Raw genomic sequence first — 115,343 nt, 5'->3', positions numbered from 1 at the left:
GCTCGCGGTCACCCTCAACGGCGGCGCCTGCCTGATCGTGGACGTCGACGAGGCGCGTCTGCGCCGCCGCGTCGAGCACCGCTACCTCGACGAGGTCGCCGACGATCTCGAGGACGCGATCAAGAAGGCCGTCGATGCCCGGACCAACAAGCGGGCCTGGTCGGTCGGCGTCGTCGGCAACGCCGCCACGATCTTCCCCGAACTGCTGCGCCGCGGCGTACCCATCGACCTGGTGACCGACCAGACCAGCGCACACGACCCGCTGTCATACCTGCCCGAAGGCATCGACCTCGACGACTGGCACGACTACGCCGAGAAGAAGCCCGACGAATTCACCGACCGCGCACGCGAATCCATGGCCACACAGGTCAAAGCCATGGTCGAGTTCCAGGACGGCGGCGCCGAGGTCTTCGACTACGGCAACTCGATCCGCGACGAAGCCCGCCTCGGCGGTTACGAACGGGCCTTCGAATTCCCCGGTTTCGTGCCCGCCTACATCCGACCGCTGTTCTGCGAGGGCAAAGGCCCGTTCCGCTGGGTCGCGCTCTCGGGTGACCCGCAGGACATCTACACCACGGACAAGGCCATCATGGACCTGTTCCCGGACGACGACCGCCTGCACAAGTGGATGCGCGGCGCCCGCGAGCGCATCGCGTTCCAGGGCCTGCCCGCCCGGATCTGCTGGCTGGGCTACGGCGAACGCGACAAGGCCGGCGTGCTGTTCAACGATCTGGTGGCCAGCGGCAAGGTGTCGGCCCCGATCGTCATCGGCCGCGACCACCTGGACTGCGGCTCGGTGGCCAGCCCCTACCGCGAGACCGAGTCGATGCTAGACGGATCCGACGCGATCGCCGACTGGCCGCTGCTCAACGCCCTGACCGCCACCTCGTCGGGTGCGGCGTGGGTGTCGATCCACCACGGCGGCGGCGTCGGCATCGGCCGGTCCATCCACGCCGGGCAGGTCGGTGTCGCCGACGGGACCGAGCTTGCGGCACAAAAGCTTTCCCGCCTGCTGACCAACGACCCCGGCATGGGCGTGATCCGGCACGTCGATGCCGGCTACGAGCGGGCCGAGGAGGTCGCCAAGGAGCGCGGCGTCCGGATCCCCATGCAGGAGAGCTGATGACGTCTCTTGTTGACAGGTTCGTCTCGCTGTGGGCGTCGCTCGCGCCGATCGGGCGTGACCCGGGCAGCGGTGGGTACCGCCGGTTCGCCTGGAACGCGGCCGACGGCGAGCTGCGGGCCTGGTTCATCGACCAGGCAAAGCAACGCGGCCTGACCTACGAAGAGGACCGCAACGGGAACCAGTGGGCGTGGTGGGGCGAACCCCGCGCAGGCTCGGTGGTGACCGGCAGCCACCTCGACAGCGTGCCCGACGGCGGCGCGTATGACGGTCCGCTCGGCGTGGTTTCGGCCTTTCTGGCTGTCGACGAACTGCGCGCACAAGGCGTCGAACCCACGCGCTCGCTGGCGGTGACCAATTTCGCCGACGAGGAGGGCGCCCGATTCGGTGTCGCGTGCATGGGCAGTCGCCTGCTGACAGGCGCGATCGAACCCGACCGGGCCCGCGGGCTCAAGGACGCCGACGGCGTCACGCTGGGCGACGCGATGCACGCGGCCGGGGTGGATCCCGCGCGGCTGGGCCGTGACGAGCAGGCACTCGAGCGCATCGGAGTGTTCGTGGAACTGCACGTCGAACAGGGCCGGGCACTGGTGGACATGGACGCCGCGGTCGGGGTGGCGACAGCCATCTGGCCGCACGGCCGGTGGCGGTTCGAATTCCTCGGCGAGGCAAACCATGCCGGCACCACCCGGGTGGACGATCGCGTCGACCCCATGTTGCCGTTCGCGACCAGCGTGCTGGCCGCCCGCGACACCGCCACCCGCACCGGGGCGCTCGCCACGTTCGGCAAGGTCCTGGTGATCCCCAACGGCGTCAACGCGATTCCATCGGCCGTGCACGGTTGGCTCGACGCCCGCGCGGCCGACGACACCGTGCTGGAGAAGTTGGTTGCCGAGGTCACGGCGGTCGGCGAGGAAGCAGCCGCCGTGCACGGCGCCACGTGCACCGTGACCCGCGAATCGTATTCGCCCGTCGTCGGTTTCGATGACGCACTGCGGGACCGCATCAGCGCGCTGCTCGACGGCGCACCGCAGTTGCCCACCGGAGCGGGCCACGACGCCGGGATCCTCTCGGCACACGTGCCGACGGCGATGCTGTTCGTGCGCAATCCAACCGGCGTGAGTCACAGCCCGGTGGAAGACGCCTCCGACGACGACTGCGTGGCCGGAGTGGTGGCGCTGACCAAGGTGCTGAAAGAGTTGGTGAGTCAGTGACACGGTATTTCGCTGATTACGCCTGGCTCGGCGGCGATCAGGTCAGCGACCGGGTGCTCATCGAGGTGGACGGCGACAAGATCACGTCAGTGTCGGCCGGGCAGGAGCGCCCGGCCGACGCCACTCACCTGGCGGGCGTGACGGTGCCCGGCCTGGCCAACTCGCACAGCCACGCCTTCCACCGCGCCCTGCGCGGGCGCACGCACCGCGGTGGCGGCACGTTCTGGACGTGGCGCGAGGACATGTACGCCGTCGCCGGACGGCTGGACCCGGACTCGTATCACGCCCTCGCGCGTGCGACATACGCCGAGATGGCACTGGCAGGCATCACCTGCGTCGGCGAGTTCCACTATGTGCACCACCGCCCCGACGGCACACCGTACCCCGAGTCAAATGCGTTGGGCGAGGCGCTGATCGCGGCGGCCGCCGACGCCGGTATCCGCATCACCCTGCTCGACGCGTGTTATCTGACAGGCGGTTTCGGCACCGAACTGAAGGGCCCGCAGCTTCGGTTCACCGACGGCACCGCCGCCGCGTGGGCCGAGCGGGTCGAGCGGCTCACCGCCACACCGCAGGCCCGCATCGGCGCCGCGATCCATTCGGTACGTGCGGTTCCTGCCGATCAGCTCGGCACCGTCGCCGACTGGGCCAGGAGCCATGGCGTACCTCTGCACTTCCACATGTCCGAACAGCGGGCCGAGAACGAGGCCTGCCTGGCCGCACACGGCTGCACCCCGACCCAACTGCTGGGTGAACACGGCGCATTGGGTTCGCTGTCGACCGCGGTCCACGCCACCCATCTCACCGATGACGACGTCTCCGCCCTGGCCGATTCCCGCACCCATGTGTGCATGACGCCGACCACCGAACGCGACCTCGCCGACGGCATCGGCCGGGCACGGGATCTCGCGACGGCGGGCACCCCGCTGACCCTGGGCAGCGACAGCAACGCCATCGTGGACATCTTCGAGGAAGCCCGCGGCATGGAGCTCGACGAGCGGTTGCGTACCGAACGGCGCGGGCATTGGCCTGCGGCGGAGTTGATGCGGGCGGCCACTGCCGATGGGCATGCTTCGCTGGGTTGGCCCGAGGCCGGCAGGCTGGAACCGGGTGCGCTCGCGGACTTCGTCACGGTCGAGCTCGACTCGGTCCGGATGGCAGGCTGGGAATCCGGAACCCTGCTGGAGACTGTGGTATTCGCCGCGTCCGCCCCCGACGTGACCGACGTGGTGGTCGGCGGCCGCCGGGTGGTAAACCGCCGTTCACACACTCAGATCGACGATGTGCCTGCAGCACTTCATGATTCCATTAGGACATTGACCTCATGAGCAGTCTTCTGATCGACAATATCGGCGCCCTTGTCACCAACGATCCGGCGCAGCAGGCCGGGCTGGTCGGCCTGATCGAGGATGCCGCAATCGTCTTCGACGACGGTGTGGTGGCCTGGGTCGGACCGCGCGCCGGCGCACCGGACGCCGACGATCGAGTGGACGCCGACGGGCGTGCCGTCATCCCCGGTTTCGTCGACAGCCACAGCCACCTGGTGTTCAGCGGTGACCGTTCGGCGGAGTTCGCCGCCCGGATGGCCGGAAAGCCATACAGCGCAGGCGGAATCAATACGACGGTCAATGCCACCCGCGCCGCGAGCACCGACGAGCTGCGCGCCAACGTCGCCCGCCTGGTCGCCGAGTCACGACGCTCGGGCACCACCACCAATGAGTGCAAGTCCGGCTACGGGCTCACCGTCGACACCGAGGTGCAGAGCCTGCAGCTCGCCGCCGAGTTCACCGACGAAATCACCTTCCTCGGAGCTCATTTGGTGCCGCAGGAATACGCCGACCGGCCCGACGACTACGTGGACCTGGTGTGCACGGCCATGGTGGACGCGTGTGCGCCCGCCGCCAAGTGGATCGACGTGTTCTGTGAGCGGGGCGCGTTCGACGGGGATCAGACGCGAAAAATCCTGACTGCCGGGGTCGAGCGGGGCCTCATCCCGCGCGTGCACGCCAACCAGCTCGGGCCGGGACCGGGTGTGCAGATCGCCGTGGAATTCGGTGCGGCGTCGGCCGACCACGCGACGTTCCTCGACGACGACGATATCGCCGCGCTGGCCTCCGGCAACACCGTGGCCACCCTGCTCGCGGCCACCGAATTCGCCACCCGCATGCCGTATCCGGACGCCCGGCGGCTGCTCGACGCGGGTGTCACCGTGGCGCTGGCCAGCAACTGCAATCCGGGCTCGGGGTTCACCACCAACCTGCCGTTCTGTATCGCGGTGGCGGTCCGCGACATGAACATGACGCCCGATGAGGCGTTGTGGTCGGCGACCATGGGTGGGGCACGGGCGTTGCGCCGCACCGACGTCGGGCATCTGAGCGTCGGAGCGCGAGCGGATGCCGTGCTGCTGGATGCCATTTCGCATGTGCACCTGGCGTACCGGCCCGGCGTGCCGTTGGTCGGCGCGGTGTGGCGCGGCGGTGAGCTGGTGGCGGGCAGCGTGGGGGACCGCGCGTCGTGACACTGCGGGTGCAACGGTTCGCCAGCCACCAGCGCATGCCATGGCGCAACGGCGGCGGGGTCACCTACGAGGTGGCCCGCAGCCCGGGCGATGACGAATTCGACTGGCGGATCAGCATTGCCGAAGTATCGGCATCCGGCGCGTTCTCGGCGTTCCCCGGGGTCGACCGGATCATCACGCTCGTCGATGGCACCGACATGGTGCTGACCGTCGACGGTGTGCGGCACCGCCTACAACCGTTGGAGCCGTTTGCCTTTGACGGCGATGCCGACACCACAGGAGAGGTTTCCACACCGACCCGCGATCTCAACGTGATGACCCGACGTGGACGTGCCGGTGCGGAACTCGACGTGATCCGGCTGCACGACGGCGGTTCGGTTTCGGCCGGACCTGCCGAACCGCTCGTGTTGATCGGCCTGTCCGGGACCGTCACGGTGTCCTCGCCCGCGGGCGAGCGAGTCGAGCTGGGCGCACTCGACGCTCTGTGCTGGCCCGGGCCGCCGCTGACAATGAGTGGGACGGGCGCGGCGGCAGTGGTCCGGATCCGGCCGGTGCCGCGCTGAGTCGCTACCCCGCCTGCCTGGCCAGCGCCGCACCGACCACCCTGGCTCCCTCCGCGAACCGCGCCGGCTCCGGCCCCGAGTAGTTCAGCCGCAGGTAGGCACCTGCCGGTTCCGCCGGAAACCACTCCGCACCGGCCGCGACCAGCACGCCGTCGGACTCGCAGTCCCGCACCAGCCGGTCGAGGTCGGTGGAATCGGGGAGCCTGAGCCACAGATGCAAACCCCCGCGGGGAACCCGCTCCAGGTGTCCCGTGGCGACGTGTTCGGTGACGGCGGAGACCAACAGATCCCGCCGTTGGCGCAACTGGTGGCGCAGATCTCGCACGTGCGAGCGCCAGGCCGGCTGCGTGACGACGTCGAGCGCGGCCGCCTGCAGCAATCCGCTGACGTACATGGATTCGGCGCCCCGGTCGGCGAGGATGCGTTCGCGTGCCGGTCCGCGGATCACCAGGCCTGCCACGCGGATCGCCGGCGACACACTCTTGGTCAGCGAGCGCAGGTAGATGACGTGGCCCGCGTCGTCGAGCGCGGCCACCGGGCTCGCGGCGGAGTCGATGGCGAAATCACGCGCCCAGTCGTCCTCCAGCAGGAAGGCACCGTGGCGCCGCACGACGTCGAGCACCTCCCGCGCCAGCTCGGAATCCCATTGTGCCCCGGTCGGATTGGCGAAATTCGGTTGCGCATAGAACAGCCTGGCGCCCGTCTGGGCGAACGCGCGCGCCAGTTCGTCGGGATCCGGGCCGCTCGAGCCGCTCGGCACCGGGATCAACCGCACGCCGGCCTGCGCGGCGGCCAGCATCGCGCCCCAGTAACTGGGGGACTCGATGAGCATCGGCTGCCCGAACCCGACCAGGGCCCGAAAGGTCGAGCTCAACCCACTCTGGCTGCCGGGCAACACGATCACATCGCGCGGGGCAGGTGGGGTCACGCCCACCGGGCACGACTCGGCGAGTTCGGTGGCGAACCACGCCCGCAATTCGGCAAGGCCCGCGGCATCGGAGCGAGTCAGCGCAGCGTCGGAGCGCGCGGCCCGCGCCAGGGCGGCGCGAACCAAGCGCTGCGGCAGCAGTTCCCGGTCCGGATAACCCGAATGCAGGCCGATCACGTCGGGCGCCGCACTGCGCATCGGAGTGGACGGGCCCGGTATGCGGACCTGTGGCGAGCCCAAAGCTGCTGTCTGCCAACCATAGTCGGGTGGCCGGGCGGTGCGTACGGCCCGGACGAACGTGCCTACCCCCGGCCGCGATTCCACTAGTCCGAGGCCGCGCAGTGCGCGCATCGCCTTCTGCACCGTGACCGGACTGGCCCCGTACTGCGCGACCAGCGCACGATTGGACGGCAACTGCGCACCGGGCGCCGCGGTGGCGATCCACTGCCGCAGACCCGTCACGATGCGCTCAGTGCTATCGTTGTCCATGTCGGAACAGAGTAGCGCTACTGTCGTGGTGCGACCACCGTTATCCCAAGCCGGTGTGTTGTGGGGCTTGCTGGGCGTGGTCGCGTTCTCGTTCACCATCGTGTTCACCCGATTCGCCATCGGCGGGCTCTCGCCGCTGTTCATCGGTGCGGGCAGAGCCGTCGTCGCCGCCGCCCTGGCCGCCACGGCGCTGGCCGTCACGCGGCAATCGCTGCCCCGCGGCGCCCAGTGGGTGCGCCTGGCGGTGGTGGCCGCGGGCGTCGTCGCCGGCTTCCCGTTGCTGACGTCCTACGCGCTCACAATCACGCCGGCCAGCCACGGTGCGGTCGTCGTCGCGCTACTGCCTGCGGCCACCGCAGTCACCGCCGTCCTACGCAGCCGCGAGCATCCGCCTGCGGCGTTCTGGACCACCGCCGCAATCGGTGCGGCTGCCGCGGTGGTGTTCGCAATGGTGCAGGGCGGCGGAGTCGGGCACCTGAGCTGGGCAGACGTGCTGCTGTTCGGCGCGGTGGCGGCGGCAGCAGTCGGCTACGCCGAGGGTGGCCTATTGGCCAGGGAACTCGGCGCGTGGCAGACGGTGTCATGGGCGTTGGTGGTGGCGGCCCCGGTGATGCTGGTGCTGACCGCCGTGGCCGTCGTGCAGCAGCCGCCGAATGCGACGCCGGCACAGTGGGCGGCCTTCGGCTATCTGGCCGCGGTCAGCATGTACCTCGGATTCTTCGCGTGGTACCGGGGCCTGGCGATCGGTCCGATGGCCCAAGTCAGCCAGGTGCAACTCGTACAGCCCGTGATGACGATCTGCTGGGCGGCGCTGCTCCTGCACGAGCACCTGACGTGGCTGACTGTGCTGGGTGGCGCCGCGGTGATCGCGTGCGCGGGTCTTGCCGTGCGCATCCGGCTCGGATGACGTCGCCGCCGGCGAACGCCGTTGGAGCTCAACGGAGTTGATTCGGCGATCAGCGCTCAGATGGCAGCGATGTACGACGAGGTGTAGATGTCGCCATGCAGGCGCCCGGGACGGGGCGGACCCTCGACAATGACGCCCGCCCCGGTCGCACCCGGCATCCGCGGGCTCGTGACGGTCGTCGAACCGTTGCCCAGACCGTCGATGTACATCGCCCCGGCGGCCACCCCGGCATCACCCGGGTCGCATGGGGCCGCCAATGAGCGCGGCACTTGAATCAACCGCGCCTGATAGGTGGAGTCGGGCACCGCGGTCTGCAGATGCACCTCGGCCCGCACCGAACCTGAATCCGGTGCGCCCACATCGACGAACCCCGAGGCAGTGCCGTACGTCAGCTCGTACGTGGAGGTGACAAGGTCGCACTGCTTGATCTGATTGTCCAGCGGCACCATCGTCATTGCCGTGCCCGCACCCGCGGCGGCGGTCCCCACACCACCCAGGGCTGCGGCGCCAACCACGACGACTACCACTGGACAAATCCCATGCCTGGCCATGATCTGCGCCTCACATGCTCGTTGTGTGATCGTGGTCACATTATCCGCGCACAAGAGGCCTGCTCGCCACATCGGCGGCGTGATCACCCGGAGCCGGCACCGCCCAGCCGGCGCATGCGAAAGCCGGTGGAAATCACGGAGTTCCCACCGGTTTTCGCCGACTGCGCCTCAGATCCGGGCGATGAAGGTCGAGCTGTAAGTCTCGGGGATGAACTTGCCCGTCGCGGGCGGACCCTCGATGACGACATACGCACCTGTTGCACCCTGCATGAGTGGCCCGGTCACGGTGGTCGACGCGGTGCCCACCGCATCGGTGTGCATCACGCCGGTCGCCACACCGGGATCACCGGGATTGCACGTGGCGTACGACACGCGCGGCAGCTGAATGAGCCGCACCTGATACGTCGTATCGGGTACCGCGGTCTGCATGCGCACGTCGGCGCGCACCGCGCCCGAACCGTCAGCGCCGACATCGATGAAGCCCGAGCCGGTGCCTGCGCCGTAGCCGGTCAGGTGCTCCGCCGCGGCGAAGTCACAATGCCGGATCTGCGCCTGCAACGGCACCATCGTCAAACCCGAATCCGCCGCGGCGACACCGCCACCGAGCAACGCGACAGCCACCATGGGCGCCGCCATCCAACAACTACCCCAACCCATGATGCGTCCTGTTCTCGTGACCCCTTGGTCACATTATGGACGCACAGCGAACGTTCAGCGCCAGCGGAGCAGCAACTCGTTCACCGTTCCAGTCAGGGCCCGCTGCAGGAACGGCCCGAAGCTGATCCGGCCAACCCCGAGCGGTCCGAACGACGTCGGATCGTCGGCCTCGGGTATCGCGATCGCGTTCACCGGCAGAGGCAGCTCAGATGTCAAGCGCCGCATGGTTTCCGGATCATGGCGCCCCACCGGATACAGGCAGTCCGCCCCTGCGTCTGCGGCCAGCTTGAGCCGGGCAACGGCGCGTTCGACGCGATCGGCCTCCGAACCGTCCTCCCGCAGGAACAGATCGGTCCGGGCATTGATCACGACGTGCACCCCGGCCGCGTCAGCCGCCTTGCGCAATTCGCCGACCAACGCGGCGTGCTCCTCGGGACTGCGGAGGCGTTTGCCCTCCTTGTGCACGGTGTCCTCGATGTTCAGCCCGACCGCACCCGCGGCCAGCAGACCATCGATGAGCCGCTGCGGCGGCTCGCCGTAACCGGATTCGATGTCGACCGAGATCGGCACGTCGACCGCGCCACTGATCTGAGCCACCCGCGCCGTCAGCTCGTCGTACGTCATGCCCTCGCCGTCGGCCTTCCCGACCGAATCGGCCACCGGATGGCTGCCCAGCGTGAGCGCTTCGAATCCTGCCTCGACGGCGGTCTTCGCCGACCAGGCGTCCCACACCGTGGGCAGCACCACCGGATTGCCCGGCTGGTGCAATGCCAGCAGGGTCGTCGCACGGTCCTGCAGAACCTGTTGGGGCAGAGCTTGTTGGGGCACCCGCATACCTCCGACTCTCAACGTGACCCGCGTCACTCTCAACTGGTGATGTGGCTAGCATCGGTTGTCGTACTGTGATTCATGACACCCTTCAGCCCAAGGAGGTCACATGTCCACCACAACCGAATTCGCCGAACTGCACAAGTTGATCGGCGATATGCGTCGCTCTGTCACGGCACTGGCGGCCAAATACGGTGACTCGCCGGCCACGCGCCGCATAACCAATGATGTCGAGCGCATCCTCCTCGACGTCGACCGCCTGAACATCGACGCCGATGAACTCGCGATGCGCCACGGCTGCACGCCGCAGACGGCCACCGGCGAGAAGATCGCGATCCCCGACACCCAATACGACCGGGAGTTCTGGGGCGACATCAGCGATGGCGGCGTCAGCGGTTAGCAGGACGCCGGGGCATCTGATGCCTCACACAACAACTGAACCTGACGAAAGGGAACCGTGAGCGCACCCACCGATGACCGTCGTGCGACCGGGGTCTTCTCCCCCACGCGCGCCCAGATTCCGGAGCGCACGCTGCGGACCGACCGGTGGTGGCAGGCGCCCCTGCTGACAGACCTCGGACTGGCGGCGTTCGTCATCTACGCCACCATCCGGGCGTTCTGGGGCAGCGCTTACTGGGTTCCGCAGTACCACTACCTGACGCCTTTCTACTCGCCGTGCGTGAGCACCGCGTGCGCGCCGGGGGCCAGCCACTTCGGGCACTGGGTGGGGGCCCTACCGTGGTTCATCCCGATGGCGTTCATCTCGCTGCCGTTCCTCTTGGCTTTCCGGCTCACCTGCTACTACTACCGCAAGGCCTACTACCGGTCGGTCTGGCAGTCCCCGACCGCCTGCGCAGTGGCCGAGCCGCACGCGAAATACACCGGAGAGACGCGACTTCCGCTGATCGTTCAGAACGCGCACCGGTACTTCTTCTACGTCGCAGTGCTGATCTCACTGGTGAACACCTACGACGCGATCGTCGCCTTCCACTCGGACAAGACCGCAAGCGGTTTCGGATTCGGTCTCGGCAACGTGATCCTGCTCGTCAACGTGATCCTGCTGTGGGTGTACACCATCTCCTGCCACTCCTGCAGGCACGTCACCGGCGGCCGGCTCAAGCACTTCTCGAAACATCCGGTCCGCTACTGGATCTGGACCCAGGTGTCCAAACTCAACACGCGGCACATGCTGTTCGCGTGGATCACCCTCGGCACCCTGGTGCTCACCGACTTCTACATCATGCTGGTCGCCAGCGGAACCATCTCCGACCTGAGATTTGTTGGCTGACAACCTAATTCCTAATGAACAAAGTAGTGGGGTTATAGATGGCTGAACTGGAACGGCATCAATACGACGTAGTCGTGATCGGTGCCGGCGGGGCAGGGCTGCGTGCCGTGATCGAGGCCCGCGAGCGGGGTCTGCGGGTGGCGGTGGTGACCAAATCGCTGTTCGGCAAGGCACATACGGTGATGGCCGAGGGCGGATGCGCCGCAGCGATGCGCAACGTCAACACCAAGGACTCGTGGCAGGTGCACTTCGGGGACACCATGCGCGGCGGCAAGTTCCTCAACAACTGGCGGATGGCCGAACTGCACGCGCAGGAGGCTCCGGACCGTGTGTGGGAGCTTGAGTCCTACGGCGCGTTGTTCGACCGCACCAAGGACGGCCGGATCAGCCAGCGCAACTTCGGCGGGCACACCTACCCGCGGCTGGCCCACGTCGGCGACCGCACCGGGCTGGAGATCATCCGCACCCTGCAGCAGAAGATCGTCTCGCTGCAGCAGGAGGACAAAGCCGAACTCGGTGACTACGAGGCCCGCATCCGGGTGTTCCACGAAACCGCCATCACCGACCTGATCAAAGACGGGGATCGGATCGCCGGCGCGTTCGGGTATTACCGGGAGACCGGCAATTTCGTGCTGTTCGAAGCCCCTGCGATCGTGCTGGCCACCGGCGGCATCGGCAAGTCCTTCAAGGTGTCGTCGAACTCGTGGGAGTACACCGGAGACGGCCACGCGCTGGCTCTGCGCGCCGGGTCCGGTCTGATCAACATGGAGTTCATCCAGTTTCACCCGACCGGCATGGTGTGGCCGCTGTCGGTGAAGGGGATCCTGGTCACCGAAGGCGTGCGCGGTGACGGCGGAGTGCTGAAGAACTCCGAAGGCAAGCGGTTCATGTTCGACTACATCCCCGCGGTGTTCAAGGGGCAGTACGCCGAAACCGAAGAAGAAGCCGACCAATGGCTCAAGGACAACGACTCCGCGCGCCGCACGCCTGATCTGCTCCCCCGCGACGAGGTGGCCCGCGCCATCAACTCCGAGGTCAAGGCGGGCCGCGGTTCACCACACGGCGGCGTGTACCTCGACATCGCCTCGCGCATGCCGACCGAGGAGATCAAGCGGCGGCTGCCCTCGATGTACCACCAGTTCATGGAGCTCGCCGAGGTCGACATCACCAAGGACGAGATGGAGGTCGGGCCCACCTGCCACTACGTGATGGGCGGTATCGAAGTCGACCCCGACACCGGCGGGGCCGTCACGCCCGGGCTGTTCGCCGCGGGCGAGTGTTCGGGCGGCATGCACGGCTCGAACCGGCTTGGCGGCAACTCGTTGAGCGACCTTCTGGTGTTCGGCCGCCGCGCCGGACTCGGTGCCGCCGACTACGTGCAGACCCTCGCCGAGCGGCCGGCCGTATCGGAGGCCGCCATCGTCGAGGCCACCCAGCTGGCACTGGACCCGTTCGAAAAGCACGCGAATCCGGAGAATCCGTACACCCTGCACGCTGAGCTGCAGCAGTGCATGAACGATCTCGTCGGCATCATCCGCAAGGCCGACGAGATCGAGGAGGCGCTGGCCAAGCTCGCCGAGCTCAAGGCCCGCGTGCACAACGTCACCGTCGAGGGCGGCCGCGCCTTCAACCCGGGCTGGCACCTGGCCATCGACATGCGCAACATGCTGCTGGTCAGCGAGTGCGTGGCCAAGGCCGCGCTGGCCCGCACCGAGAGCAGGGGTGGGCACACCCGCGACGACTACCCGGAGATGGACGCCAACTGGCGCAACACCCTGCTGGTGTGCCGCACCGTCGGCGACGACCAGGTGGTGCCGGACGTGACGGTGACCCCGGAGTCCCAGCTGCCCATGCGGGCAGACCTGCTGGCCACGTTCGAACTGTCCGAACTGGAGAAGTACTACACCGAGCAAGAACTGGCCGAGCACCCCGATCGGAAGGGCTGAAATGGCTGCCTACAACGCGAACCTGCGCGTCTGGCGTGGAGATGACACGGGCGGTGATTTGCAGGACTACACGGTCGAGGTCAACGACGGCGAGGTGGTGCTCGACATCATCCACCGGTTGCAGGCCACTCAGACCCCCGATCTGGCCGTGCGGTGGAACTGCAAGGCAGGCAAGTGTGGATCCTGCTCGGCGGAGATCAACGGGCGCCCGCGGCTCATGTGCATGACCCGGATGTCGACGTTCGACCCGGCCGAGACGGTCACGGTGACGCCGCTGCGCACCTTCCCCGTGATGCGCGACCTGGTCACCGACGTGTCGTTCAACTATGAGAAGGCCCGCCAGATCCCGTCGTTCACCCCGCCGAAAGGCCTGCAGCCCGGGGAGTACCGGATGCAGCAGGAAGACGTGAACCGCAGCCAGGAATTCCGCAAGTGCATCGAGTGCTTCCTGTGCCAGAACGTCTGTCACGTCGTGCGCGACCACGAGGAGAACAAGCAGAACTTCGCAGGTCCCCGGTTCCACATGCGGATCGCCGAACTGGACATGCACCCACTGGACACCGTGGACCGCCGGGACATGGCCCAGGACGAGTTCGGGCTGGGCTACTGCAACATCACCAAGTGCTGCACCGAGGTGTGCCCCGAGAACATCAAGATCACCGACAACGCGTTGATCCCGATGAAGGAACGCGTCGTCGACCGCAAGTACGACCCAATCGTGTGGCTGGGCAACAAGCTGTTCCGCCGATGAGCGCTTGCGCGAAGAGCAAACAGCAGAGCTAGCGGCGGTGCGTTGATTCTGCGGACAAGGCGCGAAAGTACGAGTAGAGGCTGCCCTCACCGCAGAATCAACGCGTAGGCTCGGCATAAGCAGCCAATCAGCGACGAAAGGCAGCCGATGACAATGGGACACACCCACAGCGTCAACGACATTCGTACGGCAATCCGCGAGCTTTCGGCCCGCGCGGAACTGGCCCGCAAGGAAGGCCGCCCCGACGACGCCGCCGAACTGGAGCAGCGCGTCGACGGCTACCGCAGGGAACTTTCCGAGCGACCCTGAACCTCAGTCGCCGAGTCGGTGAAATGTGCTGCGGTGGAAGACAATCGGCGCGATGTCAGCGTGCACGGTGATCTCACTGACCCGCAGTACAACGATGGTGTGATCGCCCGCGGGCACCAGCTGCGCGATGGTGCTCTCCAGCCAGACGCTGGTGCCGTGGATGAACACCGCACCCGAGTCGCGTGATTCCGTCTCAAGACCCGCGAACCGGTCGCCGGTCTTGGCGGCCAGTGAGCGCACCGCGTCATCGTGGGACTCACCCAGCACACTGATGCCCAGCGCCGGAAGATCCTTGAGCTTGGGCCAGGTGGTGGAGCTGTTCTGCACGCAGAAGGACACCAGCGGCGGATCCAGCGACACCGGGACAAACGTGCTGGCAGCCAGGCCCACACGAGTGCCCTCCACCTCGGCGGCGATAGCCACGACGCCGGTGGGGAAATGGCCGAATGCTTCACGCAGAGACGTCGGGCTCAATTCTGTTGCGCTCATATCACCTCCATCTTCACACGTGGTCGCCGACGGCGGCCACCGTCAGACTCGCCGTGAACCGAACTTGGCCGCGCCGTCGCGCGCCGGTTTGAGTAGCCTGACGCCATGCCCAACACGTCGAACCTGTCCGTGCTGCATGAACGAGTTCGTCCGGGCGCATAGTCGGAGAACCACCCAGTCGACATGTGGATCACGCCGCTGCTGGTAATGGCCGTCGCCGTCAGCCTGGAGCCGTTCCGGATCGGTATGACCGTCGTGATGCTCAACCGGCCCCGCCCGCTGTTGCAACTGCTCACCTTCCTCAGCGGTGGTTTCGCGATGGGCACCGCAGTCGGTGTGGTGGTGCTGTTCGTCCTGCGGCCGGCCATGGGGTCAGCCCACTTCACCCTGCCGAGAGCACAACTGGTGGCAGGGGTGATCGTGCTGGTGGTCGCCGCAGCCGTCGGCTCCGGGTTGGTGGGGCCGAAAGCCGACCGAGAACCAAGTCAGCTCGCACAGCGCACCCGGCAGCTGCTCAACGGTCATTCACTGTGGACAGCCGGCGTCGCGGGCCTCGGCATCGCGCTGCCATCCGTGGACTATCTCGCCGCACTGACCCTGATCGTCGCGTCCGGGGCGGCGGCCGCGACGCAGGTCGGCGCTCTGCTGCTGTTCAACGTGGTGGCGTTCGGCCTCGTCGAGATCCCGCTGATCTGCTACCTGGTCGCCCCTGACCGCACTCGGGCAGCCCTGTCGACCCTGCACGCCTGGCTGCGGGCGCGGCATCGCTTCGAGGTCGCAGCCCTACTGGGCACGGTCGGCTGTGTGCTGCTGGTCGCCGGCTACACCGGGCTGTAGCGATCCCCTCGCCGGCTCAGGCATCCAGGCGGATGAACTCGTCCTGCCGGTATTGCTCGGCACAGGCGGCGCGCCTGATCTTGCCGCTGGTCGTCGTGGGTATCGATCCCGGCGGGACCAGGACGAGATCCCCGACATTGAGCCCGTGGGCATTGGAGATCGCCGAGGTGACGTCACTCTTGACTGCGGTGAGCCACTGCCCCGCCTCGACCGTCGACTCGCCTCGCTTCTTGACTTCGATGACGGTGACGAGCTTCTCGGTGCTGTTCACCGGAACAGATATCGCCGCAACGCGACCACCGGTGATCTGCTGGACCGTCGCCTCGATGTCCTCGGGATAGTGATTGCGGCCGCGGATGATCAGCAGATCCTTGATGCGGCCGACGATGAACAGCTCACCACCGGAGACGAAGCCCAGATCACCGGTTTTCAGCCAGGGTCCGGCAGGCGTGCCCGGCGATGGGTCGACGAGGGTGGCGCCGAAGCACCGTTGTTCCTCGGGAGACCGGTTCCAGTAGCCGGTCGCGACGTTGTCGCCGTGCACCCAGATCTCGCCGACCACGTCCTGCTCGCATTCCCGGTGCGTCTCGACGTCGACGATGCGCAGCGCCGGTGACTGCGGCAGCTGGTATCTGACGAGCGCCGAGCTGGTTCCCTCCGCACGGCCCGTGCGCAGTTCCTCCGGTGCGCAGCCTCCACCATGCTCCTCGCGTCCGCAGCGACGCACGCGGCCCGCCGACAGTTCATCGACATCGAACGCGGCGACCTCCGCCGACTCGTTCCAGACGCCGCTGGTCACGTATACCGTCGCCTCCGCCAGCCCATACGAAGGTCGCAGCATGTGGTCTCGAAAGTTGAAGTGGGCGAACCGATCTGTAAAGCGTTCCAAGGTCGCAGGCTCGACCCGCTCCGCGCCGTTGATGATGCCCAGCACGCCGCCGAGGTCGAGTCCGGCGAGGTCGGCGTCTTTGGTCTTGCGGGCGGCCAGGTCGAACGCGAAGTTGGGTGCGGCGGAAAAAGCACCGTCATTCTCGGCCAGTGCCCGCACCCACCGCGACGGTTTCTCCAAGAAGGCCACCGGGCTCGTCAGGACCGCGCGATACCCACCGAGGATGGGTGCGCACACGCCCAGCACCAACCCCATGTCGTGGTAGAAGGGCAACCACGAGACAACCGTCAGATTCGAGGTCTTGACGCTCGCGTCGGCGAACAGGCCGCGCATCAGCTGCTCGAAATTCGCCTGAAGGTTGCGATGGGAGATCATCACGCCGGTGGGCAGCCGAGTCGAGCCGGAGCTGTACTGCAGGTACGCCGTGCTGGGGAACTCAGCCGTCTCGATGATCGGTTCGCCGTCGGCATCGAGGTTCAGTGCGTCGATCGCGACGATCTTCGGTGCGGTCTCCATGACCGATTGATCGACGTAGTCGCCGACATCGTGCGCGACGGCAGCGGTCGTGAGAACCACCGCGGGGTGGGTATCGGCAACGACGGCACTCACGCGGTCATGGCTGGAGCCGCGATGCGGCAACGGCAACGGCACCGCGATGAGGCCTGCCTGCATGGCTCCCAGAAAAGCCAGGATGTATTCGAGGCCCTGCGGAGCCAGGATCACCGCCCGATCACCGACCTCGCCGTGGAGGCGAATCTCACGTGCCACATTGATGGTCCGCTGGGACAGCTGCGCCCATGTCAGGCTGTGCGCGACACCTGCCGGGTCGTGGCCGTACTCGGTGAACGTGAAGGCCACATCATCGGGACGCAGGCTGGCACGCCCATGCAGCATCGAGAGAATGGATGATTGGGTCGACATCACATCACGTCCATAACTAATCGAATCCGTCGGTTCAGTAGCGCCGTCAGCCTGCGCTCTTGGGGTTCAGCACGGACATCGCTCCGTTGACGATCTCCGACATGGGGTCGGCGCCGCCGCCGAACGTGGCCTGGTTGGCCGGTGCGGTGACTTTCGCGGGGTCGAAGCCGTGCACCGGGTCCACCGTGACCGGCGCGGTCGCCGGATCGTCGTTACGCGAATAACCCGCGTCCACCAAGGGCTGCAGGATCCTGTCCAGCTGGTTGAGCGTGTTCTGGTCATACCCGAGGTACTTGAAGGGCAACACCAAGGGCAGATGCTCCTCGGGGACCAGGTACGTCGTGGTCGTCGCGCCCTTGGAGTTGACCGTGGTCCTGATGTTCTGCGCCGGAACGTTGCTGGGATTCGTGAACGCGATCGCGGTGTGGCCGGTGGCCAGCCCGGCGATCGCATTGATGACGCTCATCCAGTTGTCCGGCCGGTCCGGCCAGTCGGCGATGCTGTCGTACGCCGAGATGAACTGGTCAGTGTGGTACTGACTCTCCACGGGAGCCGGTACTCGGTAATCCATGAACGGCACGACGCTGCCGACCGGGAAGTTCTGGGTCAGGAAACTCTCACCGAACGGATGCTTGGCGATCGGGTCGCCGAATGTAGCAAAGGTCAGCTGGTCCGGCGGCGGAGCAGTCGGATCGTTGGCCAGTCGCGCCTTCACGGCGTTGAGCACGAGCGCGCCCTCGGACAGCCCCATCGCCGTCCCCTTGCCGCCTGTGCGGATCGCGGCATCGAGGTTGCCCTCGCCCTCATCGACCGACTCGCCGATGCTGGGGCCGTCCAGGCCGAGACCGGGATAGATCTTCTCGCCGATCGGCCCGATCCCCGGGAAAATACGTTCCAGGGTGTGGCCCTGCACCTGCCCTGCCGGGTAGTCGACCTTTACTCGCTTCATCCCCGGAAACCACTGCTCACCCGTCATCCGGATGTACTCGTCGTACGGAATTCCGAGAACGTGGGCCCCGCCCAACGCGTATGCGGTCCCGGGATCGGGATTGCCGGGGACGGGCGGTCTTGGCACCGGAGCGTCGTCGGCCCGCGCACTGCCGACGATGCCGAAAGATCCTGTGACGCTGGTGGTCACCAGCAGTGCAAGTCCAGCAAGGAGTTTCTTCATCTCCACCCCTATCGCCCCGCTCCGGTTCGTAGTTTCACACAGATCACCCCTGCATGCCGGTTCTGACACTGCTGGGAATTTGCTGCTCACGTGCGTAGCAACTTCTTGCTCCTCACGTCCGCAGCCGCAACTTCCGGGCGAGCACCCGCGACGGCCAGAAATTCGCCCGCCCCACCAACGTCGCAATGGCGGGCACCGTGATGGTGCGGACCACGAAGGTGTCCAGCAGGATTCCCACACCGATCACGAAGCCCCCTTGAACCACTATGCCGATGCTGGAGAACAGCAACCCCGCCATCGAGGCCGCGAAGATGAGGCCCGCCGCGGTGATCACGCCACCCGTCGAACTCAACGTGCGGATGACGCCGTAGCGCACGCTGTGCAAAGACTCGTCACGCAGTCGCGACACCAGCAGCATGTTGTAATCGGCGCCGACCGCGACCAGCACCACGAACGCCAGTGGCGGCACACTCCAATGCAATGGCTGATGTAGCAGGTACTGGAAAAACAGCACGCTGATCCCCATCGCCGCGAAGTAGGAGATCACCACCGACCCGACGAGGTAGAGCGGCGCGACGACCGACCGCAACAGCAACATCAGCGTCACCAGCACGACGATGAGCGTCGCGATGATGATGTAGCGGATGTCCTGCTGGTAGTAGTCGCGCGTGTCGCGCAAGGCGGCGGGGAATCCGCCCATCGATATGGTCGCGTCGGCCAGCGCGGTGTTCGGCTGAGCGCCCCGGGCGATGTCCTGGATCTGGTTGACCTGATCCATCGCTTCCGAGCTGAACGGGTTGAGCTTGGTTTGCACCAGATACCGCGCCGAGCGACCGTCCGGCGAGACGTACGCCGCGGAAGCCTTCTTGAAGTCCGGCAGGCCCAGCACTTCGGCCGGGATGTTGAATCCGGCCTGTGATGGGTCGGCGGCATTGGTCCGCATCGTCATCAGGAAGGACGAGGCCTGATTGAGCCCGTCGGCGATCACCTTGACCTGTTTGACCAGTTCATCCACCCCGCCGGCCACCTCACGGCTACCGCCGGCGAGCCGGTCGGCACCTTGCTGCAGCTGCCTCATGCCGGCCTGCGGACCGCCGGGCTTGTCCAGACCGAGCGTCTTGACCGCTTTGGAGACATTGACCAGGGCGGCGTTGAGCTTGTTCACCGTCGCGGTGAGGGTCTGCTTGTCGTCGACTCCCTGGAGTTGGTGTGCGAGATCGTTGATCTGGTCGAGATTGCCGTCGCCTCGCGAGTCGCTCAGTTTCTGGAATTGGGCGCGCGTTTCGCTGCACGACGGATTGGCATCGCAGACCGCGTTGCCGTTCAGCGCCTGCAGAACCGGGTCGATCCACCCGAAGATGTTCTTGACGGCCGAGAGGTTGTACCCCATGGAGTTGGACAGCGCGTTGATGCTCTGCACCAGCTTGGCCGCGGTATCGACGTCCTTGACCAGCTTGTCGCCGCCGTATTCGGTGCGCACCGACGACATGGTGTCGACCAGGCTCTGAATACTGGGCGCCAGCTGCGTGATCTGGGCGCGCACGTCGGCGAGGCTGTCTGCCAGGGTCTTGGCCCCGTTGTTCAGCCGGTTGAGGTCGCCGCTGCGCTGGTCGATCTGATCGGATCCGTTCGCCAGCCGATCACCGACGAGGCCCGCCTGATACGTGGCACGAAACTCCGGTGGCACATCGCCGAGCGGCCGGGTGATGCCGCTGACCATGCCGACGTCGGGCAATTGGGCGACGCGGGACGCCATCTGCTCCAGATCCGCGAGGGCCCGCGGGGTACGCAGATCGTGCGGCGACTGGATGAGGATGTACTCGGGAATGGACTGGGCGATGGGGAAATGGCGTTCGACCGCCGCGTATCCGATCGAGCTCGACGCCGACGGCGACACCACCTTGCGATCGTCGTAGTTGTACCGCGCGAAGATCGCGCACCCGGCCAGGAGGCCCAAGATGAGCAGGCTGGCGACAAGGTGTGCGACCGGTCTACGCACGATCCTGATACCGGAACGCCGCCAGAACCGAGCCGTCAGCTCGCGCCGCGGCTTCACCCAACCACGGGGCCCGGCGAGCACCAGGATCGCGGGCAACAGCGTCATCCCGGCGAGGAACGCGACACCGATGCCGATGGCCGACGCCACTCCGACCGTTCTGAACACTCCCATCTTGGAGAAGCTCAGCAGCAGGAATGTGAGACCCACCGTGGTGGCGGACGCGGCGATCACCTTCCCGATCGAGATGATCGCCTTGTTGACCGCCTGATCGGAATCCGAGCCCGAGCGCAGATAGTCGTGATAGCGGCTGATGAGAAAGACCGCGTAGTCCGTTCCGGCGCCGGCCATGATCGCGCTGAGGAACACGATGGACTGGTTGGAGACGCCCGAACCCGTCAGCTGGGAGTACCCCGCGACCAGCGCTTGGGCGATCACCAGTGACGATCCGATAGTCACCAAGGGCAGCAGCATGGTGACCGCACTGCGGTACACGACCAACAGCACCGCGAGGACCAGGACGGCGATCGCGAGCTCGATCGGCAGGCGATCCTTCTGCCCTGCGACGGTGAGGTCGGCGGCGGTGGCCGCGGGGCCCGTGACGTGGACCTGCGCGGTGCTGCCTGCGGTGCTGCGAGCGACGATCTCGGAGACCCGGTTGAACGAGTCGAACGCCCGGGGCGTGCCCAGCTCACCGGCCAGACCCACCGGCAATACCCAGGTCGTCTTGTCCTCACTGGTCATGAACTTCCGCAGCTGCGGGGTGGAGATGAAGTCCTGCACGCTGACCACGTCGGCCTGGTCGTCGCGCAACGCGTCGACGAGCTTGCGGTACGTCGCCTCGTCGGCGGGTCCGAGCCCTTTCTCGTTGATCAGCGCCACCAACAGAAGGTCGTCGTTGCCCGGTTCGTGAAACGCCTGGGTCATCTTCTGCGCGGTCACGCTCGACGGCGCGTCGTTGGGCAGGATGGCCAGCGGATGCTTCTCCGCCATGGCACTCAGCGACGGGAAAGCCAGAGGCAGGGCGACCAGCAGCGCCACCCAGACCCCGATCACCGCCCATGGCCACCGCACCACCAGGTCGGCTATCCGTCGCATGTTGCCCTCACCTTCATCCCGGAGCCGGAGCACCGCGGAAAATCAATCGCATGAGACGCCCTGCTCCTCGCGTCCGCATAAGACGCCCTGCTCCTCGCGTCCGCATAAGCCGCCCTGCTCCTCGCATCCGTTTGCACTCCGCTACGCGACGCGTCCCCAGTGCCCGCTGTCAGCAACCCGTCCGGCGACCGACTTCATCGCTTCCATGTAGCGGGCCACCGATTTCTTCGCGACCGCATTGTCGGGATGCATGATCGCCATGACCGTGCCTTCGCCATACCGGAATATGTAGATCGTCAATTGGTAGGAAAACCGATTGTCGGGATACATCCCGATATTGTTCGCAAGGCCCAAGTCGCCGGCCGCGAGGATCGCGTTGAGCGGCGCGGCCCCACCGTGCAAGAAGTTTGACACCGGAAAGTTCGGGCGTGGCCAGTTCAACCACGGCGCCAACTCCAAAACGCGGTAATACGGAACTCGCGCCATGTCAAGCCCCGAGTCGAATGAAGTCTGCGCGGCCCATGCGGCCTCGCTGAAAGACGTCGCCGCCACCGGCACGGTGATCGGAATCAGACCGGTGAACCAGCCCTGTGTCATGAAATTGTCGCCGGCGGTGCGGGAATCTCTCGGGGTGAGCCCGTAATAGGTGAGCGCACCCGTGAATTCGTGCTCCACCAAAGCCAGACAGGCAAACAAGCCGCCGACGAAACGGGCGCCGGCTCCCGCGCAGGCCGAGTCGAAGCGTTCCGTCTGAGCCGGGCTCATCAGAATCTCAGAACTCCAGGCACTGCTCGTCGACTCGTCCGGATTGCCCAGCGGCAGCGGAAATTCGGGGAAGCCGTCTCTGTTGTTCGCGGCGAAGTCGATCCAGGCGCGCACGCCCGGCGAATCCACCGTCAACGCCGACGTGTATTCACCCTCGCGAACACAGAAGTCGTCGAAGCTACCGGCATCGGGCAGCGCGAGCGCCTGGCCGCTCCCGCTCATCGCGGAATACATGCCGTTGGCTTCCATCATCGTGGTGCCGATCAACGTCGCGTCCCCGTGAACGTGATCCATGGCGGCGAAGAACGTGAAGTGAGTTTCGTTCTGGACGATCCCGAAAGTGAAGCAGCCCCATTCCAACGGATTGGGTATGTCGACGACGTGGGCCCGTATTTCGTCGGCCGTCATGTGGCCCTGATCGACGGGCACGAATTCAATGTCGGCCGGGTCCTGCAGGGCATGCCGGATGAAGTCACCGTCACCGGTCCGCTTGAACCAACTCCGGAATGTGTCGTGTCGCCGTAGGTAGGTATTGACGGCGTGATCCATGGCCGCGATATCGCATTGGCCCGCCACCTCACAGCTGGCGATGATCTGCCGGGAGAAGTTCAAACCCGCCGCGTGGCGATCGTGATAGTTACGAAGGTGTTGACGCTGCATGTAGCTAACCGGAACCGAACTCACGGGCGCCTGTTTGGCTTTTTCCTGAGCCGCGGCAGTCGGGTGCCACGAGGTGACCGAGCCCGAACTCAACGTCCATTCATCAAGTGCGCCAACAGTTATCTTCCCGATGCGCAAAAGCTCGTCCCCTCTCAGGACTCCTTGCTAAGCCGGTTGCGGGGCCACCATGCCCCGTCGCGGCAACAACATACCCTCGGTTCTACCGGAGGCGTCCAGCACAGGTTGCTGTCAGGACAGCGAAGCAAGCACGCCTAAGGTACGCACGCATATAGTGTGCGTCGAGTTGATCTTCAGGCGCTATGGGGAAGCGCGCGGAGTGTCATTCTGACCGCCGATGCAAGGAGGACAACGGCATGGAATCCGTCGAGCGTCCGATCGAACCGCACTCCCGTTTCGCCGTTGTCGGCTACGCGGCGCGCTTCCCGGGGGCACCCGATGCCGAAGCATTCTGGGACGTGTTGCGCGACGGTCGCGACGCGGTGTCGGAAGTACCCAAGGACCGCTGGGACGTCGACGAGTTCTTCGATCCGGACCCGAGTACGCCCGGCAAAGTGGTGACCCGGCGGGCCGGTTTCGTCGACGACGTCACCGGGTTCGACGCGCCGTTCTTCGGCATGTCGACACGCGAAGTCAGGTTGATGGACCCGCAGCATCGACTCCTGCTCGAGACGGCGTGGCGGGCGATCGAGCATGCGGGCATCGCACCGACATCTCTTGCCGAAAGCAACACCGGGGTGTTCGTCGGGCTGGCGACGCACGACTACCTGGGCATGGCGTCCGACGAGCTGACCTACCCCGAGATCGAGGCCTACATGGCCATCGGCACGTCGAACGCGGCGGCCGCCGGGCGGATCAGCTACCGGTTGGGGCTGCAGGGGCCCTCGGTGGCCGTCGACACCGCGTGCAGCTCGTCGTTGGTGGCGATCCATCAGGCCTGCCAGGCGCTGCGTCTGGGCGAATGCGACCTGGCCCTGGCCGGCGGCGCGAACGTGCTGCTCACGCCCGCCACGATGATCACGTTCTCCAGTGCCCACATGCTCGCGCCCGACGGCAGGTGCAAGACCTTCGACGCCGCGGCCGACGGTTATGTGCGCGGCGAGGGCTGCGGCGTCATCGTGATCAAGCGTCTCGAGGACGCGATCCGCGACGGTGACCGCATCCGGGCCGTGATCCGCGGCAGCGCCATCAACCAGGACGGCGCGTCGGGCGGGCTGACGGTGCCCAACGGTGTCGCTCAGCAGCGCGTCATCTCCGATGCGCTCAAGCGGGCCGGCCTCGAACCACGCGACGTCGGATACCTGGAAGCTCACGGCACCGGGACGTCGCTGGGCGACCCGATCGAGGCTCAGGCCGCCGGTGCCGTGCTCGGTGCCGGGCGCGAGCCCGACGCGCCGCTGCTGATCGGCTCGGCGAAGACGAACATCGGGCACCTGGAGGCCGCGGCAGGCATCGCGGGCGTCATCAAGGTCATCCTGTCGCTGGAGCACGCGACACTGCCCAAGCATCTGCACTTCGAGAACCCGTCACCGCATATCCCGTGGGACCGCCTGGCAGTCGAGGTGGTCAAGGAGACCACGCCGTGGGAGCGCAACGGCAAGCCCCGCATCGCCGGAGTCAGCTCGTTCGGGTTCGCCGGCACCAACGCGCACGTCATCCTCGAAGAAGCTCCTGAACAAGTCTGGCCGGCACCGGTCGAGCAGCCCGCGACCGGGCGCTTCAGCATCCTGCCGCTCTCGGCGCGGACACCGGCAGCGCTTGTGCAGCTGGCCGACCAGTACCGCAGCTGGTGGAGCGCCCACCCCGAAGCCACGCTGGCCGACGTCTGCTTCACCGCAGGCGTGGGCCGAGCACACCTGGAACACCGGGCCGCGTTGGTCGTCAATTCCAAGGACTCCGCCCTCGAGTTGCTCGGCGCGCTCGCCGACGACCGCCCCGCGCCAGGTCTGGTCCGCGGCGAATCGCACGAAGCACCGAAGACGGCGTGGCTGTTCACCGGCCAGGGCAGCCAGTACCCGGGCATGGCCCGCGAATTGTTCGACACCGAGCCGGTTTTCGCCGAAACGCTGAACCGGTGCGCGGAGGCGATCGCCGACGTTCTCGAAAAGCCGTTGCTGGACGTGATATTCGACGCCGAGGCGAGCGAAGAGACGCTGCGGCAGACCTCCTACGCCCAGCCTGCCCTGTTCGCAGTGGAGATGGGACTGGCCCGGCTGTGGCAGTCGTGGGGCTTCGAGCCGGACGTGGTGCTCGGCCACAGCGTCGGCCAGTACTCGGCGGCCTGCGTCGCCGGTGTGTTCAGCCTGGAGGACGGCGCGAAGCTGATGGCCGAACGGGGCCGCCTGTTCGGCAGCCTGCCCGCGGGCGGCCGAATGGTGGCAGTGTTCACCGCGGCCGAACGGGTCGAGGGCCTCACCGACGAATACCCGACGCTGTCGGTCGCCGCCTATAACGGCACCAACACCGTATTGTCCGGTCCTGCAGGAGATCTGGAGCAAGCGGTCGCACGGTTGACCGCCGATGGCATCCGGTGTGACTGGCTGGAAACCAGCCACGCATTCCACTCGGCACTGCTCGACCCGATCCTCGATGAGTTCGAGGCGTACGCGAACCGGTTCACGTACAAAGCCCCGCAACGGATCCTGATCGACAACCGCACCGGAGCCGCACTCGGCCGTAGCGTCAAGCTCGACGGCGCGTATTGGCGTCGCCACGCGCGTCAGCCGGTGGAGTTCGCCAAGAGCGTGCGCACGCTCGCCGACATGAACTGCAAGGCGTTGCTCGAGATCGGCCCGCGGCCCGTGCTCACCGCCACGGCGCTTGGCGCTTGGCCGGATCCGGCCACCGCACCTCGGGTGCTCGCCTCCCTGCGGCGCAACACCGCCGACCACCGGCAGATCACCGAAGCCATCGCCGACGCATACGTTTTGGGTCACTTGCCCACGTTCGCGGCCTTCCGGCAGCCGGACGCCCGCAAACTCGACCTGCCCACCTATCCGTTCGAACACCGCCAGTACTGGTATCGCGACAACCGGGATCAGCCCAGCCAGCAACAGCACGTCGCCGCACGCACCCAGGCCGTGCGGCTGCTCGAGGACGGCAGGCTCGAGGAACTCGCAGCCCTGCTCGACGGCGACAGCGCCGACCAGCAGACCTTGAGCGTCCTGACAAAGCTTGCCGCACAACACAACCAGCAACGCTCGACGCAGTCCATCGCCGACGGCCGCTACGAATTCCGCTGGGAGAAGGCGGTTACCCCACTCGCCGGCGCGGAGGCCGGGGCGGGCTCCTGGATCCTGATCGGCGACGAATCCGACGCGGTCAAACCCCTGGTCGACGCGCTCACCGCGCGTGGTCAGCGGCCTCGATTCCTCGGCCTGCCGGCATCCGATGCCGAGGAGGCGCAGCTCGCGGATGCGTTGCGCACCGCCGCGACTGACGATTCGACACTACGCATCGTGCATGTGGGCGCCCTCAACTCGAGCGGTGCGCCCTCGATGCGGTCACTGCTGCGGATGCAACACGAGGTGCTGGCCGGTACTCGGCGGCTCTTGCGCGCCGCGGTCACCGCTGACCTGCGGGCCCCGATCTGGCTGGTCACCCGCGGCGCGCAGCACGTCGCCGATGCCGACACCGTGGCGCCGGAGCAGACTGCCCTGTGGGGTTTCGGTCGCGCCGCTGCGCTGGAACTGCCCCAGGTGTGGGGCGGGCTGGCTGACCTCTCTGAGGCTTCCGCCGACGAATGGACCGCATTGCTCAGCCGGATCACCACGGCATCCGACGCGGCCGGGCGGGAAGACCAGGTCGCACTGCGCGATCAGACCGTCTATGTTCCCCGGCTGGTCCGCAAGGCTGAGCTGCCGAGCGGAGCGCCTCTCGAATTGCGGGATGCCGCAACGTATCTGGTGACCGGCGGCCTCGGCTCGATCGGACTGGAGATCGCCGGATACCTGGCGGCGCACGGCGCCAAGCATCTGGTGCTGACCAGCCGGCGTGAGCCCAGCGACACCGCGGCGCAGCGCATCGACGGGCTGCGCACCCAGTACGGCTGCGACGTTCGCGTCGTCACAGCCGATGTCGCGGACGCGCACGACGTCGCCCGGTTGCTGGCAGGCGTGCGGGCCGAGTTGCCTGCGCTGGCGGGCATCGTGCACGCCGCAGGCGAGATCGGCACCACGCCGCTCAGTGAGCTCGACGACGCCGAAGTGGACCGCGTGTTCGCCGGGAAAGTCTGGGGCGCATGGCATTTGAGCGAGGTGGTGGCTGACGAGAAGCTCGACTTCTTCATCACCACCTCCTCGATCGCCGCGGTGTGGGGCGGATTCGGCCAGACCGCATACAGCGCCGCCAACGCATTCCTCGACGGACTGGTCTGGCGCCTTCGCGACCAGGGCGGCGTCAGCGTCAACTTCGGACCGTGGTCGGCGGGCATGGCCGACGCGGAGGCCCGCAAACGGCTCGAACAGCGCGGGATCCGGACACTCTCACCCGCTGACGCGCTGGCAGGGCTGGCCGACGTGGTCGCATCGCGGTCCGCGCAAGGCGTTGTGGCACGGGTCGATTGGGCCCGCTTCTTGCCGCTGTACCAGCAGGCCGGGCGCCGGGCGTTCCTGGCCGAGTTGGAGCGTGAGGTCCCGACCCAGCTGTCCGCTGCGCCGTCCGGCACCGGCAAGACCCAGCTGGTCGAACGGCTCACAAACGCCCCGGTTCAGCAGCGCAAGAAGCTGCTCACCGACTACCTGCGCGACGCGGTGGCAGAGGTGACGCGCGTGGACTCCTCGGAGATCCGTGAGGACGCCGGATTCTTCGACCTCGGCATGGATTCGCTGATGGCCGTCGAATTGCGGCGCCGCATGGAGCAGGGCGTGGGCGCGGAGATTCCCATCACCCTGGTGATGGATTACCCCCGAATCTCCGACGTGGCCGACTACCTGCTCGGCGACGTCCTCGGACTCAGCGAGCAGCCCAAGTCGGCGGCCAAACCGGCCTCGGTGACGACGAGCACCGACGAACCGATCGCGATCGTCGCGGTGTCATGCCGCTTCCCCGGCGCACCCAACCCAGAAGCCTTCTGGGACCTGCTGTCCGGCGGCGTCGACGCCATCCGGGAGATCCCGGAAGACCGGTTCGACATCGACGAGTTCTACGACCCGGACCCGGAGACGGCGGGCAAGACCTACACGCGCTTCGGCGGATTCCTCGACGGCATCGACGGATTCGACCCCGAGTTCTTCGGTATCTCACCGCGCGAGGCGGTCTGGATCGAGCCACAGCAGCGATTGATGCTGGAGACGGTGTGGGAGGGCCTGGAAAGAGCCGGCTATTCGCCTGCCGCGTTGCGCGGCAGCCGCACCGGCGTCTTCGCGGGCGTGGCCGCCAACGAGTACGCCCATCTGCTGTCCTCGGAATCGATCGACAAGATCGAGCCGTACTTCATCACCGGCAATGCGCTCAACGCCATCTCCGGGCGCGTTGCGTTTGCGCTGGGGTTCGAAGGCCCGGCCATGGCTGTCGACACCGCCTGCAGCTCGGCGCTGGTCGCGATCCATCAGGCCTGCCAGGCCTTGCATTCCGGGGACTGCGATCTGGCGGTGGCAGGCGGGGTCAACGTCCTGCTGTCCCCGGTGACGGTCGTCGCGGCCTCCCGCGCGCGGATGCTCTCTCCCGTCGGACGCTGCAAGACCTTCGACGCCTCCGCAGACGGCTACGTCCGCAGTGAAGGCTGCGGCATTCTCGTGCTCAAGCGACTCAGCGATGCCCAGCGTGACGGCGACCGGATCTGCGCGGTCATTCCCAGCAGCGCGGTGAACCAGGACGGCGCGTCCAGTGGTCTGACCGTGCCCAATGGTGGTGCACAGCAACGGCTCATCGGGACGGCACTCGCCCGCGCGGGGTGGACCGGCGGCGACGTCGACTACCTCGAGGCGCACGGTACTGGCACCCCGCTGGGCGATCCCATCGAGGTGCAGGCGGCCGCCGCCGCCTACGGCGCATCCCGGGACGCGGACCGGCCGCTGCTGATGGGCTCGGTGAAGACCAACATCGGTCACACCGAATCAGCTTCGGGCGCAGCAGGTCTGATCAAGGTCGTGTTGTCGTTGCAGCACGAGACGCTGCCGCAGAGCCTGCACTTCGAGAACCCGTCGCCGCACATCCCATGGGATTCGCTCTCGGTGCGGGTGGTGGACAAGGCCACGCCGTGGCAGACCAACGGCCGGCCGCGGCGCGCCGGGGTGAGTTCGTTCGGGTTCACCGGAACCAACGCGCACGTGCTCATCGAAGAGGCGCCGGCGCACCCGGCTCCCGTGAGCGAGGAACCAGCAGGCCCGGAGAATGACGAGCAGGCAGTCAACGTCCTCGCACTGTCCGCTCGCTCACCGGAAGCCCTTGTGGCACTGGCCCAGCGGTACGGATCGTGGTTGGACGCGCACCCGGATGCCGACCTGGCCGACGTGTGCTTGACCGCGGGGACGGGTCGCTCGCACTTCGAGCACCGCGCCGCCCTGGTCGTGGAATCGGTCGACGACGCCCGTTTGGGCCTTGCGGACCTGGCGGAGAACCGCACCAGGCCGGGTGTGCTCCGGGGTGAGCACACCAACCATCCGACGACGGCGTGGCTGTTCACCGGGCAGGGCAGCCAGTACCCGGGGATGGCACGCGAATTGTTCGACGCCGAACCGGTTTTCGCCGAGACCGTGAAACGGTGCGCGGACGCGGTGGCCGACATCCTGCCGCATCCGCTGCTGGACGTCATGTTCGCTGCGGACGCCGAAGCCGGAGAGCGGTTGCGGCACACGTCGTTTGCCCAGCCTGCACTGTTCGCCGTCGAGATGGGCTTGGCGCGGCTGTGGCAGTCATGGGGCATTGAGCCGGATGTCGTGCTGGGCCACAGTGTGGGTCAGTACGCCGCGGCATGTGTGGCCGGAGCGTTCAGCCTTGAAGACGGCGTGCGGTTGATCGCCCACCGCGGTCGACTGTTCGGCAGCCTGCCCGCGGGCGGACGCATGGTGGCGGTGTTCACCGACCCCAAGCAGGTTGAGCAGATCGCCGGGGAATTCCCACGCGTGTCGGTCGGTGCCTACAACGGGCCCAATACCGTGCTCTCGGGTCCCGGTGAGGATCTGCAACAAGCGGTCAACCGGTTCGAGGAAGACGGCATCCGCTGCACGTGGCTGGAGACCAGCCACGCGTTCCACTCGGAACTGTTGGACCCGGTGCTCGACGAGTTCGAGTCGTTGGCCGCTCAGGTGAAGTTCTCCGCCCCGACGTTGCCGCTCGTGTGCAACCGCACCGGAGCCGTGCTCACGGCCCAGACGCCACTCGACGCCCAGTACTGGCGGCGGCATTCGCGTCAGCCGGTGCAGTTCGCCGAAAGTGTCCGCACGGTAGCGGCATTGGGCTGCTCGGTGTTGATGGAGATCGGCCCGCAGCCGGTGCTGACCGGGGCTGCGGTGCAGGTATGGCCGGAGCACCTGGCCGCGCCGCGGGCGATCGTCTCGCTGCGCAAGGGTGTCCCTGACCGGCGCCAGATCGCCGACGCGCTGGCCGCGGCCTACGTCGGCGGGCACCGGCCGAATTTCGCGGCGCTGCACTCCGCGCGTCCTCGGCGCCGGCTGGAACTGCCCACCTATCCGTTCCAGCACCGCCGCTTCTGGCCCAAGACCGCAGCGATCGCCGTAGAGGGCGGGGTCGGCCCCGTGGGATCCGGAATCCTGGGCAGTGCAAAGGATCTCGCGTCCGGCGATTCGGTGTACACCAGCCGGATCTCGGTCAAGTCCCAGCCATGGCTTGCCGACCATGTCATCTACGGCACCGTCGTGGTGCCCGGTGCGACGTATGCGGCGATGGCGCTGGCCGCGGTCGGTACGCCTGCGTACGCGAAGGATGTCTTCTTCTACGAGCCGATCATCCTGCCCGAGAAGAGTTCTCGCGAAGTGCAGTTGACGTTGCACCCGTCCGGCGGCGGCACCGAGTGGACGTTCCAGGTGCACAGCCGCCCGTTCGGCGTCAGTGATGCCGACTGGTCGTTGAACGCCGAAGGCACTGTGGTCAGCGGTGTCTCCGACAGCACCGAAGAACCGGCCGCCGACGACGATCCGGTCGACGAAGTGATCGAGCGCATGAACCGGCTGCGGCCACAGGAGCTGTTCGAGACCTTCGCCGACCTGGAACTGGTCTGGGGCCCGAACTGGTCGGGTTCGCTCAAGTCGCTGTGGCTCGGTGAAGGTGAGGCGATCGGCGACATCCTCGTCGGTGAGGAACTCGCCGAACAGCTCGGCACCGAGCCGATGCACCCGGTGCTCATGGATCTGTGCACCGGCGTCGCATTCCCGGCGTTCCCGGCGGTTCTCGCGGCCGAGCAGGGCGTGAACGACCTGTTCCTCCCCCTGCGGTACGGACAGGTGACGCTGAAGGAGAAGATGCCGCGGCGGTTCTACTGCCGTGCGCGGTGGCACGAGAGCGCCCTCGACAGCGAGACCCAGGTGTTCGATCTCGAGTACCTCGATCGGGATGGACGTCACCTCGGCGGAATTCGCGAGTTCACCGTCAAGCGGGCACCTCGCGAGGCGCTGCTTCGGGGCCTCGGCGGCGACGCGACGCGGCTGCTCTACACGCTCGGCTGGCATGAGGTGCCGCTGCCGCCGTCCGACGCTGAGACCCCCAAGCTGAGCGGCACCTGGCTGGTCGCGGGATTCGACGAATTGGCCGCCAAGCTGCCGGGCTGTATCCCGTTGGACCGCAACACCAATCCCGAGCTCCTGGGGCAGGTGCTGGCCCAGGCACACGAACGCGGCATGGGCTTCTCCGGCGTCGTCTGGCGCAGCAGCGCTGCGAGCACAGGCGAGTCGACCACCGAGGCGCAGGCGCGGCTCGAAACGGAGATCGCCAACCTGCTCAGCGCCGTGCACACCGTGCAGGGTGGTCAGGTCAGGCTGCCCGGCGGGCTGTGGATCGTCACCGAGCGGGCCGTGGCCACCGAGTCCGGTGAACCTGTCGACCCGGTTCAGGCGGCGCTGTGGGGATTCGGGCGCACCACCATCAACGAGGAACCGGCGCTGCACGCCAAGCTCGTCGATTCCGACGGTTCCGACGAGGCTGTGCAGGCACTGGCCAGCCTGTTGACCGGACCGGTTGACGAGCCGGAACTGGCTGTGCGCCAAGGCAAGCTGCTGGCATCCCGATTGTTGCCGTGGGCACGCAGCGGTCATCTCACGGTGCCGCGCGGTGGGGATTACGTCCTGGCGCCCACCGAACGCGGCGCAATCGACAACCTGCGGATCACCGAGAAGGAGGTGCCTGCACCGGACGAGGGTTACGTGCAGGTTCGGGTCGAGGCTGCCGGTCTCAACTTCCGGGATGTGCTCAACGTCCTGGGCCTGTATCCGGGCGATCCCGGCCCGATCGGCGGTGACTTCGCAGGCGTCGTCACGCAATTGGGCGACGGCGTCACCGGAGTCGAGGTGGGCCAACGTGTCTACGGCTCCATGCAGGGTGCCTTCTCCAGCCGGTTCAACGTGCCCGCCCAGTTCCTGGCGCCGATCCCCGATGGGGTGAGCGCGGTGCAGGCCGCGACGATTCCCGCCGCGGCGCTGACGGTCCGGCTCGCGTTCGACTGGGCGCAGCTCAAGGCCGGTGACAAGGTGCTGATCCACGCGGCCAGCGGTGGCGTCGGGTTGGCGGCGATCCAGATGGTCCAGCAGTGCGGGGCCGAGGTGTTCGCCACGGCCAGCACTTTCAAGCGTGCGACGCTGCGCAAGCTGGGTGTGAAGTACGTCTACGATTCCCGCACAACGGATTTCGCCGACCAGATCCTGGCGGATACCGGCGGTGAGGGTGTGGACGTGGTGCTCAACTCGCTGACCAGCGAAGGGTTCATCGAGGCGACGCTCAAGGCCACGGCCAAGGGCGGCCGGTTCGCCGAGATCGCCAAGCGCGACATCTGGTCGCAGGAGCGGATGTCCGAGGCTCGTCCCGATATCGCTTACGAGATCGTGGCGCTGGACACGGTGATGTTCACCGAACCGGATCGCATCCGCGATCTGCTCACCGAGGTTTCGGAGGGACTGGCCACTGGTGTATGGACGCCGCTGCCCGCGGAGATCTACCCGCTGACGGAGGCCAGGACGGCGTTCCGGCGCATGCAGCAGGCTCGGCACATCGGCAAGATCGTGGTGCAGATGCCGAATCCGTTGCAGCCGAAGCCTGATCGCAGCTATCTGATCACTGGTGGACTCGGTGCGATCGGTCTGCACACGGCGGCCTACCTGGCCCAACTCGGTGCCGGTGACATCGTGTTGACCAGCAGGCGCGCGCCCGATGCGGATGCGCAACGTGTGATCGATGAGATCACCGAGCGCTACAAGACCCGCATCCATGTCTTCGCGGCCGATGTCGGCGATGAAGCCGAGGTGGCGATGCTCTTGGAGAAGATCCGTGCGGAGCTGCCGCCGCTGGCCGGGGTGGCGCATCTGGCAGGTGTGCTCGACGATGCGCTGCTGGGGCAGCAGAGCGTGGAACGGTTCCGGTCGACACTGGCGCCCAAGGCCTTTGGCGCCGGCCATCTGGATCGCTTGACCAAGGACGATGATCTGGACTTCTTCATCGTGTCGTCGTCGGTGTCCAGCTTGTTCGGCTCCCCAGGCCAGTCCAACTACGCGACCGCCAATGCGCTGCTCGACGGCCTGGTGGCGCAGCGTCGGGCCCAGGGTCTGCCTGCCACGGGTATCAACTTCGGTCCGTGGGCTCAAGGTGGCATGGCCTCGTCGGAGGCGGCGACTGCGAATATCAGTGCCCAGGGCCTGATTCCGCTGGAGCCGTCAGCTGCGCTGGCCGCCCTCGCCGAGGTCGTCGCCAACGGCACCGGCCAGGCCACCGTGATCAAGGCCAACTGGCAGCGCGCGGCCAAGGTGCTCGGCAGTCAACGGCCACCGATCCTCGACCTGGTGTTGCCGAGTGCTGTCGGTGAGATCGTCGGTGACAGCGAGGTTCTCAAGCAGCTGCTCGAAATCCCGGTGCCACAGCGTGCCGGCTTCGTGACCGAATTCCTGCAGAAGGAGGTGCAGAACTTCCTGCGCCTGGCCCAGCCGCCCGCGGCGAGCAGTCGGTTCCTGGACCTCGGCACGGACTCGCTCATGGCGATCGAGCTGCGCAACCGGCTGCACAGTCAGTTCGGCGGCAAGTTCACCCTCAACGCGACGGCGGTCTTCGACTACCCGACCATCGGTGGGCTCGCCGAGTACCTCGTGAGCCAGCTGCCCGATGCGGAGTCGGCGGACGCCCCAGAGCCGCAGGCGCCCGACACACCGCAGGCCGAGACACCGCAGCCCGCGGACTAAGCCCCGCGAGCAGACGTTGCGGTACGCGACACGCCGGTGTTCGCGTACCGCAGTGACTGTTCGGCAGGGGAAATTCGGCAGGAAACAGTCAGGCCCAGCGGGCGGTCTCGGCCTCGGCCGGTAGCGCCGAGCGCAGCGGCACGTCGAGCCCGTCGTAGATCCCGGGCTTCTGGGTCGCCAGCCAGGCGATGGCGCCCAGCAGGCGATTGGCGGCCGTGGTGTTGCCGCCGTCGGCTCGGGTGCCGCCCGGCACGTCGGCACGCACCACGATGGTCAGCTGGGGGTCTCCGTCGATGATCACGCGGTGATCGCCTGCGCCCTCGTCGGGCTGTGGCCAGTCGGGTGCGCAGGACGGGTCGATGCGGGTGACGTGCTCGACGACGACACGCTGCACACCGTCCGCCCAACCGATGACCTGGAGCCGGAACGCACCCTGGGTCCACTTCTCGAAGCGGCCCATGGCGTTGTCGACGTCGGCCTCGAGTGGGCGCCGTTCGACCTCTTCGGTGATCTCGTCGATCTCCAGGCCCAAACCGCGGCCGATGAGCCGGACGTTGCCGCCCCACACCATGGTGGGAATGGAGGGCAGCAGCATCATCGGCACCTCATCCATCGACCCGCCGAAACCGCACAGCACCCGCACCGAGTGCGGCTGGTCGTAGGTCGAGTAGTCGAAGATCTCCTGGCAGCGGATGGTCTTGATCCGCGTGCACAATCCGGCGGCGGTCACCGCGAGCGCGTCGTTGCCCCAGCCGGGGTCCACGCCCGACACCAGCAACCCGGCGCCACCTTCCTCGGCGGCCGCGCTCAACCGGTCCACCCACTCCGGCGGCGCCGACCTCGGGTCGTACAACGAGTACAGCGACGGCGTCACCACATGTTTGCCAGCACGCAGGCAGCGCTCGATATCGGTGAGCGCCTCCTCGGGCCGGATATCTCCCGATGCCATGTAGGCCACGGCGTCGCTGGCTTCGAGTGCAGCGTCAACATCAGTGGTGGCGACGACGCCGGTCGGGGCGTCGAGCTGGGCGAAGCTCGCGGCGTCGCGACCAGCCTTGTCCGGCGTCGAAGTGATCACGGCCGCCAGTTCCAGACCCGGAAACGCCACCGTCGATCGGATAGCTGTCGACCCCATGTTGCCTGTGCCCCACACCGCGATTCGCTGCATGCGATCACCGTAGACAGTCGTCTCGTGACGAGGTTCACATTCTCACGTAACCACTGGTCAGAGCGCTATCTGGGGCCAAAGGTCAAGATCGATCAACCGTTGGGTTGGTTAGACGGCGGAAATTGCTCGCGAAGGCTTTGCGTTGAAGTTACCGAACGGTATAGTTGGGTGCAGTTACTGGTGGGTAACTTATCCCGAGTACCCAACCGCAGGTGGCGTTCTCATCGAGGAGGAAATGTGAGCCACTACAAGAGCAATGTCCGTGACCAGGTCTTTAACCTGTTCGACGTATTCGGTTTGGACAAGGCGCTCGGCACGGGCGACTACACCGATCTGGACGCCGATACCGCCCGCGAGATGCTCAGCGAGATGGCTCGCCTGGCCGAGGGACCGATCGCCGAATCGTTCGCCGACGGCGACCGCAACCCTCCGGTGTTCGATCCCAAGACCCACACCGTGGCGCTGCCCGAGTCCTTCAAGAAGTCTGTCCGCGCGGCCATCGACGGCGGCTGGGACAAGGTCGGCCTCTACGAGGAGCTCGGCGGCGTGCCCGCGCCCAAGGCGCTGCTGTGGGCCCTCAACGAGCACATCCTCGGCGCCAACCCGGCCGTGTGGATGTACGCCGGGGGTGCCGCCTTCGCGCAGATCTTCTACGACAACGCGACCGAAGAGCAGAAGAAGTGGGCCGTCCTGGCCTCCGAGCGCGGCTGGGGCGCCACCATGGTGCTCACCGAGCCCGACGCCGGTTCCGACGTGGGTGCCGGACGCACCAAGGCGGTCAAGCAGGACGACGGCTCGTGGCACATCGACGGCGTGAAGCGGTTCATCACCTCCGCCGACTCCGATGACCTGTTCGAGAACATCTTCCACCTGGTGCTGGCCCGCCCCGAGGGCGCAGGACCGGGCACCAAGGGCCTGTCGCTGTTCTTCGTACCGAAGTTCCTCTTCGACTTCGAGACCGGCGAGCTGGGCGAGCGCAACGGCGTCTACGTCACCAACGTCGAGCACAAGATGGGCCTGAAGGTTTCGGCCACCTGTGAGCTGACCTTCGGCCAGCACGACAAGCCTGCCAAGGGCTGGCTGGTCGGCGAGGTGCACAACGGCATCGCGCAGATGTTCGACGTCATCGAGCAGGCCCGAATGATGGTGGGCACCAAAGCCATCGCCACCCTGTCGACCGGTTACCTCAACGCCCTCGAGTACGCCAAGGAGCGCGTGCAGGGTGCCGACCTGACCCAGATGATGGACAAGACCGCCCCGCGCGTCACCATCACCCACCACCCCGACGTGCGTCGCAGCCTGATGACCCAGAAGTCCTACGCCGAGGGCATGCGCGCGCTGTACCTGTACACCGCGACCTTCCAGGACAAGGACGTCGCCAAGGCGCTGCACGGCGTCGACGGCGAGCTGGCGCACAAGGTCAACGACCTGCTGCTGCCGGTGGTCAAGGGCTTCGGTTCCGAGCAGGCCTACGCGAAGCTGACCGAGAGCCTGCAGACCCTGGGCGGCTCGGGCTTCCTGCAGGACTACCCGATCGAGCAGTACATCCGCGACGCGAAGATCGACTCGCTGTACGAAGGCACCACGGCCATTCAGGCGCAGGACTTCTTCTTCCGCAAGATCGTCCGCGACAAGGGCCAGGCGCTGGCGTTCGTGGCCGGTGAGATCGAGCAGTTCATCAAGAACGAATCGGGCAACGGCCGGCTGAAGACTGAGCGCGCACTGCTGTCCACCGCGCTGGAGGACGTGCAGGGTATGGCCGCCAGCCTGACCGGCTACCTGATGGCCGCGCAGGAGGATGCCAAGAGCATCTACAAGGTCGGCCTCGGCTCGGTCCGCTTCCTGCTGTCGGTCGGCGATCTGCTGCTGGGCTGGCTGCTGCTGCGCCAGGCCGCAGTGGCCATCGAAAAGCTCGACGCGGGTGCTACCGGCGACGAGAAGGCCTACCTCGACGGCAAGATCGCCGCAGCGTCGTTCTTCGCCAAGAACATGCTGCCGCTGCTCACCAGCACCCGCCAGGTTGTCGAGACCCTCGACAACGATGTGATGGAGCTGGCCGAGGCGTCGTTCTAACAGACCGAACACACAAGATCGCCCCCGGGGGAATTCCCCGGGGGCGATCTTGCTCATGGCCCAACGTCAATCAATTGCGTGTTTCGCTCAACTCTCGCAACGGAGTTCACGTCGGCCACCCAATCCAGTCCCTGGTATGGAATCGACCAACAGAGCAGTGTACGAGTGTTGTGGTTGGGTGAAAAGCTCGTTACTGCAACCCTGTTCGACGATTCGGCCTCGGTACATGACCGCAGCCCGTTCAGTCATGTACCGGACAACAGCCAGGTCATGGCTGATGAGCAGCAGCGACAGGCCGCGCTCCTCCTGCAACGTGCGCATCAGATTGAGAATCTGCGCTTGCACGGAAACGTCCAGGGACGAAGTCGGTTCGTCGGCCACAAGAAGGTCGGGTCCGCACGCCAAGGCCCGGGCGATCCCGACGCGTTGGCACTGCCCTCCACTGAGTCGGGCTGTACGCGATTGCAGCGCTCGCGTCGGCAGCCCCACCTCATCGAGCAAGCGGCGAGCTTGTTCGAGCGCACTGCGGCGTGAACCCGGGTTCCAGCGATAAAACGAATCAGCAACGACTTCCTCCGCGGTGAGCTTCGGATTGAGCGACCCGTAGGGATCCTGAAAGACCATCTGCACCCGGCGCCGCATCGGATCACGGGCGGGTCGCTTGCCCCACTCTCGACCGCAGATCCGCATGGAACCTGAGCGGATGGCCACCAAACCCATGATGACTTTCGCCAATGTCGTTTTTCCACTGCCGCTTTCACCGACCAGCCCGACCGACTCGCCCACCCCGATGGTCAGTGAAACGCCGTGGAGAGTGAGTTCGTGAGGCCGATATCCGGCGGTCACGTCGGCCACGTCAACGAGTTGCTCAGACATCCGTACCCTCCTCGAGAAGGACGCAGCGGACATGGTGTCCTGATTCGACCTCGACGATGGCAGGCAGCTCGCGGGTACATCGGTCGGTCGAGAACTGGCATCGGTCGGCGAACCGACAACCCGAGGGCCACGCGCCGACGGCTGGAGGGCGCCCGGGCAGCCCTCGCAACCGGAAGTCCGCAGCGTCGGCCATGGACGGACGGGCCTGCATCAGCGCTGCGGTATAGGGATGACGCGACCGGCCGAAAAGCGATTCGGTAGAGCCGGTTTCCATGGATTGGCCGGCATACATGACCAGGACGCTGTCGCAGACATCGCTGACGACGCCGAGATCATGCGTCACCAGTATCAGCGCCATACCAGTGGACTCACACAGGCCTGTAAGCAGTTCCAGCAGCCGACGCTGGACTGTCACGTCCAAAGCGGTGGTGGGCTCGTCGGCGACGAGCAGGCGCGGTTCGCCCGCGATGCCCAAGGCAATCATGACGCGCTGCCGCATCCCTCCGGACAGCTCGTGCGGATACTTCGCGAGTACGCCCTTGGGATCCGGCATTTGGACCGCGGCCATCAGCTCTTCGGCACGCTGGTGCGCGTCGTTCTTGGCGACACCGAAGAGTCTCACGGTCTCGATCAGCTGCTGGCCCACCCGCATGACCGGGTTGAGTGAGTTCAGCGAGCTCTGCGGGATGAACCCGATCTCGCGACCACGAATCTGCCGCCATTTCCGATCGTCGAGCGCCAGTAGATCCATGTCCCGGTAGCGAAGTTCGCCGGACGCGGTCATCCCCTTGCGCCGCAACGCGCCGAGAACGGCCCGACACGTGATCGACTTCCCCGAGCCTGTCTCACCGACGATGCCCAGTCGTTCCCCCGGTGCAACGGTGAAGCTCACAGAGTCCACAATGGGCAAATTGCCAGTGCTGATCACTAATTCGCGGGCGGACAGCAGTACGGCGTTGCCCGTGTCGAAGGGAATGTTGGGCATTGAATTCTCCAGAGTGGCCGACGCGCGAATGGTCATTTCGCGTCCTCGGAAAGGACACGGGATCCCTGGCCCATCAAGCGAACCGCGATACCGGTCAGCACGATGAAGGCGCCCGGACCCAAACAAACCCACGGCGCGTCGCTGAGCACTGAGCGGCCGTCGTAGATGATGCTGCCCCATTCCGGTGTCGGTGGTTGCACCCCTGCGCCGAGGAATGGCAGGGCGGCGATAACGCCGATCACAAGGACGGCGTCCGACAGCGCGTAGGTCAACGTGGCGGGCAGGACGTTGGGATAGATATGACGGCGTACGACAGTCCACCACGTCAAACCGCTGACCTGAGCGGCCACCAAGAAGTCACGTTGGCGGATGGACAACGTCTCGCCGCGTGCGATGCGTGCGTACACACTCCAACTGGTCAAGAACAGTGCGACCAGGATCCCCGGGACTCCCGCCGGGAGGAACCAGAAAGTCGTGGACTGGCCCATCACCACGGCCAGCGCCAGGATGAGGATGTTGAACGGGAATGCGAGGATCGCATCGACCGTGCGCATTACGACGCGGTCCAGCAGTGACCCGGCCACCAGTCCTGACGCGATCCCGATCAGGGTGCCCACCAGTAGCGGCACGACCACACCGACAAAGGCCACGCCGAGGTCGAGCCTGCCACCGGCCAGAGTTCGGATGAAGACGTCGCGTCCGAACGCGTCGGTACCAAACGGGTGCACCGGGCTCGGGCTTGACAGCGGCACCCCGACGAAATCCGTGGTCGACGTGGTGATCAGCAATGGACCGAGCACGCATACCGCCACGATGAAGCCAAGTAAGACGGTCCCGGCAAGGAACACGCGATTGACGCGTATCGAAACACGCGGTATGCGACTGGTTTTGGCGGTCTGCGCCAGGTCTGTCATGAACGTGCCCTTGGGTCGACGACAGCGTGTAAGAGGTCTGCGATGAGGTTGCCGGCCAAGACGATGAGTGCGGTGATGACCGCGGCGCCTTGAATGGTGGGATAGTCGCGCTGCGACACGGCGTTGACCAACTGGGTCCCGATGCCGGGGAGGTCGAAGACTGCCTCGATGACGGCCGCTCCCCCGATCAGGGTGCCGATGTTCATGCCGACCACCGAAATGGTGGGCATCAGACTGTTTGGCAGCACATGGCGCAGGGCTACGCGAAGGGGACTGTGTCCGCGCAGGACGGCGGCTTCGATGAAGTCCTCGTTGATAACCTGCCGGGCGCTGGTCCACACGGCGCGATGCACGAGGGCGCCAAGATAGGCACTGAGCGCCAGAGCGGGCAGCCAGGCGAATTGCACATTGGCGGGCCAACTTCCGGCCCATCCGCCGGCTGGCGCCAGGCCCCACCGCACCGCGACGAATACCAGCATGACAAGCCCGAGCAGGAACGGTGGAGTTGCCAGCGACGCGGTCGACACCACTTCAAGACCGTTGCGGAGCAGAGCTGACTTCGACAGTGCCGCAACCAGTCCACTCAACGATCCGACGACCAGGGAGATGACCACAGTGACCGCGATGACCGAGAGGGTGACCCCCAACGGCGGCAGGAGCAAGCTCTCCACCGACTGTCCCGGATGTGCGACGGACTCTCCGAAATTCCCACGAACGACGTCACCGATGTATCTCAGGAACTGAACGAACAAGGGTTGGTCGAGTCCGAGGGACTTGTGCAGCGCCGCGACTTTGTCAGGCGATGCGTGGAATCCCAAGATTGTTCTGGCCGGGTCGCCCGGGACGAGGTGTACCAGCAGAAAACTCAGGATCACGACGATCATGGTCACGATGACCGAGTCGAAGAGCCGCTTCCCGACGGCGATCGCGATGCTTCTGGCGCGACCCGCGCGCCTGGCCGATCCACCTTCGGGGCCGCCCAATTGGCCGTCCGGGGCCTCCACTTCCACTGTCGCACTCACAGGCCCGGACCCCGCTGGCTGGTTCCAACCCGGTAGACGCCACTAGGAGTCAAGGCCACCAATCGCGGTGAGATTCGAGATGCCCAGGTAGTGGCGAAGTCGGTCAACGGTACATATGGCAGATCCTGCTGAAAAGTCATGTTGATCTGATCGAGGAGGGCTGTGCGCTGACCCGGGCCGGACGTGGCGGACAAGTTGTCGATCAACCTGGTCATCGTCGGCGAATCGTAGCCAGACCACAGCGAATTGATGCCGCCCTTGGGAGTGAGGCCGTACCGCAGCATGACCAACTCCGGCGAGTTCACGACGTCCCAGAGGTCGTTGGACTGCAATTGGAAGTTGCCGTTCTGCTCGTTGGCAGCCAGGGTCGATGCATCGATTGTGTTGATGTTCACCTTGATTCCGATCGCCGCCAGATTTTGCTGGATGATCTGGGCGACGGTGTCATAAGGCGGGAACCCGGCCTTCTGCATGATCTCCAATGTGCAGCCAGCCTCGCATTCCGTGCCCCGAAGTAGTTCTCTCGCCTTTGGCAGGTCTTGTGCGGTGGGCGCATTCGGATCGTGGCCTTCCATGCTTGAGGGCAGGAACCCGCCGAGTGGCTTGTTTCGCCCCAGGTACGCGATGTCGTTGATCTGGTCCCGATTGATGGCCGCCGAAATTGCCTTTCGCACCTTCACATCTCGCAGCGGCCCAGACTTGTTGTTCATTTCCAGGAAGACGCTGCCGTAGCGGCTTGCGACATAAGCCTCGGCAGGTCGAGTCACCTGAGCAGCCAGGTTCGCAGGCAATTGGTGGGCGATGTCCAGTTGCCCGGTTTGCAGCTGCATCAGACGCGTGTTGGCATCGACAACGACCCGGAACACGATTTTGTCGATCACCGGAGCCAATTCACTTGGGTACTCGGCGTTCTTGGTGAACGCGATCTCCGAGTTCACCGCGCGGTCGAGCCGGTATGCACCGGCGGATACGGGATTGACGAAGAAGCCGGGCGTGTCCATCCGCCCTGCCGGGTAGATCCCGAGCAGTGGTTCGGACAAGGCCAGCGGGAAGCTGGCCGCCGGGTATTTGAGGTGAAACACGACCGTGGACTCGCCGGCCGTCGTCACACGTAACAGCGGAGCGATGAGTCCCGCGTTGGCGTTGGCTTCATCCGCGAGGGCCCTGGTGAACGTCGCGACAACGTCGGTACCGGTCAGCGGGCTACCGTCGGAGAACTTCAAGCCCGGCCGCAGCTCGCATGCGTAGGACAGCCCGTCGCCTGCGAGTGTGCACTCTTTGGCCAGCGACGGCCTGACGCCACCCTCCGGGGATTGCTCGACGAGCGTGCCCGCGATCAACGACAGCGCCATGACGTCGACGTCGGCAACAGCACGGTTGGGGTCCAGAGTGCCCAACGGCGCCCCGACTCCTATCGACACCGCAGAGGGAACATCTGCCGGTAGGGCCCCGTCGACACTTGCCGTCGTGGACGCCGAATCCTGGCTTGGCGCACCGCCTCCGCACGCGGCAACCAGTGCTGCCGCGCACACGACAATCGGCCACGCCAAGATCCGCGTACCACTACGCCGTCGGCCGTCAGTCATATAAATATCCTGTCATCAACTGATACTATCTCTAGTAGTGAACTACAGCACACCCGAAGTGTCAACGAAAATGTTTGGCGCACTTCGCAAACCGCCGAGAGCACGCATCTTCCCCACACCTCGATCGCAGCAAGTGATACAGGCAGCAACGGTGAGCGGCCGCGACGCTGGAAACTATTGCCCGGGTCCGGTTTTGGCGGTGCCGACCTGGTACACCCCGGCCGGGGTGAACGCCACCAGCCGTGGCGATATCGACGATGCCCAGATGTTGGCCTGATCGACGAGTGGGACGAACGGTAGGTCGCGGGCGAACAACGTGTTGACCTTGGCGAGGACATCGGCACGCGCAGCCGGGTCCGAGGCCGCCGACAATTGGCTGACCAACGTGTTCATCTCTGGTGACGTGTAGGAGGAATACAGCGAATCGATGCCACCCTCGCGCGTCAAACCGATTGGCAGCATGACCAATTCCGGTGCGTTCACGAGATCGAAGAGGTTGCCGACCTCCATCTGGAAATTGCCGTTCTGTTCGTTCGTGTCGGCGGTGGCCTGATCTACCAATTGCGTCGAGACTTTGATACCCACGTCGGCGAGGTTCTGTTGGATAACGGTGGCGATGGCGTCGTAGGGCGCGAACCCCGATCGGACCATGATGCTTAGGTTGCAACCGCTCTGACAGGCCGTCCCGACCAGCAATGACTTTGCTTTGTCGACGTCCCGGCCGGTGGGAGCGCCCGCGTCATGTCCCTCCATTGACGACGGCAAGAAGCTGCCAAGCACCTTGTTTTGTCCGAGATAGGCGATGTCATTGATCTGGTTGCGGTCGATGGCAGCCGAAATGGCCTGCCGCACTCTGGGATCGTCGAGCGGCTTGCTGAGGTTGTTCAGATACAGGTAGACGCCACCGTACTGGGGCGTGGCGTACGTCTTCGCGGGCGGCTTCACCTGCTTGGCCAATGGCGCCGACAGCTGATTCGCGATGTCGATTTGGCCTGTGTTCAGCTGCGCCAGCCGGGTATTGGTGTCGACTATGACCTTGAATTCAATGTTGGGCACCACGGGCTGCAGTTCCGCGGGATAGTTGCCGTTCTTTGTGAACACCACTTCGTTGGGGCTGTTGGACACCAACTTGTAGGGCCCGGCTGATACGGGGTTGTGCCAGAATTGCGGATTCGACGCGGCTGCGGCGGGGAAGATCCCGACTGGGGCTTCTGTCAGTGCCAGAGGAAAGCTCGCAGTCGGTTGCCGCAAGGTGAACACGGCTTTGGTAGGACTTGGGGCCGCCACCGATTCCAGCGAGTCGACAATGCCGGCGTTCGCGTTGGCGGGGTCGTGAAGGGCACGCTCGAAGGACGCGACGACATCCGCACTGGTGAGCACGCTTCCGTCGGAGAACTTCAGCCCGTCCCGCAGTGTGCAGGTGTAGTTGAGCTGCGATTTGTCGAATTCGCAACCACTTGCCAAGCCAGGCACAGCTTTTCCGCCACTCTGGGTCAGCAGCGTGCCGGATATCATCGCGAGGGCCATCACATCGACTTCCTGCGTCGCGCGATTGGGGTCGATCGACACGGTCGACGCTCCCACACCGATGCGAACGGTGTCCGGTATGGCCGCGGGGAGAGCGCCGGTGGTGTCGGCGGTACCGGCGTTCTGCGCGCCCTGGCGGCCCCCGGCACCACAGCCGGTGAGCACTGTGACACTCACCGCCACGATCGCGACGAACCCTGCGGATATACGTCTCAATTGCATGTTCTCATCCTGTCAATCGTTGATAGCGAAGCCGACCGAGTTGTCACCTGCCGCCCCTCGATCCTGTTGGCAGTCAGACCCTTTCGACGACAACGTGATCGACTGCACCTTGGGCGGATTGACAGAGGTAAGGGTTATCTCGCAGCGCAACTCGCCATGCAGTCCGCGTACCGTCCACTCCAGATTGGCAGGCGACGTACTGATGGGTTCGCACAGCGCAAGGGAGCGATGTCTGCGCTCCTCACTGAACCCGATAGCCAGTGCAGCACTGGCGATCTCGGAGCACCGCTGCTGTCGCGGCATATCCAGGTCGACGTTGTCGGCGAAGAGTCGATCGGCTACGGCGTCGTCCCAGCGGGCAAAGAGCCTTTCCATTTCGTCGCGGGCCGCAATCGTTGCGGGCCAAGGCTCAGGCCGAGTCGGCAATCCCGCGGCGGCCAGCAGATGCCGCAGCGCGGTGACTGCCGGTGTCCGCGCATACGATGCGTTCTCCAGAATCACGACTCCGAGTTGTGTCTCGGGGTGCCAGGCCATTTGAGCGCTGAATCCCGGGTAACCGCCGCGGTGCGACACCACTACTCCGCAGTCGTGAAGTTCGACGTCAAGCCCGTAGCCATAACCGCCCACCCGTACGGGGCCTGTTGCGCGGGCCGGGTCCAGTTGGTGCAACTGCTGCATTTCCCTGCGGCTGCTCGCGGCCAAGATGTCATCGCCGATCGCACCCCACGGGTATCCGGCCGCCAGCCAGCGGCACCACGCGGCGAGTTCGTTGGCGGTCATGTACAACCCGCCGATCGACGAGAACGCTCCGGGGGTACTGACAGCGGCCGGCCGCCATTGGTGGCCAACACGGTGGAAACCTACGGTGACGCCACCCGGAGCGGTGCACTGGGCGGCGTCGAATGCACTGTGCGACAGCCCCAGCGGCCGGAGCAGGTTGTCGGTGACGTACTGGCGGTATTCCATCCCGCTGGCCTGCCTGATGACTCGACCGAGCAATGCGTAGCCCAGGTTGGAGTACTCGTAGCGGGTGCCTGGGGCGCCGGTGAGTGTGAAACCGCGCCGACACAACGCGGTGAACTCGTCTTCAGACATGGACTCCTGGCGGTCCGCCCAAGGATTGTCGCTGGCGAATCCACCTGACATGTTGAGTAACGCGCCGACCGTCACTGCCTGCTGCACTGTCTGCGCCCCGGGCAGTTCGCAGGGCCCGATGTCGATGAACCGGGCAACCGGGTCGTCGAGCGAGAGGCGCCCAGCGTCACGCAGACGCAGAACTGCCGCCGCAGTAAAGCTCTTCGTGCATGACGCGATACGAAAGGCAGTGTCGGGGCACGGGCTACGACCATCGACTCCGGCGATGCCGGCTGAACCGCTGAACGCCGGTCCGTCTGCGGTGAACACCACGTAGACCGCGCCGGGCACCGTCTCCGACATCACGCGGCCGGCAACCAAGCTCTGCAGTGTCGACTGTCCGTCCGCCGGCATATTCGCCCTCGCCACTACCGTTGCGCCTCAAGCGGCAACAGCTCGACAGGCAGATTCTGAAAGGTGATCGGCCGTAGGAAACGCATGATCGCGTCTGGTCCGACAGAAGTGAACAGTGGATTCGAGGTGGCGGGGAACGGCCCGCCGTGATGTTGACCGGTCCCGACTACCACCCCGGTGGGCCACGAATTCCACACGACCCGCCCTGAACGCCGGGACGCCTCACGGATCACCTCGCGCAAGAGGGCGGAATCGGAACCGGCGTGGACCGACGTGACAAGGCAGCCTTGCAATCCCGCGCACAGTGCGAGTAGTTCGTCGGCGTTTTCGTACTCGACGACCACCCCGGCGGGACCGAAGACTTCCTGCTCCATCAGCGCACGGTCGTGCATGGCCGTATGGCCGCCGGCGGTGAGGACGACTGGGCGGACGTGGAAGCCGGCCGCGGGAACTGGTGCTCGCGACTCATGAACGGTGACACCCGGGGTGGTTCGCAGTCGATCGACCTTGGCCGTGAACGCCGCCTGAATGCCGCCGGTCAGCAGCGGCGCAGCCGGTCGCTGCGAGATCTGCCGCGCGACCTCGGCAGGCAGGTCGAGCTGTCGGGGCACGATGAGCAGGCCCGGATTGGTACAGAATTGGCCACCGCCGAGAGTCAGCGAGTCAAGGTAGTCCGTGATGAATCGCGATGTGTCGGCGACCGCACCAGGCAAGACCAAAACCGGGTTGACACTGCCGAACTCGCCATAGAACGGGATTGGATCAGGTCTGGCTGCGGCGAGATCGACGAGCGCGCGACCTCCCTCCGACGAGCCGGTGAAAGCAGCTGCGCGGATCACCGGGTCACGTACCAACCGTGCGCCTTCCTCCATGCCGGAGACCAGAGCGAAGACCCCGGTGGCAACGCCCGCCGTCGACAAGGTGTCTTCGATAAGGCGTGCGGTGTGCAGCGAGAGCTCCGGATGCGCGGGGTGAGCCTTGACTACGACCGGGCAGCCGGCCGCCAACGCCGAGGCGGTATCGCCTCCTGCGACGCTGAATGCGAACGGGAAGTTGCTGGCGGCGAATACCGCGACCGGCCCTAAGGGCAGCTGACACCGGCGGAGCGATGGGCCGGTCGTTTCGTCTTCCGTACGGCCGGGGACGGTCACGCCAGCTCGAGCGAGATGAGCACCATGCTCGATGACCTCGGCGAACATCCGCAACTGCGTCGTAGTCCGGGCGACCTCACCCGTCAGTCGCGTTGCCCCAAGCCAGGTTTCGGTGTCTGCGATTTCGACCAGGTCATCCCTCTCGCGATCGAGGGCTTCGGCGATGGCGCGGAGCACGTTTGCACGGTCGTAACCCGGTGTCGCAGCCCAGCTGTGGCTGGCCTCTGCCGCCCGCTGCATGATTTCGCCATGCTCGATTGTTGATGTCTCAGCAAGCCCGCTAGCCTGCGTCGTTCCCGGGCCCTGGCCGACACGGTCTGATGTCATGGATGTGCCTCTCATCATCGCTGTAATGCAACGTGCGCTGCCCTAGCCTGCGAACCGGTGGGGCGCGATGCCACGACCGGCTCCCGGCCACGACAGCACCTGGCCTGCCTGGGATTCCCCGGCGACGTCGTCACGCGCCGTGGTGACGTACAACGTTCCGAGATCGCCGCCCCCGAACGCCGGACATGTGGGACGGCTGACCGGAACGTCGATGACACCGCACAACTGCCCGTCCGGCGCGTACCTGTGCAACCGACCGCCATCCCAGATGGCCACCCACACGTTGCCCGCCTCATCGACGGTGAGGCCGTCGAGGTATCCGAGCGCGGGGTCGATCCTCGCGAACTCCTTGCGTTCTCCGAGACGGCCACTGCCTACGTCGTAGTCGAAGACATACATCACGGGGCGACCGGAGTCGACGAAGTACATGCTTCGGCCGTCGGGCGACCAACCAATGCCGTTAGCCTCGGTGAGGTCTCCCAGCAGACGACTCACCCTGCCGTCGGCGTCGACAGAGAACAACTCTCCCAATCCGTCGACTTCGCCCCCGGTCGTGCCCACGAGTAGCCGCCCGACGGGATCGCATGCGCCGTCGTTGAACCTGACGGCCGCGGTGTCGATCGGCAGTTCGATCGGTGCCCGGTCGGCCCGGCCATCGCTGTCGAGCAACACGATGTGCGCGCGTGTGGCGATGGCAAGCCCGCCACACGCACGCAGCAGCGATACCCCGATGGGCGCACCCTTCGGCGCGGTCCAGACGACGGTGTCGTGGCACAGGTCGCTGCAATGCACCGTGCCTGCCGCGCAGTCGGTCCAGAACAGTCGTTGCCGCCGGACGTCCCACAGCGGATGCTCCCCGAGCTCCGCCCGCGCCGGCACTGCAACGTGCCACGGCGGAGCGGACTGTCGGATGGGGTGTTTGACCGCCATGGTTACCGTACGGGAATGCCGAGGTCGGCGGCAGCCCCGACAGTCTGCGTGAACCCAACGCCACAACGACCCGACCACTCCAGTGCCACAGCGGCGCGACGGACTTTCTCGCGGGCGATGACGGATGCCTCATCGACCAGATGCAAGCCACTTGGGTACAGCCCGACCGAATTTCGGAGCCCGAATTTCGCGTACAGCGGCCTGGTGATGCTGATCAGGTCGGCGAGTTGCTCACCGCGCACCACTCCGCCCATCGGATCGGGAGCCTCGACATACAGATCGAGCGGGGCTTTGGTCACGGCACGCATCTCGGCCAGCTCGTGTATCGACATGTCCGTCGGGAGATTCACCGTCGTGGCGCCCAGCCGCTCCAGCAGTGCCAGGGACGCTGGATTAGACGGCGCGCACAGGACCGAACCTTTCCACACCACATCGCCCGGGATGGATCCTGCTCGCTGTGCACCGACCAGGACGTCGAGGAGCCCAAGGTCTGCGATCAAGAAACTACGAATACCGCATTCGATCGAACGGAACACGTCCTCGACGGCATAGCGCAGCTGCCTCAATCCGCGAACCGACCCGTGCATGGCGCCGCCGTCGGCGGCACGTGACATCGCCGCTATCCCCCACTCCTCGCGGGGCCCAACGAACAGGCATACCTCGATCGCCCGATCTGCCCCGATGTGCGCGAGTTCGGTCTGCTCGGCGACACTCAGTGTCATCGCCCCGCTTCCTTGCGAGACTCGGTTGACAGTCACACCGCGCGAGTCCGCTTCGTCCAGGACGGCTCGCAGGACCTGCGGGCCCTCGACTGATGGAATTTCGATGCGGAAATCGGCGCCGTCGGCGAACTGTCGAGGACTCGGCGCGGGGATCAGTTCGGCAGGTATGCCCGATTCGCTCAGAATCGAGTCTGCACGCAATGTGGTCTCAATGCCGGCTTGCGAGACACGTTGATTCACAGGTCAACTCAGCCTTCCTGGTGAACGGGATTGAGGTCGGACTCGCCGCGCAGACTGATTCCGCCATCCACTGAGATCAGCTGGCCGGTGATCCACGACGAATCAGGGGAAAGCAGCATGCGCACGGCTGCCCCGATGTCGGAGGGGTAACCGATGCGGCCGAGCGGCGTACGCCGGACGATCTCCCGCATCTCATCTTCATCTTCGAGCGCTTCGTGAGTCATCGGAGTGTCTGTCTCGCCGGGAGCCACGACGTTGACCCGGATTTGGTGCTCGCCGAGTTCGGACGCCGCAGTCTTTCCCAGCATCGTCACGGCCGCCTTCGACGCGCAGTACTGACTGATGCTGCGGCACGGCCAGAATGCGTTGTTCGACGCGATCAGAATGGCCGCTCCGCCACCGCCTGCAGCAACGCGGTTGCGGGCAAACGCCCGGAGCACGCGGACCGAACCCATCAGGTTGATGTCCATGACGGTGTTCCAGTCCTCATCGGTGGAATCGATGAGGTACTCGCCAGCGCAAATTCCCGCAGAGTTGACCAGGGCGACAGCATCCTGGTGCGAATTCGCCCAAGCATCAACAGAAGCGGTGTCCCGTACGTCGAGGATCGTCCCTACCGCACCCATTTCCGAGGCGACGTTTTCCACGGCGGGGTCGCGGTCGGCCAAGGCCACCTGCCACCCTGCCTCGACGAGGGCCTGTGCACTGGCGCGGCCAATCCCGGAGGCGGCGCCGGTGACGAGGGCAAGTCGGTCGGCCATGTATGTGAACTCCTTCGGCTAAATTTGTACGACGAAGAGATACTATATGATGATGATAGTGAAAGCTACTGTGACTACTAAGCGAAGCTGAGGGAGCCTTGACAGCACAACCATCGAGCGATGCCGACATCGCGCACGCCGGCGCCGACACGCTGTTCAAAGGATTGCCCGACAACGCTTCTCACCTCACTGCCGCGCCGGTGAGCGCGCTGGCCAGCGGGTTCATGTGGCCCGTCGCGGTGATTCACGATTGCGCATTGCGGGGCAACGCCGAGCTGATGGCCGAGGTCTGCAAGCGCTTCGGGATCGCGCATGCACCGCACCTGAAGACCACGATGTCGCCGGAGCTCGCGCAACTGCAGACGTCCCATGGGGCATGGGGATTCACGGTCGGGTCACCATCGCAGCTGCGCCACGCGCGGGCCTGGGGCATGCGCCGACTCGTATTGGCCACGGAGTCACTGGACACCGAGTTCCTGCGGTGGGTGCGCCGCCAGCTCGAGGACGATCCGCAGTTCGAGTTCTATCTGTTCATCGACTCCGTCGTCGGAGCCCAGGTGGCCGGACGACATCTGGCCGGAGTTGGAAGCCAAGTCGGAATGCTCATCGAGATCGGCCATCCGGGCGGCCGAGCGGGCGTGCGTGACGCGGAGTCGGCACACACGGTCGCGCGCGCTGCGGTCGACGCGGGACTGTCGATTGCCGGCATCGCGGGATATGAAGGGACAGTCGGCGCGCAGCGGACGACTGAAGTCGAAACCGCGGTGACGGCCTATCTTCGCCGATTACGCGCAATGACCGAGGAACTGGATGCAGCAGGCATGCTTGGTTGCGACCGTGATTCCGTTGTCGTCAGCTGTGGTGGGAGCACGTTCTTCGACCTTGTAGCCGAAGAGCTCGGCCACGGCTGGGCGCTGACGCGACCGGTCACAACCGTGCTGCGCAGTGGGTGTTACCTGTTGCACGATCACGAGTTCTACGCCTCGAGTTCGCCCAGCTTCTCGTGGAGTAGAGGCCTGCGGCCTGCGTTGGAGGTTTGGGCCCAGGTGATTTCGCGCCCCGAAGCCCAACTAGCCATTCTCAATGCCGGACGCCGTGACATCGGTTTCGACCTGGGACTGCCGATACCACTACGCGTCATCGACCCTCATTCAGGTGCCGAGCGCACGGCCTCAGGCACCATCACAGAACTCAACGACCAACACGCGTACCTTGAGATACCTCTCGATTTTCACCTATCGGTCGGTGATGTTGTCGCACTGGGTCTTTCACATCCCTGCACCACCATGGACAAATGGCGGGCCCTGCCCGTCATCGACGCTGACAACCGCGTTGTCAGGTACGTACACACGTACTTCTAACCGCCACGAAAGGATCATTCATGGACATCATCAGCACCCCGCTCGCACCACGCCCCGCAGGCGCGTACGGACAGGCCGTTGTCGCATCAGGTTTCGTCTTCACTGCAGGCATGGCACCCGTCGACCCGCAGACCGGCGAAGTCATCGGCACAGGAATCGGAGAGCAGACGCGACGCACTCTGGACAACTTGCAGGCCGTGCTCCGAGCCGCCGGTTCGGACCTCGACAAGGTCGTCAAGGTCACGGTGCACCTCGAAGACGTCGAACGGGATTGGGCCGAATTCGATTCCGTTTTCGGTGAGCGCTTCGGCACTCATCGCCCGGCGCGTACGACGGTGGGCTCGAGCCTCGGCGACATCCTGGTCGAGATCGACGCCATCGCTCTGGCCCCGTAGCGACACTGCGCTTCACCGGCCCCGGCAACCAGATCTCTCAGATCTAGCGTTGCCGGGGCTTTTTCGTCGTCCGCCAATCCGGGCGCCAGCGGTCGTCAACCGTTTCGAGTTGCTCCTCGCTCAGCGCGCGGCGCAGCGTTGTCCCGATCGACCAATCCAAATGCCGCGCCATTTCGCTTCGAGCCGCCGCCACGTCCCTGTTGCGTAACGCCTTGGCGATGGTCAGGTGCGCGTCGTGTACATCGCGCACCTCACCCAGGTCCAGTTGGTCCACAGCCCAGGTGGGAACCAGTTCGCGTCGGACATCCGCGACAAGCCTTGCCAGGACCAAGTTTCCAGAACCTTCAGCGATGGCTCCGTGGAACTCCAGATCCTCGGCGACCCTACGACGCAGGTCGAGCGGCGCGTCCTCGTCGTCTTCAGCCTCGTCATGCATTCGCTGCGCGAGGCTCACGATGTGCTCAAGTTGCTCGTCGCTCGCCCGCGCCGCGCACATCTCGGTGGCCGCAATCTCGACCAAACGGCGCACCTCATAGAGATCCGCCGCCAACGAGCCCGCCAACTGTTCGCGCGAGATAGCCTGCTGTACAAGATCTTCGAGAAAACGCCAATCTTTGGCGGGCGCGACGGTCGACTTGCGGCCGTGCTTGACGTCGATCAGCCCAGCGGCGGACAACGCCTGCAGTACTTCGCGGCCGACCGTGCGTGACACCGCGAACTTCTGCGCGATCACTTCAGCAGGAGGCACGATGTCGCCCTCTTGCAGTCGGCCGGACACAATGTCACGAGCCATCCTGCGGGCCACCCGCTCGTGCAGGCGTTCCTGCTCTATGGCTTCATCGTCCCAGGAAATCGACATTTGCCCCTCCGGACTGGTCAATCCGAGACCAGTCAACAGATATTATGAGTGTATGTTCTGCAGTGATTATTCTAACCTAGCCCCAGACGTCGCCCTCGTCACGGGATCCACCGGCGGAATCGGCTCTGCCATCGTCACAGAGCTCAAGGGACTCGGAATGACGGTCGTCGGCGTTGACAACACCGGCACTGCGTCCGGCGCCGAAGACCATCTGATCACCGCAGACCTCGTCGCGGCAGACATGGACGGGCTGGTCGATGAAGCCGAGGCGGCGTGCGGCAAGCCACTCGACGTGCTCGTCAACTGCGCCGGAGTGAGCGTCGATACCCCTGCAGAGGACCTGAGACGTCCCGAGATCGAGCGAGTGCTCGCGGTCAACCTCGTGGCCCCCATCGAACTCTCAATTGCCGTGGGGCGCCGCATGCTTGAGCGCGGATACGGCCGCATCGTGAACATCACGTCAATCCACGGGCGCGCAGGCGCAATCGGCTGTCTGCCCTATGACGCGTCAAAGGCCGGTCTGGACAATGCAACTCGCACCATGGCCGCAGAATGGTCGCGCCGTGGCGTACTCGTCAACGCGGTGGCGCCCGGCTTCGTCCGCACGGCCATGTGCACCGACGAGCGGCTGGCACAACCGTGGTTCACCGACGGGTACGTTTCCAGCGGCCGTCTGCCGCTGGGCCGGGCCGCCACCCCGGATGAGATCGCTCGGCCAGTCGCCTGGCTCGCCAGCCGCCAGAACACCTACATCACCGGCCAAGTCGTCTACGCCGACGGCGGCCTGTACAGCACCTTTTAGTGGTGCCGGCACGTGGATCAGCGGTTGCGCACCCCGACCCCGAGCACGTCGCGCAGATAGCTGATGCTCTCCTCGCACGCGCGGATCTCTTTCTTGCGGGCGATTTCGATCGGATCGGACCCCTGCTCGAACTCGACCTCGAACGTGATTCGGCGCAGTCGAGTTGCGCGTTCTCGCAAGGTATCGAGCACCTTGGCGCAGTCGATGTCCCCTTGGCCGATGGACGCACCGATCCAGTGCGTGCCGTTGGGGTCGACGACGAGCTTGTTGTCGCAGAAGTGCACGCAGTTGTCTGGTTTTCGGACCACCCAGCCGCCGTGGGGACGCCGCATTGCACCGATGCCCGCAGTGTGGCGTTCTCGGCGATCCCCGGCGTCACCTCTGACCGGGACCCGGCAAACTGGTGCGATGACCGAAGCCCGTGGCATCCTGCTGGTCGTCGCCCTGATGGCGACGACGGCGCTGACCCTCGCTCTGGGGATCACCGATCCCGCCGCCCCGCTGTCCTACCCCACCAAGTTCCTGGTGTGGAACCTGGTGCTGGCGTGGATTCCGATGATCTTCGCGGTGGCATTCGACCTCGTCGAGCGCCGCCTGTGGCTGCTGCCGCTGGGCCTTGGCTGGTTGGCATTCCTCCCCAACGCGCCCTACCTCGTCACCGATCTGGTGCACCTCGGCGAGGGCTACGAATTGTGGCGGCACGTATTGCAGTACGGCTTCGCCGCGTGGACCGGCATCCTGCTCGGCGTCGTGTCACTGTTGTTGGTGCACAAGCGAATCGAACGCACCTTCGGCAGCGTCTGGGGTTGGTTGGTCGCGGTCCTGTCGGTGGGTCTGTGCGCGGTCGGTGTCGTGATCGGCCGGTTCCAACGGTGGAACTCATGGGATCTGGTGACCCGTCCCGACGCGGTCATGGCGGCGACGTTCGAGTGGGTGCGCTCACCGTTGGCTTACGTGCAGTCGACCGGGGTGGCGATGGCCGTGGCCGCGTTCTTCGGGTTGGCGTATCTGACCATCTGGGCGCTGAACGGGTTGTATTCGCGCAGTTAGTTTTACACCGGGGATTCGTGGGTGAGGGCGTGATAGCCCTTGGCGCCTGCCCGGTCGACGGCGGCCCGCACGAAGCCGAACACCAAGCCTTGGATGGCCGCGGCCGTCAACGCCTTGGACGCCGGGCGATCGAGATCCTTGGGATCGGGCGGTTCTTGATCGGGTTCGTCGATACGCTTCCAGACCTGGCTGAACAAGGCGCTGGCCAGCAGGCCACTCGCCACACTCGTCGCGATCGACAGCGGCAGGTACAACATTTTCGACGTACGACTCACGAGTCCTCCTTCGTTCGCGGTGACCCCGTGGATACCCAGAACGGATGCAAACACACGTTTCGGGCGGCGCGGTGTCGGGCACTGCTGTGGAGTAGCAGAACGCCTGCAGAAGGGTCCACCGAATGACCACTCAACAGAAACCCATCAGCGAAGCGTCCATACCTCAGCTCGTCGGACAGTTACAGGAGCAGACGACGCGGCTTGTGCGTGACGAAATACGGCTGGCCCAGCGCGAATTCCACGAATCCGCACGGCACGCCGGAATCGGCGCCGGACTGATCAGCTCCGCCGGCCTGCTCGCGGTGCTCGGTCTCATGACGGCAATCGCCGCCGTGGTCGCAGCGATTGCGCTGGTGTTGCCCGTCTGGGCTGCCGCGATCATCGTCGCCGCCGTGCTGTTCGTCGCCGCCGGAGTCGCTGCGCTGGTCAGCCGCAGACAAGCCCAACAGGTGCCGCCGCCGGCCGCCGCATCAGCCGGCAGCATCAAGCACGACTTCGACGACATCAAGGAGGCGCGGCATGGCACACGCTGATGGACTGCCCCAGGAACCGGGTCCAGATGCCGGAATCGACGAACTGCAATCCGACATCGCCAAGACGCGCAGCGAGCTCAGCGAGACGGTCGCCGCCATGTCCGACAAATTGGACGTCAAAGGCCGCGCTCAGGACAAGGCGGCCGAAACCAAGGAGGCCGTCGTCGAACGCGCGCACGCGGCGACCGACGCGGCCAAATCCGCCCCCACAGTGCCTGCCGCTGCCGTGGTCGGAGTGCTTGCGGTGGTCGGCCTCGTGTGGTGGTGGCGCCGCCGCGACCGCTGACGTTCCCTCCGCGAGCAGACACAGACTCGCACGCAACCGGCTTGATTTGTGCGAGTCTGTGTCTGGTCGCGTTAGGAATTGAGGTAGGTCACCACCGCCAGCACACGGCGGTGATGCGCCGCCGACGGCGGCAGGTCCAGTTTGGTGAAGATGCTGCCGATGTGTTTTTCCACTGCCCGCTCCGATACCGAAAGGTGTTCGGCCAGAGCACTGTTGGAATGCCCCTCGGCCATCAGTGCGAGCACTTCGTGTTCGCGGGCGGTCAGCCGGTCGAGGGTGTCGGCGCCGCGGCGGCTGCCCATCAGCTGGCGCACAACCTCGGGGTCCAGGGCGGTGCCGCCTGCGGCGACGCGTCGCACGGCCGCATCGAACTCGGCGATATCGGCCACCCGGTCCTTGAGCAGATAGCCCACGCCCGCCGGATTCCCGGCCAGAAGTTCAGCGGCATAACGAGTTTCCACCCACTGAGAAAAAACCAGAACACCGATCTGCGGGTGCGAACGGCGCAATGCGACGGCGGCGACCAACCCCTCGTCGGTGAACGTCGGCGGCATCCGAATGTCGACGACGAACACCTCGGGGCTCAAAGTCTCGGCGATATCCCGTATCTCGTCGGCACTGCCAACCTTGGCCACCACGTCATGTCCGCGTTCGACCAGCAGCTGCGTCAACCCGTCCCGCAGGATCGCATTGTCCTCGGCGATGGCCAGCCGGGTCATCGCTCAGCACCCGAGGGCACGACGGCGGTCACAGTGGTGGGCCCACCGGCCGGGCTGTCGATGTCCAGGCGCCCGTCGACCATGCGCAACCGCTCCGCCAAGCCCGTCAGACCCGACCCGTTGCCCGGTTGCACTCCACCGGAACCATTGTCCGCCACAGCAATCCGCAACTCCTCGGTGTCACTGCGCAACCACACGGTGGCCTGGGTGGCTCCGGAGTGCCGCGATACGTTCGCCAACAATTCGGCGACACAGAAATATGCCAGGGTCTCCACCCCCAATGACGGGCGCACCGCGATGTCGTCGACCAATTCGACGGGGATCGGGTTGCGGGCCACCAGGGTCTGCACGGCCGGTCCGAGTCCGAGATCCAAAGCAGGAGGCCGTATTCCACGCACGATATCGCGCAGCTCGGTCAAGGTGTCCTTGGTGTTGGCCAGTGCGTCCGACACCAGTTTGCGTGCTCGCTCGGTCTTCTTCGGATCGGTGAGCTGCTCCTCGGCGCGCGCCAGCGTCATCGCGACGGCGATCAGTCGAGCTTGGGTGCCGTCGTGCAGGTCACGCTCGACGCGGCGCAAAGTGGCGGCTGCGTCGTCGACGACATCGGCACGCGCCCTTTCGAGTTCGGCGACCCTGCGTTCGCGGGCCGGCGGGGCCAGTAATGTGCCGGCCAGCCAGACATGGGCCCGCACGATCACGAGCATCAGCCAGCCCAGCAGGTACAGCGCTATCAACCCACCCAGCGCCAACAACACGTACACCCCGAGCGATTCGACGGGCTCGCCGAAACTCACCACCGCTTGCCCCGTGACGGCCCAGATCACCGGGGAGGCCACCAGGCTCACCGCCATCACGACGCCGACCAGGACCGCGTAGCCCACCGGGGTCATCACGATGCTCTGCAACGCAAGGAAGCCCAGGCTGCGCCAGCCGACGGCATCGGTCAGTGCTGCTGCCACGGTCTGCGCCAACCCGGCCGGCCTGGCGAAGGGCGCTGGCGCGTCGATGCTGACTCCGACCAACCGGGCCAAGGCGCGGTAGAGCGCGTTCCATCGTCGTCCCGTGAGCACGACGACGGCCAGCAGAGGGATGCCGACCAGGGTGACCAGCAGCACCCCCGACACGAAACCGGTCGCGAACAGGTAGACCACACCGACCACGGCCAGAATGCTGATCAGCAGAAAGTACAGGTAGGCGCGCCAGGCTCGCGCCCGCAGTGGCGTGCGCAGGACTCGGCGCCAGTCGTCGGTAGCGGCGGTCGGTGCGATCGCGGTGGTAGTCACATTCCCCATGGTTGCCGGACACCATCGCACCGGGCGATGGTGCAGTCCAGCCAATATGCGGTGTGGCTGGCCACACCCTCAGCTGTCGATGGAGCGCAGCAAAGCGCGGGTGCGGGCCCTGACCTCGGGCGACGCGTCGAACACCACCCCGACATACTCGTCTACCCCAGCGCCGGCGAGCGCCTCGATCCGTTCGGCGACCTCGGCTTCGTTACCGATGATCGCGGCGTCCTCCGGGCCCGCATAGCCCTCGCGGTCGAGCATCGCCCGGTAGGACGGCAGGTGCCCGTACATCGCGAATTGTTTGGCAGCCTGCGCGCGGGCACCCGCGACATCGTCGGTGACGCTGACCGGTAGCGCGGCGACGACGCGCACCGAGCGGCCCTGCGCGGCCTCGCGCAGCGTCGGCGAAACATGCTGGGCGAGCGTGGTGGGGCCCGTCATCCACGTGATGGTGCCCGCCGTGCGGCGCCCGGCCAGTTTGAGCAACTGCGGGCCCAGGGCGGCAATGTAGATGTCGGGAGCGGTCGCGCCGAGAATCTGCAGCGAACCGCGGGTCGTGACGGTCTCCCCCGGCGCGTCGGCCGCCTCGCCATTGAGCAGCGGTTGCAGCCCGTCGAGGTATTCACGCAGGCGCCGGACCGGTTTGTCCCAGGGGATGCCCCACATGCCTTCGGTGACCGCCTGATGGGTCATGCCGAGGCCGAGGATGAACCTGCCGCCGCCGATCAGGTTCAGCGTCAGAGCGCGTTGGGCCAGCAGCATCGGATGCTGGTTCTGGATGGGGATGACGCCGGTGCCGACTTCGATGTCACTGACCTCACGGAACGCCACAGCGAGCACCGTCAGCAGATCGGGTTCGTAGGGCATCTGGGTCATCCACACCCGCCGGAAACCCTCGTCGCGCAACTGCGCCAGATTTTCTACGGTGGCGTCGATCGGTGAGCGGCCACGGGTGTCACTGAGGGATCCGATAACGCTGGTTTGCATGGTCTCAACGCTATGCGGGCGGAGACAAAAAAAGGGCGGGTTCGGGAGGACACGTGAGGGCGTCTCAATCGGTCTCGCGCCGCCGGTCTTTCACCTCTTCGACCGACTCTTCGGATCAGTCACTCCCGAACCCGTCGTACGGTCGAGCCTACGCCTCGAGTACCCCTCAGACCAGAGGAAATTCGACCGGAGTTCAACGGAAGTTTGAAGGTGGCCCCGTGTTGCCGTCGGGTCGGGGGGTCAGACGGCAACACGGAGCTACCCGTGTATCGATGTCCTAGGACAGGCCGTTACACACTCAGAAAACAAACTTTTCGAATGTTTTCCCCGTGGGCATCGTGCCTGGTCAGGACGGTTCAGGCCTCAAGGATGGCCGCAACGCCCTGTCCGCCGGCCGCGCAGATCGAGATCAGGCCGCGCACCGGCTGCCCGGTCTGCTTCTTCTTCTCAGCCAGCTGCTTGGCCAGCTGGGCGACGATGCGCCCGCCGGTCGCCGCGAACGGGTGCCCGGCGGCCAGCGACGAGCCGTTGACGTTCAGCTTCGACCGATCGATGGTGCCCAACGCGGCATCCAGACCCAGGCGGCCCTTGCAGTACTCCGCGGAATCCCACGCGGTCAGGGTCGCCAGCACCACCGACGCGAATGCCTCGTGGATCTCGTAGAAGTCGAAATCCTGCAACGTCAGGCCGTTACGGGCGAGCAGACGGGGCACGGCGTAGGTGGGGGCCATCAGCAGACCGTCGGGGCCGTTGACGTAATCCACGGCCGCCGTCTCACCGTCGACGAAGTACGCCAGCGGCTCGTGCCCGTGCGCCTGGGCCCACTCCTCGCTGGACAACAGCGCCACCGAGGCGCCGTCGGTCAGAGGTGTCGAGTTGCCCGCGGTCATCGTGGCGTCGCCCAGCCTCACCCCGAACACCGGCTTGAGCTTGGCCAGCTTCTCCGCGCTCGAGTCGGCGCGCAGGTTGTTGTCGCGATACAGGCCCAGGAACGGCGTGACCAGGTTGTCGAAGAAGCCGCTGTCGTAGGCGGCGGCCATGTTCCGGTGGCTGGCGGCGGCCAGTTCGTCCTGGTCGACGCGCTTGATGCCCATCTCCTTGGCGGTGATCGCAGCGTGCTCGCCCATCGACTTGCCGGTGCGCGGCTCACTGTTCACCGGGATCTCGACGCCCACCGATGCCGGCAACTTGCCGACCAGCTTGAGCCGGTCGACGTTGGACTTCGCGCGACGCAGGCCGAGCAGCACGCGGCGCAGGTCATCGCCGAAAGCGATCGGGGCGTCCGACGCGGTGTCCACGCCGCCGGCGGCAGCCGATTCGTATTGACCCAGGGCAATGCTGTTGGCGGCGGCGATGGTTGCCTGCAGGCCTGTGCCGCAGGCTTGCTGGACGTCGAACGCCGGGGTGTAGGGCGAGAGTGCGCTGCCGAGCACGCACTCACGCATGAGGTTGAAATCACGGCTGTGCTTGAGCACCGCGCCGCCGATCACCGCGCCGAGCCGCTCGCCTGCCAGGCCGAAGCGGTCGATCAGCCCGTCCAGAGCCGCGGTGAACATGTCCTGGTTGGAGGCGTTCGCGTAAGCGCCGTCGGACCGCGCGAATGGAATCCTGTTGCCACCCAATACGGCAACGCGTCGCCGGGTCGTGTTGTTGGCCATCTGTTTGCCCTCCACTGTCGGGTTGTCCCGGGCCATATTACCCACTGTTCTTACTCTGGAGTAAGTTCGTAGGTATGGCTACCGACCTGCTCTCTCAGATTGTGAACTCCGGGCCGGGATCCTTCCTGGCCAAGCAGCTGGGCGTGCCCCAGCCCGAGCCCCTGCGCCGCTACCGCGCCGGCGACCCGCCACTGCCCGGGTCGCTGCTGATCGGAGGCAACGGACGCGTCGTCGAACCGATGCGTGCCGCGCTCGCCGAGGACTATGACGTCGTCTCCAACAACATCGGCGGCCGCTGGGCCGACTCGTTCGGCGGGGTCGTGCTCGACGCCACCGGCATCGCCGACGCGGCGGGCCTCAAGGAGCTGTACAAGTTCTTCACGCCCGTGCTGCGCAACCTGGCGCCGTGCGCCCGCGTCGTCGTCGTCGGCACCACGCCGCAACAGGCCGGCGCCGTGCACGAGCAGATCGCCCAGCGCGCGCTGGAAGGCTTCACCCGGTCCCTCGGCAAGGAGCTGCGTCGGGGCGCCACGGTCGCCCTGGTGTACCTGGCCGCCGACGCCAAGCCCGGCGCCACCGGCCTCGAGTCGACCCTGCGCTTCATCCTCTCGGCGAAGTCCGCCTACGTCGACGGACAGGTGTTCCGGGTGGGCGCCGCCGATTCCACCGCACCGGCTGACTGGGACAAGCCGCTCGACGGCAAGGTCGCCGTCGTGACGGGCGCGGCCCGCGGCATCGGCGCGACGATCGCCGAGGTGTTCGCGCGTGACGGCGCCGCTGTCGTGGCCGTCGATGTCGAGGGCGCCGCAGAGGACCTCGCGAAGGTGGCCGAAAAGGTCGGCGGGACCGCACTGACGCTCGACGTCACCGCCGAGGACGCCGTCGACAAGATCGCCGCGCACGTCGCAGAGCACCACGGCGGCAAGGTCGACGTGCTGGTCAACAACGCCGGCATCACCCGCGACAAGCTGCTGGCCAACATGGACGAGGGCCGCTGGGATGCGGTGATCGCCGTGAATCTGCTTGCGCCGCAACGACTGACCGAGGGCCTGGTGGCCGCGGGCGTGCTCGGCGAGGGCGGCAGGGTGATCGGCCTTTCGTCGATGGCCGGCATCGCGGGCAACCGCGGCCAGACGAACTACGCCACCACCAAGGCCGGCATGATCGGGCTCACCGATGCGCTGGCCCCGGTGCTGGCCGACAAGGGCATCACCATCAACGCGGTGGCGCCCGGCTTCATCGAGACCAAGATGACCGAGGCCATTCCGCTGGCGACCCGCGAGGTGGGTCGACGGCTCAACTCGCTGTTCCAGGGCGGCCAGCCCGTCGATGTCGCCGAGTTGATCGCCTACTTCGCCAACCCCGCGTCGAATGCCGTGACCGGCAACACGATTCGGGTGTGCGGCCAGGCCATGCTGGGGGCGTGACGGCGTGAACAACATGCTGCGCGCAGTAGTAGGGGCACTCCCGTTCGTCCCGCGCTCCGACTCCCTGCCCACCCGCACCATCACCGTCGACGACCTGACCATCGACCCGGCCAACGTCGCGGAGTACGCACAGGTGACAGGGCTGCGGTTCGGCGACACGCTACCGCTCACCTATCCCTTCGCGCTGACCTTTCCCACCGTGATGTCACTGGTGACCGGATTCGATTTCCCGTTTGCCGCAATGGGTTCGGTGCACACCGAGAACCACATCACCCAGTACCGGCCGATCTCGGTCACCGACACCGTCAGCGCCACAGTACATGCGGAGAACCTGCGCGAGCACCGCAAGGGTCTGCTGGTCGACATCGTCACCGATCTCAAGGTCGGCAATGACCTGGCCTGGCATCAGGTGACGACGTTCCTGCACCAGCAGCGCACCAGCCTGTCCGACGAACCGAAACCGCCGCCGCAGAAGCAGCCCAAGCTCGGGCCGCCGAATGCCATCCTGCGTATCACGCCGGGGCAGATCCGCCACTACGCCGATGTCGGCGGGGATCACAACCCGATCCACACCAACGCCATCGCGGCCAAACTGTTCGGCTTCCCCACGGTCATCGCTCACGGAATGTTCAGCGCAGCAGCGGTTCTGGCGAACATCGAAGGTCAGCTGCCCGACGCCGTGAAGTACTCGGTGCGGTTCGCCAAGCCCGTGGTCCTGCCCGCCAATGCGGGGCTCTACGTGTCACGGGACAGCGACGGCTGGGAACTGACCCTGCGCAACCTGTCCAAGGGCTACCCACACTTGACGGGGACAGTCTCCGCACTCTGAGGTCTTGTGCCGGGCCCCCGTCGCTGACGCGGCGGGGGCTTTCGGCTACTCCCCGATGGCACTGATGACAACCACCGGGATATCTGCTGCCAGAAACGCTTTCGACTTCAGCTTCGTCGTCGTGAAGGCCGCATCCAGCTGATCGCTGGCGAGATAGCCACCCTTCGGGAGCCATTCGGTCAAGGTGTTCCACACCTCCGGCGCTGCCGTCGTCGGAACCGGCTGGTATCGCTGCTTCAGATCGTTTGCCGTTTCTGCCGTCAGCTCGACGACCGCGTCGATCCAGTACAGCGACGGTCCCGGCACGCTCGGATCACCCATGTCTCCGCTCACCCACGACGCCGTCGCGGGCGAGCCCAATGCCGGGAAGCGTCTGGTCATCGGCTCAAGGTCATGCCGCACCGGATTGGACGTGGTCTTGCTCGCCGGAGCATTCATCGAGGCGTCCCTCTGTTGAGGGCTGTGAGCGGTCGGACCGCACGCCGCAACTGCGGCAACGAGTAACGCCGTCGGCACGGCGAACGCCTTGGCGCGCAGCGTCTTACGTGGTGTCACGGCAACGCCGCACCTTCAGCCCACCGCAGAGTAGCTCAGTCTCGTCAGCTGCCACTGTCCTTGCCGTCAGGAGCTTTTCGCCGCTGCGGGGTCTGACGGCCGATGACAGGTTCGGTCCACGCGCGATCTTCTTTGTACAGGTCTTCGTCGGGCGACAGGTTCGGGTCGCGACGCTTTTCCTTGCCCTGCTGACCGCCGCCGTGGCCCATACCGCCACCACCCATGCCACCGCCGCCCATTCCTGCACCAGCAGGCGTCGGGCCCGCAGCCCCGGGGCCGCCCGCCTTCGCAGCGGCGGGAGTCGGGGCAACGGACTCCGATCCGACCGCCGGCCCGAGCGGCATCTTGGGCATGCCGCCGCCCCCGCCACCACCACCGCCGCCCTTGGCACCACCGCCGCCACCGAGACTGGCAGGCTTCAGCGACGGCTCGTTGAGCTTCGGCAGATTCGGCTTACCCGCGTTCGGCATTCCCCCGGGCATACCACCCGACGGCGCCCCTCCGGCCCCGGCGCCCGACGGCGATCCACCGGACGGCGAGCCTCCGCCCGCAGGGGATCCGCCGCCAGCGGGCGATCCGGATTTCTGTTGTGCCGCATTGGGATCAGCGCTCGCGGGCGACACCTGAGGGCTGTCGCCCTTGGAGTCCTTGCTGTCTCCGCCACCGCCGCCGCCTTCCTTGGGGCCGCCTTCCTTCCCGCCGGCCTGGCCAGCAGATGGATTACCTGTGCGTCCTGACGCGAATGGCGGATCGGATACGTTGGGCGGGCTGAACGACGCACTCCTGGCGTACTTTTCCAGGACATCGTTGGAATCCTGCTGCAGCTTGGTGAGCATTTGAGTGAGGATCGCCACTACTGCCGGATCTGCATTCGGATCATTCATGAGTTCCTGCAGCTTCTCAATGCACTTCTTGTATGACTCGAAAATCGGCGCGTGCTCAGACACGGCCGTGTCGTGGGCCGTTTTGATCTGCTTGGCGTCCGAGGCCAGCGCATTCCATTTCGTGCTCAGCTCGCCCAGCCATTCGTACAACTCATCGAACCGGTTCATCGCCGCCGTCGCCGCGGTGCCTTCCCAGTTCTCGAAGTGCGGCTTCTCGACGCGTGTAAGCATTTTCGCCGCATCCTCATAGTCCGTGATGGCGGAATCCAAGGAGCCGGTACCGGGGCCACTGTTGAGCTGTTGATCGTTCTGCTCGACCGTGCTGTATCCCGCAGCACTCACCATCGCTGGTGGCGTCGGCGCTTCGGGCAAGGGCGGCGGCGGAATCGACGACTGCGGCGTCGGAATCGCATCAATTGCGGGCAGTCGTCCCGGATCACCCAGTCGACCCGCGTATTGCCTGTCGACGTCGTCGTACAGCTTCGCGGTGTCATTGAGCATCCCGGCCAGCCGCTCGCTCTGCCGCTGGCCGCAGTTCTGGTACGCCATCAGAGAATTGGCACACGCGTTGAGATTGGCCACCGCCGTGACCGACAGCGGCACACTGTCCGGAGCCTGAGCCTGCGACACTTTGGTCTTCCACGGCATGTTCAGCACTTGGCTTGCGCGCCTGGTCAATACCGTCGTATCGACGTGAACGTTCCCCATCGCTCACATTCCTCTCGTCACAGGCCCTGGCGGTCGACACCATCGGGTGTCTCAAACCGCACGTCGGGGTTATCGTGCAAATCGAAACCTACGTGGAAGCACAGCTCGTAAAACAATCGGTACAACCGGCGATGGGTCGCCAACTCCAACCGGAACAGCGCTGCCACAAAAGGATTGAACTCGGCAGATCCCGATGCTCCGCCGGCTCCGTCCAACTGCGTGCGCAACGGAATCCGGTGAGTCTCGGCCGCCAGGCACAGTCCGGCCTGGGCCATCAGCGCGTAGTCGGGATGCCCGTCGGGCCGGGGTGGAAATGCCGCGAACACATACTCGGCTATCGCGTCGGCCGCCGAATTGATCGACTCCGCAGCAACGATGATCGCGGCGGTCGCATCCTCGTCGTTGCCTGCCGCGCGGATGTCCTGCGCACACCGACGCTGCAGGGAAGCATGGGCTTCCAGCACATCGACGACGGTCCGCAGCCACTGCGCAAACCGTTCAGCGCCGTTGGCGGCGAAACCCTGCACGCACGCGTCGAGCCGACTGAGTACCACTTCTGGGCCGGTGGATACCCGCACCTTCGGCGACGCCAGGTGCGCGAACCGGTCCAGGACCTCACGGGTGCCTGCCACCAGCGCCGCCCACCGCGCGGTCTCGTCAGTCGCGGTGAACAGCTGTAGATCCAGATCGACGAACAATTCCGGCATCACCGGGGTTGGCGGGTACCGCAGAGAATCGTCGTCATCGAACGGCAGCGTCAACTCGCGCCTGCCAGCGCATCGGAGGTCAGCACGCCCACGTGCTGCCAGTACAGCCAGTCTGCGATCGCCGAGCGTTGAGCCTCACCGTCAGCGGCGGTGTGCGCGCTGTGGATTGCCAGTTCCTGCATGTGGTCGGCATAGCCGACCATCGCCTCCAGCTGTACCGGGACACGGCCGGGATCGCTGCTGAGCAGGGGGCGGAACACCTCCAGCAGCAGCTCAACGCGACGGTTCTGCGGCCCTTCGATATCCACGGAGGCCGGTGGCAGCAACTCCATCAGCGCGGCATCGCTCATCTTCATCAGACGGGCCGACACATCGGGTGAGATCACCGTCAACCGGTCCCGGCCCTGCATCTGGCCAGTCTCTGGAATATCGTCGGGCTGCAAGATGATTGGGGCCGCACCGGGATCGAATCCCTTGAACTGGTCCTCGGTTGCGATAACCGCCCGCAGCGTTGTGTCGTGATGCTGTGCCCAACCGTGCAGCGCGACGATCGGATAGGTCGCCCAGCTCCCCCGCACGCCCGGCGGGATGGACTCGTCTGCGCTCGCCAGCTTCACCGCCTCGGGCAGCTTCACACCGTCCGGAATGTAGCCCAGCCCATAGGTATTGGCGACCACGATCGCGCCGTCCTTGGTCAAGCCGGTGACCCAGTAGAAGCCGGGGTCCTTCGTGTGCCCCATGTTGAGCGCGGCACCGATTCGACGTGCGACAGCCAATGGGTCGTTGCCCGCTTGCCTGCGTTGCAGCGCAGCGGCACTCGACGACACGGCGATGGCGTCCCGCTCCATCCGAGCCGCGGACACCGGAACCGGAGCAGGCGGCGGAGGAACTGCACCGGCGCCTGCGCCCTGCGACGCGCCGGTCGGCATCACGCCAGGACCCATCGGGCCACCGCTAGATCCGGCGGGAGCAGACGGACCCGCCGACGGAACCGACGGTGCCGGCGCCAACGGCATCGGCGACGACGGAGACGAGTTGACGTTCACATTCGCATTCACCGGAGCCGAACCCGAACCACCGCCCGACGCTGATGCGGACGCGGCCGGAGCCGACGGCGAAGGAGGAGGTGGCGCAGCTGCCGGCGGCGGAGCCTGCAGCGGTGTCGGCGGAGTCGACGCTGCCGCAGTCGGGTTCACCGGAGGTCCGGTCTGCGTCAAAGGCTGAGTAGCCTTCGCCGCAGCGTCACTCATCGCCTTCGTGAAGTCATTGAGCTGCTGCTGTTGCGGATTCAGCGCTGCGGGATTGAGATTGCCCGGCATATTCGGCGAAGACGGAGAACTCGGCGTCCCTCCTGGAGATCCGGTACTCGGCGCGCCGGGACCGCCTGGTGCGCCACCACCGCCGACCGGGACGACCGAAGGTGCGCCGACGCCTGGGACGTGGTGTGTGGGAGGGCCGGGGACGCCTGGGATGGTTACGGGCGGGAGATGATCGGTAGTGTTCGGAACCGATGCGGCATCATCGGGCTGCTGTTGATTTTGCCCCTCCGCATTGTGGTCCTTATCGACAGGTGTAACCGGTGTATCACCGTGTTCTTCGGGCTTCGAATACTTTTCATTCTCGCCACCGCCGTTGTTCTCTTTTCCGACAGGAACAACCGGTGTAGCACCATGTGATGAGGGTGGCGAATTCAATAGATTCACACTGCCAGTGTTTTCGTCTTTACCGGGAAGCGATGGATTGCCCGCCTGGCGAATATTTGATGCGTTACCACCCGGACCTGAATCCGAATCACCAACGGGAGAATGCCCGGTGATATTGCCCGCTTCGGTAGCTATAGCCTCTTTAATCCCAAGTTTCGCTGCGTCGACGATGTCTTTTATTACGGAGTTTTTGTCCTCATCTTTCATATCAGAATCATTCTGCACCGCATCAATGAGCTTATTCGCAACTCCCACAATTTCGATGATCTGATTCTTCGCGCTAACAATTGCGTCGTGAGCATCGTTAAAGAACTTGGTTGCCGCGTCGAGCAATCCCTTAATGGAACCCAACTCGCCGATTCTATGATCGAGCGTTGAGCTAGCGACGCCCGCCGCCCCGCCTGACCAAATGCCAACGCCATCGAATATCTGCGCCCGCTGCTGCTTCAGGTTATCGATGTTGTCCGACACCGTCTTCGAAACGGTGTTGAATATCTCGGCATAGGTGCGCAAGATGTCCTCATCCATCTCCGGCCACGCCGGAGGATCAGTCAATCCGTGAGGATCGGGCGGCTTAGCGATAGTCACCGAAATTAACCCCCCGCCGCCTTGCACGCAGCACTTATCGTGAATGCAGCATTAGCGGAAGTCGAGAACAAATAGGAATCGGCAGGCACGTATGTCGGTAGCGCGTCGGCATATGCTCGGCGATATTGTGCGGCGAGGACAGCGAAATCCTGAACGGTAGAGTTTTTACTTCTGCGACCGAGATCTTCAATAGCTTTCGCTGAATCCTGCATCACCGGAATTGCCGCTTCGACGGCAGCCTTTTGCTCAGCGTTCCACGAACTCGCGGGGAGTGCAGAGTCCACATCGTGCCATCCCGTAGTTGCAGATTTAAAATCCTCAATCAGCTTGCTCCAGTCACCGCACGACGAGTCAGGAGATTTTATAAATCGCTCTGAATTTCCGGTTGCGACGATCTCCACATTTGGAGGATCCGGCACGGGCAACGACAGCGTCCGAGATGCGGCCGAGCCGTAGTCGATAGAACCACATACACCCGAAATTGCCGAAGATACCGCTCCAACCACAATTACCAAATTGTTATTTTCGGGAACATAGTTATCAAGAGTATCCGCGTATGCGCTGCCGTAGGCGATGAACTGTTGGTACAACTCGCGCATGACGCGGTGAGGCGTCTTTTTTGCAAGCTCTGCTGTCTGCTTAGCCGCATTCTGCATAGCTTGCCCGACTTCTTGATACGCTTGGCGCAACTCCGGAGTCCAGTCTGAGGCCGGAACTGACGTGTCTCGCTTAGCCCAGCTCTTTTGCTCTATTCCTGCGAGTGTGTTGTTGATCGGCGTCCATGCTGCACAAGTAGGCTCGTCTTTAATGATATTCACGGGTCCCGTGTCATTGGCACTCGCAAAATCGCTATTGCTCGCAGTCCCCGACGCAGTGGCAGACGGTGACGCGGATGCAGTCGGAGTGCCATTGCCGCCGCCACCGCTGCCTTTGGTAAGCGCGATGGAGACCGCTGCGGTGATCGCGATGACGGCGATCAGGGTGACACCGCCGAGCGCCCACTTCATGCCGTTGCCACCCTTTTTCGGCGGCTGACCGGGAGGCCCGGCAGGTGCGCCGGCCCAATGTGGTTGCGGGGCACCCTGCGGGGCCTGCCATGACGGTGCGTGATGCTGAGGCGGTCCGGATTGCTGCGGCGGGCCGGTATACGTGCCACCTGGGCCGCCTGGCGGCGGACCCGGATAGGACCCACCCGGTCCACCCTGAGGCGGTCCGAACGGATCACCGCCACCCCCGCCGTACGGCGGTTGCGGCGAATTACCCGGCGGTGGCGGCAATGTCATCGAGCGACCCCTACAGTCCGAACAGCACCAACAAACCGATCAATCACAAAGAAATCTCCGAGCTCGGATCCGGTCGAGCATGACGAGGCGCGGTCGGCGCCACGGGTGCCCGCTCGGCACCAGAACTTGGCGCAGGACCCGCAGCCTGGGCCGGATGTTGAGCCGGGGCGTGCTCGGCGGGTTTGGGCTGGCCTGCCGCCGCTCCATCGGACTTGTGCTCGGCGGCAGGATCCTTCTGCTTCTGATCCTCGGCCTGCTTGTCCTTGTCGGCACCGTCCTCGCCGGGCTTGTCCGCCCCTTGCTTGGCGGCTTCCACTATGCCCTGCACACCTTGAAGCACCGTCTGCGGAATCTGCCCCAGCGCGCCCATCATCTGCGTCGGCACCTGCGCGGCCTGCTGCGCCATCTGCATCGGCATTTGCATCATCTGGCCCATCTGGCCCATGCCGGACTGATCACCGCCTGGCGTAGCGGCCGCAGCAGCCGGGTTCGCCCCAGCCGCGTCGGGCGTCGAGCCCGGCGTCGCCTTGCCGTCGCCCTTGCCACCGCGATGATGTTTGCCACCGCCGCCGGATTTCTGGCCGCCACCGCCACCGCCGGGCGACGAACCACCTCCGCCGCCAGGGGCGGCAGGGGAACCGCCACCCTGACCGGACGCATCGTCGACGAGACCAAACGCCTTGCGCACGGTCTGGGCGGCCTGCTCGTCGGTGGTCTCGTACTTGCTGGCCGCGCTCGTCACGTTGTCGGCGTACTTCGTGAGGGCCTGCTTGACCTGTGGCAGTTTGGCCACCACCGGATCGACCACGGTGGGCATCTTTTCCGCGATCGCCGCGGACAGCGCATCGGAACCGGTGGGCTTCGTGACCGCCGGCGCCGACGGGAGCTCGCCAGCAATCCCCGCCAGCTTGCTGCCTGCGGCAGTTACCAGTGCGGTGTCAATCCGCAAGGTTTCGGTCACGTGGTCACCTGCCCTGTCTCAGCGTCCAACGCGCGAAATCAAGCGAAGACCCTGATGACAGGTAAGGCGCACCCACGATCAACACAACCCCCTCGTTACGTCGCTAGGCGAATGCTACCCGAACACACAGCCCGGTCATTGCATGAATTTCGCACCGCTGACGTGCACAAACCCACCTGCGAGCGACCCGCCCAAGCAAATTCCGTTACGCCCCCGACAGGTTGAAAATCGATGCCGGCGCGGAGTATTCGCTGCTCCACGAGGTCCATGCGACATCGGTTGGGCCGACACTGCTGGTGGCCAGCTTCCAGACACCGCCGTCGGAGTGGAACAGACCGGCATAGCTCTTCGACTTCCCGCCCTCGGCCGCGGCATCGGCGAAGGGAGTGTTGTCGTAGCTGATGGGCCGCCCGCTGGGATCGGTGATCTTGGCCCAGACGAAGGCCCAGCCCTGCGACTCGTTGAGCGTGGAGACATTGAGCGTGGCGGGCTTGCCGAGTTGCTTGGTCACGTCGGCGACGGCTGACTTTGCGATGGCGGGCCCGTCGGGTACCGCCGAAACCGGGTCGGCCGACGCCACCGTCGCGGACATCAGGGCAGCAACGCACAGCAAGATCGGAAGCAACGTCAGTTTCTTCAGCACACGTCAACCCTGGCATAGCTGCGAACGCGCCGAACGCGGCAAATTTTGTCTACAGTCTGGCGGTGACTTCCGCCAAGGTGCCCCCGGTAGGGCTGGTCCGTGCCGTCGATCGCATCCGTCATCACCTGCGTCGACTGCATCAGCGGTCGGCTCCGCCACCGGCCGTGCTGCTCGAGACCATCCTCAACGCGTGGGTGGCCCAGGGGATCACCGCGGCGGTCCAGCTCGGCGTTGCCGACGCGCTGGCCGACGGCCCGCTGCGACCCGAGGAGTTGGCCCGCCGGGTCGACGCCAACCCCGACACCCTCAACCGGCTGATGCGGGCCCTGGTGAGTGAGGGCATCTTCCGGCGCACCCGCGACGGGCGCTACGCCCTCAACGCCCTGGCCGACCCGCTGCGCACCGATGCCCCGGTCTCGATCGCCGGGATGGCCCGATTCGTCGGCTCCCCGCAACACCGCGAACACTGGAGCCAACTCGGCGAGGCGGTACGGACCGGCGAGGCCGTCATCCCGAAGATGCGTGGCATGGAGGCGTTCGACTACCTGAACTCCGACCCCGAACTCGCCGAGATCTTCAACGACGCGATGACCAGCGTCTCGGAACTCGCGATCGCCCCGGTGGTGGCGGGGTTCGATTTCACCCGGTTCGCCACGATCGCCGACGTCGGCGGTGGCCATGGGCGGCTGCTCTCGGCCATCCTAGAAGCGGCACCCGCGGCCCGCGGCATCCTCTACGACCTACCCCAGGTGGTCGAGGGTGCACCAAAACTGTTGGCCAAGTACGGAACTGCCGACCGGGTGGAAATCGTGTCCGGCTCGTTCTTCGACAGTGCACCGGCCGGTGCCGATCTCTACATCATGAAGAACATCATCCACGACTGGCCCGATGAGCAAGCCCTGACGATCCTGCGCAACATCCGCGCCGCCGCGGCCCCGGGTACCACGCTGCTGCTCGTGGAAGCCGTTATCCCGGACCATGATCGGGAATTCCTCGCCAAGTGGATCGACATGGAGATGCTGATCGGCATCGCCGCGCGCGAGCGCACCGCGGACGAATATCGAAAGCTCTACCAGCAGGCGGGTTTCCGGCTCACCGAGGTGGTTGCGACGGCGTCACCGTTCAGCCTCGTGCAGGGCGTCGCGGTCTGAGGCCGATCATCGAGTCTGCGTACAGGTCGCGTTTTCACGCGAAATCGCGACCTGAGCGCAGAGTCAATGGGTGTCGGCGCAGAGTCAATGGGCTGAGCGCGGTCTCGCGCTACCCGACGGCCGACTGAGATCCGGTCTCCGACGGTTTGCCTTTCAGGCCGCGCCAGAACAGGTTGATCATGAGCTCTGCGGCCTCGTTGACATCGGCGTCGCCGGAGCTGACCCGGGTGGCGATGGCCTCGCCGGCGCCCACCAGCGCGACCGCCATCATCTCGAAGTCGCTGTCGGGCGCAGGGTTACGCGTGCCGGTGCTGAGGAGCCGAGCCACCAGATCGATGATGCGCTCGCGGCCTTCGCGCACGGTGTGTGCAAACGCCTGGGAGCTGGTGGCCTGGGTGTAGAGCACCATCCACGACGCCCGGTTGGCGTCGATGTAGGTCAGGAACGCCAGTACGGCGTTGCGCAGCAGGTCTTTCGGGCTCTGACTGAAATCGATCTGCCCGCGCACCACGTCGACGAACCGGGTGAGCTCCCGGTTCAGGCACGCACCGAACAGCTCTTCTTTGGAGCCGTAGTAGAGATACAGCATCGGCTTGGAGATCTCGGCCTGCGCTGCGATCGCGTCCATGGACGTCTCGTGATAGCCGTTGACCGAGAAGATCTGGACCGCGGCGTCGAGCATCTGCTGTTCTCGGACGGCACGCGGCAGCCGTTTGGTTCCACCTGCCATCCGATCAGGGTAACTGTCAGGGCAGAAGCTCAGCGCGCCGTTGTTCCTCCCACAGGGCCATGCGGGTCCGTGCGGGCTCCCCGATGGCGTCCATGACCAACGGGATGAGCAGCTCGGTCAGCAGAAATCCGGCCGCCATGCTCTGGTAGGTGGTGCCCACAGTGCTCGACGCTGCGAGCACCACCTCGGCATCCGGTGCTACCGGGCAGCTCAGATCGTCGGTGATGAGCAGGACGGTCGCTCCGGCTCGGTGCACGCGTTGTGCGAGCTCAGCGGCGCTGCGCTGGTATCGGTGATAGTCGAACAGCACCACCACGTCGTGGCGGGACAGTTCGAGCAGGGCACCCAGGTCTCCGCCCGTCGGATCGCCCAGCACCCGAATACCCGGCCGCAGCTGTTCGAGGTGGGCAGCCAGGTGCAGCGCGAGCAGGTGAGAGAAGCGACCGCCGTGCAGGTACACCGTGCGCCCGGCATCGGCGAGCAGTGCCACCGCGGCTTCCAGCGCGGGTTCGGCCAGCAGCGCCAGCGTCTGCTCAGCCCGCTCGTTCTGTGCGCGCCCCTGCTGCAACAGCCGGTCGAGCAGGCTGCCTGCCGCCGGGGCGTCGGGCAGCCGGGTGATCGGGCCGTTGGACCGTGCGGAGAGCTCGGCGCGCAGCGCGACCTGCAGATCAGCGAACCCGTCGTAGCCGAGGGACTGGGCGAACCGCAGCACCGTCGGCGGGCTCACCTCGGCGCGTTCGGCGAGCCTGGCCGCGCTGGCCAACCCGGCGCTCGGATAGTCGCCGAGCAGCGCCCGCCCCACTCTGCGCTCAGCCTTGCTGAGCGTGGGCAGCGCCGCGGTGGCCCTGGCCTCCACAGTCGCCGGGACCTTAGCCACCGTCTCCGCAGCGTCCTCTGACACGGTTCTCAATCTGCCACGACGGGCACCGAATTCATCGACAGGTCGGCCATCGAGATTGCGGTGACACTCTCGGGCGGCAACGCCTGCCAGTCCAGGTCGCCGAAGCCGGTCGACCCGACGACCACGGTTCCGTCACCAGCCCGGGCCCACCGCAACGCGAAGTAGTCCTCGAGATGCTCGGTTGGCAGGTCGGCCGCGGTGATCTCCTCGATGTCCTCGGCGGGCAGCCGGCTGCGGGCGTGCGCGTGCACCGCGATCAACTGTCCTTCACCGAGCACCAGCGCATTGAGGCTCGCTTCGGGATACAGCGCGCGCAGCTGCGCGACCGCGCGGCGCACCGCCTCGGCCAGATCCGGGGAGGTCCGACGATGTTGGCGGATCACCCCGAAGTACCGCTCGCTGTCTGTGGTGCCGCGCAGCGAGGCCGCGATACCCGGCTCGACGAGCTCGTCGAGCGGGCCGGTGGGTTTGATGGATCCGTTGTGCGCCATGGCAATCCCGCCGACGACGAACGGGTGCGAGTTCTGCGGTTGCACAGCCAGGCCGTTGGTGGCCCAGCGCAGATGGACCATGCCTGCCGTCAGCCGCTGTTCCTCCACCGCCGCGCTGAAGGCCGGGTCGTCGAGCGCACTGCCCGCCGAGACCTCGACTCGGGGATCGCCGCCCGGCTCGTCGACGTGGGCGATGCCCCAGCCGTCACCGTGCACCTTGGTGAGCGCGACGAAGTCCTTCAGCACGTGCGCGCCGACGGCGTCGGAGACGGAGATCGGTGCTGTCGACACGACTCCCAGCAAGCGACACATGAGACCCACCCCTCTGAACCCAAAAAATTTTATGAATCGAACCTCTGGCGCTCATATTAAAGAATATGAAACATTTATGACATAGCGTGCTCGCAGACTTGGGAAGCCAGGAGGAGCCATGACGCTGCAGATCGATGACCTACGCGCTGACGGCGTCGAGATCGTCGCCGGGTCGCTGACCGACCTCGCGGGGGTAACGCGCGCGAAGTACGTGCCGCTGCGGCGCCTCTCCTCGTTCCAGTCCGCGGGCATGGGCGTCTCACCGTCGTGGAGCGTGTTCTGCGTCGACAGCGGCATCGCCTTCACCCCGGACATCGGCGTGGTCGGCGACCTGCGGATCCGCATCGATGCGGCCGACCTGCAGGTGGTGGAAGAGGGCGTGGCCTGGGCGCCCGCGAGCCTGTACGACCAGTACGGCCAACCGGCTCCGTTGTGTACGCGCACCCTGCTGGCCCGCGCGGAACAGGCGGCGGCCGCGCAGGGCCTGACGGCACAGATCGGCGCCGAGTTGGAGTGCACAATGCTGGCGCCGGACACCCAGCATGCCTCCGCCGAGCCATGGTCGCCCTACGGCATGCGCACGTCCCTGGACCGCTCCGCGTTCCTGGTCGACCTCATGACGGCGGCTGACCGAGCGGGCTTGGTCATCGACCAACTCCACACCGAGTACGGCCATGACCAATTCGAAGTGGCGCTGGCGCCGACGACGCCGGTCGCCGCGGCCGACGCCGTCATCCTGGCGCGGATCGTGATCGGCCGGGCCGCGGCCCGCCACGGTCTCAAGATCTCCTTCTCGCCGGTCCCGTTCGCCGGGGAGGCGGGCAACGGCGCACACCTGCACCTGTCGCTCGCCGACGCCGACGGCCCCCTGCTGTCCGGTGGCGACGGCCCGCACGGGATGCGGCAGGCGGGGCAGTCCGCGATCGCGGGAGTACTCGACACCTTGCCGGATCTCCTTGGCGTGTACGCGGGTTCGGTGCTGTCGGCAGCGCGGCTCAAGCCGGGCAACTGGGCGGGCGCCGCCCAATGCTGGGGCTTGGAAAACCGTGAGGCCGCAGTGCGGTTCATCGCGGCGACACCGGGAAATCCGCACGGCGCCAACGTCGAGTTGAAACTGATCGATCCGAGCGCCAACCCTTATCTCGCGGCGACAGCCTTCCTGCGCAGCGCGCTGCGCGGTATCGATCTCGGCCTGCAACTACCGGCCGAGGTCAGCGACGATCCCGCGCAGACCGCCATCCAACCGCTGCCGACCGACCAGCGCACCGTGCTCAAGACTCTGCAGACCTCCGCCGTCGCTGCCGACCTGCTGACGCCTGCGGTCATCGAAGGTGTGGCCGCCGTGCGCAATCACGAGCTCGTCACCTACGGCGATCGGCCGCAGACCGAGATCTGCCAGGCGCTGCGCCTGGCCTGGAGTTGTTGACCCGACCCGCCACGCACGCGAGGAGCACAAATGTCCGAAAGGGAGACATCGATGAGCACCAGCGCCACCAACGACACCGATCAACTACCGCACAGGCGCCTGCCGTTCTGGGTGGCGCTGGCACTGTCGGTCGCGACGGTCGGGCCCACCCTGGCCATGTCCGGTAACGGCCAGGGCCTCATCGCCACCGTGGGTAAGGCCATCCCACTGGTGTTCCTCATCGGCCTGGTCGGCGTGTCACTGGTCGGCTACAGCTTCGTGCGCCTGACCCGTCACCTCAATCATGCCGGCTCGGCCTACGCACTGGTGGGTGGCACCGTCGGTCCGCGGGCCGGGTTCTTCTCCGGGTTCGCCATGCTGGGCGCGTACGTCGGATTCTCCATCGGCACACTGGCTTTGACGGCGGCCTTCACGAATGCGTTCATCGCACAACTGCAACCGGGCAACGAACATCCCTATCAGCTGCCGTGGATGGCGGTCGTGGTGGTGGGCGCAGTCATCTCGTTCGCCCTGGCCGGTCGCGACATCAGGCTCTTGGCCAAGGTGCTGCTCGGCATCGAAGGTGTCGGCATCGTGGCGATGATCATCCTTGTCATCGCGATATTTGCCCGCGGCGGTGCCGCTTCCACCGGGTTCGACGTCAGCGTGTTCTCCTTCTCCGGCGGCGTCTCCGCGTCAGCGGTGCTCAGTGGCGTGGTGGCGGCCTTCCTGTCCTGGGCGGGTTTCGAGGCCTGCGCCTCGATGGGCGAGGAGACCGACAACCCGGGCCGCAACATTCCGCGGGCGCTCGCCGGCACGCTGATCCTCACCGGTGTGCTGTTCGTGGTGGTGATGTTCGCTCAGGTCATCGGGTTCGGCACCGACGAGGCCGGTCTCGCAGCGTTCCAGAGTTCCGGTAACACCCTGGGCGACTTGGGTAGTCGTTATGTCGGCCAGTGGTTCTCGCTGATCATCATCTTCACCGCGACCGTCGCGGCGTTCGGGTGCCACATGGCGACCGCCGCGACGTCGGGCCGCATGCTCTACGCGTTCGGCCGGGACGGCTTCGGCCCCAAGGCACTCGCGCACATCCACGAAGCCACCGGCGGCCCGCGCCGAGCCACCTGGCTCGTCGTCGGCCTGGCCTTGGTGGTCGACCTGATCTGCGGGGCGACCGGCTGGCCGGTGATGGGTACGGGCAACGCCGCCATCGACACGTATTTCCTGTTCGCCGTGGCCGGTTCGGTGTGCCTCATGGTGTGCTACCTGCTGGTGGAGGTGGCTGCCGCATGGTTCGTCGGGGCACCCAAGTTCGTCGCCGTCCACGGCGGCCATGGCAAGGCACCGGGCCTCGCGCTACCGCTGCTGGGTGCCGTGGTGATCCTGGTGGTGCTGTGGTTCAACGTCAAGGACGCCGAAACCTGGTTGGCAGCACCGCTTTTGGGACTCTATTGGTGTGCCGTCGGCCTGGTGATCGCTCTGGCCGCATCGGGTATCGCCAAACGGGTGGGCGAATCGCTGACGCGCGAACTGGATCTCATGCCACCGGTGCAGGCGGAGGCCAAGTGAGCACGCTCTACGAACGCGACGAAGCGGTCATCGCCGGCATCGAGAAGCTGAGGTTCTTCCCGCTGGAGGTGGTCTCCGGACACGGCTGCACCCTGGTGACCCCTGACGGCCGTGAGTTACTCGACCTGTCGGCGACCTGGACGGCCAGCGGTCTGGGACACGGGCATCCGGCGATCGTCGATGCGGTCAGCCGGGCAGTGAAGACCGCACCCGGATCCGGTGGGCTCTCCGCCGTGCATCCCGATTCGGTGGGTCTTGCCGAGGACCTGCTGTCACTGGTTCCCGGCAGCGGCGAGCGTCGGGTCTACCTGGGGCATGCCGGTTCGGACGCCAACGACGTCGCGCTGCGCGCGTGCCGACACGCAACGGGCCGGCACACCGTGATCGCGTTCGAGCACAGTTACCACGGCGGCGTCGGCGTCGCCATGGGCGTGTCCGGGGTGCATGTCGACGCGGGTGCCGCGCCGGACCCCGACGTGGTATTCCTGCCCTACCCCAACCCGTTTCGGCCGACCCCCGCCGGCGTGGACGCCGACGTCACCGCCTGCCTCACCCTCGCCGAACAGCATCTGGCCGGCGGGTCCATCGCGTGTCTCATCGTCGAGCCCATCCTGTCCGACGGCGGTCTGGTGGTGCCGCCCGACGGCTTCCTGGCCCAGTTGCACGAGCTGTGCCGTAGCCACGACGTGCCGATGATCTGCGACGAGGTCAAGATGGGGCTCGGCAGGCCGGGAACCCTGCACGCGTTCGAACACGACGGCGTGGTGCCCGACATCGTCACCTTCGGCAAGGTGCTCGGTGGTGGCCTGCCGCTCTCCGCGGCGGTCGGCCCCGCCGCTCTGCTGGACAATCCGCCGGCCGCGGCGCTGCTGACGACCGCCGGAAATCCGGTGTGCACGGCCGCGGGCCGCGCGGTGCTGGCCACCATCGTCGGCGAGCAGCTACCCGAACGCGCAGCGAAAGTCGGTGCGGTACTGCAGGATGCGCTGCGGACACTGGATTCGGACACCATCGGCGAGGTCCGTGGACGCGGGCTGGCCATCGGTCTGGAATTGGTCGATCCGGCCACCGGGGAACGTGACCCGCGACTCGCCGCGCAGGTGGTCTACCGCGCGTGGGAGTTGGGCGCGGTGGTGTACTACGTCGGCGGCAACGTTCTGGAGATCACGCCGCCGCTGGTGCTCAGCGAGGCCGAAGCGGTCCGTGCCGCCGAGATCATCGGCGCGGCAATCGCCGACGCGGCCGCAGGGAAGGTCGACGCGCAGGAGGTCGCACGCTATGCCGGATGGTGAACTGTCCAACCCGATCGTCAACGTGTTCGACGGGGTCGAGGCGCAGGTGCCCGACGCGCTCGCCGAACACCTGCGCACGGTCCGGTTGATCGACCACCATGTGCACGGCAGCTTCGACAAGCCCGTCGACCGGGCCGGGTTCGAGGCGTCGATCAACGAGGGGTCCACCGATCCCATCCCGGATTTCATGACGCAGTTCGACTCGCCGCTGGGCCTGTCCATCCGGCGTTGGTGCGCTCCGGTGCTGGGTCTGCCGGCGCACGCGGATGCCGACGAGTACTGGAAGCGGCGCTGCGAATTCACCCCCGACGAGCTGGCCGCACACATGTTGCCCCTGGCCGGTATCGATCGCTGGGTCGTGGACACCGGGTTCCAGGGAGACCTCATCGCGACTCCTGAGCGGCTCACCGAACTCAGCGGCAGTCCGTCGTCGTCGATCCTGCGCCTGGAACGCCTTGCCGAGGATCTGCTCGAATCCGGCGTCGCCGCGCAGGAGTTTCCCGATGCCTTCCGCGCCGCACTGCGGGCGGCCGCGGACTCACCGGATACCGTGGGCACCAAGACGATTGCGGCCTACCGCACCGGATTCGACATCGACTGGTCGCGACCCGACGACGCCCAGGTGATCGAGCATGCACGGGCACTGGCGGCCCGGCCGTCGCAACGCGTGGACAGCCCGGTGCTGATCGCGTTCGGCGTGCACGAAGCCGCCGCGCACGGGCTGCCCATCCAGGTACACGTCGGCTTCGGCGACCGGGACCTGGATCTGCATCGCACCGACCCGATGCTGTTGCTGCCGCTGTTGCGAGCAATGACACCGGTTCCCGTGCTACTGCTGCACTGCTACCCGTTCCACCGGCAGTCCGGCTACCTGGCACAAGCCTTCGACCACGTGAATTTCGATGTGGGCCTTGGCATCAACTATCTGGGCGTACGGTCGACCGGTCTGGTCGCCGAGGCCATGGAAACCGCCCCGTTCGCCAAGCAACTGTTCTCCTCGGACGCCTTCGGGCCGCCCGAGCTGCACCTGCTTGGCTCGGTGCTGTGGCGCCGTGCCATGGGATTGATTCTGGGCCAATGGATTCGGTCGGGCGACTGCGCCGAGGCCGATGCGATCAGAATCGTCGACATGATCGGGGTACACAACGCCACCCGGGTGTACTCGCTGTGAATCATTCCGCCGCGCCGCTATTCGAGGCGATCCGAGGGTTCGTCGAACGAGATCAGGCGCCGCTGTACAGCCCGGGCCACAAAGGTGGGCGCACGCTCGACCCCTGGTTCCGGGACAACATTGCGGCCCTTGACCTCAACAACCTGCCCGACACCGACACGTTGCACTGCCCGGAGGGACCGATCCTGGCGGCCGAGCAGCTGGTCGCCGACGCGTGGGGCGTCGGGCAGAGCTTCATCCTGGTGCAGGGCTCGACGAGCGGCAACATCGCGGTGGCACTGTCGGCGCTGCGTCCCGGTGAGCCGGTTCTGGTGCAGCGCAACGCACACAAGTCCGTCCTGGCCGGCCTGGTGCAGACCGGCGCGCTGCCTGTGTGGCTTGAACCGCGGTGGGACACCCAGTTCGGTATCGCGCACGGCCTGGACGCCGACGTGGTCGAACGTGGCTTCGCCGCCAGCGGGGCGTCGGCGCTGTGGATGCTGCACCCCACCTATTACGGAACCACAGCGGACATCAGTGCGCTGTCAGCGCTGTGCCTGCGGTTCGGCGCCCTGCTGCTGGTCGACGGTGCGCACTCCCCGCATTTCGCTTTCCATCCCGAATTGCCGGTGCCCGCTGAGCAATCCGGTGCGGCGGCCACCGTGCAGTCGGTGCACAAGGTGCTCTCGGGCCTCAGCCAAGCCGCGGTCCTGCACATCGATCCGGACGCGATCGATCCGGCGACGGTGCGCCGGGCCCTGCAGCTCATCCAGACCACCAGCCCGCATTTCGCGATCATGGCTTCGATCGATCTGGCCCGCCGGCAGATGATGATCGACGGCCGCAAACTGTTGGACAGCGCATTGGACCGGGCTCGACGCACGGCCGCGCGGTTGGCCGCGATACCAGGCTTGCGCGTGCTGCGCCCCGAGGATGCGGCCGGCGCAGGCACCGGCTTTCGTCAGCTCGACGAGACCAAACTACTCGTCGGGACAACAGGTTTGGCCGCCGACGCCCGCGACATCGTCGCCCGGCTCAACAGCCTGCACGGGGTGCAGCCGGAGCTGAGCGGACCCGGCCACGTCCTGTGCATCTCGACCATCGGCAATACCGATACCGACATGGATCGGCTGGTCACCGGTTTCGCCGAGGTTGCCGACTGGTCCGGACGAGCTGACGCCGTCAGCGACGGTGACACGTTGACCACGGATCTGCTCGCACTGCGAGGCCCCACGGTGCTGACCCCGCGCGAGGCGTTCTTTGCCCAAACCGACACGGTCGCACTCACCGAGGCGACCGGACGGGTTGCGGCGGAAGCGATTACGCCCTACCCGCCGGGCATCCCCCTGGTCATGCCAGGTGAACGCCTCACCGGCGAGGTCATCGACGTGCTGCGCGCGCTGCGCGAGGCAGGTAACCCGATCAGCGCATCCGATCCGAAGCTCGGGGCTGTCACGGTAGTTCGCTGAGATCAGCCCCCGCAGCGCACCGGGCCCTTGATCGCAGAGTTCCGCTGCAGCGACGCGTTGATGCTGTCCATCGACAGTTCGCCTGCCGCCACAGCCTTTTCGAGTCCGTCCAGCACCGCGGGCACCTCCTTGGTGGTGATCCACAGTGCGTTGTCGGCGCCGGCCTGCAGGGCCTTGAGTACCGCGGTGGACACGCCGTAGCGTTCGTTGATCGCGGCCATGCTGGACAGGTCATCGGTGTAGACCAGCCCGTTGAACGGCGGTCCGCCGTAATTGCCGGACCGCAGCAGTTCGTAGGCCGGCGCGCTGAGGCTGGCCGGGTCGCTGCCGGTGAGGCCGGGAACCTCCAGGTGCCCGACCATGACGGCGACCGGGGCCGCGGTGGTCAGCGTGCGGTAGGGCACCAGATCGTTGGTCTGCAGGTCGGCCAGCGGGGGTGTGGTCACCGAATTGGTGTGTGAGTCACCGGATCCGTGGCCGTGGCCGGGAAAGTGCTTGAGTACCGGCAGGATTCCGGCGTCGCGCAGGCCACGCGCGTAGGCCCCGGCGTATTCGGTGACCTTGGCCGGGTCGTCGCCGAAGGACCGGTCCCCGATGACCGTGTCGTCCGGGGCGTCGGTGACGTCGACGACGGGGGCGAAGTCCACGGTGATGCCCAGGTCATGCATCTTCTTTCCGCGCTCGAGCGCGATGCCGTACACCTCGTCGGCGGTGTTGGTCTGGGCCAGCACCCGTGGCGACGGCTGCTTGCCGATGATCGACGCCAGGCGCGACACCCGGCCGCCTTCCTCGTCGACGCTGACCGCGAGCGGCAACGGGCCTGCCGCGTCGGCGATCTCCTTCAGCGAGCCGTCGGACAACATGGACAGGTCGGTCCAGCTGCCGATCATGATGCCGCCGACGTGCTGTTCACTGACGACCTTGCGCGCGTCGTCACCGTCGGTCACGCCGACGGTGAGCAACTGCGCCAGCTTGTCTCGCGTGGGCAGCGCGGTCAGGTCGCAGCTCTGTGCGACGGGCGCTTTGGGCAGCGGCTTGCTGCTGCTCAACTGTTGGTGATCCGACGGCGACTGGGTGGACGGCGAACACGCCAGCAACAGTCCGGACAGCGCGACGAGCACACTCAGAACGCGGGGCATGTGTTCTGAGAGTAGTCACAGCGGCGGCCGCGAACGGACCTCGGTCTCGGGGCCGACCGCCCGCCGTACCCGGCGAGTTAATAATCAGTCAGATTTTCGATACTGCCTTCCGGCTGGTGAATCACTAGCGTCTGTCCGCTATCAGCATCCACAGCAAACGCCGGACGAAGGGTTGCCCATGGCAGAAACGTCAGCGCCGCCGGCGCGACCGTGGCTCAGCGTCGTCGGGGTGGTCGCGGTCGCACTGGCCGCGATCCTGGTCACGGTCAAGAACCTGCCCGACCACACGCCCAACCAGATCCTCAACGTCTCCTACGACCCGACGCGTGAGGTCTATGCCGCGCTCGACAAGGCGTTCGTCGCGCAGTACCGCACCCAGAGCGGGATCACACTCGACATCAAGCAGTCTCACGGCGGCTCGGGCAGGCAGGCCCGCAACGTCATCGACGGCACCGAACCGGCCAATGTGGTGTCCCTGGCGCTCATCAGCGACGTCGACTCCCTGCGCAAGCGCGGGCTGATCGCCGACGACTGGCAGAAACGCCTGCCCAATAACTCGGTGCCGTACACGTCGACGGTGGTGTTCGTCGTGCACAAGGGCAACCCGAAGGGCATTCACGACTGGCCCGACCTGGTGCACGACGGCGTCTCGGTGGTGACCCCGAATCCGAAGACATCCGGTAACGGTCAGCTGAGCTTCCTGGCCGCCTGGGGTTCGGTGACCACCCGCAACGGCACCCCGGAACAGGCGCAGGACTACCTGCGCCAGCTGTACCGCCACGTCGCGGTGTTCGACGCCGGCGCCCGCACGTCGGCCACCAGCTTCGCCGACCAGAAGATCGGCGACGTGCACCTGACGTGGGAGAACGAGGCACTGCGCGAAGTCGCGGCCAACAAGGACGAATTCGAGGTGGTGTACCCGCCGGTGAGCATCAAGGCCGAGCCCGCCGTGGCGTGGGTGGACGCCAACGACACGAACGCCAAGACCGCGGCCGCCGCCAAGGCCTATCTGCAATATCTGTTCACGCCGCCCGCGCAGGAGTTGTTCGCGCAGTACGGGTATCGCCCGGTGCTGTCCGACGTGCTGGCCAAGCATGCCGACACGCTGCCTGCCATCTCGCTGTTCCCGATCACCGCGATCGCCAAGGACTGGAACGACGCCCGGCAGAAGTTCTACGGCGACAACGGGATCTACGACAACATCGCATCTCTGGCCAAGGCGGCGTCCTGATGAGCTACACCTGGCCCAGGATTCCCGCCGTCGCTTCGCTCGCCCTGACGGGCCGTCGCGACCTCATCGCCGGACTCACCGTGGCCGCCGTCGCGCTGCCACAGGGCATCGCCTATGCGCTGATCGCCGGGGTCGACCCCAAATACGGCGTGTATTCGGCGATCGTCGTCACCGCCGTCGCCTCGGTGTTCGGGTCGTCCTCGCACCTCATCAACGGACCGACCAGCGCCATCTCACTGCTGGTGTTCAGCTCGCTGGCGTTCATCGACCCGGAGAACCGCACGGTGCTCTTCGAGGCGCTGTTCCTGCTGGGCATCCTCGTCGGCGCCATCCAGATCCTCATCGCGGTGCTCAAGCTGGGTGACCTCACGCGCTACATCTCCGAGTCGGTGATCATCGGCTTCATGGCGGCGGCGGCACTGATCCTCGCCCTCGGCCAGATCGGCAATGCGCTGGGTGTGAAGAGCAAGGGCGACGCCCACACCCCGATCTTGACCAACGTGTATCTCACGGTGTTCCACGGCGACAAGATCAACCCGAAGGCCGTGTTCCTCAGCGTCTCGGCGGTCGTGATCGCCGTACTGCTGCGCCGGCTGGTCAAGCGCTATGGGCTGCCGCAGGTTGATCTGCTGACCGTGCTGATCGTGGCCGGGGTGATCGCCTTCCTGGCCGGGTGGTCGACACCGGGTGCCGACGGCAAGACCGCGGTGAACCTGGCGGCCAAGGTGCCGCAGAGCCTGCCCGGTTTCCACATACCCACCGTCGACCTGCACTCGCTCGGCCAGTTGTCGCAGGGCGCGCTGGCCATCGCCTTCATCGGCCTGATCGAGGCGCTGTCGATCGCCAAGGCCATCGCGCACCAGACCCAGCAGAAGATCGACTACAACCGCCAGATCCTGGCCGAGGGACTGGCCAACCTGACCGGCGGATTCTTCCAGAGCCTGCCCGGCTCGGGGTCGCTGTCCCGCTCGGCGATCAACTATCAGGCGGGTGCGGCCACCCGGTTCTCCGGCATCCTCGCCGCTGCCGCCGTTGCGGTGGCCCTGCTGCTGTTCGCTCCCCTGCTGCACTACATCCCGCAGGCCGCGCTGGCCGGGCTGCTGCTGGTCACCGCGGCGCGGCTGGTCGACTTTCGGCGGCTGATCACCACGGTGAAGACGTCGCGTTACGACGCGGGCCTGGTGATCGTGACGGCGCTGACCGGGGTGCTCGTCGACCTCGACAAGGCGGTGCTGCTCGGGATCGCGCTGTCGATCCTGCTGTTCGTGCCGCGAGCGGCCAAACTCAAGGCCGCCGAGCTGACCGTGACCCCCGAGCGCGTGGTCCGCGAGCGGGTTCCCGACGATCCCGTCGACCCGTCGATCGTGATCTACGACCTCGAAGGCGAACTGTTCTTCGGAGCCGCCCCGGAACTCGACCGCTACTTCGACGCCCTGCGCGAACGTATCCGGGCCGGCGAGGTCAAGTTCGTGGTGTTGCGGCTCAAGCGGGTGCGCCACCCCGACGCTGTGTGCATCGAGCGGCTCGAACACTTCCTGAGGGAAGACCACGGCGCCATCGTCCTGCTGGCCGGCGTGCGGCCCGACACGCTGACCGCACTGACCAACGTCGGTCTGTCCAGCTGGTTCCCTGCCGAGCAGGTGTTCCCCGAAGAAGAGGTCGAGTTCTCCGCGACGCTGCGGGCCGTGCGGTACGCGCAAGCCCGCCTCACCGCCGAGGCAGCCGAGGAAGATCCCAGCGCCGATCCGAAGCTGTACTACCTAGTGTGACGTCGCGCGATCGGGCGCCGAGGCCGGCGCGTGCTAGGTTGGCCGGGTGAATCGGTTCGTCGTCCCGTCTGCCGCCAGCGTTGTTGTCGGTCTTTTGCTGGGCGCGGCCGCCGTCTTCGGTGTGACGTTGATGGTGCAACAGGACACGAAGCCGCCGCTGCAGGCGGGTGATCCGGCGTCGTCGGTGCTCAACCGGGTCGAGTACGGCGACCGTACTTAAACTCGGTCGCTCCGCTCCTGCACGCCGAACGTAGTCCCGCCGCGCCGCTGTCCCGGCGCTGGTTATGGCTGGTCACCACGGCCGCTCTGGTCCTGAGCTTCGCCCAGTCACCTGGACAGATCTCCCCTGACACCAAGCTCGACCTGACGGCCAACCCGCTGCGGTTCCTGACCCGCGCGTTCAACCTGTGGAACAGTGATCTGCCGTTCGGGCAGGCGCAGAACCAGGCGTACGGCTATCTGTTCCCGCACGGCACCTTCTTCCTCATCGGCCATGAACTCGGAGTCCCCGGCTGGGTCACCCAGCGGTTGTGGTGGGCGCTGTTGCTGGTCGTCGGGTTCTGGGGAGTCCTGCGGGTCGCCGAGGTCCTCGGGATCGGCAGCACCAGCTCGCGGGTGCTCGGGGCGATCGCGTTCGCGCTGTGCCCGCGGGTGCTGACCACGCTGGGCGCGATCTCGTCGGAAACGCTGCCGATGATGCTGGCTCCGTGGGTGTTGCTGCCGGTGATCCTCGCGCTACGAGGGCAGCACAACGTCCGGCTGATGGCGGCCCGCTCCGCCGGAGCGGTCGCCTTCATGGGCGCAGTCAACGCCGTCGCGACGCTGACCGGGTGCCTGGCCGCGCTCATCTGGTGGGCGTGTCACCGACCGAACAAGCTGTGGCTGCAGTTCACCGCATGGTGGTTCGGCTGCACGGCGCTGGCCGTCACCTGGTGGGTGATCGCGTTGGTGATGCTCGGCCGGATCAGCCCGCCGTTCCTCGACTTCATCGAATCCTCCGGCGTCACCACGCAGTGGACCTCGCTGACCGAGATGCTGCGCGGCACCGACAGTTGGACACCGTTCGTCGCGCCCAACGCGACCGCCGCCGCATCGCTGGTGACCAGCACGGTCGCGGTGCTGGCCACCACGCTGGTGGCCGCTGCGGGCCTGGCCGGGCTGGCGTTGCGTTCGATGCCCGCCCGCGGCCGGCTGATCACCATGCTGCTGATCGGCATCGTGCTGCTCGGCCTCGGCTACTCCGGCGGTCTGGGCTCCCCCATAGCGCATCAGGTGCAGGCGTTCCTCGACGGCACCGGCACCCCGTTGCGCAACCTGCACAAACTCGAACCCGTGATCCGGCTGCCACTGGCTCTTGGCCTGGCCCACCTGCTGGGCCGCGTTCCGTTGCCGGGCACGGTTCCGCGGCCGGTGTGGGTGAGCGCGTATGCCCATCCGGAGCGGGATCGGCGGGTCGCGGTGAGCATCGTGGTGCTGGCGGCGCTCGCCGCGGGCACGGCGATCGCCTGGACCGGCCGCATCGCACCGCCGGGCACGTTCAGCGCGATCCCGCAGTACTGGCACGATGCCGCCGACTGGCTCGACGAGCACAACACCGAGCGCGGCCGCGTGCTGGTGGCGCCGGGTGCCCCGTTCGCCACTCAGGTGTGGGGCACCAGCCACGACGAACCGCTGCAGGTGCTGGGCAGCAGCCCGTGGGGTGTGCGTGACTCGATCCCGCTGACCCCGCCGGAGACCATTCGCGCGCTCGATTCGGTGCAGCGCTTGTTCGCCGCAGGCCGACCGTCCGCGGGGCTCGCCGATACCCTTGCCCGGCAAGGCATTTCGTATGTCGTGGTGCGTAACGATCTGGACCCGGACACCTCGCGGTCGGCCCGTCCGGTGCTGGTGCACCGTTCGATAGAAGGCTCGCCCGGTTTGTCGAAAGTGGCCGAGTTCGGCGACCCGGTCGGACCGGGCACGTTGGAGGGGTTCATCGCCGACAGCGGGTTGCGGCCGCGCTATCCGGCGGTGCAGATCTACCGGGTCGACGGTGCCGCATCGGCGGGCGAACCGTATCTGGTCGACCCCGACTCCATGGCCCGCGTGGACGGCGCACCCGAGGCGCTGCTGCGGCTCGATGAACGCCGCCGCCTGTCCGGCCTGCCGCCGCTGGGTCCGATGCTGCTGACCGCCGATGCGCAGCGTGCCGGACTACCCATCACCGTGGGCGGCCACGGCGTGGTCGTGACCGACACCCCGCAGGCCCGCGAGATCGACTACGGCCGGGTCGACGACCATGCGTCGGCGGTCCGTACGCCTGACGATCCGCGGCACACCTACAACCGGGTGCCGGATTACCCGTCCCGCGGGGTTGACCCGGTGTACGGCCGTTGGGGCGGCGGACGTGTGACGGTGTCGAGCTCAGCGGCGGATTCGACGGCGCTGCCCAACGTCGCGCCCGCGACGGGACCTGCCGCGGCCATCGATGCCGACCCGTCGACCGCTTGGGTGTCCAACGCCTTGCAGGCCGCGGTCGGCCAGTGGCTGCAGATCGACTTCGACCATCCGATCACCAACGCCACCCTGACCATCACCCCCAGCGCCACCGCCGTCGGCGCGCAGGTCCGCCGCATCGAGGTGGCCACCGCCACGGGCACCAGCACGCTGCGGTTCGAGACCGCGGGTAAGCCGCTGACCATCCCGCTGCCGGTCGGGGAATCGCCGTGGGTGCGGGTCACCGCGGTGGCCACCAACGACGGCTCTCCCGGCGTGCAGTTCGGCATCACCGACCTGGCCGTCACCCAGTACGACGCATCGGGCTACGCCCATCCCATCAACCTGCGCCACACCGTCGAGGTTCCCGGTCCGCCCGCGGGTTCACCTGTCGCGCAATGGGATCTGGGCACCGAGCTGCTGGGCCGGCCCGGGTGCGCGGAAAGCCCCGTCGGGGTGCGATGCGCGGCGGCGATGGCGCTGGCCTCCGAGGAGCCGGTCAACCTCAGCCGTACCCTGACCGTTCCGGAGCCCACGGAGGTACGCCCGACGGTGTGGGTGCGGGCCCGCCAAGGACCCAAGCTGGCCGATCTGGCGGCGCAACCGGGCACCACCCGGGCGTTCGGCGACGCCGACCCGATCGACGTGCTCGGCTCGTCATTCGCGGCCACCGACGGCGATCCCCGCACGTCGTGGACGGCTCCGCAACGGGTGGTCCAGTTCAAATCGCCGCCTACGCTGACCCTCAAGCTGCCCACCCCGACCGAAGTGGGCGCGCTGCGGATCAATCCTGGTGAGGCCGAGCCGCCCGCGCACCCGACGCTCGTATCGATCGACCTGGGCGACGGTCCGCAGGTGCACGAGATGCCGGGCACGTTTGAACCGCAGACGCTCAAACTCAAACCGCGGGTGACGGACACCATCACCGTCTCGCTGCTGGCGTGGAACGACATCATCGACCGCACGTCGCTCGGTTTCGATCAGCTCAAACCGCCTGGGCTGGCCGATATTTCGGTGTTCGATATGCATGGCCGGCCGATCGGCGCGGCCGATGCCGCCGCCAACCGCGCCCGCGTCGTATCGCTGCCCTGCGGGCAGGGCCCGATCATCGGCGTGGCAGGGCAGTTCATCCAGACCTCGGTCCGCACCACGGTCGCGGCGCTGCTCGACGGCGACCCGATCCCGGCCCAGCCGTGCCGCACCGACCCGATATCGCTGCCTGCCGGTCAGCAGGAGTTGCTCGTCAGCCCGGGGGCCGCGTTCGTCGTCGACGGGATCGCCCTGTCCACGCCCAAGGACCAACTACCCACGGCGACAACGAGTCTCGCCGAGACACCGGAGTGGGGACCGGATCGTCGCGAGGTGCGGGTGGCGCCCGCGCCGACCTCCCGGATCCTGGTGGTGCCCGAGAGCATCAACCCCGGCTGGATCGCTCGTGACGCGGCGGGGACCCAGCTCGAACCGGTGACCGTCAACGGTTGGCAGCAGGGCTGGGTGGTCCCGGCAGGAACTTCCGGCACGCTGACGTTGTCGTTCGACTCCAACCGGCCCTACCGCGCCGGGCTGATCGGCGGGCTCGCGCTGCTGCCGATCTTGGCTCTGCTGGCGCTACTGCCGGCACGGCGCGCGTCGGCGAAGTTGGCGCCGAGCCGGCCGTGGCGGCCCGGTCCGGTGCTGACGAGCGTGGGTGTGCTCGCGGTCGGCGCGGCCATCTCCGGGGTGCCGGGAGCGCTTGTCGTCGCTGCCGCCCTGGCGGTGCGCTATTGGTTACGTAACCGTGAATCCTGGTGCGACAGAATCACCCTCGGCCTGTCAGTCGGCGGGTTGATACTCGCCGGGGCAGCGCTGTCACAGCACCCGTGGCGCTCGGTCGACGGGTATGTCGGGCATTCTCCGTGGGTGCAGTTGCTGGCGCTGATCTCGGTGGCCTTCGTCGCCGCGTCGACCGTGGTATTCCGGTCGCGTACCGCGATTGCGCAGACTCAGGCGGAGGTGAGCGCCGCGGCGTCCTCGTCGGCGAAGGTGTCCTCCAATGTCAGTGGCGAATAGTCGAGGTCGATCTCCTCGAGCGGGCGTCCCCGCGCGCTGCTGATCGTGCCGAACCTGCGCATGCCCTTATCGGTGGAGTACTGCAGGAACTCATCCTCGACCAGGCCGAAGGGAATGTCGGGAGCGTAGAGGGCGAACCCCTCCTCGGTGAGTCGCAGTGCGAGCGGGATCAATTCGTTCATCCGGGCTTCGAACACGGCCCAGTTGGCGTCGTCGGCGGCGACGTGTCTGCGGCACGTGAACGTCCCCCACGCCATGTGGCGGCGCTCGTCGTCGCCGATCCGCTGGACCAGCTCCTGCATGCCCGGCAGGATGCCCCGGTCGACGCAAATCTTGTGCCACGCATAGTATCCCGTGAGCGCCAACATGCCTTCGACGATGTGGTTGTAGGTCACCGACGCCCGCACCTGGGCGGCAGGCGATGGATCGGTGTAGAGGGCTTCGAGGGATGCGGGAAGCTCCTCGTAGAAGATCTGCCGATACGCAGGCACGTCGTCGAAGTACTTGTGCAGGTCTTCGGTGACACCGACGGCGTCCAGCCACATGCGGAACACCTGGGTGTGCTTGGCCTCCTCAAACGCGAACTGCGTCAAGTACATTTCGTCACCCAGCCGGCCCTCGGCCCGCATCGCGCTCATGAACGGCTGGATGTCCTTGGTGACGGCTTCCTCCCCTGCGATGAATTCGGCGCACAATCGGGTGGCGTACTCCCGTTCTCGGTCCGAGAGCGCCTCCCAGTCCGCCCGATCCCGGGAGAAGTCGATGTCGGCCGGATTCCAGAACTTGGCATTCCCCCCTGCGAACAACCGCAACGGCACGCTGTCCCAGTTGAGACCACCCTTGCTCAACGAGCCGAAATGTGTGTGTGACATCTGACCTCCTCAGATCTGTTGGGCTGCTTGGGGCGTCGGCGAGAACGCGGCCGCCAACACCGCGACGAGTCTTCGCACGGCCAAGGCCGGCTGCTCGGGGCTGGGCTCATCCAGCCCCAGGACGGGGTCCATTCCACGCACATACGGCGCGAGTGCCAGGTGCGGGAAGATCATCAGCATCAGCGACAGCAGGGCTTCGACGTCGCAGTCGGCACGCAGGTCACCGCGGGTCCGCGCATCGTGCACGAGGGGCCGCAGCACGTCGAGATAGTGACGGTGGACCACCGCGCGCACGCTCACCCGGGCGTCCGCGTCGACCTCGAAGCTCGCGGCCGCATGCAGCGCACGTTCTCTGGGATGGTCGGCGAAGTAGGCGACCCAGTCGTCGAGCAGGTCGGGCAGGAATTCGAAGAACGGGCGGCTCGGATCGAGCGCGCGTATGCGGCCCTCCATATGGGACCGCACGCGTTGGCTGGCGACATCGGCGATGAAGGCATACAGGTCGCGCTTGTCCGCAAAGTATTGGAACAGGCTGCCTTTCGCCACGCCGGCCCGCCGCGCAATGACATTGAGACTGCCCCGGGAGTAACCGTGGGCCCCGAATTCCGCTTCGGCGGCCGCAATCACCGCCGCTCGACGGGCGGGATCCACGCGGGCCCAGGTGACCGTTGGCATCTACCCTCCAAGGCTTGATGACCACTGGTCATATTACTGTGATGCCCCTCACAGTCAAGATGTGTTCACGGCGATCAGGTGCTGCGACACCGGCTCGCCCTGTACCCAGCGCGCGACGGCCTGCTCGATGAGAAGGTCCTGGCCCGTCTGCCGGGTGCGGTGCTGACGGATGTGCTCATCCCACGACCGCACCACGAACGCCTCGACGAAGGTGCTGCGCTCCTCGCCGCTGCGAAACACCTGCCACTGCGCGGCCCCGGTGCGCTGCCGGGACCGGCCGAGCACGGCCATTGCGGCGAAAAACCCGGTCTCGTCGTCGGGTTCCACGCGGTAGTAGATGAGCACCAGCACGGGCCCGTCGGGTGGATCCGGTTCGAACACCAGAGCCGGCTCCGGCCAGTGCGCCGACGGAGTCAGGTCGAGATCGCCGGTGCGCGCGTGCAGCGGCCACCACCACGCCGACAGCGCGCAGAACACCAGCAGGCCCGCGCTGATCAACAGGGCCGTGACGCTGGTGGTAACCCCCGCGACCAGGCCCCACACCAGCGAGCCGATGGCCTGCCCGCCCATGAACGTCAGCTGATACACCGACAGCCCGCGGGCCCGCACCCACGCCGGCAGGCTCAACTGCATCGAGGCGTTCAGCGTCGACAGGGCCAGCAGCCACGATGCGCCACCGACGACGAGTGCGGCCAGGACAGCCCCGAAATTGTGGACCAGTGCCAAAACCGTGGTGGCCCCGGCGAATCCGAGCGCCGCGGCGATCAGCAGCTTGTTCAGACCGAACGTGGACTGCAGCCGGCCCAGCACGAAGGCGCCGAGCACCGCTCCCACACCGAGTGCGCCGAGCAACAGCCCGTACCCCGATGACGACAAGCCGAGTTGACGCTGGGCAACGACAGCGAGCAGACCCCACAGCGCGCTGCCCGGCGCGATGAACAACACCGCGCGCAGCAGGATCCGCCGGATGATCGGTGAGCTCCGGATGAACCGGCCGCCTGCGCTCAACGCGGCCAGTGGTCGTTCGGCGGGCAACAGCCGCTCGGTGGCGGGGCGACGCCAGAGCAGCAACACCGCGACGATGCCGACGAACGACACCGCGTTGAGCGCGAACACCAACGTCGGGCCGGACAGGGACACGAGTGCGCCCGCGACGGCCGGGCCGATGGCCCTTGCCCCGTTCATGCTCATGCTGCCCAGCGCTGCGGCAGCCGGAATCTGTTCCCGGGGGACGAGATCCGGCTGGATAGCCTGCCAGGCCGGGGCAGTCAGCGCTTGGCCGCAACCGATCAGGAACAGCAGGGTCAGCAGCACGGTCGGGGTGGCCAGGCCGGCCCCGGTCAGGGTCGCGAGCGCCGCCACCCCGGCCGCCATCGCCCCCTGGGTGGCCACCAGCAGTCGACGCCGGTCGACCAGGTCGGCGAGCACCCCCGAGGGCAAGGCCAGCAGCATCACCGGCAGCGTCGTCGCGGTCTGCACCAACGGCACCAGCACCGGCGCCCGTGGATCTCCGACCAGCATCCACTGCGCGCCCACCGTCTGCATCCACGTGCCCAGATTGGAGACGAACTGGGCGATCCACAGTGCCCGGTAGATCGGCGACGCCAGCGGCGCCCACGTCGACGTTGCTGGCACGGCCATCTACCCGATCGTGCCAGCGTCGCTGCGGCATAGTGATGACATGGCTGAAGTTCGCAACATTCCCGCAGCGCACCACTACGAGATCACCGTCGACGGCGAGCACGCCGGCCTGGAGGCGTACGTCGACTCGGGCGACCAGCGCATCTTCTACCACACCGAAATCGACGACAAATTCGGCGGTCGCGGCCTGGCCGGCGAGCTGGTGTCCGCCGCGCTGACCGATGCCCGCGCGGCGGGCAAGCGCATCGTCCCGGTCTGCCCGTACGTCGCCAAGTACGTCAAGACCCACCACGACTTCGACGACATCCTCGACCCGGTCACCCCCGAGGCCATCTCCGCGGTGAAAGCTGATCAGAGCTGACGCCACCGTCGCCGAACGTGAAGCCTCTGCGACAATCTCGCTGGTTTTTCGCAGAGGATTCACGCTCGCGCAACGCTTTTCGGGCCTAGCATCGGCACCGTGCCGACAGTGAACACCGCGCGGGGCGCCATCGATACCACCGAACTCGGCGCCACGCTCATGCACGAGCACGTCTTCATCATGAGCGGCGAGCTCACCGCGAACTACCCGGACAGCTGGGGCGCTGAGACGCGACGGGAAGCCGACGCCATCGAGCGGCTCAATGAGCTCAAGGCCCACGGTGTGGACACCATCGTCGACCTCACCGTCGTCGGACTCGGACGCTATCTACCCCGCATCGCACGGATCGCTGCAGCCACCGACCTCAACATCGTCGTCGCGACCGGTCTCTACACCTACAAAGACATCCCGATGACATTCTGGTTCCGCGGGCCGGGCACTGCGTTGGCCGGCCCCGACCCGATGATCGAGATGTTCGTGCACGACATCGAGAAGGGCGTCGCCGACACCGGGATCAAAGCCGCGATCCTCAAGTGCGCCACCGACGAACCCGGCGTCACCCCCGGCGTCGAACGGGTGCTGCGGGCCGTCGCACAGGCGCACCGGCAGACGGGCGTCCCCATCTCCACCCACACGCATGCCGCGACCCGCCGCGGTCTGGAACAGCAGCGCATCTTTGCCGAGGAAGGCGTCGACCTCTCGCGGGTGGTCATCGGCCACTCCGGCGACACGACCGACATCGGCTATCTCGAGGAGTTGATCGCCAACGGCTCCTACATCGGCATGGACCGCTTCGGCGTCGACGTCTACCTGCCATTCGAGGACCGGGTGGCGACCGTCGCGACCATGTGCGAGCGCGGCCACGCCGACCACATGGTGCTCTCGCACGACACCTGGTGCTATTTCGACGCGCTACCCGACGAGTTGACCACCACGGTCCTGCCGAATGCCGGATACCTGCACATCCACAACGACGTGCTGCCCGCGCTGCGCGAACGCGGGGTCACCGATGAGCAGATCACCACGATGCTGGTCGACAACCCGCGGCGGATCTTCGACCGCCAGGGCGGGTACTGATCACCCTCACCCCATTCGGAACGGATCCTGGGATGCACCTGACGTCTCGATCCACACCGACTTCGTCTCGGTGAATTCGTGCAGCGACTCCAGCCCCAGTTCGCGGCCGATCCCGCTGCCTTTGAATCCGCCGAACGGCGCCGCCCAGGACAGGGTGCGATAGGCATTCACCCACACCGTGCCCGCCCGCAGTGCACGAGCCATGCGGTGCGCGCGCTGCACGTTGAGGGTCCACACTCCGGCGCCCAGGCCGAACGGTGTGGCATTCGCGATCCGCACCGCGTCCTCCTCGGTCTCGAAGGGAATCATGCACAGCACCGGGCCGAAAATCTCCTCCTGGGCGATCCTCATCGCGTTGTCCACACCCGTGAATATCGTGGGGCTGACGAACAGCCCATTGCCCAGCTCCGGTGCGGTCGGACGGTCGCCGCCGGTGGCAAGCACTGCACCCTCGGACTGTCCGATCCGGATGTACTCCAGGATTTTGTCCAGCTGGGCTTGGAACGCCACCGGGCCCATTTCGCTGGCGGGGTCGAGCGGATCGCCGAGGCGGATGTCTTTGGCGCGCCGGACGAGTCGTTCTGCCAGCTGATCGTAGATCTCACGTTGCACGAGCAGCCGCGACCCTGCGACACAGGTTTGGCCGGTGGCGGCGAATATCCCGGCCAGCACACCGTTGGTGACCGCATCGAGGTCCGCATCCGCGAACACGATGTTGGGCGACTTTCCGCCGAGCTCCAGCGTCACCCTGGTGATGTTGTCGGCCGCGTTCTTCATCACCTGAATTCCGGTGGCGTTCGACCCCGTGAAACAGATCCGGTCGACACCTGGGTTGCCGACGAGCGCGGCGCCGGTTGTCGGGCCGTCGCCCGTCACCACATTGAAGACACCGGCTGGAAAACCGGCTTCTTCGAACAACGCGCCGAATTTGAGCACCGACGCGGGAGTCTGGTCGGCCGCTTTGGCGACCACCGTGCAGCCCGCCGCCAGCGCGGGGGCGAGTTTCCAGGTGAGCAGCAGCAGCGGCGAGTTCCAGGGCAGGATCGCGCCGACGACGCCGAGCGGTTCGCGTGTCGTATAGGTGAAGAAGTTGGGCTTCTCGGTCGGGATGGTCTCGCCGTGGATCTTGTCGGCGTAGCCGGCGAAGTACCGGTAGTACCCCGGGAGGGCCTTCATCTGAGCGCCCATCTCGCGAATCAGCTTGCCGTTGTCGGTGGATTCGGTGACCGCCAACTGTTCGGCGCGCGTCTCGAGCAGATCGGCGAACCGCAGCAGGAGCTTGACCCGTTCGGCACCGGTCATGGCTCCCCACGGACCGTCGAATGCCGATCTGGCGGCACGGACCGCGGCGTCGACGTCGTCCGGTCCTGCGAACGGCGCTGTGGCCCAGACCTTTCCGGTGAACGGATTGATGCTGTCCACGCGGCGGCCGTCCTGCGCGTCGACCCAGCGGCCCGCGATCAGCATCTTGAGTGTCTCGACGGCTGGTTGTGTGGAGAGTGTCGTCATCGAACGGATTCCATTCTGTCGTCGGCCAATCGGGGTCGGTCGCTGCCGAGAAGGACGTTGCCCTCCCGGACTAGGAAGTCAGCAAGCCGCACCGCCATGGCACCGATGGTGGGGGTGGGATTGACGCCGGCACTGGTGGGCATCGAGCTGCCGTCACAGATGAACAAATTGGGGATGTCCCACGCTTGATGCCAACGGTTGGTCACCGAATCAGCCGGATCGGTGCCCATTCTGGCGGTTCCCAGCAGGTGATATCCGGGCGGTGGGTCGAGTAGCCCGGAATCGGTGACATCGTAGGCACCTGCCGCCGCCATGACCTCCCGGCTTCTGGCGATGCCGAACTCGACGAGCTTGCGATCGTTGGGATGCACCCGGTACTCGACCTTGGGTGCGGGCATGCCGGTGGAGTCGGTGAGTTCGGGATCGAGGGTCACGCGGTTGGTCGGCGACGGCAGTTCTTCGGCCATGACGATGATCCAGGCGTGATGGCCGAAGAGTCGCGCGAACTCCTTGTGATGATCCGGGCCCCAGGGGACCGGTTCCCGGGTCCAATACCCGTTCGCGGCAACGCCTGCGCCCGGGGCGCGGACCACCAGTGCGGTGAAACCGTTGACGAAACCCCTACTGGGATCGGTTTCGTAGAACTGCTGGCTGAACAGCGGCGCACCGCGCGCACCCTTGTAGCCGTCGAGGGGTTCCTCGAAGATCCCTTCGACGAAGGCTTGCGGGTGGTACATCAGGTTGCGGCCCAATTGTCCACTGCTGTTGGCCAATCCGTCGGGATGGCTGGAGTTGGCAGACACCAGCAGCAGCCGCGGTGTGCCGATCCCGTTGCCTGCGACGATGACCGCCTTGGCATCTTGCCGATACCGTTGACCCGTTTCGATGTCGACGTAGATGACACCCCGCGCGGTGTCGCCGTCAACGATGATCTGCTCGACGCGGCATCCCGTGCGCAGTTGGGCACCGTTGGCCAAGGCCCGTGGGAGATACCCGGTCGCCGAAGTGGAGATCGATGACCGCGGGCACCCCAGAATGCACTGGCCGCAGTGGTTGCACGGCAACCGGCCGTCCAGAGGCTTGGTGATGATGGCGTTGTCCATCCACCACCAATGCCAGCCGAGTTTCTCGAAGCCGCGTGCCATCGTCCGGCCGAAGGTGCCGAGCGGTATCGGCGGTGTGGTGTGGGTGGTGCGCGGCGGGTAGGCGGGGTCGCCCGGCCGGCCCGAGATGCCCATCTCCCGGTCGTTGATGTCGTAGTACGGTTCCAGGTCCTCGTAGGTGATGGGCCAGTCGGGAGCCAGGCCGTGTTCAGTTCCCTTCCGGAAGTCGACCGGCTTGAATCGCGGCCAGTGGGCCGACCAGTGGTTGAGGCTGCCGCCGACATCGTTCCTGTTGCGGATGCTGTGCGGCTCACCGCCGATCGGGTAGTCCTGCGGCAACTTGCGCACATTCGGGTGGACGTTCCACTCCCGCTGTTTGTCCCACTCCCACGTGTCGGAGAAATGCCGGAGTTCGGCCGGATGCAGCGGCCGCCCCTGCTCGAGACACACGACGCGCAGACCACCATCGCTCAGCCGCTTGGCCAACGCGCCGCCGGCCATGCCCGATCCAACGATGACGACGTCGACGTCGTCAGTCGGAGACTTCGGCGAGGTAACCAGCATCATGACACGGTCTCCAGACGAACGTTTCGGACATGGTTAGTGGGGGTGTAGTGGCCCACTTTCGGCGGCGGGATGGCTTCGTCGAGATCCATGACGTAGCCCTGCGGTTGCGGCGGGCTGTGATAGTCGCAGTCCAGCTCGCTCTGCAACACGCGCACGACCTCGGGCTGCGCGTAATAGCCCAGGTAGCAGATCTGCCGAAACAGGTTGAATGCCGCAGGCATCTGTTGTTCGATCGCTCGCGCCGCCTCGATCGGCTCGTCCCGCGGGCTGTCCAGCCACGTGGCGTGCAGGGCTCCCAGGTCGAGTTGGTCCTGCTGCACCCTGACCGCTTCGACGAAGTATCCGGCGAGTCCGGTGGACGAGGGCGCCGGCCAAGGAGCCTGCTCGGGTATCAGAACGTCGGCGAGCGACATCAGTTCGTCAGCCACCGTTCGGTCCAGTCGGCTGTCATTGATCATCTGCAGAGTGCTCCTCACTATCTCGTCATGTGCGAATGATGGCGTACCACTAGGTGTTCCGCGCCTGAACCGGCGATCTGACACCACTGAATCCGTTGTCGTCCCGATAGGTTTCCCGGGTCGAGGCTGCCGCGAACAACGTCACGGCAGCCGTGGCGATGACGTAAACGCCGACCGGCCACGGCGATCCGCCGGCCGCGGCCATGAGTGCAGTGGCGATCAGCGGGGTCGGGCCACCTGCGAATGTCGAAGCGAGCTGGCTTCCGAGCGACATCCCGCTGTAGCGGTGCCGAGCGCTGAACATCTCAGCGAAGAACCCGGCCTGGGGCCCGTACATCGCTGCCCACGGCGTGGCCATCAGCACGGCCGCCACGCACAGCAGTGCGGGGTGTCCGGTCTGCACCAGCCAGAAGAACGGAAAGATCACGGCTGCAACACCAATGGCACCGGCCATGTAGACGCTGCGTCGACCGACCCGGTCAGACAGCGCAGCAAAGAAGGGGAGCGCGACGATACCGAAAGCACCTGCGACTGTGACGGCCACCAGCGCCGTGGTGCGAGAGAAGCCCACTTCTTTTGTCGCGTAGCTGATCAGCAGGGTCGCGAAGACGTAGAACGAGATGTTCTCGGCCCACCGCATGCCCAGCGCCTGCAGCACTTCCCGCTTCTGGGTGCGCAGTACCTCGACGATGGGTCTGCGCGCCACCTGATCCTCGTCTTTGACGCGCTGAAAGGAAGGGGTCTCGGCGATTCTGGTTCTGATCAACAACCCGACCACGATCAACACGACACTCAAAAGGAAGGGCACGCGCCACCCCCATGCGATGAACTGGTCGTCAGGCAGTCCGCCGAGCACGGCGAAGGTTCCGGTGGCCAGCAAAAGCCCCACGGGCGCACCGATTTGCGGAAAGCTCCCGTTGAGTCCGCGCTTTCCCGACGGGGCATGTTCGACGGCCAGCAATACCGCGCCGCCCCATTCGCCCCCGAGCCCGAGACCTTGGACGAATCTAAGGACGACCAACAGGGCGGGTGCCCAAACTCCGATCGAGGTGTAAGTCGGCAGCACTCCGATCAGAAAGGTCGCGCCGCCCATCATCGACAGCGTGACGACCAGGGTGCGCTTGCGTCCGATGCGGTCTCCGAAATGGCCGAAGATCACCCCGCCAAGTGGTCGGGCGAAATAGCCCACGGCGAAGGTCGCGAAGGATGCCATCAGCCCCGCAGTGGGGCTGGCTGTCGGGAAGAACAGGTGACCGAATACCAAGGCGGCGGCGGTCGAGTAGATGAAGAAGTCGTACCACTCCACCACCGTGCCTGCGAGGCTGGCCAGCGCGGCGTGCATCGGCGTCTTCCTGGTGATGCCTTGTCTTTGACTCACGAGCGTTTCGTCCATGACCTGTGCGCTCCTTCTGTGATGTGTGCCACTGGGGCCGGACGAGAGGAATATCATCAGATGGTCTGATGTCTGTCAATCGGTTTTGGCGTTCCGATTTCGATGAATTCGGTTGTGCTCGTGAGCATTCCGCAGACAGCACGGAGCCTTGCCGCCGTCGGTCTAATCGACGGCAAGGCTCCGCCTCCACGCTCACTGCGTGGATATGTCGCTGCCCCAGGAGGAGGGGCGTGGGGCCGCCCTACTAGGAGAGTGCCGCCGCGGCCGCCACACCACGCAGCGCCGCGGCAGCTGCCGCAACCCCCGCCGCCCGGCCGGTGACCGAGCCGCAGACCAGACCCGAACCCGCGGGGTAACTGTGGTAGAAGAACCCTCCGGTCATCTCGCCGATCGCGTACAGACCCGGTATCGGCGTCCCGGTGCCTGCGTCGAGAACGCGTGCGCCCCGGTCGATCCGCAAACCACCGAACGTGAACGTGATGCCTCCCGTGAAGGGGTACAACCGGAATGGCGGCGTATCAATTCGCTGTGCCCAGTTGCTCTTTGGCGGATCGATCCCGCGCGTCGCCTTACCGTCCCTGACGGTACTGTCGAACGCGACGAGATCATCGACAGCCGCGTTGTACTCACGGACTGTCCGCGCGAACTTCTCCGGGTCGAGCCCGGCCTGACGGGCGAGCTCCGGCAGGGTGTCGGCCTGATATACCGTTGCGTCGCCGTAGCGCGGATCGAGAAGTTCGACAACCTTGTCGTCGAACAGCTGGTAGCCAATGCCGTTGGGCTGCTTGAGGACCGCTTTGCCGACCGCGACATAGTTCTGCGGCGCCCAGTCCCTGCCCTCGTCGATGAACCGCTTGGCCTGTTCATTGACGGCGATGCCGAACAGAAAGCTCGTCCGGTTGGTCCGTTCACCCGTTTCGAGTGTCCCCTGCTTGGGTGAATTCACGTCGATCGGTGCAGCATGGCAGTCGGCCCAGTGTCCGTATGTGGCGGCACCAACGCGCAGTGCTGCGTCGAGCAGTTCACCCGTGTTGTAGGGAACACCACGTACTTTCACGAGGTTCCATTCCGGGCCCAGATACCTGGTCCGCATCTCGGGGTTGGCCTCGAACCCGCCGCAGCCCAGAATCACCTCGCCGTAGAGGTCTTCGGTATATCCGACATCGTTTCGGACGCGAACCCCGACGACCCCACCGATGTCGTCACGGATCAGATCGATCGCCGCGGTGCCGTAACGGATTTCGCAGCCGGCGCGTTCGACGGCCGCGAACTCCATCGCAGTGAGGCCTTCACCGCCGCCTGCGGTCTGCAGCACCAGCCCGTTGCGGTAGACGGTCTTGCCGCCCTCGGCCGTCGTCAGGTATTGCGCGAACTCGAAGTCGATGCCGTGGTCCTTCATCCAGCGCAGGACGTCCTGGCTCTCCGAGACCAACCAGTCGGTGAGATCCGGATCGGCCTCGCCCCTGGATGTCAGCATGATCGCGTTGGTGAACGTCTCGGCCGTGTAGGGCTCGACCGTCACCGCACCACTGGTTGCCGCGTAGCTATCCAAAAGCTCGTCCACGGTGGACAATTCGTCAAACGCGAACCGCACCAGGCCCGCCGTGTACCGCGTGTTGCCCCCACGCTGGTCCCGGGGCGCCTTCTCCAGCACGGTGACATCCGCGCCGGCATCCGACGCGGCCAGCGCCGCCACCAGCGCTGCGTTGCCCGCTCCGACAACGATGACTCGCTTTGCCATCCTCACTACCTCCATATCCATCAGATCAGCAGACGTCTGATCATTGACTCGGGATCGCGCCGTTGTCAATCCCCGCCCACAGATCCGCGGCACGGCGGACGGTGTTGTATCGTCCACCTGGAAACGTCAGACCATCACCCCAATCCATGGAGGGTCCGTCAGTGGTGTCTCGCGCCAAACAAGGCGGCGGCAAGGCCGATTCGGTCCTTCCCAACGTCAACCGGGTGAGCCGGCTGCGACTGGCCGACCAGATCATCAGCGAGCTCCAGACCGCAATCACCAGCGGTGAGTTGAAGGTGGGCGACAAGCTGCCCCCGGAACCGGTGCTGATGGAACGCTTCGGGGTGGGACGGTCGACAGTGCGCGAAGCCGTGCGTGCCCTCGTACACAGTGGCGTTCTGCGGGTGCAGGTCGGCGACGGCACATACGTCTCGGCGACGCCCGGCGGAGGCGACACGCTGACTGACAAGATCAGACGCGCCAGCATTGCCGAGTTGTTCGACGTGCGACGCGCGTTCGAGATGTCGGTTGCCGGACTGGCCGCGCGCAACCGCTCCGAGAAAGACCTTCTACAACTGCGGGAGGCTGCGCAGGCCTGCGAGGTCGCAGCGCAGCACGATGATCCGGAAGCGTTCGTCGAAGCCGACTACGCATTCCACATGCAGATCGCGGCGGCCACCAAGAACGTGCTGCTGGTCGATCTCTATAGCGAATTGCGCGGCGCCGTCAGGACCCAGCTGCGCGAGCAGCCAGATGTCACCGACGGGATCTCCCATCATGCGCTCACCCTGCACAACAAGCTATTGAAAGCGTTGCAGGACAAGGACAGCCGCGCGGCAGAACGAATCTGGGCCGCGACGCCGAACCCCTACCTCGTCAACGAGTAGGCACGGCCGCCCGACGCTACTTCAGCGCAGCGCGGGCTGCGGCTCGGGTTCGGGTTCGTCGGTGATCGAGCTGTCCAGCGGCGGGACCGGACGCTGATGGCGGTACTCCCAGCGCCGGAACGCCTCTCGGCACGGTGACTCCACCAGAGCGTAACTGACCGCAGCCATGGCGAAACCGAACACCAGCGTCAGCGCCAGGACCGCAGGCATACCACCGTTGAACAGGAATTCCCCGATCATCGGGAACACCATCGCCAGTGCGGCCAGGTGCCACACGAACAAGCCGTAGGACCAGCGGCCCAGCGTCACCATCACCCGGCTGCCGAGGATGCGGTGCGGGGTGTCGGGGCGGTCGAGGACCAGCGGTGCCAGCAGTGCGGCGGCGAGCACCGCGCCCATCGCCGTCTTCAGCGTGACCTGCGTGACCGACCCCGGGCGCAGCCCGTCCATCCCGGCCATGGGTGAGGCCCCGATCGCGAACGCCACCAACGCGACCAGCCCCATCAGCAGCGGGTTGCGGCCCAGCCGGTGGGCCCGGCCGAACGGCGTGACCGTCAGCTCGGCGAGCACCATCCCGCCGGCGAACCACGAAAAGAACGCCGGTGGCCAGTTCCACGGGTTCTGCCCGGTGCTGCCGTCGAACGGGATCCACACCCACGCCAGGCTGAGCACGGCCACCGCGGTGATCACCCCGATGCGGGCCCGCACAGGAATTCTGCGGGCCAACATCGCCAGGAACGGCAGCGCCAGATAGAAGGTGACCTCGACCGAAAGGCTCCACATCTGGGTCAGCCCGGCGGTCAGGGTCAGCGGAACATAGATCTGCGTCAGCGTGAGGTTGGCCAGCCACACCGTGAAGTCGGCCTTCGCCTCGGGGAGCAGCAGCAGGATCACGACGACCGCCACCACATATCCCGGCATGATGCGCGCCACGCGAGAGCGTAGGTAGTGCCCCGTCGGCGGCCGCGGGCGCAATCCGCGGGCGGCGGCGGCGTGACCGCGCCACAGCAGAAAGCCCGACAGCGCGAAGAACACCGCCACGGCCAGGTCGAACCTGCCGAAGATGCGCCCGAAGAAGCCGCCACCGGTGTGGCCGGTCTGGAACGCGACGTGGGTCAGCACGACGCCCATGGCTGCGCAGGCGCGCATGCCCTCCACCGCCGGCAGGAAGCTCCTCGTCCCGCCGACCTCGGAGTTCGGGTCCGATTGCCGGGTCGCCACGACGACCAGTGTGCCGGGATGACGCGAACACACCAAACGGACGGCGAAGTGCCACCACAGGATGCCCTTGTCGTAAGTAATGGCCTTAAATAGTGCTGTTAGGGTCGAACGGGTTTGCCCTGAGGACGAGTTGGCCCACACCAAAGGAGGCCCGGTTTGAACCGCGCTGTGGCGCTGCGTATTGCGGCATGCGGATTGATGGGGCTGGGTGCTGCCCTGTTGATCGCCGCCCTGCTGCTGACGACCTACACCAAGGGCAAGATCGCCAAGATCCCGCTCAACCTCGATACGACGCTGGTCAGCGAGGGCACCGCGACCGCGTTCGACCCGGCGTCGTTGTTGGCCGAGAAGTTCTCGGTGGACCGGAATGTGCCGGTGTCGATGCAACAGCAGATGAGCGTGGAATCTCCGTCCAACGCGGAGGTGGTGACCCTGCAGGTGGGCACGTCACTGCGGCGCACCGATCGCCAGCAGGACACCGGCCTGTTGTTGGCGATGGTCGACACCGTCACCATGAACCGCAGCACGGCCTTGGCGGTGTCGTCGGACAACAACCCCGGCGGCTCTGTGCAGAAGCCGCGCGGCATGGAAGACCAGAAGCCGCCCACCAGCGTGGCGCTGCCGCACGAGGGTCTGACCTACCGATTCCCGTTCGACACGGAAAAAAAGACCTACCAGATGTTCGACCCGATCGCGCAGAAGCCGTTCGACGCGAACTACGACGGTGAAGAAGACGTCAACGGGCTGACCACCTACCGGTTCACGCAGAACGTGGGCTACGACGCCGACGGCAAGCTGGTCGAGCCGGTGAAGTACGCGTCGCTCTACGAGGACGACGTCGACAGCACCGTCAAGGCGCGGGCCGCGGTGTGGGGTGTGCCCGGCGAGCCGGACGAAGAAATCACGATGAGTCGCTTCTACGCCGCTCAGCGCACGTTCTGGGTGGATCCGGTGTCGGGCACCATCGTCAAGGCCACCGACCACGGTTATCAGTACTACGCCCGCGATCCGCTGAAGCCCGAGGTCACCTACGTCGATTACAAGGTGACCTCCAGCGAGAGCACCATCGAATCGCAGGTGGCTTCTGCCCGCGACGAACGCGACCGGGTGTCGCTGTGGTCGCGCGTTCTGCCCATCACGTTCACCGCGCTGGGCCTGGTCACGTTGATCGGCGGCGGGCTGCTGGCCTGGTTCGCGCTGCGCGCCGAGTCGACGCTGATCGACCCGGGCCTCGACACCGCCGACCACGGCTTCTTCGACACCCAGGGCATCCAAGTGCCCGGAGCGGAAGCCAAGACCGAGAAGCTGCCCGCACAACGCCCCTCTGACCTGCCGCCGGACCGACCAGTCTGATTTCCTCTCGGTTCTGGCTGCCGGCCTATGCGCTGGTGCTGTCGCTGCTGGTGACGGCGCCGGTGCTGGGGCCCGGCTACCTGCTGCTGCGCGACGCGGTCTCGACACCGCGCTCGTATCTGACCGACGCCGCACTGGGCTTGTCCGAGGCGGCCCCCCGCGCGCTCCCGCAGGACTTCTTCATCGCAGTTGCTTCGACGGTGCTCGATGGCGGTGTGGTGGTCAAGGTGCTGCTGGTGGGCGGCCTGTGGCTGGCCGGCTGGGGCGCGGCGCGGCTGGCTGCGGAGGTGCTGTCGGCGGGCCTGCCCGGGCAGTTCATCGCCGCCACCCTGGCCGTATGGAATCCCTACGTCGCCGAGCGATTGCTGCAGGGCCACTGGAGTCTGCTGGTCGGCTACGGCTGTCTGCCCTGGGTGGCGACGGCCGCGGTGCGGTTGCGTACGTGTGCCCACGCGCGGGCAGCATTCGCGCTGGCGTTTTGGATCGCTGTCGCCGGGCTGACTCCCACAGGTCTGCTGCTGGCCCTGCTGGTGGCGCTGACCTGTGTCGCGGTCCCCGGCGACGGCTGGGCCCGGGTGCGGGTCGCGGGACTGAGCCTGGTCGCCGCCGGGCTGGCCGCGACGCCATGGTTGACGGCCGCGCTGATCGGCGGCGCTGTGGACGCGTCGGCGGCGGAGTCCGCGGCCGGAATTCACGCGTTCGCCGCACGGGCCGAACCGGGGCTCGGCACCCTCGGCAGCCTGGCCGGGCTCGGCGGCATCTGGAACAGTGCGGCCACACCGGTGTCTCGGACGTCGTTGTTCGCGGTGCTGGCCACGGTCGTGCTGCTCGGTGTCGTGGCGGCCGGGTTGCCGGTCGTCTTACGAACGCCTGCCCGACGCATGACGCTGCCGTTGCTGGTCCTGGCCGTCGTCGCGGTCGTCGGCCCGGCGGTGCTGGCCACCGGGCCCGGGCTGGCGTTCGTGGAGAGCGCGGTGCGGACCATTCCGGGCCTGGGCGTGCTGCGCGACGGGCAGAAGTGGGTGGCCCTGGCAATGCCCGGGTACACGTTGGCAGCCGCAGCCGCCCCGGTGACGCTGCGCCGACTGCTGCCTGCGACGGCGACGGCCGCTGTGTGCTGCGTGGCGTTGATCGCCGTGCTGCCCGATCTGGCCTGGGGCGTGGGCGGCCAGATGCGGGCGGTGCATTATCCGGCCGGTTGGGCTGCCGCGGCCGCCCAGATCAACGCCGACCCGCGTCCGGTGGCGGTGCTGCCGCCGGACATGATGCGGCAGTTCTCCTGGTCGGGACCGGCCCCGGTGCTCGACCCGCTGCCTCGCTGGCTGCGCGCGGACGTTCTCAGCACGGGTGATCTCTCGATCGGTGGGCATGTCGTGCCCGGGGAAGGCGTGCGCGCCCGTGCCGTGCAGGACATGTTGCTCTCGGGTGCCACGCCGCAGCAGCTGGCCGACGCCGGCGTGGGCTGGGTGGTGCGCGAAACCGACGGCGACGTCGTGGTTCAGCGGATCGGCGGCTCGGCGCCCGCGGCGACGCATCGTGGTCTGCTGATCGCCGCGCACCTGGTCTGGTTGGGCTTGTTGATCGTCACGGGTGTGGGGCTGGCGGCGCAGACCGTGCGCGACGCGCGTCGCCGCAGCTAGCTGCGCTGCGGTTTAGACGAGGCCGCTGATGTAGCGCCCGTCGCGGACCGACTCGAGCACCGTGCGCATCGCGTCGGCGCTCTGCGACCAGGAGAACTCGTCGCTGCGAGCCTGCGCCTTGCTGCCCAACTGCACGCGCAGCACACCGTCGGCGAGCAGTTGGCCGAGCCCGGCGACCAGGCCGTCGCGGTCTTCGACCAGCAACCCGGTCACTCCGTCGACGATCGAGTCGGTGAGCCCACCCGAGGCGCGGTAGCCGATGGTCGGCACGCCGTGCTGGGCGGCTTCGGTCACCGCGAGCCCCCAGCCTTCCTTGCGGGACGGCAGCACATGTACCCAACTCTGTTGCAGGACACGGTGTTTGGTCATTTCGTCGACGTGACCGTGGAATGTCACGGCGTCGGTGATGCCGAGCAACTCGGCATGCTCGACCAGTCGCTGCTGCCACCAGCCCCCGCCGACGATGTCCAGGTGCAGGTCGGGGATATCGGCCCGCAACGTCGCGACGGCTTCCAGCGCATCCTCGATCTGTTTGTGTGGCACAAGCCGCGACAGCACCACCACGCGCGGCGTGGCCGAGCGCGGCAATTCCAGGCTCTGCGCGGGCGCCTCGTCAAGGCCGTTGCGTACCACCGCAATTCGGCCGGAATCGACACCGAGTTCGTTGAGGTCGCGCGCCGAGGGCAGCGATACCGTGACGTACTGATTGCGGCGGTGCAGCCGCGGCGACAGCCGTGATTCGACGAACCAGCCGATCCGGCCCATCACCGGCCCCGCGACTGGCCACAGCTCGCGATGGCAGTGGTGCACCAGCACCGCGACGCGGCGGCCGAACGCCAGGCGGGCCAAAAACGGCAGGCCGTTCTGGGTGTCGACGACGACATCGGGCCGCACCCGCCGCAGCGGACCGAGACCGATACGGGCCAGCACCATCGCCAGACCCGCCCAGATGTACACCGTGTAAGGGCCGCCGGCGCGGTTGATTCGCACGCCGTCGACGACCTCGTCGCGCGACGCCCCCGGATAGCGCGCGGTACGCAATGTGACATCGACTCCGCGGGCGGCCAGATATGCGCCGATGCGCTGCACGTAGGCCTCGCTGCCGCCGCCCTGCGGGTGCCCGGTATCCCGCCAGCACAGCAGGAGGACAGAACGGACGGGACGGTCAGACATCGTGTCGAGCGTACCGGTGAGTAGTTTGGGCGGGTGCAGCCCACCGCACTCTTTGCCCGACGAGCCCACCTGCGGCGCTCGCTGCAGCTGCTGAGCGAATTCCGCTTCGAGCAGAGCGACCCCGCCCGGTTCTACGGCGCACTGGCCGAGGACACCGTCGCGATGGTCACTGATCTGTGGACCGGTTGCACCGGGGAGCTTGCGGCGGGACGTTCCGTGGTGGACGTGGGCGGTGGGCCCGGTTACTTCGCCTCCGCGTTCGACAGTGCGGGGATGCGCTATATCGGGGTCGAACCCGATCCTCGCGAAATGCATGCCGGTCCCGCGGGAGACGCCGACGGCGGGGTGTTCGTGCGGGCGTCCGGGATGGCGCTGCCCTTCGCCGACGGCAGCGTGGACATCTGCCTGTCCTCCAATGTGGCCGAGCACGTGCCGCAACCGTGGCGGTTGGGCAACGAAATGCTGCGGATCACGCGGCCGGGCGGCTTGGTGGTGCTGTCCTACACGGTGTGGCTGGGGCCGTTCGGCGGGCACGAAATGGGGCTGACGCACTATTTCGGCGGGGCGCGTGCCGCGCAGCGGTACACCCGCAAACACGGCCACCGACCCAAGAACGACTACGGGTCGTCGTTGTTCGCGGTGTCAGCTGCCGACGGGTTGCAGTGGGCGGCCAGCACGGGGGCGTTGGTGGCCGCATTCCCTCGCTACCACCCACGATGGGCCTGGTGGATGACAGCGGTGCCGCGGTTGCGGGAGTTTCTGGTGAGCAATCTGGTGCTGGTTCTCCAACCTTGAGAATCCGCCGATTGGAACAGGTTCTCGTTTTTGTCGGAACTGGGTAATGTGACCTCCATGACACAGAGCTCATCCGCGACCGCGTTTCAGACCGAGTGGGACAAGCTGTTCATCGGCGGCCAGTGGGTCGAGCCGGCCACGGCCGAGGTGATCGAGGTGCACTCCCCCGCCACGGGTGAGCTGGTCGGCAAGGTGCCGCTGGCCACCCAGGCCGACGTGGACGCCGCGTGCGCGGCTGCCCGCACCGCGTTCGATGAGGGCCCGTGGCCTGCGATGAAGCCACACGCGCGGGCCGCGGTCCTGGCGCGCGCGGTGAAGATCATGGAAGAGCGCGCCGACGAATTGAAGTTCCTGCTGGCCGCCGAAACGGGTCAGCCCGCGAGCATCGTCGACATGATGCAGTACGGCGCGGCGATGTCGTCGTTCAACTACTACGCCACGTCCGCAGTCGACAAGTTTCGCTGGAGCGAGATCCGCGACGGGATCTACGGGCAGACGTTGGTGACGCGGGAGCCCATCGGCGTCGTCGCGGCGGTCGCAGCCTGGAACGTGCCGTTCTTCCTGGCCGCCAACAAGCTCGGTCCGGCGCTGCTGGCCGGTTGTACGGTCGTCCTCAAGCCGGCCGCCGAGACGCCGCTGTCGGTGTTCGCGATGGCCCGAGCGTTCGCCGAGGCCGGACTGCCTGAGGGTGTGCTGTCTATCGTCCCGGGCGGCCCGGACACCGGCCGCGCGCTGATCGCCAATCCCGCGATCGACAAGTTCACGTTCACCGGCTCCAGCGCCGTCGGTAAGGAGATCGGCAAGGTCGCCGCCGAACGGCTCAAGCCGTGCACGCTGGAACTCGGCGGCAAGTCCGCGGCGATCATCCTGGAAGACGCCGACCTCGACTCGACGCTGCCGATGCTGATCTTCTCCGGGCTGATGAACTGCGGGCAGGCCTGCGTCGGCCAGACCCGCATCCTGGCACCGCGGTCCCGTTACGACGAGGTCGTCGAGAAGGTGTCCGCGGGCGTGGCAGCTATGAAGGTTGGCCTGCCCGACGATCCGGCGGCCATGATCGGCCCGCTGATCAGCGAGAAGCAACGCGAACGCGTCGAGGGCTACATCCACAAGGGCATCGAGGAGGGCGCCCGCATCGTCACGGGCGGCGGCAGGCCCGAGGGTCTGGATTCGGGCTGGTTCGTAGAGCCCACCGTGTTCGCCGACGTCGACAACGCGATGACCATCGCGCAGGAAGAGATCTTCGGTCCGGTGCTGGTGGTCATCCCGTTCGACACCGAGGAGGACGCCATCCGCATCGCCAACGACTCGGTCTACGGACTGGCCGGCAGCGTCTACACGACCAACATCCCGAAGGCGATGGAGATCGCGAGCAAGATCCGCACCGGCACCTACGGCGTGAACATGTACGCCTTCGATCCGGGCGCGCCGTTCGGCGGATACAAGAACTCGGGCATCGGCCGGGAGAACGGCCCCGAGGGGATCGAGGCCTACTGCCAGGCCAAGAGCGTCCTGCTGCCGTTCGGTTACACACCTGAGTAGATCCGCAGCGGTGACCCTGCCAGGAAACTGGCAGGCGATGCCCAGGTTGCCCGGCTACGGTGGCGCCCGTTCGACCACCCGTAGCAAACGACCCTAGGGAGAAGCCCGATGGCAGTCTCGGTTGATCTGGCCAAATCGCTCGACAAGGCCTACGAGGACAAGTCGCTCAAGGAAATTCTCGATGCGTCGCCCGCGGCGCTGGCCGGCGTGACGGACGCCGACGCCAAACACCTCGAGGAAGCGTTCAACATCAAGACCGTGCGCCAGCTGGGCGCCAACAAGTTCTTCGCCGTCGCCGCCGCTCTGGTGGCGCTGGAGAACGCCGGCTGATCTTTCTCTCGCGAGCAGTCACAGAATCGCCCCTTTTCGCTCGAAAAGGGGCGATTCTGTGTCTGGTCGGCAAATCTAGTGACCCGTGAACGACGCGGGACGGCGCTCGATGAACGACTGCACACCTTCCGCGGCGTCGGCGGTATCGAACAGGGTCGCGACATCCGGGCGCAACCGCGCGATCGCCGCGGCATCGCCCTCATTGGCGGCGGTATGAGCCGAGGCCAGAGTGGCTCGCACGCCCAGCGGTGCCGCCCGGTCTGCGATGGTGTGGGCGATCTCGCGGGCCCGCGCGATCGCCGCCGCGGCGGTCTCGCCGACCTCCTGCACCAGGCCGATCCGATAGGCCTCGGCGGCGTCGAACTCATCACCGGTCAGCAACCACCGCATCGCGTTGCCCCAGCCGGTCTGGCGCGGCAATCGCAAGGTTGCGCCGCCGAACGGGTAGATGCCGCGCAGCACCTCGATCTGTGCGAAACGGGTATCCGCAGCGGCGACCCGAATGTCGGCCGCCAGCAGCAGTTCGATGCCAAGCGTCAGACACCGCCCCTGGGCCGCAGCTACGACCGGCTTGGTCCAGTCACCGTCGAGCCGCCACGGATCACGTCCGTCGTGCGGAGCAGGCAGGCTGCCGCCTGCGATGTGCGGGGCGACGTCGACGAGGTCGAGGCCTGCCGTGAAGTGATCGCCGTGGGCAAACAACACACCGGCCCGCAGGTCATCGTCGGCCTCGAGGAGTCCGTAGGCCCGGGATAAATCCGTGAGCATCGTGACGTTGAAGGCATTGCGCTTCTCTGGCCGGTTCAGCCCCATCAGCAGGACATGCCCATCCCGCTCCAAGGTCACCGTCTCGAGAGTCAACTCGGTCATGGACGGAGTCAACTGCAAAACATCAAATTATGCAAGACATCATAATTTCAGAATGTTCACAATCTCGCCAGCAAACACGTTGGCCAGCTGGTCACCTGCTAGTCTGCTAGGTGCCAGCACACTGGTTAGCCGATCGTTACTCGACGGCGGTTATCTCTGAATATGTTCGACAACATAGAAGGGCGGTGCGTGATGTGGGTCGTAGAAGTCAATATCGCCGGTCACCGGTTCACCCACGAGGTCCGCACACCGCACGCACCGACGCTGCACGTGAGCCCGCGCGGTCTGCTGCGGCGACCGGCAGTCCAGGAACGCGTTGCCTGATTCCGCCACCCCGCTCGCCCAGATGCCCGATCCCGTCGCTCCGCTCGCCCAGGCGCCCCGCAACAGGCGCGGTTCCACCCGCACCCGCATGCTCGTCAGCGCCGTCGAGGTGCTGCGGGAACGCGGCGCGGCAGGCGTCACCATCGACGAGGTACTGACCCGCAGCGGCGCCCCGCGCGGCTCGGTGTATCACCATTTCCCCGACGGCCGGAACCAGATCCTCGCCGAGGCGCTGCAACTGGCGGGCAACACCATCGGCACCGTCATCGACCGGGACGCCGACGGCGGGGGTCTGCCGTTGGTCCGCACCTTCGTGGAGTTCTGGGAGCGGCTGCTCGCCGAGAGCGACTTCACCGCGGGTTGCCCCGTGGTCGCCGCCGCGATCGGCCCGGTTGACGACGAACCGCAACTGACCGAGGCAGCAGGCGAGATCTTCGACCGCTGGCGCGCCGCGCTGACCCGAGCGTTCGCCGCCGACGGCTTCGACCGACCCGACGCCGCATCGCTGGCAGTCATGTGTATCGCCGCACTCGAAGGCGCCGTGGTGCTGTGCCGGTCCTCGCGCACCGCCGAGCCCCTACGCGACGTGGCTGAGCAACTCGAATTCCTCATCAAGTCACGCGAATTCGTCCGGCGCAACGGCTTGCCGACCACCAAGCCTTCGAATGAGGCCGTGCCCAACTGAGCACCGCGGCTACGCGAAAAACATTGGCCTGCAAAATAAATCAAAGACCCTGCAGTTGATCAACTGCAGGGTCTTTGATTGTGGCGGTTAGCACGCCGGTCAGATCGCGCTTCGGTCCACCTGCTGGGTGGCGATGACATCGTCCGATTTGGCTGCGCCGGACGGCAGTTCCTTCTCGGCGTCTGACCGCACCTCACGCTGCGTGTACAGCCAGATCGGGATGAATATCGCCAGCACGACGAAGCCGAGCCACGTTGAGGTCCAACCGATTTCGAGGCTGTTCAGGTAGACCACGCCGACCAGGCACAGCGGCACGTTGAACAGACCAAAGGCCAGGGCGACCCACTTCCAGCCATTGGGTGCCTTGAAAGGCCGCTCCAGCTTGGCGAAGGCCGGGTTGGTCTTTGCCTTGACGTAGGCGAACAGGCTGATGCCGTTGGCGCAGGTGTAGCCGATGGCCGCGGCCGCCAGGATGGCCGGGATGGACCCGGTGAAAATCAGCGCCATGTTGAATGCCGCGGTGACGAACATGGCAACGAACGGGGTTCCCTGCCGATTCGTCTTGCCGAACACCTTGGGGAAGTTGCCCTCCTCTGCCATGGAGTGCAGGGCACGAGCCGAACCCAGGTAAGCGGTTTGGATGATCAGGATCATCGCCGCGATCAGCATGACGATGGTGACGGTGGTACCGGCCTGGCCGAAGACGGCGTGGGCGACGGGGATGAGCGGTGAGATGGGCTCGGCCAACACGCCGTCGACACCGAGGACCCCGATCACTGCGGCTTCCACCAGCACGAACGAGAAGAAGCAGATGACGCCACAGGTGTACAGCGCCTTGGGAACGTCCCTGCCGGGCTTCTTGTATTCGGGAGCGTAGATGGCGGCCGTTTCCCAGCCACCGGTGCTCCACAGCGCGATGGAGAAGATGCCGAAGATGATCAGGATGTGATGCGCGTCCCAGGCCCAGTCGGCCGGTGCCCAGTTGCCGGTGATGTTGGCCATGTCAACGTGTCCGGTGGCAAAGGGCGCGATGGTCAGGACGGCCAGGGGGATCAGGGAAACCGCGGCGAGGATGTACCCGAGGATGGCGCCGTCCCGCAGACCGAACCAGTTCACCACGGACAGGCCGGTGAAGATCACCAGACCGGAGAGCAGGCCGAGCTGGTACTCGGTGAAGTGTGCGGCCAGCGCGGGGAACAGCCCATGCAGGTAGTTGCCGACCAGGATGGCGAAAATCGACAGCACCGGGTTCCACGCGAACCAGTAACTCCAGGCGCTGAAGCCGCCGAGCAGTTTGCCCTTGTCGTACTTGCCCGTGTAGTTCTTGGTCCGGAATACGTGCTGCACGAAACCGGGCAGGCCGGAGGCTTCGGGGAAGGTGGTGGCCAGTTCGGCGTAGGCGGTGTTCTGAAAGAAGGTCTGGAGAATGGACAGTCCCCAGACGAGGATCGCGGCGGCCGCGACGTAGCTGGGCAGGTAACCCAAGGACGGCAGGATCAGCAGGGGCACACCGAGCGCGATGGCCAGGCCCTGCTTCCAGTCGATCGACCTTTTCAGGTGATCAACTCCATCCAAAGTATCTTGACTCATGAGATTTTCCTTTGGTAGCGGTGAAACTTCGAACAGTTCTGCTGGCTGGCGGGAGGGCTGACCTGCCATCGCCAGCAGGATGAATCGGGCCGGCAGCGGATGCGTGCTTCTCGCGGCACCCATGACCGCCATAGAGATGTATGAGACGGGGCCATATTCAGTTGGAGGCGGAACGACGTCCCCGGGTTGGCACGGCTGCGCGGGGACACCAACTCAGATTTCGAAGTATCGGAAAGAGTGGGATTCCATACCGTCCGGATTGGGGCCGTAGGTAGCGACCATCCGCGCGTACACGGGTGCCGAGTACCGCGCCGTGCGTCCGGGATTCACGCGTGCCGTGTCACCGGGTCCCAGAATGACGGACTCGCCGTCGCACTCGATATGGAGTTCGCCCTCCACCACGAAGGCCGTCTCGGTGTGGGGGTGGAAATCCTCCCAGCCGCAGCTCTCCAGCTCCCACTCCGAAAGTACGAAGTCGTCCCAGGCGCCTACCGGGTCGGCATTGATGAATCTGCAGCGCATCCGGGGCCATTCGGCTTTCGTGGGCTTCATCGGCTTCGCAGGCCAGGAATCAATGGCATTCCCCGTCGTCAGCGTCGACGGCTGGGGACTGGATTTCGTCATTTCGCTATCCGTTTCTTCAGAGCAATGAGGCGAACCCGGCTGAGCCGGAATTCCGGCTATTCAGGAATCGACTCCTCGTTTTTCGCCGGCCTCGAATAAAACCCGAGACCGACGGGGCGGGCGATGTCGCTGAAAAGACATGCTTGAACCCCATCACCAACCGGTCTCTCGCACTGCTGCCAGTGCAGAGCCGTCAAGTGTTCAAGTCACCCTGTCGGGTGGATGCCGTTGTGGCCGTTGTGTTTAGACGCCGGCCTTGATCAACAGCGCATCCAACATCGTGAAAAACATGGACCGGAAATCAGCCGCCGTCGGATCGGTCATGTATTGGATGGCCGCTCCGTCGTAGATCATCAGGAATGACCGTACGAGCGCGGTCATGTCCATCTGGCACTGATCACCGTTGTTCTTGGCCGCGGCAGAGAAGATATTTCCCAACTCCACGACATAGGCTGGGTAAATCTTTGCTGCCAGCGGACTTACCGCAGCATTACGCGTTGCCCACAGAATGAGCTCGATCTCAGCGAGGAGGCTTGCCGGTTCTTCGGTCAATGAACGCCAGTACTCTTCGGCCACTTGTTCCACGGCCTTGCGGAGTCCCAGGTGAACCGAAATCTCGTGAGAGAACAGGTTCAAGTTCTTCAACCACGCTTCGGCGGCCGCATCCATGAGCTCGCTCTTGTCGTCGAAGCAATAATGTGCGGTGGCCAGGGGGGCGTTGGCCTCCTTGGCGATAGCCCGCATGGTCACTGACTGAACGCCTTTACGCCTCATTAGTTCCAGGGTCGCTGAAATCAGCTGTCCTCGTCGTTCGTCTGCGGACACCCGCATAGCCAACCCTCCAGTCTCCTGGTTTCGGTCCATCTGAGAAGCTTCCCCAAGATTATTGCTTGGGCTGCGAAGTTCCCATCTTGCGATCGCAGGAGACTGGAACATCGGATCAGCTGTGGGCGGGTTGCGGCCGGGTGTGCAGGACTTCGGTGTGGTGCACCAGCGAGGGTCCGGCGCCGGGGCCGGTGGCCTCGTCGTGTCCACC

Annotated in this window: 94 protein-coding genes and 1 pseudogene (1 of these 95 running past the window's edge); 42 read left to right on the top strand and 53 right to left on the bottom strand. The window is 66.1% G+C overall.

Annotation, left to right across the window (positions count from 1 at the left end):
- The 5 genes in view from hutU to A5784_RS02005 are tightly spaced (each overlapping or abutting the next) and all read left to right on the top strand, a layout consistent with a single transcriptional unit that may run on beyond the window.
- Positions 1 to 1,123: the 3' portion of a urocanate hydratase gene (gene hutU, locus A5784_RS02025; protein ID WP_064941817.1), read on the top strand. Its footprint begins 533 nt before the window's first position; the window shows 1,123 of its 1,656 coding nt (coding positions 534–1,656); its start codon lies beyond the left edge, outside the window; its stop codon occupies positions 1,121 to 1,123.
- Positions 1,123 to 2,337, top strand: coding sequence for an allantoate amidohydrolase (locus A5784_RS02020; RefSeq protein ID WP_064941816.1), 1,215 nt, complete (start codon positions 1,123 to 1,125; stop codon positions 2,335 to 2,337). Before hutU ends, A5784_RS02020 begins: the two co-directional genes overlap by 1 nt.
- Entirely contained in the window at positions 2,334 to 3,665 is a 1,332-nt protein-coding gene (locus A5784_RS02015) for a formimidoylglutamate deiminase (RefSeq protein WP_064941814.1), read from the top strand. Before A5784_RS02020 ends, A5784_RS02015 begins: the two co-directional genes overlap by 4 nt.
- Positions 3,662 to 4,855, top strand: coding sequence for an imidazolonepropionase (gene hutI / locus A5784_RS02010; protein ID WP_064941812.1), 1,194 nt, complete (start codon positions 3,662 to 3,664; stop codon positions 4,853 to 4,855). Before A5784_RS02015 ends, hutI begins: the two co-directional genes overlap by 4 nt.
- Positions 4,852 to 5,418, top strand: a complete 567-nt coding sequence (locus tag A5784_RS02005) for a HutD/Ves family protein (protein ID WP_197514602.1) — start codon at positions 4,852 to 4,854, stop codon at positions 5,416 to 5,418. The genes hutI and A5784_RS02005 overlap by 4 nt, the downstream gene beginning before the upstream one ends.
- 4 nt (positions 5,419 to 5,422) lie before the next feature.
- On the opposite strand, the gene A5784_RS02000 is transcribed toward A5784_RS02005, so the two are convergent.
- On the bottom strand, positions 5,423 to 6,835 hold the full coding sequence (locus A5784_RS02000; protein WP_082944616.1) for an aminotransferase-like domain-containing protein: 1,413 nt from the start codon (positions 6,833 to 6,835) through the stop codon (positions 5,423 to 5,425).
- On the opposite strand from A5784_RS02000, the gene A5784_RS01995 reads away from it, so the two are divergent.
- The gene (locus A5784_RS01995) at positions 6,834 to 7,742 is read left to right on the top strand and encodes a DMT family transporter (RefSeq protein WP_064941810.1); all 909 of its coding nucleotides are present in this window, start codon (positions 6,834 to 6,836) and stop codon (positions 7,740 to 7,742) included. The two genes, A5784_RS02000 and A5784_RS01995, sit on opposite strands and share 2 nt — an antisense overlap.
- Before the next feature lie 56 nt (positions 7,743 to 7,798).
- Here the strand turns inward: A5784_RS01995 and A5784_RS01990 are convergent, their stop codons facing one another.
- The 3 genes from A5784_RS01990 to A5784_RS01980 form a co-directional block, all read right to left on the bottom strand.
- Positions 7,799 to 8,269 carry a hypothetical protein gene (locus tag A5784_RS01990; RefSeq protein ID WP_232005908.1) on the bottom strand — a complete coding sequence of 157 codons (471 nt, stop codon included), beginning with the start codon at positions 8,267 to 8,269 and terminating at the stop codon, positions 7,799 to 7,801.
- A 192-nt stretch (positions 8,270 to 8,461) separates the two neighbouring features.
- The gene (locus A5784_RS01985; RefSeq protein WP_064941808.1) at positions 8,462 to 8,929 is read right to left on the bottom strand and encodes a hypothetical protein; all 468 of its coding nucleotides are present in this window, start codon (positions 8,927 to 8,929) and stop codon (positions 8,462 to 8,464) included.
- A 75-nt stretch (positions 8,930 to 9,004) separates the two neighbouring features.
- Positions 9,005 to 9,778: an isocitrate lyase/PEP mutase family protein gene (locus A5784_RS01980; RefSeq protein WP_064941858.1), complete on the bottom strand. Its 774-nt coding sequence runs from the start codon at positions 9,776 to 9,778 to the stop codon at positions 9,005 to 9,007.
- Positions 9,779 to 9,887: 109 nt separating this feature from the next.
- Here A5784_RS01980 and A5784_RS01975 point away from each other — a divergent pair, with 109 nt between their 5' ends.
- The 5 genes from A5784_RS01975 (at position 9,888) to A5784_RS38710 (ending at position 14,072) form a co-directional block, all read left to right on the top strand.
- Positions 9,888 to 10,178 (top strand): Rv0250c family protein, encoded by a 291-nt coding sequence (locus A5784_RS01975; RefSeq protein ID WP_064941806.1) that lies wholly within the window; start codon positions 9,888 to 9,890, stop codon positions 10,176 to 10,178.
- A gap of 57 nt (positions 10,179 to 10,235) precedes the next feature.
- Positions 10,236 to 11,066, top strand: a complete 831-nt coding sequence (gene sdhC, locus A5784_RS01970) for a succinate dehydrogenase subunit SdhC (RefSeq protein ID WP_064941804.1) — start codon at positions 10,236 to 10,238, stop codon at positions 11,064 to 11,066.
- Between the two features lie 38 nt (positions 11,067 to 11,104).
- A complete protein-coding gene (locus A5784_RS01965) occupies positions 11,105 to 13,012 on the top strand; it encodes a fumarate reductase/succinate dehydrogenase flavoprotein subunit (RefSeq protein WP_064941802.1) in 1,908 nt (635 codons plus the stop codon).
- Between the two features lies 1 nt (position 13,013).
- Positions 13,014 to 13,763, top strand: coding sequence for a succinate dehydrogenase/fumarate reductase iron-sulfur subunit (locus A5784_RS01960; protein ID WP_064941800.1), 750 nt, complete (start codon positions 13,014 to 13,016; stop codon positions 13,761 to 13,763).
- A 147-nt stretch (positions 13,764 to 13,910) separates the two neighbouring features.
- Positions 13,911 to 14,072 (top strand): hypothetical protein, encoded by a 162-nt coding sequence (locus A5784_RS38710; protein ID WP_197514600.1) that lies wholly within the window; start codon positions 13,911 to 13,913, stop codon positions 14,070 to 14,072.
- A 3-nt stretch (positions 14,073 to 14,075) separates the two neighbouring features.
- Here A5784_RS38710 and A5784_RS01955 read toward each other — a convergent pair whose 3' ends face one another.
- Entirely contained in the window at positions 14,076 to 14,561 is a 486-nt protein-coding gene (locus A5784_RS01955; protein ID WP_064941798.1) for a flavin reductase family protein, read from the bottom strand.
- 183 nt (positions 14,562 to 14,744) lie between these two features.
- Here A5784_RS01955 and A5784_RS01950 point away from each other — a divergent pair, with 183 nt between their 5' ends.
- Positions 14,745 to 15,398, top strand: coding sequence for a GAP family protein (locus A5784_RS01950; RefSeq protein ID WP_064941796.1), 654 nt, complete (start codon positions 14,745 to 14,747; stop codon positions 15,396 to 15,398).
- A gap of 16 nt (positions 15,399 to 15,414) precedes the next feature.
- Here A5784_RS01950 and A5784_RS01945 read toward each other — a convergent pair whose 3' ends face one another.
- The 4 genes from A5784_RS01945 to A5784_RS01930 form a co-directional block, all read right to left on the bottom strand.
- Positions 15,415 to 17,208, bottom strand: coding sequence for an AMP-binding protein (locus tag A5784_RS01945; RefSeq protein WP_082944615.1), 1,794 nt, complete (start codon positions 17,206 to 17,208; stop codon positions 15,415 to 15,417).
- A 46-nt stretch (positions 17,209 to 17,254) separates the two neighbouring features.
- Positions 17,255 to 18,379 (bottom strand): acyltransferase PE, encoded by a 1,125-nt coding sequence (gene pe / locus A5784_RS01940; RefSeq protein WP_064941795.1) that lies wholly within the window; start codon positions 18,377 to 18,379, stop codon positions 17,255 to 17,257.
- A gap of 112 nt (positions 18,380 to 18,491) precedes the next feature.
- Positions 18,492 to 21,473, bottom strand: coding sequence for an MMPL/RND family transporter (locus A5784_RS01935; RefSeq protein WP_064941854.1), 2,982 nt, complete (start codon positions 21,471 to 21,473; stop codon positions 18,492 to 18,494).
- Positions 21,474 to 21,614: 141 nt separating this feature from the next.
- The gene (locus tag A5784_RS01930) at positions 21,615 to 23,036 is read right to left on the bottom strand and encodes a condensation domain-containing protein (RefSeq protein WP_082944614.1); all 1,422 of its coding nucleotides are present in this window, start codon (positions 23,034 to 23,036) and stop codon (positions 21,615 to 21,617) included.
- Positions 23,037 to 23,272: 236 nt separating this feature from the next.
- Here A5784_RS01930 and A5784_RS01925 point away from each other — a divergent pair, with 236 nt between their 5' ends.
- Positions 23,273 to 34,252, top strand: coding sequence for a type I polyketide synthase (locus tag A5784_RS01925; RefSeq protein ID WP_064941791.1), 10,980 nt, complete (start codon positions 23,273 to 23,275; stop codon positions 34,250 to 34,252).
- An 88-nt stretch (positions 34,253 to 34,340) separates the two neighbouring features.
- Here the strand turns inward: A5784_RS01925 and A5784_RS01920 are convergent, their stop codons facing one another.
- Positions 34,341 to 35,420, bottom strand: coding sequence for an NAD(P)H-dependent amine dehydrogenase family protein (locus A5784_RS01920; protein ID WP_064941789.1), 1,080 nt, complete (start codon positions 35,418 to 35,420; stop codon positions 34,341 to 34,343).
- A gap of 237 nt (positions 35,421 to 35,657) precedes the next feature.
- Here A5784_RS01920 and A5784_RS01915 point away from each other — a divergent pair, with 237 nt between their 5' ends.
- Complete coding sequence (locus tag A5784_RS01915) at positions 35,658 to 37,493, top strand: acyl-CoA dehydrogenase (protein WP_064941788.1); 1,836 nt, start codon at positions 35,658 to 35,660, stop codon at positions 37,491 to 37,493.
- A gap of 87 nt (positions 37,494 to 37,580) precedes the next feature.
- Here the strand turns inward: A5784_RS01915 and A5784_RS01910 are convergent, their stop codons facing one another.
- From A5784_RS01910 to A5784_RS01860, 11 genes are all read right to left on the bottom strand, one after another.
- Positions 37,581 to 38,348, bottom strand: a complete 768-nt coding sequence (locus A5784_RS01910) for an ABC transporter ATP-binding protein (protein ID WP_064941786.1) — start codon at positions 38,346 to 38,348, stop codon at positions 37,581 to 37,583.
- 13 nt (positions 38,349 to 38,361) lie between these two features.
- Positions 38,362 to 39,390 (bottom strand): ABC transporter ATP-binding protein, encoded by a 1,029-nt coding sequence (locus A5784_RS01905; RefSeq protein WP_197514599.1) that lies wholly within the window; start codon positions 39,388 to 39,390, stop codon positions 38,362 to 38,364.
- The gene (locus tag A5784_RS01900; protein ID WP_082944611.1) at positions 39,387 to 40,268 is read right to left on the bottom strand and encodes an ABC transporter permease; all 882 of its coding nucleotides are present in this window, start codon (positions 40,266 to 40,268) and stop codon (positions 39,387 to 39,389) included. Before A5784_RS01900 ends, A5784_RS01905 begins: the two co-directional genes overlap by 4 nt.
- Positions 40,265 to 41,290: an ABC transporter permease gene (locus tag A5784_RS01895; protein WP_156750326.1), complete on the bottom strand. Its 1,026-nt coding sequence runs from the start codon at positions 41,288 to 41,290 to the stop codon at positions 40,265 to 40,267. Before A5784_RS01895 ends, A5784_RS01900 begins: the two co-directional genes overlap by 4 nt.
- Positions 41,287 to 42,876, bottom strand: coding sequence for an ABC transporter substrate-binding protein (locus tag A5784_RS01890; RefSeq protein WP_082944610.1), 1,590 nt, complete (start codon positions 42,874 to 42,876; stop codon positions 41,287 to 41,289). The genes A5784_RS01895 and A5784_RS01890 overlap by 4 nt, the downstream gene beginning before the upstream one ends.
- Positions 42,877 to 43,050: 174 nt before the next feature.
- Positions 43,051 to 44,445, bottom strand: a complete 1,395-nt coding sequence (locus A5784_RS01885; protein WP_197514598.1) for an ABC transporter substrate-binding protein — start codon at positions 44,443 to 44,445, stop codon at positions 43,051 to 43,053.
- Positions 44,446 to 44,637: 192 nt separating this feature from the next.
- Positions 44,638 to 46,113, bottom strand: a complete 1,476-nt coding sequence (locus A5784_RS01880) for a serine hydrolase domain-containing protein (protein WP_064941778.1) — start codon at positions 46,111 to 46,113, stop codon at positions 44,638 to 44,640.
- Positions 46,114 to 46,127: 14 nt separating this feature from the next.
- Entirely contained in the window at positions 46,128 to 47,504 is a 1,377-nt protein-coding gene (locus A5784_RS01875; RefSeq protein ID WP_064941776.1) for an aldehyde dehydrogenase family protein, read from the bottom strand.
- A 129-nt stretch (positions 47,505 to 47,633) separates the two neighbouring features.
- Positions 47,634 to 48,521, bottom strand: a complete 888-nt coding sequence (locus A5784_RS01870) for an SMP-30/gluconolactonase/LRE family protein (protein ID WP_064941774.1) — start codon at positions 48,519 to 48,521, stop codon at positions 47,634 to 47,636.
- 2 nt (positions 48,522 to 48,523) lie between these two features.
- A complete protein-coding gene (locus A5784_RS01865; protein ID WP_197514597.1) occupies positions 48,524 to 49,243 on the bottom strand; it encodes a U32 family peptidase in 720 nt (239 codons plus the stop codon).
- A 248-nt stretch (positions 49,244 to 49,491) separates the two neighbouring features.
- The gene (locus A5784_RS01860) at positions 49,492 to 50,244 is read right to left on the bottom strand and encodes an SDR family NAD(P)-dependent oxidoreductase (RefSeq protein WP_064941772.1); all 753 of its coding nucleotides are present in this window, start codon (positions 50,242 to 50,244) and stop codon (positions 49,492 to 49,494) included.
- Between the two features lie 98 nt (positions 50,245 to 50,342).
- Here A5784_RS01860 and A5784_RS01855 point away from each other — a divergent pair, with 98 nt between their 5' ends.
- Both A5784_RS01855 and A5784_RS01850 read left to right on the top strand, forming a co-directional pair.
- Positions 50,343 to 51,605, top strand: a complete 1,263-nt coding sequence (locus A5784_RS01855) for a type III PLP-dependent enzyme domain-containing protein (protein ID WP_064941770.1) — start codon at positions 50,343 to 50,345, stop codon at positions 51,603 to 51,605.
- A gap of 20 nt (positions 51,606 to 51,625) precedes the next feature.
- On the top strand, positions 51,626 to 52,000 hold the full coding sequence (locus tag A5784_RS01850) for a Rid family detoxifying hydrolase (protein ID WP_064941768.1): 375 nt from the start codon (positions 51,626 to 51,628) through the stop codon (positions 51,998 to 52,000).
- Between the two features lie 43 nt (positions 52,001 to 52,043).
- Here the strand turns inward: A5784_RS01850 and A5784_RS38080 are convergent, their stop codons facing one another.
- Positions 52,044 to 52,859, bottom strand: coding sequence for a FadR/GntR family transcriptional regulator (locus tag A5784_RS38080; protein ID WP_064941766.1), 816 nt, complete (start codon positions 52,857 to 52,859; stop codon positions 52,044 to 52,046).
- Between A5784_RS38080 and A5784_RS01840 the strand changes: the two genes are divergently transcribed.
- On the top strand, positions 52,750 to 53,661 hold the full coding sequence (locus A5784_RS01840) for an SDR family NAD(P)-dependent oxidoreductase (RefSeq protein WP_156750325.1): 912 nt from the start codon (positions 52,750 to 52,752) through the stop codon (positions 53,659 to 53,661). The genes A5784_RS38080 and A5784_RS01840 overlap by 110 nt on opposite strands.
- A gap of 17 nt (positions 53,662 to 53,678) precedes the next feature.
- Here A5784_RS01840 and A5784_RS01835 read toward each other — a convergent pair whose 3' ends face one another.
- A complete protein-coding gene (locus A5784_RS01835; RefSeq protein WP_064941763.1) occupies positions 53,679 to 53,993 on the bottom strand; it encodes an IolE/MocC family protein in 315 nt (104 codons plus the stop codon).
- Between the two features lie 76 nt (positions 53,994 to 54,069).
- On the opposite strand from A5784_RS01835, the gene A5784_RS01830 reads away from it, so the two are divergent.
- Complete coding sequence (locus A5784_RS01830) at positions 54,070 to 54,711, top strand: DUF1361 domain-containing protein (protein ID WP_064941761.1); 642 nt, start codon at positions 54,070 to 54,072, stop codon at positions 54,709 to 54,711.
- A gap of 2 nt (positions 54,712 to 54,713) precedes the next feature.
- Here A5784_RS01830 and A5784_RS01825 read toward each other — a convergent pair whose 3' ends face one another.
- The gene (locus A5784_RS01825; RefSeq protein ID WP_197514595.1) at positions 54,714 to 54,986 is read right to left on the bottom strand and encodes a DUF4235 domain-containing protein; all 273 of its coding nucleotides are present in this window, start codon (positions 54,984 to 54,986) and stop codon (positions 54,714 to 54,716) included.
- A gap of 122 nt (positions 54,987 to 55,108) precedes the next feature.
- Here A5784_RS01825 and A5784_RS01820 point away from each other — a divergent pair, with 122 nt between their 5' ends.
- Together A5784_RS01820 and A5784_RS01815 are read left to right on the top strand one after the other, a co-directional pair.
- A complete protein-coding gene (locus A5784_RS01820) occupies positions 55,109 to 55,519 on the top strand; it encodes a phage holin family protein (RefSeq protein WP_064941757.1) in 411 nt (136 codons plus the stop codon).
- Positions 55,506 to 55,805 carry a DUF3618 domain-containing protein gene (locus A5784_RS01815; RefSeq protein WP_064941755.1) on the top strand — a complete coding sequence of 100 codons (300 nt, stop codon included), beginning with the start codon at positions 55,506 to 55,508 and terminating at the stop codon, positions 55,803 to 55,805. The genes A5784_RS01820 and A5784_RS01815 overlap by 14 nt, the downstream gene beginning before the upstream one ends.
- Before the next feature lie 71 nt (positions 55,806 to 55,876).
- Here the strand turns inward: A5784_RS01815 and A5784_RS01810 are convergent, their stop codons facing one another.
- The 4 genes from A5784_RS01810 to A5784_RS01795 form a co-directional block, all read right to left on the bottom strand.
- On the bottom strand, positions 55,877 to 56,524 hold the full coding sequence (locus tag A5784_RS01810) for a LuxR C-terminal-related transcriptional regulator (protein ID WP_064941753.1): 648 nt from the start codon (positions 56,522 to 56,524) through the stop codon (positions 55,877 to 55,879).
- Positions 56,521 to 57,816 carry a sensor histidine kinase gene (locus tag A5784_RS01805; protein WP_064941751.1) on the bottom strand — a complete coding sequence of 432 codons (1,296 nt, stop codon included), beginning with the start codon at positions 57,814 to 57,816 and terminating at the stop codon, positions 56,521 to 56,523. The genes A5784_RS01810 and A5784_RS01805 overlap by 4 nt, the downstream gene beginning before the upstream one ends.
- A gap of 69 nt (positions 57,817 to 57,885) precedes the next feature.
- Positions 57,886 to 58,797 carry a TIGR03564 family F420-dependent LLM class oxidoreductase gene (locus A5784_RS01800; RefSeq protein ID WP_064941749.1) on the bottom strand — a complete coding sequence of 304 codons (912 nt, stop codon included), beginning with the start codon at positions 58,795 to 58,797 and terminating at the stop codon, positions 57,886 to 57,888.
- Positions 58,798 to 59,153: 356 nt separating this feature from the next.
- On the bottom strand, positions 59,154 to 60,455 hold the full coding sequence (locus A5784_RS01795) for an acetyl-CoA C-acetyltransferase (protein ID WP_064941846.1): 1,302 nt from the start codon (positions 60,453 to 60,455) through the stop codon (positions 59,154 to 59,156).
- Positions 60,456 to 60,529: 74 nt separating this feature from the next.
- On the opposite strand from A5784_RS01795, the gene A5784_RS01790 reads away from it, so the two are divergent.
- Together A5784_RS01790 and A5784_RS01785 are read left to right on the top strand one after the other, a co-directional pair.
- On the top strand, positions 60,530 to 61,882 hold the full coding sequence (locus A5784_RS01790; RefSeq protein ID WP_064941747.1) for a 3-oxoacyl-ACP reductase: 1,353 nt from the start codon (positions 60,530 to 60,532) through the stop codon (positions 61,880 to 61,882).
- A gap of 13 nt (positions 61,883 to 61,895) precedes the next feature.
- Positions 61,896 to 62,711, top strand: coding sequence for a MaoC/PaaZ C-terminal domain-containing protein (locus tag A5784_RS01785; protein ID WP_064941844.1), 816 nt, complete (start codon positions 61,896 to 61,898; stop codon positions 62,709 to 62,711).
- Between the two features lie 45 nt (positions 62,712 to 62,756).
- On the opposite strand, the gene A5784_RS01780 is transcribed toward A5784_RS01785, so the two are convergent.
- The 7 genes from A5784_RS01780 to A5784_RS01740 all read right to left on the bottom strand — a co-directional run bounded on the left by A5784_RS01780 (position 62,757) and on the right by A5784_RS01740 (position 70,743).
- Positions 62,757 to 63,266, bottom strand: a complete 510-nt coding sequence (locus tag A5784_RS01780) for a hypothetical protein (RefSeq protein ID WP_156750324.1) — start codon at positions 63,264 to 63,266, stop codon at positions 62,757 to 62,759.
- A 44-nt stretch (positions 63,267 to 63,310) separates the two neighbouring features.
- Complete coding sequence (locus A5784_RS01775) at positions 63,311 to 64,858, bottom strand: PPE domain-containing protein (RefSeq protein WP_156750323.1); 1,548 nt, start codon at positions 64,856 to 64,858, stop codon at positions 63,311 to 63,313.
- A gap of 17 nt (positions 64,859 to 64,875) precedes the next feature.
- Complete coding sequence (locus A5784_RS01770; protein ID WP_064941741.1) at positions 64,876 to 65,619, bottom strand: hypothetical protein; 744 nt, start codon at positions 65,617 to 65,619, stop codon at positions 64,876 to 64,878.
- Positions 65,616 to 67,796, bottom strand: a complete 2,181-nt coding sequence (locus A5784_RS38075; protein ID WP_156750322.1) for an EspK C-terminal domain-containing protein — start codon at positions 67,794 to 67,796, stop codon at positions 65,616 to 65,618. Before A5784_RS38075 ends, A5784_RS01770 begins: the two co-directional genes overlap by 4 nt.
- A gap of 65 nt (positions 67,797 to 67,861) precedes the next feature.
- Positions 67,862 to 68,863, bottom strand: a complete 1,002-nt coding sequence (locus A5784_RS38070; protein WP_156750321.1) for an ESX-1 system-associated protein — start codon at positions 68,861 to 68,863, stop codon at positions 67,862 to 67,864.
- A 319-nt stretch (positions 68,864 to 69,182) separates the two neighbouring features.
- On the bottom strand, positions 69,183 to 70,100 hold the full coding sequence (locus tag A5784_RS01745) for a type VII secretion target (RefSeq protein WP_082944606.1): 918 nt from the start codon (positions 70,098 to 70,100) through the stop codon (positions 69,183 to 69,185).
- Between the two features lie 205 nt (positions 70,101 to 70,305).
- A complete protein-coding gene (locus A5784_RS01740) occupies positions 70,306 to 70,743 on the bottom strand; it encodes a hypothetical protein (protein WP_232005907.1) in 438 nt (145 codons plus the stop codon).
- A 62-nt stretch (positions 70,744 to 70,805) separates the two neighbouring features.
- Here A5784_RS01740 and A5784_RS01735 point away from each other — a divergent pair, with 62 nt between their 5' ends.
- A complete protein-coding gene (locus tag A5784_RS01735; RefSeq protein ID WP_064941733.1) occupies positions 70,806 to 71,894 on the top strand; it encodes a methyltransferase in 1,089 nt (362 codons plus the stop codon).
- A gap of 109 nt (positions 71,895 to 72,003) precedes the next feature.
- Here the strand turns inward: A5784_RS01735 and A5784_RS01730 are convergent, their stop codons facing one another.
- The 3 genes from A5784_RS01730 to A5784_RS01720 are packed head-to-tail and all read right to left on the bottom strand — an operon-like array spanning position 72,004 to position 74,328.
- Positions 72,004 to 72,624 carry a TetR/AcrR family transcriptional regulator gene (locus tag A5784_RS01730; protein WP_064941732.1) on the bottom strand — a complete coding sequence of 207 codons (621 nt, stop codon included), beginning with the start codon at positions 72,622 to 72,624 and terminating at the stop codon, positions 72,004 to 72,006.
- Positions 72,625 to 72,640: 16 nt separating this feature from the next.
- Positions 72,641 to 73,525 (bottom strand): MurR/RpiR family transcriptional regulator, encoded by an 885-nt coding sequence (locus tag A5784_RS01725; protein WP_232005906.1) that lies wholly within the window; start codon positions 73,523 to 73,525, stop codon positions 72,641 to 72,643.
- A gap of 5 nt (positions 73,526 to 73,530) precedes the next feature.
- Positions 73,531 to 74,328, bottom strand: a complete 798-nt coding sequence (locus tag A5784_RS01720) for a class II glutamine amidotransferase (RefSeq protein ID WP_064941835.1) — start codon at positions 74,326 to 74,328, stop codon at positions 73,531 to 73,533.
- A gap of 118 nt (positions 74,329 to 74,446) precedes the next feature.
- Here A5784_RS01720 and A5784_RS01715 point away from each other — a divergent pair, with 118 nt between their 5' ends.
- From A5784_RS01715 to A5784_RS01695, 5 genes are read left to right on the top strand one after another with little or no spacing between them, the layout of a single operon-like run.
- Positions 74,447 to 75,754, top strand: a complete 1,308-nt coding sequence (locus A5784_RS01715) for a type I glutamate--ammonia ligase (RefSeq protein WP_064941730.1) — start codon at positions 74,447 to 74,449, stop codon at positions 75,752 to 75,754.
- Positions 75,755 to 75,805: 51 nt separating this feature from the next.
- Positions 75,806 to 77,302, top strand: a complete 1,497-nt coding sequence (locus A5784_RS01710; RefSeq protein ID WP_156750320.1) for an APC family permease — start codon at positions 75,806 to 75,808, stop codon at positions 77,300 to 77,302.
- Positions 77,299 to 78,594 carry an aspartate aminotransferase family protein gene (locus tag A5784_RS01705; protein ID WP_064941726.1) on the top strand — a complete coding sequence of 432 codons (1,296 nt, stop codon included), beginning with the start codon at positions 77,299 to 77,301 and terminating at the stop codon, positions 78,592 to 78,594. Before A5784_RS01710 ends, A5784_RS01705 begins: the two co-directional genes overlap by 4 nt.
- On the top strand, positions 78,581 to 79,765 hold the full coding sequence (locus tag A5784_RS01700; RefSeq protein ID WP_064941723.1) for an amidohydrolase family protein: 1,185 nt from the start codon (positions 78,581 to 78,583) through the stop codon (positions 79,763 to 79,765). The genes A5784_RS01705 and A5784_RS01700 overlap by 14 nt, the downstream gene beginning before the upstream one ends.
- On the top strand, positions 79,762 to 81,213 hold the full coding sequence (locus A5784_RS01695) for an aminotransferase class I/II-fold pyridoxal phosphate-dependent enzyme (RefSeq protein WP_064941721.1): 1,452 nt from the start codon (positions 79,762 to 79,764) through the stop codon (positions 81,211 to 81,213). Before A5784_RS01700 ends, A5784_RS01695 begins: the two co-directional genes overlap by 4 nt.
- 2 nt (positions 81,214 to 81,215) lie before the next feature.
- Here A5784_RS01695 and A5784_RS01690 read toward each other — a convergent pair whose 3' ends face one another.
- Positions 81,216 to 82,352: a glycoside hydrolase family 3 N-terminal domain-containing protein gene (locus A5784_RS01690; RefSeq protein WP_064941719.1), complete on the bottom strand. Its 1,137-nt coding sequence runs from the start codon at positions 82,350 to 82,352 to the stop codon at positions 81,216 to 81,218.
- A 178-nt stretch (positions 82,353 to 82,530) separates the two neighbouring features.
- On the opposite strand from A5784_RS01690, the gene A5784_RS01685 reads away from it, so the two are divergent.
- From A5784_RS01685 to A5784_RS01670, 4 genes are read left to right on the top strand one after another with little or no spacing between them, the layout of a single operon-like run.
- On the top strand, positions 82,531 to 83,583 hold the full coding sequence (locus A5784_RS01685; RefSeq protein ID WP_064941717.1) for a sulfate ABC transporter substrate-binding protein: 1,053 nt from the start codon (positions 82,531 to 82,533) through the stop codon (positions 83,581 to 83,583).
- A complete protein-coding gene (locus tag A5784_RS01680) occupies positions 83,583 to 85,352 on the top strand; it encodes a SulP family inorganic anion transporter (protein ID WP_064941714.1) in 1,770 nt (589 codons plus the stop codon). Before A5784_RS01685 ends, A5784_RS01680 begins: the two co-directional genes overlap by 1 nt.
- Positions 85,353 to 85,398: 46 nt before the next feature.
- Positions 85,399 to 85,572 carry a DUF2613 domain-containing protein gene (locus tag A5784_RS01675; RefSeq protein WP_064941712.1) on the top strand — a complete coding sequence of 58 codons (174 nt, stop codon included), beginning with the start codon at positions 85,399 to 85,401 and terminating at the stop codon, positions 85,570 to 85,572.
- 17 nt (positions 85,573 to 85,589) lie between these two features.
- A complete protein-coding gene (locus tag A5784_RS01670) occupies positions 85,590 to 89,876 on the top strand; it encodes an alpha-(1->3)-arabinofuranosyltransferase (protein ID WP_232005911.1) in 4,287 nt (1,428 codons plus the stop codon).
- On the opposite strand, the gene A5784_RS01665 is transcribed toward A5784_RS01670, so the two are convergent.
- The 3 genes and pseudogenes from A5784_RS01665 to A5784_RS01655 all read right to left on the bottom strand — a co-directional run bounded on the left by A5784_RS01665 (position 89,810) and on the right by A5784_RS01655 (position 93,064).
- Positions 89,810 to 90,748 carry a R2-like ligand-binding oxidase gene (locus A5784_RS01665; protein ID WP_064941708.1) on the bottom strand — a complete coding sequence of 313 codons (939 nt, stop codon included), beginning with the start codon at positions 90,746 to 90,748 and terminating at the stop codon, positions 89,810 to 89,812. The two genes, A5784_RS01670 and A5784_RS01665, sit on opposite strands and share 67 nt — an antisense overlap.
- A pseudogene (locus A5784_RS01660) lies at positions 90,721 to 91,423 on the bottom strand (TetR/AcrR family transcriptional regulator). Before A5784_RS01660 ends, A5784_RS01665 begins: the two are co-directional and overlap by 28 nt.
- Positions 91,424 to 91,477: 54 nt before the next feature.
- The gene (locus tag A5784_RS01655; RefSeq protein ID WP_064941704.1) at positions 91,478 to 93,064 is read right to left on the bottom strand and encodes an MFS transporter; all 1,587 of its coding nucleotides are present in this window, start codon (positions 93,062 to 93,064) and stop codon (positions 91,478 to 91,480) included.
- A 40-nt stretch (positions 93,065 to 93,104) separates the two neighbouring features.
- On the opposite strand from A5784_RS01655, the gene A5784_RS01650 reads away from it, so the two are divergent.
- Both A5784_RS01650 and A5784_RS01645 read left to right on the top strand, forming a co-directional pair.
- Positions 93,105 to 93,425 carry a GNAT family N-acetyltransferase gene (locus A5784_RS01650; protein ID WP_064941702.1) on the top strand — a complete coding sequence of 107 codons (321 nt, stop codon included), beginning with the start codon at positions 93,105 to 93,107 and terminating at the stop codon, positions 93,423 to 93,425.
- A 99-nt stretch (positions 93,426 to 93,524) separates the two neighbouring features.
- Positions 93,525 to 94,502, top strand: coding sequence for a phosphotriesterase family protein (locus tag A5784_RS01645; RefSeq protein WP_064941700.1), 978 nt, complete (start codon positions 93,525 to 93,527; stop codon positions 94,500 to 94,502).
- Between the two features lie 6 nt (positions 94,503 to 94,508).
- Here A5784_RS01645 and A5784_RS01640 read toward each other — a convergent pair whose 3' ends face one another.
- From A5784_RS01640 to tcuA, 5 genes are all read right to left on the bottom strand, one after another.
- Positions 94,509 to 96,011, bottom strand: coding sequence for an aldehyde dehydrogenase (locus A5784_RS01640; RefSeq protein WP_064941698.1), 1,503 nt, complete (start codon positions 96,009 to 96,011; stop codon positions 94,509 to 94,511).
- Positions 96,008 to 97,681 (bottom strand): GMC family oxidoreductase, encoded by a 1,674-nt coding sequence (locus A5784_RS01635; RefSeq protein WP_197514594.1) that lies wholly within the window; start codon positions 97,679 to 97,681, stop codon positions 96,008 to 96,010. The genes A5784_RS01640 and A5784_RS01635 overlap by 4 nt, the downstream gene beginning before the upstream one ends.
- Positions 97,678 to 98,139 carry a hypothetical protein gene (locus A5784_RS01630; RefSeq protein ID WP_064941696.1) on the bottom strand — a complete coding sequence of 154 codons (462 nt, stop codon included), beginning with the start codon at positions 98,137 to 98,139 and terminating at the stop codon, positions 97,678 to 97,680. The genes A5784_RS01635 and A5784_RS01630 overlap by 4 nt, the downstream gene beginning before the upstream one ends.
- 49 nt (positions 98,140 to 98,188) lie before the next feature.
- Complete coding sequence (locus tag A5784_RS01625) at positions 98,189 to 99,532, bottom strand: MFS transporter (protein ID WP_082944604.1); 1,344 nt, start codon at positions 99,530 to 99,532, stop codon at positions 98,189 to 98,191.
- A gap of 244 nt (positions 99,533 to 99,776) precedes the next feature.
- Complete coding sequence (tcuA, locus tag A5784_RS01620; protein WP_064941692.1) at positions 99,777 to 101,273, bottom strand: FAD-dependent tricarballylate dehydrogenase TcuA; 1,497 nt, start codon at positions 101,271 to 101,273, stop codon at positions 99,777 to 99,779.
- Positions 101,274 to 101,419: 146 nt separating this feature from the next.
- Between tcuA and A5784_RS39570 the strand changes: the two genes are divergently transcribed.
- Positions 101,420 to 102,160 carry a FadR/GntR family transcriptional regulator gene (locus A5784_RS39570; RefSeq protein WP_082944602.1) on the top strand — a complete coding sequence of 247 codons (741 nt, stop codon included), beginning with the start codon at positions 101,420 to 101,422 and terminating at the stop codon, positions 102,158 to 102,160.
- A gap of 21 nt (positions 102,161 to 102,181) precedes the next feature.
- On the opposite strand, the gene A5784_RS01610 is transcribed toward A5784_RS39570, so the two are convergent.
- Positions 102,182 to 103,309, bottom strand: coding sequence for an acyltransferase family protein (locus A5784_RS01610; protein WP_064941829.1), 1,128 nt, complete (start codon positions 103,307 to 103,309; stop codon positions 102,182 to 102,184).
- Between the two features lie 228 nt (positions 103,310 to 103,537).
- Between A5784_RS01610 and pgfA the strand changes: the two genes are divergently transcribed.
- Complete coding sequence (gene pgfA, locus A5784_RS01605) at positions 103,538 to 104,734, top strand: cell envelope lipid trafficking protein PgfA (RefSeq protein WP_064941690.1); 1,197 nt, start codon at positions 103,538 to 103,540, stop codon at positions 104,732 to 104,734.
- A 17-nt stretch (positions 104,735 to 104,751) separates the two neighbouring features.
- Complete coding sequence (locus tag A5784_RS01600; RefSeq protein WP_197514604.1) at positions 104,752 to 106,374, top strand: MmpA family trehalose lipid delivery protein; 1,623 nt, start codon at positions 104,752 to 104,754, stop codon at positions 106,372 to 106,374.
- A 12-nt stretch (positions 106,375 to 106,386) separates the two neighbouring features.
- Here the strand turns inward: A5784_RS01600 and A5784_RS01595 are convergent, their stop codons facing one another.
- Complete coding sequence (locus A5784_RS01595) at positions 106,387 to 107,547, bottom strand: glycosyltransferase family 4 protein (RefSeq protein ID WP_064941688.1); 1,161 nt, start codon at positions 107,545 to 107,547, stop codon at positions 106,387 to 106,389.
- Positions 107,548 to 107,580: 33 nt separating this feature from the next.
- Here A5784_RS01595 and A5784_RS01590 point away from each other — a divergent pair, with 33 nt between their 5' ends.
- The 3 genes from A5784_RS01590 (at position 107,581) to A5784_RS01580 (ending at position 110,214) form a co-directional block, all read left to right on the top strand.
- Positions 107,581 to 108,342, top strand: coding sequence for a class I SAM-dependent methyltransferase (locus A5784_RS01590; protein WP_064941686.1), 762 nt, complete (start codon positions 107,581 to 107,583; stop codon positions 108,340 to 108,342).
- Between the two features lie 57 nt (positions 108,343 to 108,399).
- Positions 108,400 to 109,884, top strand: a complete 1,485-nt coding sequence (locus A5784_RS01585) for an aldehyde dehydrogenase (RefSeq protein WP_064941684.1) — start codon at positions 108,400 to 108,402, stop codon at positions 109,882 to 109,884.
- A 108-nt stretch (positions 109,885 to 109,992) separates the two neighbouring features.
- Positions 109,993 to 110,214, top strand: a complete 222-nt coding sequence (locus tag A5784_RS01580; protein ID WP_064941682.1) for a hypothetical protein — start codon at positions 109,993 to 109,995, stop codon at positions 110,212 to 110,214.
- A 75-nt stretch (positions 110,215 to 110,289) separates the two neighbouring features.
- Here the strand turns inward: A5784_RS01580 and A5784_RS01575 are convergent, their stop codons facing one another.
- Entirely contained in the window at positions 110,290 to 111,084 is a 795-nt protein-coding gene (locus A5784_RS01575; protein ID WP_197514593.1) for a crotonase/enoyl-CoA hydratase family protein, read from the bottom strand.
- Positions 111,085 to 111,276: 192 nt separating this feature from the next.
- On the opposite strand from A5784_RS01575, the gene A5784_RS39565 reads away from it, so the two are divergent.
- Both A5784_RS39565 and A5784_RS01570 read left to right on the top strand, forming a co-directional pair.
- Complete coding sequence (locus A5784_RS39565; RefSeq protein WP_286159405.1) at positions 111,277 to 111,408, top strand: hypothetical protein; 132 nt, start codon at positions 111,277 to 111,279, stop codon at positions 111,406 to 111,408.
- A 22-nt stretch (positions 111,409 to 111,430) separates the two neighbouring features.
- The gene (locus A5784_RS01570; RefSeq protein ID WP_064941678.1) at positions 111,431 to 112,093 is read left to right on the top strand and encodes a TetR/AcrR family transcriptional regulator; all 663 of its coding nucleotides are present in this window, start codon (positions 111,431 to 111,433) and stop codon (positions 112,091 to 112,093) included.
- A gap of 99 nt (positions 112,094 to 112,192) precedes the next feature.
- Here the strand turns inward: A5784_RS01570 and A5784_RS01565 are convergent, their stop codons facing one another.
- The 3 genes from A5784_RS01565 to A5784_RS01555 form a co-directional block, all read right to left on the bottom strand.
- Positions 112,193 to 113,683, bottom strand: a complete 1,491-nt coding sequence (locus A5784_RS01565) for an APC family permease (RefSeq protein WP_064941825.1) — start codon at positions 113,681 to 113,683, stop codon at positions 112,193 to 112,195.
- A 213-nt stretch (positions 113,684 to 113,896) separates the two neighbouring features.
- Positions 113,897 to 114,307 (bottom strand): cupin domain-containing protein, encoded by a 411-nt coding sequence (locus A5784_RS01560; protein WP_232005904.1) that lies wholly within the window; start codon positions 114,305 to 114,307, stop codon positions 113,897 to 113,899.
- Between the two features lie 243 nt (positions 114,308 to 114,550).
- Positions 114,551 to 115,138, bottom strand: coding sequence for a TetR/AcrR family transcriptional regulator (locus tag A5784_RS01555; RefSeq protein WP_082944617.1), 588 nt, complete (start codon positions 115,136 to 115,138; stop codon positions 114,551 to 114,553).
- Between the last annotated feature and the right edge of the window lie 205 nt (positions 115,139 to 115,343).

Source organism: Mycobacterium sp. 852013-50091_SCH5140682, from assembly GCF_001665685.1.
Lineage (GTDB): Bacteria > Actinomycetota > Actinomycetes > Mycobacteriales > Mycobacteriaceae > Mycobacterium.
Note: the sequence above shows the minus strand (reverse complement) of the source record. Positions and strands in the feature narration are given on the sequence as shown.

Coding starts and splice junctions, on each gene's coding strand:
- A5784_RS01890 (WP_082944610.1), bottom strand. CDS start 42,876: ATGACTGACGGCCGACGGCGTAGTGGTACGCGGATCTTGGCGTGGCCG.
- A5784_RS01570 (WP_064941678.1), top strand. CDS start 111,431: ATGCCCGATCCCGTCGCTCCGCTCGCCCAGGCGCCCCGCAACAGGCGC.
- A5784_RS38080 (WP_064941766.1), bottom strand. CDS start 52,859: ATGTCGATTTCCTGGGACGATGAAGCCATAGAGCAGGAACGCCTGCAC.
- A5784_RS01850 (WP_064941768.1), top strand. CDS start 51,626: ATGGACATCATCAGCACCCCGCTCGCACCACGCCCCGCAGGCGCGTAC.
- A5784_RS01785 (WP_064941844.1), top strand. CDS start 61,896: ATGCTGCGCGCAGTAGTAGGGGCACTCCCGTTCGTCCCGCGCTCCGAC.
- A5784_RS01925 (WP_064941791.1), top strand. CDS start 23,273: ATGGAATCCGTCGAGCGTCCGATCGAACCGCACTCCCGTTTCGCCGTT.
- A5784_RS01820 (WP_064941757.1), top strand. CDS start 55,109: ATGACCACTCAACAGAAACCCATCAGCGAAGCGTCCATACCTCAGCTC.
- A5784_RS01710 (WP_156750320.1), top strand. CDS start 75,806: ATGAGCACCAGCGCCACCAACGACACCGATCAACTACCGCACAGGCGC.
- A5784_RS01900 (WP_082944611.1), bottom strand. CDS start 40,268: ATGACAGACCTGGCGCAGACCGCCAAAACCAGTCGCATACCGCGTGTT.
- A5784_RS01835 (WP_064941763.1), bottom strand. CDS start 53,993: ATGCGGCGTCCCCACGGCGGCTGGGTGGTCCGAAAACCAGACAACTGC.
- A5784_RS01580 (WP_064941682.1), top strand. CDS start 109,993: ATGGCAGTCTCGGTTGATCTGGCCAAATCGCTCGACAAGGCCTACGAG.
- A5784_RS01955 (WP_064941798.1), bottom strand. CDS start 14,561: ATGAGCGCAACAGAATTGAGCCCGACGTCTCTGCGTGAAGCATTCGGC.
- pe (WP_064941795.1), bottom strand. CDS start 18,379: ATGAAGAAACTCCTTGCTGGACTTGCACTGCTGGTGACCACCAGCGTC.
- A5784_RS01985 (WP_064941808.1), bottom strand. CDS start 8,929: ATGGCGGCGCCCATGGTGGCTGTCGCGTTGCTCGGTGGCGGTGTCGCC.
- A5784_RS01965 (WP_064941802.1), top strand. CDS start 11,105: ATGGCTGAACTGGAACGGCATCAATACGACGTAGTCGTGATCGGTGCC.
- A5784_RS01685 (WP_064941717.1), top strand. CDS start 82,531: ATGGCAGAAACGTCAGCGCCGCCGGCGCGACCGTGGCTCAGCGTCGTC.
- A5784_RS01775 (WP_156750323.1), bottom strand. CDS start 64,858: ATGGGGAACGTTCACGTCGATACGACGGTATTGACCAGGCGCGCAAGC.
- A5784_RS01870 (WP_064941774.1), bottom strand. CDS start 48,521: ATGGCGGTCAAACACCCCATCCGACAGTCCGCTCCGCCGTGGCACGTT.
- A5784_RS01830 (WP_064941761.1), top strand. CDS start 54,070: ATGACCGAAGCCCGTGGCATCCTGCTGGTCGTCGCCCTGATGGCGACG.
- A5784_RS02020 (WP_064941816.1), top strand. CDS start 1,123: ATGACGTCTCTTGTTGACAGGTTCGTCTCGCTGTGGGCGTCGCTCGCG.
- A5784_RS01865 (WP_197514597.1), bottom strand. CDS start 49,243: ATGACACTGAGTGTCGCCGAGCAGACCGAACTCGCGCACATCGGGGCA.
- A5784_RS01730 (WP_064941732.1), bottom strand. CDS start 72,624: ATGGCAGGTGGAACCAAACGGCTGCCGCGTGCCGTCCGAGAACAGCAG.
- A5784_RS01950 (WP_064941796.1), top strand. CDS start 14,745: ATGTGGATCACGCCGCTGCTGGTAATGGCCGTCGCCGTCAGCCTGGAG.
- A5784_RS38070 (WP_156750321.1), bottom strand. CDS start 68,863: ATGAAGTGGGCGCTCGGCGGTGTCACCCTGATCGCCGTCATCGCGATC.
- A5784_RS02000 (WP_082944616.1), bottom strand. CDS start 6,835: ATGGACAACGATAGCACTGAGCGCATCGTGACGGGTCTGCGGCAGTGG.
- A5784_RS01975 (WP_064941806.1), top strand. CDS start 9,888: ATGTCCACCACAACCGAATTCGCCGAACTGCACAAGTTGATCGGCGAT.
- A5784_RS01860 (WP_064941772.1), bottom strand. CDS start 50,244: ATGGCCGACCGACTTGCCCTCGTCACCGGCGCCGCCTCCGGGATTGGC.
- A5784_RS01720 (WP_064941835.1), bottom strand. CDS start 74,328: ATGTGTCGCTTGCTGGGAGTCGTGTCGACAGCACCGATCTCCGTCTCC.
- A5784_RS38075 (WP_156750322.1), bottom strand. CDS start 67,796: ATGGATGAGGACATCTTGCGCACCTATGCCGAGATATTCAACACCGTT.
- A5784_RS01995 (WP_064941810.1), top strand. CDS start 6,834: ATGTCGGAACAGAGTAGCGCTACTGTCGTGGTGCGACCACCGTTATCC.
- A5784_RS01625 (WP_082944604.1), bottom strand. CDS start 99,532: ATGGACGAAACGCTCGTGAGTCAAAGACAAGGCATCACCAGGAAGACG.
- A5784_RS01650 (WP_064941702.1), top strand. CDS start 93,105: ATGGCTGAAGTTCGCAACATTCCCGCAGCGCACCACTACGAGATCACC.
- A5784_RS39565 (WP_286159405.1), top strand. CDS start 111,277: ATGTGGGTCGTAGAAGTCAATATCGCCGGTCACCGGTTCACCCACGAG.
- A5784_RS01920 (WP_064941789.1), bottom strand. CDS start 35,420: ATGCAGCGAATCGCGGTGTGGGGCACAGGCAACATGGGGTCGACAGCT.
- A5784_RS01555 (WP_082944617.1), bottom strand. CDS start 115,138: ATGCGGGTGTCCGCAGACGAACGACGAGGACAGCTGATTTCAGCGACC.
- A5784_RS01690 (WP_064941719.1), bottom strand. CDS start 82,352: ATGCCCCGCGTTCTGAGTGTGCTCGTCGCGCTGTCCGGACTGTTGCTG.
- A5784_RS01680 (WP_064941714.1), top strand. CDS start 83,583: ATGAGCTACACCTGGCCCAGGATTCCCGCCGTCGCTTCGCTCGCCCTG.
- A5784_RS01880 (WP_064941778.1), bottom strand. CDS start 46,113: ATGCCGGCGGACGGACAGTCGACACTGCAGAGCTTGGTTGCCGGCCGC.
- A5784_RS01960 (WP_064941800.1), top strand. CDS start 13,014: ATGGCTGCCTACAACGCGAACCTGCGCGTCTGGCGTGGAGATGACACG.
- A5784_RS01795 (WP_064941846.1), bottom strand. CDS start 60,455: ATGGCCAACAACACGACCCGGCGACGCGTTGCCGTATTGGGTGGCAAC.
- A5784_RS01815 (WP_064941755.1), top strand. CDS start 55,506: ATGGCACACGCTGATGGACTGCCCCAGGAACCGGGTCCAGATGCCGGA.
- A5784_RS01610 (WP_064941829.1), bottom strand. CDS start 103,309: ATGCGCGCCTGCGCAGCCATGGGCGTCGTGCTGACCCACGTCGCGTTC.
- A5784_RS01565 (WP_064941825.1), bottom strand. CDS start 113,683: ATGAGTCAAGATACTTTGGATGGAGTTGATCACCTGAAAAGGTCGATC.
- A5784_RS01840 (WP_156750325.1), top strand. CDS start 52,750: ATGTCGCCCTCTTGCAGTCGGCCGGACACAATGTCACGAGCCATCCTG.
- A5784_RS01665 (WP_064941708.1), bottom strand. CDS start 90,748: ATGTCACACACACATTTCGGCTCGTTGAGCAAGGGTGGTCTCAACTGG.
- A5784_RS01585 (WP_064941684.1), top strand. CDS start 108,400: ATGACACAGAGCTCATCCGCGACCGCGTTTCAGACCGAGTGGGACAAG.
- A5784_RS01700 (WP_064941723.1), top strand. CDS start 78,581: ATGCCGGATGGTGAACTGTCCAACCCGATCGTCAACGTGTTCGACGGG.
- A5784_RS01640 (WP_064941698.1), bottom strand. CDS start 96,011: ATGACGACACTCTCCACACAACCAGCCGTCGAGACACTCAAGATGCTG.
- tcuA (WP_064941692.1), bottom strand. CDS start 101,273: ATGGCAAAGCGAGTCATCGTTGTCGGAGCGGGCAACGCAGCGCTGGTG.
- A5784_RS01655 (WP_064941704.1), bottom strand. CDS start 93,064: ATGGCCGTGCCAGCAACGTCGACGTGGGCGCCGCTGGCGTCGCCGATC.
- A5784_RS01875 (WP_064941776.1), bottom strand. CDS start 47,504: ATGCAGCGGGCGGCAGAGGCCAGCCACAGCTGGGCTGCGACACCGGGT.
- A5784_RS01575 (WP_197514593.1), bottom strand. CDS start 111,084: ATGACCGAGTTGACTCTCGAGACGGTGACCTTGGAGCGGGATGGGCAT.
- A5784_RS01630 (WP_064941696.1), bottom strand. CDS start 98,139: ATGATCAATGACAGCCGACTGGACCGAACGGTGGCTGACGAACTGATG.
- A5784_RS01905 (WP_197514599.1), bottom strand. CDS start 39,390: ATGACCATTCGCGCGTCGGCCACTCTGGAGAATTCAATGCCCAACATT.
- A5784_RS01560 (WP_232005904.1), bottom strand. CDS start 114,307: ATGACGAAATCCAGTCCCCAGCCGTCGACGCTGACGACGGGGAATGCC.
- A5784_RS01800 (WP_064941749.1), bottom strand. CDS start 58,797: ATGCAAACCAGCGTTATCGGATCCCTCAGTGACACCCGTGGCCGCTCA.
- A5784_RS01635 (WP_197514594.1), bottom strand. CDS start 97,681: ATGATGCTGGTTACCTCGCCGAAGTCTCCGACTGACGACGTCGACGTC.
- A5784_RS01935 (WP_064941854.1), bottom strand. CDS start 21,473: ATGCGACGGATAGCCGACCTGGTGGTGCGGTGGCCATGGGCGGTGATC.
- A5784_RS01715 (WP_064941730.1), top strand. CDS start 74,447: ATGACGCTGCAGATCGATGACCTACGCGCTGACGGCGTCGAGATCGTC.
- A5784_RS39570 (WP_082944602.1), top strand. CDS start 101,420: ATGGAGGGTCCGTCAGTGGTGTCTCGCGCCAAACAAGGCGGCGGCAAG.
- A5784_RS01945 (WP_082944615.1), bottom strand. CDS start 17,208: ATGTCGACCCAATCATCCATTCTCTCGATGCTGCATGGGCGTGCCAGC.
- A5784_RS38710 (WP_197514600.1), top strand. CDS start 13,911: ATGACAATGGGACACACCCACAGCGTCAACGACATTCGTACGGCAATC.
- A5784_RS01790 (WP_064941747.1), top strand. CDS start 60,530: ATGGCTACCGACCTGCTCTCTCAGATTGTGAACTCCGGGCCGGGATCC.
- hutI (WP_064941812.1), top strand. CDS start 3,662: ATGAGCAGTCTTCTGATCGACAATATCGGCGCCCTTGTCACCAACGAT.
- A5784_RS01810 (WP_064941753.1), bottom strand. CDS start 56,524: ATGACCCGGCTGGCCATCGCCGAGGACAATGCGATCCTGCGGGACGGG.
- A5784_RS01595 (WP_064941688.1), bottom strand. CDS start 107,547: ATGTCTGACCGTCCCGTCCGTTCTGTCCTCCTGCTGTGCTGGCGGGAT.
- A5784_RS01805 (WP_064941751.1), bottom strand. CDS start 57,816: ATGGGGAATGTGACTACCACCGCGATCGCACCGACCGCCGCTACCGAC.